A 114,588-nucleotide genomic window follows, 5' to 3' on the forward strand; every position below is an offset into this window, starting at 1 on the left:
CCGCTACGAACGCAAGGGCGAGCACTTCGCAGCCTTCGCCAGCATCGCCGTGGCCGTCATCTGCTACCGCAGACTCTCCAAATGAGATGACTCCTAAGCCCGAGGTAGTAGGCGCCTGCTGCCCCCGCGCCGAAGAGCAACCAGCCCCCGTCCTGGCCTCGCTCACGGCTTCTCTCTCCCACCACCACCGGCTCACGGAGGTTCCCGTGTGCACCCGTAACACGCCCTCGCTCACCCTCTCCAAGCAGGCCCTCCGCGCCGCCCTCACCCGCAACAACTGCGACCCCGAGACCATCTTCAACGCCGAGCTCGCGCTCGCCGAACTGATCGTCAACGCCTGGCGGTACGGGGACACGACCGCCCCCGTCGTCTTCTTCTCCATCCTCGGCTGCACCCTCCATGTCTCGGTCTCCGACGAGTCCGAGGCCCTCCCGCACCAGCGCACGCCCGCCGGCCTCGCCGAGACCGGCCGGGGCCTCCAGCTCGTCGAAGGCCTCACCCACCGTTGGGGCGTCAACCCGCAGAAGCGCGGCAAGAGTGTCTGGTACGAGCTGGACTTCGCGTCGTGAGCTGTGACCCCATCGCCCCGGAAGATCCCCGCATGCGCGAGTACAGCAGAATCCAGATCGCCGCGTTGCTGGGGGAGTTGCACCGGCGGGGCATCCCGCACGGCCTCCTCTGGGGCTCCGCCGCCACCCCCGAGACCACCCTCGACGGCCGCATCCTGGTCGACTTCGGCAACGCCCCCGTCAGTACTCTGCTGAACCTCCTCCACCTGCTCCGCGACCTGGACCGAGACCGGTGAGGTTCTTCGTGGGCGCGCTGCTCCTCGCGCTCCTCGGCCTGGCGATCACCACGGTCGCCCTGGGCGTGGTGGCAACCCTGAAGATGCCCCGCCCAGAAGAGCGGGACGAGCGGCGCTGAACACGCGGAGGCCCTCGCCCCGAGCAGGGCGAGGGCCTCGCGGGGGTCCGACGGCTCCGGGTCAGCCGTCGGACGGGTTCCGGTTCCCGCCACCGGTGAAGCCACCGCCACCACCGCCGAACCCACCGCCGGCAGCGCCCTCGACGAGCTGGCTGGCGTTGTAGCCGCCGTTGGAGTCGGGCGTCCCCACGACCGTCACGCTCTGGCCGGGCTGGAGGTCGGCGGCCTTGCCCTCCTTGTTGAGCTGGACCTTGGTCGAGTCCGTCGTCGTCACCTTGATGGTGTTGCCGTTGGCGTCCGTCAGGTACACCGTGTTGCCGTCCACGGCCTTGACCGTGCCGCGCGTGAACCCGCCCTGGCCACCCTGGCCACCCCGGCGACCGCCGTTCTGCCCGTACCCGCCCACAGAGGGCGCGGCCGCCGCGGCCCGGGGCGAGGAGGACTTCCCGCTGGGCGCGTCCCCCTTCTCGTACCAGACGCCGCCCGCGAAGGCCCCCGTGGCGATCACGCCACCGGCCAGTGCCAGGCTGAGCCAGGGCAGCTTGCGGCGCGGCGGTGCCGCCAGCTCACCGCTGACGTCCCGCGCGTCCGGGGGCGTGGAAAGCAGCGCAACCTGATCGGCCTGGTTCATCGAAGAAGTGCTCCTACTCATGACGGAGGGCGTCGATCGGCCGCAGTGCGGCGGCCCGGTTGGCGGGGTAGCTGCCGAAGAACAGCCCGATGGCGACGGCGATGGCGAACGCGCCGAGCACCGATTCGGGGATCACGACCGGCTTGATGCCGACGATGCTGAAGTGCGAGCCGACGATGCCCGCCGCCACGCCCAGCCCCGCGCCGATCACCGACAGCAGGGTCGACTCGGTCAGGAACTGCCCGAGGATGACGGCCCTCGGCGCGCCCAGCGCCTTGCGGATGCCGATCTCCCGGGTCCGCTCGGTGACCGTCACCAGCATGATGTTGGTGATCCCGATCCCGCCGACCAGCAGCGAGATCGCCGCCACCGCGCCGAGCAGCACGGTGAAGGTCTTGGTCGTGCTCTCCCGGGCGGTGAGCAGCGACGCCTGGTTGGTGATCCGGAAGTCGGCCTTGGCCGGGTCGGCGATGGCGTGCGTGCCGAGCAGCACCCGGGTGATCTCGGCCTGCGCCGCCGTCGTGCTGTCGGCCGACGCCGCCTGCACCAGGATCTGGTTGACCGGGCCGAAGCCGGTGAACGCGTTCTGCACCGTCGGCAGCGGTGCGATCACCACGTCGTCGGGGTCGGTGAAGCCGCTGCCGCCCTTGGCCTGGAGCACGCCCACCACGGTGAACGGCGCCCCACCGAGGACGATCTTCTTCCCGACCGGGTCCTCGGCGTCGAACAGTTGCTTGGCCGTCGTGGCGCCGAGCACCGCGACCTTGCGGGAGCCGAGCACGTCGTCGTCGGTGAAGTACTCGCCGCGCGCGACCTTCTGGTTGGCGGTCTCGAAGTACGCAGGGTACGTCCCGACGATCGAGCCGGGGCTGTAGGAGACGTTCCCGTACAGCGCCGTGCCGCTGGTGGTGACCACGGGCGCGACGGACTTGATCGCCGACGAGTCGGTGTCGCTCGCCAGCGCCTTGGCGTCGGCGACCGTCAGCTTCTTCACCGACGAGGTGGCCCGCGAGCCACCGGCCGCCGAACCGGCGCTCACGGTCAGCGAGTTGGTGCCGAGCGAGGTGATGGAGTCCTTCACTGCCTGCGAGGAGCCGTTGCCGACGGCCAGCAGCAGGATCACCGAGGCGACGCCGATCAGCACCCCCAGCATGGTGAGCGCCGAGCGCACCTTGTTGGCGGCCAGGCCGCCGACCGCGAAGCGGAGCGTCTGCCAGAGGATCACGCCGGCACCCCCACCTGGAGCAGGGCGGGCGGCGGCCCGTCGACCGGTGCCTGCCGGACGTCGCTCACGATCTGCCCGTCGACCAGCCGCAGCACGCGCTTGGCGTGCCGGGCGACCTCGTCCTCGTGGGTGATCAGCACGACGGTGCGGCCGGTGGCGTTGAGCCCGTCGATCAGGGCCAGCACCTCCTCCGTCGAGCGGCTGTCGAGGTTGCCGGTGGGCTCGTCGGCGAGCAGCAGCGCGGGGGCCGTGACCAGGGCGCGCGCCACCGCTACGCGCTGCTGCTGGCCGCCGGAGAGCTCGTTGGGCTTGTGCCCGGCGCGCTCCTCCAGCCCGACCAGCGAGAGCGCGGCCAGCGCCCGGCGGCGCCGCTCGGCGGCGCGCACGCCCGCGTACGCGAGCGGCAGTTCGACCTGGGCGAGGGCGGTGGTGCGGGGCACCAGGTTGAAGGACTGGAAGACGAAGCCGATCTTGCGGTTGCGGACCAGCGAGAGCTGCTGCTCGTCCAGGTGGCCGACGTCGATGCCGTCCAGCAGGTAGCGGCCGGAGGTCGGGACGTCCAGGCAGCCGAGGATGTTCATCAGGGTGGACTTGCCGGATCCGGAACTGCCCATCACCGCGACGTAGTCGCCCTGTTCGATGTCCAGGCTGACGCCCGCCGGGCCGCCGGCCGCCGGGTCGTCCGGGCCGCGCAGGGCGTGCACGGTGGCGTCGCCGTGCCCGTACGACTTGGTGAGCCGGCTGATCCGGATCACCGGGACGGGCTTCGCGGGGACGCGCTTGTCGATGACGTGACGCATGGCTCAGCCCCTGCCACCGCGACCGCCGCCGGCCCCGCCGCCACCGGCCCCGCCCGGGATGCCGGCCCCGGCACCACCGGCACCGGCACCGGCGCCGCCCCGGCCGCCGGACCCGCCGCCGAGGCCGGGGAAGGAGGCGTTCGGGAAGCCGTTGGTGCCGCTGGTGGTGGGGAGTTCGACCTTGTCGCCCTCCTTCAGGCCGGAGACGACCTGCACGGTGCTGTCGCCCTCGACGCCCACCCCGACGGTGACCCGCTCGGTGCTGCCGTCCGTGTGCACCACGGTCGCGGTCCGCGAGGAGCCGGTGCCCGACAGGGCGGAGGTGGGCAGCGAGAGCGCGTTGTCCGCCTCGCCGGTGACCACCTGGACGGTGGCGCTGAGGCCGGTGCGCAGGGTGCTGGTGTCCCCGCTGAGCTGGAGCGTGGCCGAGTACTGGACGGCGGACGAGCCGGCGGCGCCGCCGGAGCTGCTGACCGGCAGCGAACTGACCGACAGGACGGTCGCGTTGAGCTTGGTGTCGGACTGCGCGTTCAGCGTGACGGAGGCCGCCTCGCCCTTCTTCAGCTTGAGCGAGTCCAGTTCGGAGAAGTTGGCGGTGACCTGCATCCCGGTCGGGTTGGTCAGCACGATGAAGCCGCTGGGGGCGGCGGAACCCGCGCTCGCGCCCGTGGACTTGGCGGCGGAGGAGGAGGACGAGGAGCCGGCGGCGGTGGCGCCGACGGTGTCGCCGACCTTCGCCGAGATCGAGGCGACCGTGCCGTCCACCGAGGCGGTCAAGGTGGTGCCGGCCAGCGCCGCCTGGGCGTTGGTGAGGTTGGCCTGCGCGGTGGCGACCTGCTGCTGGGCCTGGGCGACGGCCGCGTCGTCGACCTTGGTGGTGGTGATGGTGGTGGTCTGCGGGGCGGGCGTACTGCTCCCGCCCGCCCCGCGACCGCCGCCGGCGCCGGAGCCCGAAGCCGTACCCGAGCCCGACGGAGCGCTCGAGGACGCGGAGGACGGCGGGAGCGGCTCGGTGGTCGTCGTGGTGACCCCGGCCTGCGCCTTGGTGAGGTTGGCGTTGGCCGTGGTGAGGGCCGCCCGGGCGGCGTCCACCTGCTGCTGGGCCGCCGTGGTGTCGACGGTCGCGAGCACCTGCCCCTTCTTGACCGTGTCCCCGACCGCGACCTTGACGGCCGTGAGCCGCCCGCCGGTGGTGAAGTCCTGGGCCGCGTCGGTCGGCGACACCAGGGTGCCGGTCCCGGACACCGTGGCCAGGACCGTGCCCTTGGCGACGGTCACGGTACGGGCGACGGGCTTGGCCGCGGCCGTACCGCCGCTGCCGTTGACCGTGACGTAGGCCAGGGCCGCACCGCCCAGCAGGGCCACGCCGAGCGCGGAGTTGACGAGGACTGCGCCTCGCCGCCGTGGGAGCACCTTCATGGCGGACAGCTTCGCGGGGCGCTCTTGCGGAGCCCTGGGCACGGGCTGGGAGCAGACTGACCGGCCGGATCCGGGCATTGCGGACCCTTCGCCCGCCCCGCGCGGGCACCTTGGCCCGATCGTGGCCGGCCGTTGGCCGAACTCCCAGCGCCCTCCCAGCGATCCCCAGCCATCCGGGAGGGCATCTTCAGACAACGCTCGGGGAGTGTGCCCCCACGCTCCCCCGGGAAACGCCGCAAGGGCGCACCCCCGTGGAGTGCGCCCCGCGCGAAGCCCCGCGAACCGGCGTGAACCCGCGCGAACCCGCGCGGATCCGGCGGCCCGCCGAAGGACCTCAGCCCTCGATCTCCTTACGGAAGGCCTCCGCCACCGCCAGGAAGATCGAGTTGCCCTCGGTCTCCCCGATCGACACCCGCACGCCCTCCGGGAACGGCCGGACGATCACCCCCGCCTCGGCGCAGGCGACGGCGAAGTCCGCCGAGCGGTCGCCGAGCCAGAGCCACACGAAGTTGGCCTGCGAGTCCGGGATCTCCCAGCCCTGGGCGCGCAGCCCGGCGACCACCCGGTCGCGCTCGCCGACCAGCGCCTCCACCCGCGCCAGCAGCGCCTGCTCCGAACGCAGCGAGGCGACGGCGGCGTCCTGGGCGAGCTGGCTGACGCCGAACGGGACGGCGGTCTTGCGCAGCGCGTTCGCCACCGGCTCGTGCGCGATCGCGAAGCCGACCCGCAGGCCCGCCAGGCCGTACGCCTTGGAGAAGGTGCGCAGCACGCAGACGTTCGGGCGGTCGCGGTAGAGGTCGATGCCGTTGGGCACCTCGGGGTCGCGGATGAACTCGATGTACGCCTCGTCGACGACCACCAGGACGTCGCTCGGCACGGCGTCGATGAAGCGTTCCAGCTCGGCGCGGTGGATCACGTTGCCGGTGGGGTTGTTGGGGTTGCAGACGAAGATCAGCCGAGTGTTCGGCGTGACCGCGGCCAGCATCGCGTCGAGGTCGTGGTCGCCGCCCGCGGTGATCGGCACGGGGACGGGCGTGGCGCCGGCGACCTGGGTGATGATCGGGTAGGCCTCGAAGGAGCGCCAGGCGAAGATCACCTCGTCGCCCGGGCCGGCCGTGGCGAGGACCAGCGACTGGGCGACGCCGACCGAGCCGGTGCCGGTGGCGATGTGCTCGGCGGGCACGTCGAAGCGGGCGGCCAGCTCGGCGGTCAGCTCACTGACGCCCATGTCGGGGTAGCGGTTGAACGAGCCGGCCGCCGCGATCGCCGCCTCCAGCACGCCGGGCAGCGGGTCGTTGGGGTTCTCGTTCGAGGACAGCTTGTAGGCGTCGGCGCCGGCCGGCTTGCCGGGCTTGTAGGTGGGGATGCCGTCCAGGGTCGGCCGCAGGCGCGGGCCCTGCGCTGACGTACCACTGCTCACGGTCGTACTCCTTCGTGTCTCTCCGGTCCGCCCCGCCGTGCCACGGTCGGGATCACCGCCGTGCCCGGGGACATCGGAACGCGCCCGGACCACCCCGGTCGGGTGCCTTGCACGATACCGACCGCCCCTCACCCGTAGGAGTGAGATGCCCGGACGGGTTACAGGCGCGGATCAGCCATTCTGCAGGGTTCCAATGGCACATGTCAGAGGTAAGACGGCTGGTTTCAGGCGGGTATCGAAGGGGCGCACCCTGGCTCGTTCATGGAGAAACGTATCTCCAAAGGCTCCCGATGCGCCGGTCACAGACCCTTGTCAGGAGCCATACGATCGGTCCGCCATGACAGCAGCAGCCAACCAGAGCGGTCGGCGTCCCACCACCTCACGGCGTCTGGAGCGGGCCGGCATCCGGGATGTGGCAGCAGCCGCCGGAGTGTCGATCACCACCGTCTCCGACGCGCTGAACGGAAAGGGCCGCCTGCCCGACGAGACCCGCAGCCGGGTGCGCGAGGTCGCCGAGCGCCTCGGCTACCGCCCCTCGGCGGCGGCCCGCACCCTGCGCACCGGACGGTCCGGCCTGATCGGGCTGACCGTCACGACCTACGGCGAAGAGCCCTTCACCTTCACCGAGTTCGCGTACTTCGCCGAGATGGCCCGGGCCGCCACCAGCGCCGCCCTCGGCCGCGGCTACGCGCTGGTGGTGCTGCCCGCCTCCTCCCGCCACGACGTCTGGGGCAACATCGCCCTGGACGGCACCGTGGTGATCGACCCGCCCGACCAGGACCCCCTGGTCAGCGAGTTGTACCGGTCCGGCGTCCCGGTGGTGAGCGACGGCAAACCCGGCAACTGCCCGGTCACCGCCTGGGTCGACAACGACCACGAGGCCGCCGTGCTCGGCATCCTGGACCACCTCTCCGAGGCCGGCGCCCGCCGGATCGGCCTGCTCACCGGCACCAGCACCGACACCTACACCCGGCTCTCCACCGAGGCCTACCTCGGCTGGTGCGGCAAGGTCGGCCAGGAGCCGGTGTACGAGACCTACCCGGCGCACGACCCGGCGGCCGGCGCGGTGGCCGCCGACCGGCTGCTCGCCCGCCCCGACCGGCCGGACGCCGTCTACGGACTGTTCGACCCCAACGGCACCGACCTGCTCGCCGCCGCCCGCCGGTACGGCCTGCGGGTGCCGGACGACCTGCTGCTGGTCTGCTGCAGCGAGAGCGACGTCTACGCCACCACCGAACCGCCGATCACCACGCTCTCACTCAAGCCGCGCAAGATCGGCACCACCGTGGTCAACCTGCTCATCGACGCGATCGAGGGCGTCGACTCCGGCACCGGCGTGGACATCGCCCGGCTCTTCCCGCCACGCTTCCGCACCGCGGGGAACGGGCCGCCGCCGGGCACCCTGATGCCCACCGAACTGATCGTCCGCGCCTCCTCCCAGCGACGGAGCCCGCGCACCACCGTCAGCCCGCCCCGGCCGCCGGGCGAGGTGTGACGGGGCCTCCCCCCGCCCACCAGCGCCTGCCCGGGCGCCGCTCTGGACCGGCCCCGAACCGGCCCTGGACAGCCCCCCCGGACCGCCCCCGTCAAACAAGGTCCGGACCTTCCACGGACCGGGCCGGCAGCCGTCGAGGCGCTGACGAGACCATACCGAGCCGGGACAAAACGGACCTTGCGTGACCGCCCGGCTGACGCTCCGGAGGATTGGATACCCACCAGGTGACGACGGCGGGAGAGTGGTCTTCCTATGATGGGCGAATGACTCCCGAGGACCGCTTCCCCGGGCCCGAGCACCCCCACCCGGGCCCCCGCCACCAGCCGGACCTCGACGTGCTGCCGTACGGCACCTACTACGAACCCGAGCCCGCGCCGGGCTACCAGGGGGCGCCGTACGACGCGGAGACCTACAGCGGCTACGGCGGGGCGCGCTACCTGGAGCAGCACTGGCCCGCGGACGGTCAGGGGCAGGGCCACACCGTGCACGCCCAGGGGCTCGGCGCCGACCAGACCCCGGCGTTCTCGCCCCAGGGCCAGGGCGGCTACGAGGGCGCCGCCGACGGCTACGAGGAGCAGAGCGGCTACCAGGAGCAGGGCACTTACGAGGAGCGGAACGGGTACGACGGCGCGAACGGCTACCAGGACCGCAACGGCTACGAGGAGCAGGGGAACTACGAGGAACAGGGCGGATACGAGGACCGCGGCGGATACGACGACCGCCCCGGCTACGAGCCCACCCTGCCCGACCAGCCCTCCCCCTCCCTCCAGCTCCCCGGCCGCGACGACCCGCCCACCATCGAGCTCGGCCCGCCGCTGCCCGACCCCTCCGCGCCGACCTACCCGTACCCGGCCCCCGGCCCCGGCGAGCCGCCCGGCCCGGTCTACGTCGTCGGCGACGTGCACGGCTACCTCGAGGAACTGCGCACCGAACTGCGCCACCAGGGCCTGATCGACGAGGACGGCCACTGGTCCGCCGGGCGGGCCCGGATCTGGTTCCTCGGCGACTTCACCGACCGGGGCCCGGACGGCATCGGCGTCATCGACCTGGTCATGCAGCTCGCCGCCGAGGCCGCCGCCGCCGGCGGCTACTGCCGCGCCCTGATGGGCAACCACGAACTGCTCTTCCTCGGCGCCGCCAAGTACGGCGACGAGCCCGTCCAGTCCACCGCGGGCACCGCCTCCTTCCTCGCCGCCTGGCGGCTCAACGGCGGCCAGCAGAACGACCTGGACCGGCTGGAGGCCCACCACATCAGCTGGCTCTCCCGGCTGCCCGCCATCGCGCTGGAGGACGGGCACCTGCTGCTCCACTCCGACACCACCGCGTACCTGGAGTACGGCGAGTCCATCCCCGACGTCAACGACGCCGTGCACGGCGTGCTCGCGGACGGCAGCGTGGACGAGTGGTGGGACTGCTTCCGCCGCTTCACCAAGCGCTTCGCCTTCCGCGGCGACGCCGGACCGACGGCCGTCCACGAGCTGCTCGACACCTACGGCGGGACCCGGATCGTGCACGGGCACAGCCCGATCCCGTACCTCACCGGCGCGGTGCACGCGGACGACGGGCAGCCGCCGCACATCCCGGGGCCGTACGTCTACGCGGACGACCTGGCGGTGGCGATGGACGGCGGGGTCACCATGGAGGGCCGGCTGCTGGTCGCGCGGCTGCCGATCTGAGCACCCCTACCGGTCGGATCATCTGATCCGCGATCAACTGATGTCTCGTTTCGAACGGTTGTTCCCGGCGCGCAAGTAGCCGCGTGCGCGCGGCCCGGGGCGCGAAATTCCGGAAACCGACTGTCAGCACGGCCGCACCCGCCCCTACCATGAGGCACACCACACCCGGCCGCCCGTCCGGCGGCCCGCCTCCGCGCCCGTCTCGGCGTCCTGAGGGGCCCCGCGTCCTCGATGCGCGTCCTTCCTCGATGCCGGCCGGGGTCCGCATGAACGGGGTCCCCATGTCCAACCCCCCGCCGCTGCTCGCCGAGGACCGCCCGGAGTACGAGCGCCTCCTCCGCGAAGCCCTGCGCGACCGCACCGTCCTCACCGCCCTGCGCGCCCCCGGCGCGCTCACCACCGACCAACTGCGCGTCCGCGCACTGCGCGACGCCGACCGCGTCAACGCGGCGGCCGCCACCGAGTACGCCCACTACACCGAGCTGCGCGACAGCCTGCGCACCGCGCCCCCACCGCCGGCCGACGTCGAGCCGTACGCTCCGCGCCTGCTCAGCCAGCTGCGCTCGGGCAACGACGGCGCCGGGCTGTTCCCCGTCCTCACCGTGCTCACGCCGATCCTCGCCTGGTCCGCCGCGCTGGTCCTGCTGCTGATCGGCTACCTGCTGCGCGCCGCCGACTCCAGGCTCGCCCTCGCCCGCTCCCTGGTCACCGCCGGCTGGGTGGCGCTCGCCGCCGGGGTCGTCGCGATGGCCGTCGGCACCATCGGGCTGCTCCTCACCGCCATACGCGGCGGCGCCGCCGTCCCGGCCGGCCTCGACCGGGAGCTGGCCGCCGAACTCGCCGCCGCCCGCGCCGAGTGGCGCGCCGCCCTGCGCGACCACGGCCTGCTGCCCTACCTGCACACCCACCTGCCGGCCGTGCCCGGCCGCCCCGCCCCGGGCTTCACCCCGCCCGACTATGACAGCCCCGACTTCACCGGCCCCGACTTCACCGGCCCCGGGCCGAACGGCGGCTCCACCGACGCCGAGGGCCGCACCGCCCGGCCCGCCGCCTTCACCACCCCCGACTTCACCGGCCCCGGCTACACCTCGCCGGACTTCACCGGCCCGGACGACGTGCGTTGAGCCGTGCCGCGGCCTTGAGTCGGGGCCCGGCCGGTCAGGCGGCCCGCGGCGCCGCCACGACGCCGCTGCGCGCCGGCCGGCCGTCCGACCGGCCGTCCGACCGCTGGGCCGCCAGCCGGACCGACAGCCGGGCCGACAGCGCCCGCTGGCCGTTCGCGATCCACCGCACCGGCCAGCGCAGCAGCACGTACAGGGTCAGCGCCCAGCCGAGCGCGTGCACCGTCCAGACGCCGGCCATGGTGGGGCCACCCCAGGCGTGGTGGTAGTCGGTGTGCAGGTACCAGATCGGGTAGCCGAAGTTCCGCACCGAGTTGAACAGCGCGTAGCCGACGACCACGAGCGCCGCCACGTCCAGCGGAAGACCGAGCACCACCCGGGCCAGCACCCGGCCGCCCGTCCAGCCCCGGCCGCCGGACACCCGCTGCTGCCACCGTGCGGCCCGCCCGGACTGCCCGGTCAGGCCCAGCACGGCCCCCACCGCGCCGGCCGGCAGTGCCAGCCCGGCCCGGACGGCGTCGCGGACGACGGTGCCCATGTCGGCGCCGAACTGACGGTGGATCGCGGACATCCCCGGGCTCCTCACCCTCGCTCTGCTGTTGTCCTCATCCTCCCGCCGCACCACCCCGCCGATCGTCACACCGGAGAGCCGGATCGGCCGTCATACCGGAGTACTACCGGCGTCCCCGGCCTCCGCCACGTCCGCCACGTCCGCCACGTCCGCCACGTCCGCCGCGGCCCGGGCGAACTCCCGGACCCGTGCGGTGCTGTTGCCCCGCCGCCAGATCAGCCCGCGCCGGATCAACGGGGCGTCGTGGATCGGTACGTACACGAGATCAGGGCGCGGGTAGTACCGGCGGCAGTGCTCGCCGACCGGGAGGACGCCCCGGCCCATCGCCACCAGGCTGAGCATCTCGGAGAAGGTCCCGCCCGCCGGCCCCTTCGGGACGGGGCGGCCCGACGGCGTGCGGTCGGGGGTGCGGTCGCGCTTGAAGCCCACCGAGGTCACCGCCGGGTACTGCACCACCGGGTGGTCGGCGAGCACCTCCAGCGACACCGAGGCCTCGGCGGCCAGCGGATGCCCGGCGGGAACGGCCAGGGCACGCCGCTCGGTGAGCACGACGGGCCCGAGCACCATGCCGTCGAAGGGGTAGGAGGCGACCAGCACGTCGATCGAGCCGTCCTCCAGGCTTGCCCGGGAGTTGGCGAGCTGCACCTCGCGGACGTCCACCCGGCAATCGGGGTGGCGCTCCTCGAACAGCGCCACCACCCGGAGCAGCACCGGCGCCGTCCACTCCCCGAGGAAGGCGACCCGCAGCTGCCCGGTCACCCCCCGGCTGGCGTCCACCGCACGGCGCACCGCCTCCTCCATCGCGGCCACCACCGGCGCGAGGTCCTCGGCCAGCTGCCGCCCCACCGCCGTGATCCGGACGGACCGGCTGGTGCGCTCGAACAGCGGGCCGCCGATCCGGCGCTCCAGCGCCCTCACCACCTGGCTGACCCGCCCGGTGCTGAGGCGCAGCCGCTCGGCGGTCCGGCCGAAGTGCAGTTCCTCGGACAGGGCCAGGAAGACCTCGATCTCCAGCCGCTCCAGCATGTCTCCCCCGTCGTTGAACCGGCAATCGTTAAATCCGGCTCAACGATCGTATGTCCATCCGATGTTGATCACCGCTACCGACCGGAGGATCGTTGAACCCGTTCCCACCCCGCCACCCCGAACCGGAGCCGATCACCATGCGCGTCGTCGCCCTCGACCACCTGGTCCTCAACGTCAGCGACATCGAGCGGTCGCTCGCCTTCTACACCGGACTCCTCGGCCTCGAACCCGTCCGGGTCGACGAGTGGCGGGCCGGCAAGGTCTCGTTCCCCTCCGTCCGGGTCACCCCCGAGACGATCATCGACCTGTTCCACCGCCCCCGGCACGAATCCAACGTCGACCACATCTGCCTCACCGTGGAGCCCCTCGACTGGCAGGAGGTGATCGACGCCGGCACGTTCACCGTCGTCGACGGCCCGGTCAGCCGCTACGGCGCCCGTGGCAGCGCCACCTCCGTCTACGTCCAGGACCCGGACGGCAACACCGTCGAACTCCGCTGGTACCCCCAGGACGCCACGAGCTGACCGCCGCGCCCCCACACCGGCTGCTGTCCCGGCCCCACAGGGGTGGGCCGGGACAGCACCCTGTCGGACCGCCGGCCGGCCGGCCCGCAGCGGGTGGACCCGGTTGCCCCGGGCCGGACACTCGTCGGAGGCGGCCCGCACGACACCGGCGAACAGTCACCCCTTCGCCCCATCGCCACGCGTCGACCCGCAGCCCACTGCCGCGGATTCACCGGCGCGCCCGGTGCCCGGCCGGCCGGTCGAGCCCATGGCGCGCGCTCCGGGCGGCGGTGAGCTGGCGCACCAGCTGGTGGAGTGAGATGGCGCCGGTGAGTGGGGGCAGCCCGGCGACGACGACGGCGGACGGCGTCCAGGAGACGTCGGCGATGCACAGCGCGGCCGCGAGGCCGGAGAAGAGCACGACGACGACCCAGGAGTGGAACGGCTGGCGCCCGTGCTGGACGGCGCGCAGAACCGACAGACCACCCGCGAGCCAGGGCCCGTAGACGACCACCGGCCACAACTGCGACAGGCCGCACGGCACGCGCGAGAACGCCATCTCCTGCAAGGGGCCGTAGGAGAACACCCAGCCCAGCGCGCAGGCCGCAGTCACAGTGATCGCCGTCAGCGCGCCGAACACGGAGCTGATGAGGTTGGGCCAGGCCGGGCGGGGAAAGGCGGGGCGTCGGCGGTGCCGAGAGGCCGGCAGGCCGTCCGGTCGGCCGGCTCCGGTCGGGCCGGGCGGGTCGACGGGGGCTCTCGGGGGCGGCACGTACGCCGTCTCGGGCCCCCAACCGCCGGCCGAGGAGACGAGGGAGCTGAACGCCTGCGCATCGCCGTACGCGGTGCCGAGGTCATAGGCGAAACCGTCGTCGTACCAGTCGCCCGTCGGGTGGCCGGCCTCGCGGACACGGCCGCCTGGACCGGCCCACGCCTCGCCGTTCGGCTCACCGTAGCCGCGGTCTCCGTACGGGTCGAGGAGTTCGGTCACACGGTCGTACACGGCACGCCCCCCATGTGGTCGTCCAGTTGCGGCTCGGTCCGGCCGCCCGCCCCGGGCCGCGCCGGGAATCCCGGTGCGGCGGGCGGCGTCATGATGCGTCCGAGAAGATCAGGGAGGCGATCCGCGTGGCGAAGTCGCTCTCCAACTGGCTGATCCTCCGCACGAGTTCGGCCAACGGACGCGAGGTGTGGGACAGGACGACGCGCTCGCCGTTGCGCGAGAGGTAGCCGGTGGACACGTCGCCCACGGCGTTCCGGCGATCGGGGACGAAGAGCCAGGCTCCGAGCGGAGCGACCGGCTCCCGTACGGGGGGTGACGGGGCATGGGGCAGGCATTGTGAGGTCACGCGTTCATCAACGAGAAGTGGCTGGCCTAGTTTTACGACATCCGGGCGTCCTTCTATATTCGATATCGAAGATGCTCCGCAAAATTACCCAATAAATGGGAGCCGGGGTAAAACTTTTTCCGCCGACAACGGTACACCATCGAACAGACGGAGCGGAGTACTTCTATACTCATCACAGGCGCCGCTCGCCAAAATTCCCCAAGTAAAAGAATTGCAATAGAAACGTTTCTTCTCTTTCCGTGGTGCTATGTTTGCGAATTGCCCTTGGCATATTCGTCGACTTTCGACGGCCCGACTTCGATCCCGGGAGGCTTCTTGCTCAGCTGGAAGGAATATCGGGAAGCGGATAAGCTCCATCGCCAAGGATGGTCAATAACCAGAATCTCCCGACACCTCGGGCGCGACCGGAAAACGGTGAGATCCTACCTTCGCGGTGATCGAACCCCGGGCATCCGAATTTCCTCCCAGGACGGTTTCCTCCGGTTCCTGCCGTACTGCCGCCAGCGACTCGCCGATGACCCGCACCTTCCGGCGACCGTCCTCTACGACGAGGCCGTCGACCTCGGCTACGCGGGCGGCTATTCGACCTTCACCCGGGCCCTGCGCAGACACCGCGCACGGCCGGGCTGCGAGCAGTGCCAGCAGGCGGCCATCGCCGCGAGCAGCCGGTCCCTGTCCGAACGGAACGGGCTGGCCGTCGAGTTCGACTGGCTGCGCCTTCCCGAACCGCCGGCGGGTTGGGGCTACGGCAGCCGGGCCCGCCTGCTGCTGGGCTCGCTCACCGGCCCCGGCACGGGCGTGGGCAACGGTGTCGGCCGCTGGTCAGTGGCCTTGGCGGAGGACCAGGAACTGCCCCACCTGGTGGAAGCCGTCGACGTCGTGCTGAGACGTCTCGGCGGCACCCCCGGGCGATGGCGGTTCGGCCGGACTCCGACCGTGTGGTGCCAGAAGACCGACCGGGTGGCACCGGCGTTCGGCCACGTGGCCAGACACTACGGCGTGCGCGTCGAGTGCCGCCTGCCGACCGACCGCCGTTCGTACGCGCGTCGGACCCTGGATGAGGCCCTCCGCTCCTGGTGGCGCGAGATGACGGCCGACACGACCCTCCAGGAGGCCCAGCAGGGCCTGGACCGACTGGCCGCGCGCCTGGGCACCCGGGGCGGAAGCACCGACGGCGCACCCCCCACGGCCGGCGGCCCGGGCTTCGCACTGCGGGAGCTGCCCCCCACGCCCTACCCGGTCCGCGTCCGCGCCGGTCGCAGCGTCACCAGCCAGGGGCTGGTGCCCTTCCGCGGCAACTTCTACGCCGTGCCGGAGCACCTGGTCGGCGCTCCGGTCGAGGTCCGCCACTGGCTCGACCAGCCCCATCTGTCCATCGCCACACCCGCCGGCGCCGTCATCGCCCACTGCCCGCTCGCCCCCGCCGGGGCCGGGCTGACGGTCGTCGAGCACGGCGGCGCCATCACCGCACTGGACCGGCACCCGACACCGGCGCCCACCGACGCCCCGGCCTGCCGACGGAACACCCCGCGCCCGCCGTCCCCGCAGGCCCTGGCCGAAGCCGACGCGCTGCGCACCCTGTTCGAAGTCCCGCCCGGCCGCCGCCACGGTGGGGAGCGGGACGACGCGGCGCCGCGGGTGCCCGCCCAACGGGACCGCCCGGCCGACTACGCCGGATGGTGAGCGGCCGCCGCGTGCCGAACCGGCAGGGGCGCCGCCGTCGACGGTGCAGCCCCCGGCGGCCCTCTGCATTCCGGGCGGCGTCGCCGGGCCGGGCTTGCTCAGCCCGGCGGAGCACCGCAGCGGCAGGAGCCCCGCAGGACGACGGGGTGCTCTTCCGGGACGCCTGGAGTCCCGGAAGAGCACCCCGTTGTACGGCAGTGGTCAGCCGTCCGCCAGCGGGAGGTAGACCCGGTTGCCGTGGGCCTTGAACTCGTCCGACATGGCCTGCATCCCGGCCAGCGCCTCGGCGTCGTAGCCGGACTCGACGGCGGAGGAGCCTCCCCCAGCCTCCGGCCGGGAGGGGCCCCCACCGTGCTCGTCGCGGATCTTCTGGGAGATCTTCATCGAGCAGAACTTCGGGCCGCACATCGAGCAGAAGTGGGCCGTCTTGGCGGGTTCGGCGGGGAGGGTCTCGTCGTGGAAGTCGCGTGCGGTCTCCGGGTCGAGGGCCAGGTTGAACTGGTCCTCCCAGCGGAACTCGAAGCGGGCGTCGGAGAGGGCGTCGTCCCAGGCCTGGGCGCCGGGGTGGCCCTTGGCGAGGTCGGCGGCGTGGGCGGCGATCTTGTAGGTGATCACGCCGGTCTTGACGTCGTCCCGGTTGGGCAGGCCCAGGTGTTCCTTGGGGGTGACGTAGCAGAGCATCGCGGTGCCCCACCAGGCGATCATCGCGGCACCGATGCCCGAGGTGATGTGGTCGTAGCCGGGGGCGACGTCGGTGGTGAGGGGGCCGAGGGTGTAGAACGGCGCCTCGTCGCAGATCTCCTTCTGGAGATCCATGTTCTCCTTGATCTTGTTCATCGGGACGTGGCCCGGGCCCTCGATCATCACCTGGACGTCCCGCTCGCGGGCGATCCGGCCGAGCTCGCCGAGGGTCCGCAGTTCGGCGAACTGCGCCTCGTCGTTGGCGTCCGCGATCGAGCCGGGGCGCAGGCCGTCACCGAGCGAGAAGGTGACGTCGTAGCGCGCCAGGATGTCGCAGAGTTCCTCGAAGTTGGTGTAGAGGAAGTTCTCCTCGTGGTGCGCCAGGCACCACGCGGCCATGATGGAGCCGCCGCGCGAGACGATGCCGGTCTTGCGGCGCGCGGTCAGCGGCACGTACCGCAGCAGCACGCCGGCGTGGACGGTCATGTAGTCGACGCCCTGCTCGCACTGCTCGATGACGGTGTCCCGGTACACCTCCCAGCTCAGCTCCTCGGCCTTGCCGTCCACCTTCTCCAGGGCCTGGTAGAGCGGCACGGTGCCGATCGGCACGGGGGAGTTGCGCAGGATCCACTCGCGGGTGGTGTGGATGTTGCGGCCGGTGGAGAGGTCCATGACGGTGTCGGCGCCCCAGCGGGTGGCCCACGTCATCTTCTCCACCTCCTCCTCGATCGAGGAGGTGACCGCGGAGTTGCCGATGTTGGCGTTGATCTTGACCAGGAAGTCGGTGCCGATGATCGCCGGCTCCACCTCCGGGTGGTTCACGTTGACCGGGATGACGGCCCGGCCGCGAGCCACCTCGGCGCGCACGAACTCGGGCTCCAGGCCTTCGCGCAGCGCCACGAACTCCATCTCCGGCGTCACCACGCCCCGCTTGGCATAGGCGAGTTGGGTGACGGCGGCGCCGCCGCGACCGCGCAGCGGGCGGCGCGGGCGGCCGGGGAAGACGGCGTCCAGGTTGCGCAGGTTGCCGCCGCGCGGCGCGGTGTGCTTGATGCCGTCGTCCTCCGGGCGCGGCTCGCGCCCGTCGTACTCCTCGACGTCACCGCGCTGGCGGATCCAGGCGTCGCGCAGCGCGGGCAGGCCGCGCCGCACGTCGGGCTCGTACGTCGGGTCGGTGTACGGGCCGGAGGTGTCGTACAGCGGGACGGTCCGGCCGTTGGTGAGCCGCACCTCGCGGTAGGGCACCCGGAGGTCCGGGCGGGAGCCGCTCCGGTAGGCCTTGTGCCAGGCCGGGGTCGGGTAGCCGGTGCGCTCGCTGCTGGGGGCGCTCCGGGCAGGCTGCGGCTGTGCTTCGAACGTGGTCATCTGACCTCTACTCCCTACGCCGGCATTATCCGGTCCAGGTTCCTGCGGTCGACGCAGCCGTCGGTCCGTCCGTCGACGTCCCGGTCAGCGCCCTCTCAGCCCGGTGCTCCGAGCTCCCGCGTCCGCAGGCGGTGTTGCCTGCACATGACGCCCAACACCGTAGCGATCCGGTCGCCGCAGGTCCAGACGGCCCCGGGAGGCGGACGGCCGTGAAAGGCCGAGGCCCGGCCCCCGCGGACGGGGTGCCGGGCCTCCGGACGTGCGCGCCGTGCTCAGTTCCTCGCGGCCTTCTTCACCAGGATCACCACGGCGGCCGCGATGCCCACCACGACCAGCAGCTTGATGACGATGCTCAGCAGGGCGCCGACCACGCCGAAGACGAAGGCGATGACGTTCCAGGCCAGCACCAGGACCAGCACCGGGATGACGATGTTGCGCACCCAGGAGGGCAGCGACTTCCAGAGCTCGGCCATGTCGGTTCCTCTTCTCCCCTCGGGTCGGCTGCCGTCCGGTGCCGCATCCCGCTTGCTTTCGATGCTTCGATCGTACGGTGGTCCCAGCACCGGAACGAGGCCCAACGGCCCGGAGAGAACCCCGAGATCACCCCGATCCACGCCCCCGGGGTGACCCCCTAGAGAACGGGGCGGGGGCGCCCCCGGACGGGGGTCAGACCGGCCAGCGCTCCCCGCGCCAGGCGGCGTCCCAGAACATCCACTCGTAGCGCGAGGTCGTCCCGAAGTGCTCGACGACCCGGCGGCGTTCGGCCGCGGACAGCTCCCCGCCGATCCGGTCGGTGAGCGCCAGCACCCGGCGCACCACGGACTGGAAGGCCTCGTCGCCGTAGGTGGCGATCCACTTGGCGTACAGCGGGTCGGGGGAGCCCTGGGCGAGCAGTGCGTCACCGACCCGGGCGTAGATCCAGTAGCAGGGCAGCACCGCGCCGAGCGCCTCGGCGAAGGACCCGCCGTAGACGGTGGCCAGCAGGTAGCTGGTGTAGGCGCGGGTGGTGGGCAGCACCGGCTCGGCGGCGGCCTCCTCGGCGGTGCCGCCGAAGGCGGTGAGGAACTCCGCGTGCATGCCCTGCTCGGCCGCCAGCGCACCGACCGCGTCGTCGGCGAAGGCCCGGACGTCCTCCTCACCGGGCGCCTTGGCGGCGCAGACGGCGAGCGCGCGGGCGTAGTCGCGCAGGTAGTGGGAGTCCTGGACGACGAAGTGGCGGAAGGCCTCGCGCGGCAGGGTGCCGTCGGTGAGGCCGCCGATGAAGGGGTGGGCGAGGATCTCGGCGTAGATCGGCTCGATCGACGCCCAGAGCTCCTCGGTCAGGCTTCGGCTCATACCGACGACCCTAAGCGAACGGCCTCCCGGGCGAACGGCCTCCCAGGGCGAACGCTCCGGGGCGGACGGCCCAGGGCGGACGGCCCAGGGCGGACGGCGCTCAGTCCTCCGGCGGGGAGAACACCACCAGCACCCGCAGCTCCTCGGTGATGTGGTGGAACCGGTGCGGGGTGCCGGCTGGGACGTACACCACGGTGCCGCGCGCGACGGTCGCGGTCTCGGCGCCGACGGTCAACTCGGCGCGACCGCTGATCACCTGGTAGATCTCGTCCTGGTCGTGCGCCGTCTGCGGGTCGGTGTCGCCGGGAGAGAGGGCGTACAGCCCGGCGGACATCCGCGGTTCGCGCAGGAACCGCAGGTACGCACCGTCGTTGGCCGCCCGCTCGGCGTCCAGTTCGTCCAGCCGGAACAGCTTCACCGCCGCGTCCTCCCTCGTCCGCACACCGCGTGGACCAGGTGCATTCAACACCACCGGGTGCGGCGGGAGCTTCCCCCGGGGGCCGGGCCCTGCCACTCTTGGGCGGCATGAAGGGTTTCGTCATCAAGACACTGATCAACGCGGTGGCCATCTGGGTCGCCGCCTGGATCGTCAGCGGTATCCAACTCGCCCAGGGCAGCGCCGACTGGCAGCACAAGGCCTTGACGGTGCTCGCCGTCGCCGTGGTCTTCGGCCTCGTCAACTGGCTGATCAAGCCGGTGGTGAAGCTGTTCTCGTTCCCCCTGTTCATCCTCACGCTGGGTCTGATCACGTTCGTGATCAACGCCCTGATGCTGTTGCTGACCTCCTGGGCGTCCACCAAGCTGTCGCTCGACTTCCACGTGGTCAACTTCGTTTCCGCCCTGGTCGGTTCGTTGATCATCAGTCTGGTCTCCTGGGGCCTGCACCTGGCCCTGGACGACGACTGACCGGTGTCGTGCGCGGGCCCGGAAGGGGCCCGTCCCCGGGAGTTCCGCCCGGGGACGGGCCCCTTCGCCGTTCCGCCCTCAACCCGCGTCCCCGCGCCCGCCGAGGATGCCCGCGAGCTGGGCGTCGAGCTCCCGCTCGGTCAGCTCCCGCCCCGCCGGCACCAGCCGCTCGGTGCACGCCAGGAAGGCGGTCAGGGGCACCGCCGGGGCGCGCAGCACGGCCCGCCCGTCGGGCGAGTGCAGGACGATGCGGAGCGAGCCGGGCTCACCTCCGACCGGACGGATGCGCACGTCCCCCTCACCGGCGGGCCCGCTGAGGCCGTCGCGCAGCAGCTCGCGCGCGAACACCCAGCTGACCGGCGCCCCACCGGGCAGGTGGAAGGTGAACCGGACGGCGTACGGGTCGCCCGGCTCGTACGCGAGCTCCACCGCGACACCGACCGACGCCCCGGACGAGACCACGAGCTCCATCACCAGGTGCCCCTGGACCGTGCCGTGCTGCATGACGCCGGTACCTCCCTCCTGGCCGGCCTGCCCGACCCCGCACTTCCGGCGAAAACGGACGCGGCCGACCGAGTCGGCGTTTCGACCCCCGCCCGACGCGGGAGACTCCCGCACAACGCTCCAGCCCCGGAGGTCGCCATGGGCCCCGACAACCGAACCCCGCCACCGCGCCCGGTCGTCAAGCGCACGGCCCGGGCGATCCTGCTGGAGCTGGACACGGACGATCCTCACGGCCCGGCCTCGATCGTGCTGATCCGGCGGGTCCGGCCCGGGGCGCCGCACCCGTACTGGATCACCCCCGGCGGCGGGGTCGAGCGCGAGGACCGGACGGTGGTCGAGGCGCTGCACCGCGAACTGGACGAGGAGCTCGGCGCCAAGGTCGTGGACGTGGTGCCCGCGTTCGTCGACACCATCAGCCACCCCCTCCCGCAGCCTCCGGCCGGGGGTGCCCTCACCGACGACGGCGCCCCGCCGCACCCGCACGGCGTCAAGGTGCAGCACTTCTTCGTCTGCCGGCTGGCCTCGATGGACCTCAGCCGCCGGCACGGGCCCGAGGTGTCCGACCCGAACGGCGAGTACGAGGTGGTCCGGCTGCCGTTCACGCGCGAGGGCGTCACCTCGGTGAACGTCGTCCCGCCCAGGCTGCGGGCGTACCTGGCGGCCAACATCGAGGGCATCCGGGCGCTCCTCGCTCCCGACCTCGGCTGAACCTCAGCCCGCCGCCAGGTCCCCCACCAGGTCGTGACGGATCCGCCCGGCCGGCACACCCGCGCGCAGCAGCGCCTCGACGCCGCGGCGGACCATCGCGGGCGGTCCGCTGAGCACCGCGTCGCGACCGGCCCAGGACCCGAACCTGCCCACCACCTCGGGCAGTTCACCCGTCAGCCCGCCCTCGACCGGACCGGTGCCGGACAGCACCGGCCGGACGGTCAGCCAGGGGTGGCGCGCGGCCAGTTCGCGCAGGCCGTCCAGCTCGTACAGCTCGGCGGCGCGGCGGGCGCCGTAGAACACCTCGACGCTGCGGCCGGGCGCGCCGTACTCGGCCGCCTCCTCGACCAGCGCGCGGATCGGGGCGATTCCGGTGCCGCCGCCGAGGCAGAGCAGGTCGGCGCCGGCGGTGTGGTCGACGGTCATCGCACCGCCCGCCGGGCCGAGCCGCAGCACGTCACCGGGGGCCGCCCGGTGCACCAGCGCATTGCTCACCCAGCCCGCCTGGACGGCCTTGACGTGGAAGGTCAGCAGTCCGTCCGGGCGGGGCGCGGAGGCGAAGGAGTAGTGCCGCCAGACCCGTGGCCACCAGGGCGTCTCCAGGCTGCAGTACTGGCCGGCCCGGAACGGGTAGGCCTGGTCCGGCCGGACGGTGATCACCGCGACGTCCCGGGTGCGGCGCTCGTGCCGGACGACCTCGCCCTGCCACCAGGGCGGCGAGGTGCGGGCGGCCTCCCCGGCGGCCTCGATCATGATGGTGGAGATCAGCCGGTAGGCCCGGCGCCAGGCGAGTTCGGTGTCGGCGTCCCACCGGCTGCCCGCGTACGCGGCCAGCGCCTGCACCAGGCACTCCCCCACCGGGGCGTAGTGGCCGGTCAGGGTGCCGTAGCGGCGGTGGCCACGGCCGAGCGCGCCCAGCCGGGCGCTCAGCGCCGCCGCGTCCCCCGCGCCGCGGGCGGCGGAGAGCAGGGTGCGGAACAGCCGGTCGCGCTGGACGTCCATCGCGGCGGGGAAGAGCGAGCGGACCTCGGGGTGGCGCAGGAAGAGCAGGGCGTAGAAGTGCGCGGTCGCCCGGTCGGCGACCGGTTCGACGACGGCGAGGCTGGCCAGGATCAGTTCGAGGTCGTGCGGGGTCAGCGGGAGTCCGACGGCGGGGCCGCCCTGCGGAGCGCTGCCCGGCGCGTCGGCGGAGAACCCGACCGGCGGGTGCGGGGCGTGCGCGGGGTGGGGGCCGTGCGCGGGGTGGGCGGCGGCCGGCGGCTGCGCGGCCCAGGCTTCGCTCCACCTGTCCCCCTGCCCCGACCAGTTGAGGCCCGGCGCGTCGGTGAACAAGGGCTGGAAGGCGGGCGCGGTGCCAGTGGTCGCGGGCGGCGCCGGGTAGCTCGGCGCGGGCACGGCCGGCGGCTGGGAGGGCCGCTCCGGGATCACCGGATGGACGGGCACGGGACCCAACCGGGGCACGGGACCCAACCGAGCCACGGCGTCCGCAGCGGGCACGGCGCCGACAGCCCTCGGCAGGACGGCCGTCGGCGCCTCCGCCGGCACCAGCGGCGGGAGGTCAGGCGGGTCCAGCGGCGCCGGCGGCCGGACGGACTCAGCCTCGACCGGGTCTTCCGCCGCCTTCGGCTCGGGCGGCAGCTCCGGCAGTCCCGGGACGGAGGCGGCCCCTGCGGAGCCGTGCCCGGTGCGGATCAGGAGTGTTCTGCGGGACTTCACCGCTACGTTTCGAGTACCCAAGAGAATCGTTTCGCCTCCGGCCGGCCTGCGCCACCACCTGGCTTGGCTCTGCTGATGCCTAGGCAGCGTGGCACGCCCGAAGTACTCATCCGACAAATCGCGCGAAGCCCGGACGCCCGGCCCGGAAACGCGCTACTCTCGCTCGATCGGCGGTCGCCCTGAGTGCCGAGCAGCACACCCAGGGCGATCCCCGCCTGGTCACAGCCCCCTGCTCACAGCTGCCGTAGCAGCATCCCCGGCTGCTCGACGCAGTCCGCCACGAAGCGCAGGAAGCCGCCCGCCGTCCCTCCGTCGCAGACCCGGTGGTCGAAGGTGAACGACAGCTGGGTGACCTCGCGTACCGCCAACTCCCCTGCGTGCACCCAGGGTTTGGCGACGATCCGGCCGACCCCGAGCATCGCCGCCTCAGGGTGGTTGAGGATCGGCGTGGAGCCGTCCACGCCGAACACCCCGTAGTTGTTCAACGTGAAGGTGCCGCCCGTCAGTTCGGCCGGAGTGAGCGACCCCTTGCGGGCCGACTCGGTCAACCGGCCCAGCTCCTCGCCGAGTTGCTCGGTGCTGAGGCGGTGCGCGTCCCGCACCACCGGGACGACCAGGCCGCGTTCACCCTGTGCGGCGAAGCCCAGGTGCACCGCCGAGTGCCGGACGATTCCCGAACCGTCCTCGGTCGCACTGGAGTTGAGCTCCGGGAAACGCGCCAACGCGACCGTGCAGATCCGGGCCAGCAGTGCCAGGACGCTCACCTTCGGACCGGGAGTAGCGTTCAACTGCCGCCTCAGCGCCATCAGTTCGGTGGCGTCCGCGTCGACCCAGCAGGTCGCGGCGGGGATCTCCCGGTGGCTGCGGCTGAGCTTCTCGGCCACCGCCTTGCGCAGTCCGCGCAGCGGGACGACCTCCGCCCCGGCCACCGGAGCCGCGGCGGGCGCGGCGACCGCCGGGGCCGCCACCTTGGCCGCGACCGCCCGTTCGACGTCCGCCCGCATGATCAGTCCGTCCGGACCACTCCCGGTGAGCGCGGCCAGGTCGACCCCCTGCTCCCGGGCCAGCCGCCGCACCAGCGGCGAGATCACCGGCACCACGGCCGGCGCGGCTGGAGCCGCCGGACCAGCGGGATCCGAAGCGGCGGCGACCGGGGCCGGGGCCACAGCCGGCGCCACACCCACACCCGCCCCGCGGACCCGGCGCCGCCGCGTGCCCCTGCTCTCGGCGACGCCGTACCCGACCAGCGGCCGTTCGACCTCCGCGACGGTAGCCGCGTCGGACGCAGCGCCCGGACCCTCCAGCACACCGCCGTCCAGCACACCACCGTCCAGCGCACCGCCGTCGGCCGGCGCCACCGCGACCGTCACCAGCGGCGCGCCGACGGCGATCTCCTCGCCCTCCCCGCCGTACCGCGCGGTGACCACCCCTCCGTACGGGCAGGGCACCTCCACCACGGCCTTGGCCGTCTCCACCTCCACCACCGGCTGGTCGACCGCGATCACGTCGCCGACCTCGACCATCCAGCGGACCACCTCCGCCCCGGTGAGTCCCTCACCGAGGTCGGGCAGCCGGAACTCCCGCACGACGGGCATCATCCTCAGTCCTCCCACTGCAGCCGGGCGACCGCGTCCAGGATCCGGTCCACCCCGGGCAGGTGGTGGTGCTCCAGCATCGGCGGCGGGTACGGGATGTCGAAGCCGGTGACCCGCAGCACCGGCGCGGCCAGGTGGTGGAAGCAGCGCTCGGTGACCCGCGCGGCGATCTCCGCGCCGGTGCCGCCGAAGCCGCTCGCCTCGTGCACCACCACGGCCCGGCCGATCGAGCGCACCACCCGGGTGACGGTCTCGTCGTCGAAGGGCACCAGGGTGCGCAGGTCGAGCACCGCGAGGTCCCAGCCCTCGGCGCGCGCCGCCTCGGCCGCCTCCAGGCAGACCGGCAGCGAGGGCCCGTAGGTGATCAGCACGGCGGAGGTGCCGGTGCGCCGCAGTGCGGCCCGGCCGATCGGCTCGACCGGCGCGTCCGGGTCGAACGCGTCCTTGCCCCAGTAGAGCCGCTTGGGCTCCAGGAAGACCACCGGGTCGTCGGAGGCGATCGAGGCGCGCAGCAGCCCGTACGCGTCGCCCACCGTCCCCGGGGTGACCACGTGCAGGCCCGGGGTGCTGGTGTAATACGCCTCGGAGGCGTCGCTGTGGTGCTCGACGCCGCCGATGCCGCCGCCGTACGGGATGCGCACGGTGATCGGCAGCGGGAGCTTGCCCGCGGTGCGGTTGCGCATCTTGGCGACGTGCGAGAACAGCTGCTCCAGCGCGGGGTAGGCGAAGGCGTCGAACTGCATCTCGACCACCGGGCGCAGCCCGTACATCGCCATGCCGATCGCGGTGCCGAGGATGCCGGCCTCGGCCAGCGGTGTGTCCAGGCAGCGTTCGGGGCCGAACTCGGCGGTCAGCCCGTCGGTGATCCGGAAGACGCCGCCGAGCCGGCCGACGTCCTCGCCCAGCACGTGCACCGTCGGGTCCTCGCGCATGGCGTCCCGCAGTGCGGAGTTGAGCGCCTGCGCCATGGTGGCGGTGCGCGCGGAGACGGCTGTCGGCGGCATCAGTGCTGCACCTCGGACTCGGCGGCCAGCTCGGCGGACAACTGGGCGGCTTGCTCCCGCAGTTGCGGGGTCGGCTCGGCGTAGACGTGGGCGAACAGCGCCATCGGGTCGAGCTCCGGATCGGCGTGGAACTCGGCCCGCATCCGGGCCGCCAGCTGCTCCGCCTCGTCGGCAGCGTCCTGAACCGGCCGGTCGTCCAGCACCCCGAGTCCGCGCAGCGCGCGCTCCATCAGCAGGATCGGGTCGTGCTCCCGCCAGGCGGCCACCTCGGGCTCGGTGCGGTAGCGGGTGGCGTCGTCGGCGTTGGTGTGGGCCTCGATCCGGTAGGTGAGCGCCTCGACCAGGGTCGGGCCCTCGCCGCCGCGGGCCCGCTCGACCGCCTCGGTGAGCACGGAGTGCAGCGCGGGGGCGTCGTTGCCGTCCACCAGCCGGCCCGGCATGCCGTAGCCGACGGCCTTGTGGGCCAGGGTCGGCGCGGCGGACTGCGCGCTGAGCGGGACGGAGATGGCGTAGCCGTTGTTCTGCACCAGGAAGACCACCGGGGCCTGGAGCACGGCCGCGAAGTTCAGCGCCTCGTGGAAGTCGCCCTCGCTGGTGCCGCCGTCGCCGAGCATGGCGAGGGCGACCACCGGTTCGCCGCTCAGCCGGGCGGCGTGCGCCAGTCCGACGGCGTGCGGCGCCTGGGTGCCGAGCGGGGTGCAGAGCGGGGCGGTCCGGCTGGCGCGCGGGTCGTAGCCGGTGTGGGCGTTGCCGCGCAGCAGGGTCAGCGCCTCCAGCGGGTCGACGCCCCGGGAGACCACGGCGAGGGTGTCGCGGTAGCTGGGGAACAGCCAGTCGCGCTCGCCGAGCACCAGCGCGGCGGCGACCTGGCAGGCCTCCTGGCCGGTGGACGCGGGGTAGACGGCGAGGCGGCCCTGCTTGGTGAGGGTGGTGGCCTGCTGGTTGTAGCGGCGGCCGACCACCAGGCGGCGGTAGAGCTCGCGCAGCAGCGCCGGATCGTACTTCTCCAGCTCGGGGGTGCCGAGCACCCGGACGGGGGAGGCGTCCGGGAGGAGGGGGGCGGGGTCGGTGCGGGGGGCGGTGGCTCCGGGTAGCCAGCCGGGTACCACCGTGTGGTGTCTGTGGTCGAGAACGGTCATCTCGGGGCACCTCCAGGGGTGGCGGGGGCTCCCTACCGATTGTTCGGTCGTCTGTTCATCTTGACCAGAACCGTGACAAGGTGGTGGACATTCGGCCCGAGCGGCGGTCGACTGGTGGCAGTGCGTCCAATCGGTGAGGGTGGGGGGTCATGTCGGCTGAACAGATGTCCAGACTCGACCGGGTCGACCGTTCGATCCTGCGGCTGCTGCAGCAGGACGGTCGCGCCTCCATCCGCTCGGTAGCCGAGCGGGTGCACGTGTCCCGGGCCAACGCGTACGCCCGGATCTCCAGGATGGTCGAGGACGGCGTCATTCGCGGCTTCACTGCCAGGGTGGACCACGAACGGGCAGGACAGGGGGCGTCCGCGTACGTCACCCTGAAGATCGTCCAGAATTCCTGGCGCACCGTGCGCGAGCAACTGCTGGCGCTGCCCGGGGTCGCCCACATCGCCCTGGTCGGCGGGGACTTCGACGTGCTACTGCTGGTGCACACCGCCGACAACCACGCGCTGCGGGAGCTGGTGCTCAACCGGATCCAGTCCATCCCGCAGGTGCTCGGCACACGAACCATGCTGGTGTTCGAGGAGACCGACCAGGTCCCCCCGGACTGATGCCCCTGGGTCTCAGCGCGCCCGCAGCCCGTCGAAGGCCAGGTGCACCACGGCGTCCGCGACCCCGTCGGCGGCCTTCAGACCCGGCCGGTACCACTCCACGATCGAGTTGATCATCCCGAACAGCAGCCGGGTGGCCAGCCGCGGCTCCACGTCCGCGCGCAGCGCGCCGTCCGCGACGGCCGCCCGCAGCAGTTCGGCGACCTGGTGGTCGAAGTCCCGCCGGCGCTCCAGCGCCCACTGCTCGGTGGCCGTGTTCCCGCGCACCCGCAGCAGCAGCGTCACGTACGGCAGCTCCGCCAGCAGCACCTCGGCGGTGCGCCGCACCACGTGCTCCAGCCGCTCCACCGCCGGGCCGTCGACCGCGGCCGGCTCGGCCAGGATCGCGAACAGCCCGTCCAGCGCCCGCCCGACGGCCAGCCGCAGCAGTTCCTCCTTGCCGCGGACGTGGTGGTAGATGGAGGACTTGGAGATCCCGGCCGCCCGGGACAGGTCCTCCATCGAGGTGCCGTCGTAGCCGCGCTCGTTGAACACGTCGACGGTCACCGCGAGCAGTGACTCGACGGTGTAGGCGGTGCGCGTGGTGTGATCGGCCATCCTCCGAGTATCCCCGGCCACCCGGACCGGCACGCGATCGGGTCGGCCGGTCCGCGCCGGGCCGTTGCGCCCCCCGCCGGGCCGTTCCACCCGGGGCCGTCACCGGACCGTTCGAGCCCCGCCGGGCCGTTCCACCCCGCCGGGCCGATCGTCCGTATCCGGCCGTCCGCTCCCTGCCGGGCCCGGCGGGGACCACCTAGAATTCGGCGGACGATCGTCCACGTCCAGCAGGCTGGGGTCCACCGCTGATGAACGCAATACCGGCAGTCTCCTCCGACGCGCCCGAGCGGCGCAGCGAGGAGCCGGAGGAGGTGCCGAACGCCTGGCAGGACCGCGCCCGCGCGCTGGTCGTCCGCTTCGGCCCGGCCGTGTGGTGCTACGCGGTGCTCAAGCTGATCGGCTTCACCGTGTTCATGAAGCTGCTGTCCTTCGCCGGGGACTACGCGAAGAAGCCGGCCCGGTTCGGCGGCGGCGCCAACACCTGGGACGTGCTGGCCAGCTGGGACGGCTGGTGGTACCAGCAGGTCGCCCAGTTCGGCTACCACCCGGCGCTGGTGCCGGTCCCCGGCGGGCTGCCCGGCTTCACCATCGAGCAGAACTCGGCCGCCTTCTTCCCGCTCTACCCGGGCCTGATGCGGCTGACCTCGGACGTCACCGGGCTCGGCCTGTACGGCGCCGGGATGCTGGTCTCGGTGGTGGCCTCGCTGTTCGCCGCCGCCGGCATCTACGCCGTGGTGGACCGGATGTCCGGGCCCCGGGCGGGCGTGATCGCGGCCGGGATCTGGGCGATCGCCCCGGGTTCGGGCGCCGAGTGGGCGGTCTACTCGGACTCCCTGTTCGTCGCGCTCGCGGCCTGGGCCTGCTACTTCGTCATGACCAAGCAGTGGGTGGCGGCCGGGGTGGTCACCCTGGTCGCCGGGCTCAACCGGCCGACCGCGGCCGCGCTGATCGGCGCGGTCGGGCTGGCCGCGCTGGTCGAGCTGTACCGGCGGGAGAGCGGCGTGCTGCGCCCGCTGGCGGCGATGGTGCTGGCCCCGGTCGGCCTGCTCGGCTACGTGGCCTGGGTGGGTTGGCGGACCGGGGAGTGGGGCGGCTACTTCCGGCTGCAGCACGACGCCTGGCTGCACTACTTCGACTGGGGCCAGGGCACCTGGCACTCGATCCGCGGGGTGCTGCTGGGTCGCAACGACTACCCCTTCGCCTTCCCGGTGCCCGATCTGCTGGCCACCCTGATCGTGTTCAGCCTGCCGGTGCTGATCGTGCTGCTGGTGCGGCTGCGCCCGCCGCTGGTGCTGACCGCCTACACGCTGGCGACGATCGTCTCGGTGCTCGGCAGCCTGGGCATCTTCGGCAACGTCTCGCGCTACCTGCTGCCGGCGTTCCCGCTGTTCATCGCGCTCGCGGTGGGGATGCGCAAGCTCAGCTGGCCGGTGCTGGCGGCGGTGCTGGGCAGCGGCGCGATCGCCTCGGGCTGGTACGCCGGGTACGTGATCTTCGAGCTGGGCGTGCCGTAACCCCGGTCCGCACCGAGCACCCCGGGGGCGCGTCCGCGAAGGACGCGCCCCCGCCGTCCTCGCCGTGATCCGGTCCCCGCACCCTCTTGAGCCGACCGATCGTTCGGTTACCCTGTGACGTGTCCCGTCCTCCCTCCTGAGGAGCGCACAGATGTCCGCAGCGGTCACCCACCCCCTCGTCAGCGAGCTGGTCGAACGCCACCAGGCCACCCTGGACGCCGCGCTCGCCGCCGCCGCGAAGCGCGACTACTGGTCCCCGTACCCCGAGTTCCCGAAGGCCTACGGGGAGACCGGCCCGGCGGACGGCAAGGCCGCCTTCGACGCCCTGCTCGGCAAGCCCTTCGTCCTCCACGGCCACCCCACCGACGGCGACCAGGTCGGCGGCGAGGCCTCCCCGTACGGCATCGAGCTGGGCATCACCTACCCGCACGCCGGCCCGGACGCGCTGATCGCCGCCATGCTCGCCGCCCGGCCCGGCTGGGCCGCCGCCTCCCCGAAGGAGCGCGCCGCCGTCTGCCTGGAGATCCTGCACCGGATCAACGCCCGCTCGCACGAGTTCGCCCAGGCCGTCATGCACACCACCGGCCAGGCCTACGGCATGGCCTTCCAGGCCGGCGGCCCGCACGCCCAGGACCGCGGCCTGGAGGCCGTCGCCTACGCCTACGCCGAGCAGACCCGGCTGCCCGAGCGGGCCGGCTGGACCAAGCCGCAGGGCAAGCGCGAGCCGCTGGTGATGACCAAGGAGTTCACCGTCGTCCCGCGTGGCCTCGCGCTGCTCATCGGCTGCAACACCTTCCCCACCTGGAACGGCTACCCGGGCCTGTTCGCCTCGCTGGCCACCGGCAACCCGGTGCTGGTCAAGCCGCACCCGCGGGCCGTGCTGCCGCTCGCGCTGACCGTCGCCGTCGCCCGCGAGGTGCTCACCGAGGCCGGCTTCGACCCCAACCTGGTCTGCCTGGCCGCCGAGCACGAGGGCGGCACCGTCGCCCAGACGCTGGCCGTGCGGCCCGAGATCAAGATGATCGACTACACCGGCTCGACCACCTTCGGCGACTGGCTGGAGGAGAACGCCCGGCAGGCGCAGGTCTACACCGAGAAGGCCGGCGTCAACGCGGTGGTCATCGACTCCACCGACGACTACAAGGGCATGCTGGGCAACCTGGCCTTCGCGCTCTCCCTCTACAGCGGCCAGATGTGCACCACCCCGCAGAACCTGCTGATCCCGCGCGGCGGCATCAGCACCGACCAGGGCGACAAGTCCTTCGACGAGGTGGTCGCCGACCTCGGCGCCGCCATCGAGGCCCTGCTCTCCGACGACGCCCGCGCCGCCGCCATCCTCGGCGCCGTGGTCAACCCGGGCGTGCTCCAGCGCTCGGCCGCCGCGGCCGGCGGCGAGTACGGCGAACTCGCCCTCGCCCCGCGCCAGGTGACCTCGCCCGACTTCCCCGGCGCGACGCTGCGCACCCCCGCGCTGATCAAGCTCGACGCCGACAAGCCGGACGACCGCTCGGTGTTCCGCAGCGAGTGCTTCGGCCCGGTCTCCTTCGCCGTCGCCGTGGAGTCCACCCCCGCCGCCGTGGAGCTGCTGCGCACCACCGTCCGGGACAAGGGCGCCATGACCGCCTCCGGCTACACCACCTCGCCCGAGGTGGAGGCCCTGCTGGTCGAGGCCGCGCTGGACTCCGGCGTCTCGCTCTCGCTCAACCTCACCGGCGGGGTCTACCCCAACCAGACCGCCGCCTTCTCCGACCTGCACGGCACCGGCGCCAACCCGGCCGCCAACTCGGCCTACTGCGACGGCGCCTTCGTCGCCAACCGGTTCCGCACGGTGGAGATCCGCCGCCACAGCTGAACCGCCGCCACAGCTGATCCGGCGCACCGGTGACGCCGGCCCCCGGTGGTCCTCGGGCCACCGGGGGACCGGCGGTTCACAGCACTCGCGGGGCCCGGGATGATGGAGGCTGGGAGAACGCCGGAAACGGCGTCCAACCGCCCTCCGAACCCCGGGAGCTGATACATGACCGTGAAGCCGACGACCGATACCGACGTCATCATCGTCGGCGCCGGACCGACCGGACTACTGCTGGCCGGCGACCTCGCCGCCGCCGGGGTCGGCGTCACCGTCCTGGAGAAGCGCACCGCCGAGTCCAACCTCACCCGGGCCTTCGCCGTGCACGCCCGCACCCTGGAACTGCTGGACGCCCGGGGCCTGGCCGACGAACTCATCTCGACCGGCCGCCCGCTCGGCTCGCTGCGGATGTTCAACCGCGTCGCGATCGACCTCGGCACGCTGCCGACCCGCTTCCCGTTCGTCCTGATCACCCCGCAGTACCACGTCGAACGGCTGCTGCAGGGGCGCGCCGAGCAGGCCGGCGCCGTCATCCTGCGCGGCGCCGAGGTCACCGGACTGCGCCAGGACGCCGAGGGCGTCACCCTGGAGACCGGCGACGGGCGGACCCACCGCGCCCGCTACGCCGTCGGCACCGACGGCGTCCGCTCCGCCGTCCGCGAGCTGCTCGGCGTCCCGTACCCCGGCGAGGCGGTGGTCGACTCCGTGCTGCTGGCCGACGTCCGGCTGGAGCGCGAACCCGCCGACGCGATCGCCGTCGGCGCCAACAAGGCCGGCTTCTCCTTCATCGCCCCGTTCGGCGACGGCTGGTACCGGGTCATCGCCTGGGACCGCAACGAGCAGCACCCGGACGGCAGCGCCCCCACGGCCGAGCAGCTCACCGCGATCGTCCGGGCCACCCAGGGCGAGGACTACGGGCTGCACGAGGTGCGCTGGAGCTCCACCTTCCACAGTGACGAGCGCCAGGTCCCCGACTACCGCTCCGGCCGGGTCTTCCTGGCCGGCGACGCCGCCCACTGCCACTCCCCGGCCGGCGGCCAGGGCATGAACACCGGCCTCCAGGACGCCGCCAACCTGTCATGGAAGCTCGCCGCCGCCCTCCGGGGCCGGGCCACCGACGCCCTGCTCGACACCTACCAGGCCGAGCGGCACCCGGTCGGCAGGACGGTGCTGCGCACCTCCGGCGCGCTGATCCGGATCGCGCTCGCCGAATCCGCCCCCACCCGCGCCCTGCGCGGGGCGCTCACCGCGCTCGGCAGCCACCTCGACCTGCTGAGCGAGCGCGGCGCCCGGATGGTCTCCGGCATCGAGATCTCCTACCCGGCCCCCAAGGGCGCCCACCCCCAGGTCGGCAAGCGCGTCCCGGACCTGCGGCTGACCGCGCTGAGCAAGCCCGAGGAAGGCGCCCCGGCCGCCCCCGAGCGGCTCTACGAGGCGCTGCGCACGGGGGAGTTCGTGCTGGTCAGCAATGACGAGCTGGCCGCCGCGGCGCCCTGGGCGGACCGCATGGTCTCGGCCGCCCCCGCCGACCCGCACGGCAAGCTGGCCGACACGGTGCTGCTGATCCGCCCGGACGGCTACGTCGCCTGGGCCGCCGTCGACCCGGGTCAGCGCGAGCTCACCGACGCCCTCACCGCCTGGCTGGGCTCCGTCTGACGAGTGGTCGGCGGGCGCGGCAATGCCACCGCGCCCGCCGACCCTTCGTTCGGTCGTCCGTTAACCCCGGGCCTTCACGTAGTGCCGCGCGGCCTTCGCCCGGTTCCCGCAGACCGCCATCCGGCACCAGCGCCGGCGCCCGTTCTGCGAGGCGTCGAAGAAGTGGAGGATGCACGCCTCGTGCGCGCACTGCTTCACCCGGTGCGCGCCCTGCCCGAGCAGCGTGAGGAAGTCGTCCGCCGCCAGCCAGGGCGCCAGCCACTGCGGCCGGTCGGTCTCCACCCGGTCCTCGGCGCCGCCCGGCCCGGCCGTCCGCCGGATCCGCCCGTGCGCCAGCACCGCGTCCAGCCCCTCCCGCACCGGCAGGCTCAACTCCCCATGCTCGCGCGCCTCCTGGGCCGCGCGGGCGATCGTCTCACGGGCCTGGCGGATCGCTTCCAGCCCGGCCTCGTCGGCCGTGCAGCGCCCGCTCAGCCCGTTGGAGGAGAGCCAGATCCCGTACTCCTCGACGCCGGTGAGCAGGTCGTTGACGGGCGTACCGGCCCAGCGCGTGTTGAGCAGGTCGAGCGCGAGCGGCTCCCCGATCAGCGGTCGCGGGTCCCTCGGGTCCGCCGTCACGTCAGTCATCCCTCTCCCTCGGCTCGGCCCGATTCTACGTCCGCGCCCCGCACCGCGAATTGGTATGGACCGACGCCGGAATTCCGGACATTCACTGTATGGAACCGCGGGCTTTTCGGGCGTCCACACTTGACTGTTTTTTAGCAATGAATTGCTAGATCATGATCCTCCCGGCTTGCCTCTTCTGACATGTTCTAGCCAGCGTTCCGCTCCGGAACGCCTGGCCCCTTGCCGGCCCCCACAGCCGGCCAGAGGAGGATCCGTTGCGCCCCCGCACCCTCGCCCTCGCCGCGGCGATAGCCGTCCTGCCGCTGACCGCCGTCTCGCTCGGCGTCTCCACCGCGCAGGCCGCCCCCACTCCGCACGCCACCCCGCGCGTCGCCCTCCCGAACACCGTGAACCCCGCGGTGGCCCACTCGGAGAAGAAGGGCGACGTCCCCGCCGAGCAGCAGATCTCGGTGGCCGTCAGCCTCAAGCTGCGCAACGCCGACGCGCTCGACCGCTTCCTCGCCGCGGTCACCACCCCCGGCTCCCCGCAGTTCGGCCAGTACCTGACGCCGGAGCAGTTCACCGCCCAGTTCGGGCCGACCCAGCAGGACGTGGACCAGGTCAAGGCCTACCTGACCGCCCAGGGCCTGACCCTCGGCGACGTCAGCGCCAACCGCCAGGTGGTCAACGCCCACGGCACCGCCGCGCAGGTCTCGCAGGCCTTCGGCACCCACGAGAGCTCCTACCTGGACCCGCAGCTGCAGCGCGCGTTCTTCGCCAACGACGCCGCCGCCTCGATCCCCGCCGACCTGGCCTCCGTGGTCCAGGGCGTGAGCGGCCTGGACAACCACGCGGTGCGCAAGAACCGCATCGCCAAGCCGAACTCGGTCACCCCGAACGCCGCCTCCGCCACCCCGAGCGGCATGAGCCCGGCCCAGTACCAGGGTGCGTACAACCTCGACAAGACCGGCGCCGACGGCACCGGCACCACGGTCGCCCTCTGGGAGTTCGACGGCTACACGTCCTCGGACCTGACCACCTACGACTCGCAGTACGGCCTGACCGGCCCGGCCGTCTCCACGGTCTCGGTGGACGGCGCCAACTACGACTCCGCGCCCGGCCAGGGCCAGGGCGAGGTCGAGCTGGACAGCGAGATCGTCCGCGGTGCGGCCCCCAAGGCCACCCAGCTGGTCTACGAGGCGCCCAACAGCGACCAGGGCGAGATCGACATGGCCAACAAGATCGTGGCCGACAACCGGGCCTCGGTCATCTCGATCTCCTGGGGCTCCTGCGAGCCGGACACCACCGCCGCCTCGATGACCGCGGTCGACAACGCCTTCAAGCAGGCCGCCGCCCAGGGCATCTCGATCTTCTCCGCCTCCGGTGACGACGGCTCGCGCGACTGCACCCGCTCCACCAGCGGCTCGACCGTCAAGGCCGTCGACTTCCCGGCGTCCAGCCCGCACCAGACCGGTGTCGGCGGCACCAACCTCAAGGTCACCAGCTCCAACGCCTACTCCTCGGAGAGCGCCTGGAGCACCGCCGGCGGCGGCGTCTCCACCGTGTTCAGCAAGCCGACCTGGCAGACCGGCACCGGCGTCAGCGGCACCATGCGCACCGTCCCTGACGTCGCCTCCAACGCCGACCCGCAGAGCGGCTTCGCGATCTACACCGCCGGCGCCTGGCAGGTCTACGGCGGTACCAGCGCGGCCGCGCCGCTGTGGTCCGGCTACGCCGCCCAGTTCAACCAGAAGGCCAAGGCCGCCGGGCAGCCGGTCCTCGGCGAGGCGAGCCCGCGGCTCTACTCGGTCGCGAACACCGCCGGCTCCGGCGCGTTCCACGACGTGACCACCGGCGCCAACCAGGACTTCTCCGCCAAGTCCGGCTACGACCAGGTCACCGGCTGGGGCTCCCCGGTCGCCGACGCCCTGACCACCGCCCTGCTCGGCGGCAGCAGCGGGACCACCCCGCCGCCCGGCGGCTGCACCGCCACCCAGCTGGTCGGCAACGGCGGCTTCGAGACCGGCACCGCCGCCCCCTGGACCACCTCCTCGGGCGTCGTCGACAACAGCTCCTCCGAGGCGGCCCACGCCGGCAGCTGGAAGGCCTGGCTGGACGGCTACGGCAGCACCCACACCGACACCCTGTCGCAGACCGTTTCGGTCCCGACCGGCTGCACCGCCGCGACCCTCACCTTCTGGCTGCACATCGACACCGCGGAGACCGGCAGCACCTCGTACGACAAGCTGACCCTCCAGGCCAACAGCACCACGCTGAAGACCTGGTCCAACGCGAACGCGGCCGCCGGCTACGTCCAGCAGACCGTGGACCTGACCTCCTTCGCCGGCCAGACCGTGACCCTCAAGTTCACCGGCGCCGAGGACAGCTCCAACCAGACCAGCTTCGTGATCGACGACGTCGCGCTGAACGTCAAGTGATCACCGGCCGGTAGCTCCACCCCGAAGCTCCACCCGGAAGCTCCACCCCGAAGCTCCACCCGGAAGCTCCACCCAGGGGCTCCACCGGGGCAGCACCACCGTGACCCCCGCCGGGGCGGCGCCGACAGGGCCCGCCCCGGCGGTGTCCGTTCCCGCCCGGGTGCGCTCCCCGTCGCCGGGTTCCAGCCGTGTTTCCGGACTGTTTCAAGATCGATAACCATATCGTCCACCTGTCGTGACCACTGTCATACGCACGACTGATGACGTAGCCTCTCGACCGTGCATAGGGTTCCCCAAAGCTCGGTGAAGCCGCTGGCGGCGCGCTCCGGCGCCGACCCGGTGCCACCGAACTCACCTGGTGGGGAGGGTCACCGCATGGCCGCACAGCAGCCTTCGGACGCCGCGCGGCTGCGGCTGGTCGGATCGCGTACGGAACGTCCCGACCCGGGCGACCCCGCGTCCCCGGCCTCAGCCCCGTCCCCGACCTCAGCCCCGACCTCAGCCCCGACCCCGCCCCCGGCTCCGTCTCCCGGACCGTCCGCTGGACGCCCCGCCCCGGCCGGCGGCTTCGCGGACGCCCTGAACCTGGCCATCGAGGCCAGCGGCCTCAGCCTGGACCGCATCCGCGCGGCACTCGCCGGGCGCGGCGTCCGGGTCAGCGTGACCACCCTCAGCTACTGGCGCCGCGGCCGCAGCCAGCCCGAACGGGCCAGCTCGCTGCGCGCCGTCCACCTGCTGGAGGAACTGCTCGGCCTGCCGCACAGCTCGCTCTCCTCGCTGCTCGGCCCGCCGCGTCCGCGCGGCCGCTGGGCCGCCGCCGCCACCACCAGCCACCTGGGGCTGGAGGACGTCTGGCCGGGCGAGCAGGAGATCGCCGCGATCTTCGCCGAGCTGGACGCCCCGCCGGCCGGCGAGCTGGAGCGGCTGAGCATCCACGACTCGTACTACGTGGACGCCGAGCGGCGCGCCAACCTGCTGCGGATGCGCCAGGTGGTGCGCGCCACGGTCAGCGGGGTCGGCCGCTGCCTGGTCGTGCACAAGGCCGACGAGGAGGCCACCGGCTGCCCCGAGATCACCTCGGTCCGGCACGGCCGGCTCGGCCGGGTCCGCCGCCGGCCCGAGGTCGGCCTGACCGTCGCGGAGCTGATGCTGGACCGCCCGCTCGGGCTCGGCGACAGCACGGTCTTCGAGTACGAGGTGGAGATCCCACCGGGCGGCCCGACCATGGAGTACAGCCGCCGCTTCGCCACCCAGGTGCGCGAGTACGTGCTCCAGGTGCACTTCGACCCGGCGGCCGTCCCGGTCCACTGCGAGCGCTACGACCGCGAGCCGGGCGCCGACGTCGACCACCGCCGTGAGCAGCTGTGGATCGGCGCCTCGGCGAGCGCCCACGTCCTGGCCCCGGACCAGCAGCCCGGTCACATCGGCATCCGCTGGGAGTGGGCGTAGCCCTCCCGCCCCGCCGCCCCCGAAGGCTCCAACTCCTGACGCCCCGTCGGTACGGTCCGGCGGGGCTTCGGCGTTCCCACCCCAAAACCTAACCGCTTCAAGCCACCCCACTGGTTGACGCCCCATTACCTAACCCCTAGTCTCGCTTAAGCCGGTTAGGGGAGCGACCCGCCGGACCAACCAGCCCCGGGAGTGACCGAGCATGTCCAGCACCACCCAGCTCCGCACGCTGCAGACCGGCCACGTGGGCCTGAACGTCACCGACCTGGCCCGTTCGATCGACTTCTACCGCGCCGTCCTCGGCCTCGAGGTCGCCCACGAGAGCACCGACCCCGAGCGCCGCTACGCCCTGCTCGGCCGCGACGGCCGCCTGGTCGTCACCCTCTGGCAGCAGAGCACCGGCGCCTTCGCCACCGCGGCGCCCGGCCTGCACCACCTCTCCTTCGAGGTCGAGAGTCTGGACGAGGTGCGTGCCACCGAACAGCTGCTGCGCGAGCTGGGCGCCGAGTTCGCCTACGACGGCGTCGTCCCGCACCGCGAGGGCTCCGCCTCCGGCGGCATCTTCTTCACCGACCCGGACGGCATCCGGCTGGAGGTCTACACCCGCACCGGGCTGGACGCGACGGAGGCCGAGGCCCTTAACACCGACGCCCCGACCTGCGGCTTCTTCTAGGACCCGCCGACCTGAAGCCGGCCACCGGTGTGCCACGGGGGTGCACACCGGGCGAGCCGAGAGACGAGCCGAGGGACGATCCGAGGAGCACCATGACGACCGCCAGCACGCCCTACCACGCCGGCGAGCGGGCCGCCCAGGCCCGGGCCGGTCTGACCGAACGGGCCGACCACGCCGGCCGCTCGATCCGCAGCACCATCCCGGCGGTCGCCGCCCGCTTCCTCGCCGAGCGGCGGACGCTGGTGGTCGGCGCCGCCGATCCCGACGGCCGGATCTGGGCCACCCAGCTGACCGGCCCGGCCGGCTTCCTACAGGCTCCCGACGAGCGGACCCTGACCATCGCCACCCGCCCGGCCGGAGCCGACCCGCTGGCCGAGGCGCTGACCCGCCCGGCCCGGGTCGGCACCATCGCCCTGGACCCGGCCGGCCGCCGCCGGATGCGGCTCAACGGCCGCTCGACGCCGAACGGCCGGGGCGGGCTGACGGTCCACGCCGAGGAGGTGGTGTCCAACTGCCCCAAGTACATCCAGCGCCGCACCCCGCTGGACCGCCCGGGCGCGGGCGCGCCCCGCACGGTGGCGGCCGGCCCGGAGCTGTCCGTGGCGCAGCGGCTGGCCGTGGCCACCGCCGACACCTTCTTCATCGCCACCGCCGGCCCGGACGGCAGCGTGGACGCCTCGCACCGGGGCGGCTTCCCCGGCTTCCTGGAGGCGGTCGGGCCGGATCGGGTGCGCTGGCCCGAATACCGCGGCAACAGCATGTTCATGACGCTCGGAAACCTGGAGCTCGACCCGCGGGCCGGCCTGCTGCTGCCCGACTGGGAGACCGGCCGAGCCCTGCTGATCACCGGCGAGGCGCGCGCCGACTGGTCCGAGGAGGCCCGGGAGGCCGCCCCGGGCGCCGAGCGGATGGTCGAACTGACCGTCACCGACGTGCTGGAGCTGGCCGACGCCACCCCGCTGACCTGGACCGACCCCGAGTACTCCCCGGCCAACCCGCACTGATCGCCCGTCAGCCGACCACGCCGGGTCCGCCCTGGCGCTACCCGCTCCGCCCCACCCGCGGGCCGAACGACCGTCACCCGCCCGGCCCACCCGCCGCGCCGCACCGCGCCCGCTTTGGGACTTTGGACCCGGTACCACGCGGATCCGGCCCGGGAAGGTCCCCGGAAAGAGCAGCGGAAAGGCCACTGGAGGCCACTGCTGTCCCGCCGTCAGGCCGGACCGGGAGAGACCGCAGGAAAGAGGCGGAGCATGACCGTGACCGACCCCCTCTCCTCGCTGCCGGAGTTCGACGAGATCGAACCGGAGGAGGACTGCATATGCGGAGGCTGCAGCGCGCGCCGGCGCGCCCGGCTGCACGCCGCGCCGGTCCACGAGGGCGGCCACGCCGCGGCCCGCAGCCTCCGCCGCCGGGCCGCCGTACTGATGGCCGCCGTCGGCACCGCGATGGGCGGCGGGACGGCCGCCGCCACCGCGCCCGGCCCGGCCCCGGGCGGCAGCAGCACCGCCCAGCCCCCGCGCACCCCCCAGGGCGAGGTCGGCGGACCGTACGGCGAGGACTCCGCCCCCCGCGGGCTCGCCGCCCAGCCCGTCACCCGGGCGCAGATCATCCAGCGGGCCCAGAGCTGGATCGACCAGGGCGTGCCGTACAGCATGAGCCGCTACTGGTCGGACGGCTACCGCCAGGACTGCTCCGGCTTCGTCTCGATGGCCTGGGGCCTCGGCACCAGCCAGACCACCTGGACCCTGCCGGACTTCGCCGAGCGGATCGGCAAGAGCAACCTCCAGCCCGGCGACGTGCTGATCTACGACAACCCGGCCAGCCCGCAGGCCGGATCGCACGTGACGATCTTCGGCGGCTGGACGGACTCCTCCCGCAGCCGCTACGTCGCCTACGAGCAGACCGCGCCCGGCGCCAGGAAGCGCGCCACCCCGTACGCCTACTGGAACAACTCGGCCTCCTACGTCCCGTACCGCTACACCGGCCTGTCCGGCGGCGACGCCGGCGGCACCGCCGCGGACGCCTTCCCCGGCGCGGACAAGTTCGGCCCCGGCGCGGACAACGGGTACGTCACCAGGCTCGGCCGGATGCTGGTGCAGCGCGGCGGCGGCCGCTTCTACTCCGAGGGCCCGGGCCCGCGCTGGGGCGAGGCCGACCGCCGGGCCACCCAGGCCTTCCAGCTGGCCCAGGGCTGGCGCGGCAGCGAGGCCGACGGCCTCCCCGGCAAGGACACCTGGGACTACCTGGTCCACGGCAAGGGCCGCGACATCGCCGCTGCCACCCCGCTGCCACCCCCGCCCCCGGCGCCGCCCGACACCGGGGTGCCCGCCTTCCCCGGTCCCCAGCACTTCGGCCCCGGCCAGGTCAACGACCACGTCCGGCTGCTCGGCGAGCAACTGGTCCGCAAGGGCTTCGGCGGCTCGTACGACACCGGCCCCGGCCCGGCCTGGACGGAGAGCGACCGGCGGGCCGTCCAGGCCTTCCAACTCGCCCAGGGCCGGCGCGACGCCGAGGCCGACGGCTACCCCGGTCCGGACACCTGGCGCGCGCTGTTCTCCTGACGCACCTCAGCGCTTGCCGGACTGCCAGTGGAACAGCCCCATCGCGACGCTGGTCGCCAGGTTGAAGCTGGACACCCCGGGCTGCATCGGCACCGCGACCAGCCGGTCGGCGCGGGCCTTGAGCTCCGCCGAGACCCCATGCCGCTCGGTGCCGAAGGCCAGCAGCGCGTCGTCCGGGAACGGCAGGTCCCGGATGTCCGTGCCCTCCGGGTCCAGCACGAACAGCGGCCCGTCCGGCAGCTCCGGCAGGCTCAGTCGCTCGACGGCGGTGGCGAAGTGCAGGCCCGCGCTGCCGCGCAGCACCGTGGGGTGCCAGGGGTCCAGGTCCCCGGTGGTCACCACCCCGGTGGCGCCGAACCCGGCCGCCAGCCGGATCACCGCCCCCACGTTCCCCAGGTTGCGCGGATTCTCCAGCACCACCACCGGCGCCCGGCGCGGCCGGTGCTCCAACACCGCACGGTTGGCCCCGGCGGACGGCCGGACGGCCAGCGCGATCACCCCGGTCGGGTGCAACCGGGGCGCCAGCACCCGCAGCCGCGCCTCCGGCAGCTCCACGGCGAGCCCGTCCAACGCCGCGACGACGTCCCCGGCCAGCTCGCCGCCGAGCGCCAGCAGCGCGGCCCGATCGGCCGTCAGCACCAGGCGGACGTCCCCACCGAAGCGCAACGCGTGCTTCAACGCGTGGAACCCGTCCAACAACACCGCCCCGGGCTCCCGCTCAACCGCCCGCCACGCCCGCACCAGCTCCTCGTCGTCTCCCATGCCGCCCACTCTGCCACCCCGCCCCGCACCCACCCCCTCACCCCCGAGCCCCCTACCGCTCCTCCGAACTCCCCCGCAACGCCCGCTCCAGATCCCGCAACGCCACCCCCAGCAACCGCGTCCCCTCCCCCACCACGTCCCGCTGCACCCCCGCCGGCGCCTCCGCCAGCCGCTCCTCCAGCCGGTCCTGCGCCTCCCGCACCGCCCCGAACTCCACCGGCCGCCCCGTCAGCAGCGCCCCCGCCGCCAACGCCGTCGCCAGCCGCAGCTCCTCCGCGTACTCCGCCGCCCCGGGCACCGGATCCGCGTCGGCAGCCGGGAGGTGCGCCTCCAGCAGCACCGCCGCCCGCCCGAGGTGCCCGATCGCCGCCCGGGCCCGGTCGATCTGGCGCCTGGTCACCCCGGCCAGCCCGGACTCGTGCCGCCCCGGTTCGGCGTCGGCCCGCTGCATGGCCTGGATCAGCTCGGCCCGCGCCTCCCGCGAGTCCAGCAGCGCCGAGCGCACCGTCCGCTCCCGCGCCCGCGCCGGCTGCTCGTAGCAGGCGACCACCGCCGCCGCGTAGCGCCCGGCCGCGGCCAGCCACTCGGCGAGCCGCTCCCCGAGCCGGGCGGTCTGCCAGGTCGGGAACAGCGCGTAGGTCAGCAGCGCCACCGAGCCGCCGAGCAGTGTCATCCCCACCCGTTCGAAGGCCGTCCCCAGCGGGTTCCCGGCCTGCAGCCCGAGCAGGAACACCACGTACGAGGAGATCCCGACCGTGGTCAGCGCGTACCCCGTCCGGAACGCGAGGTAGGAGCCGCCGATGCACAGCACCGCCAGCGCGGCCAGCACCCATTCCCCGGGGTGGGCGAGCTGCACCACCAGCGTCGAGACGGTGACCCCGACGACCGTCCCGGCCAGTCGGGCGACACCCCGGCTGTACGTCTGGGCGAAGTCCGGCCGCATCACCATCGCGGCCGTCATCGGCGCCCAGTACCCGTGGTGGAACCCGGCCAGCCGGGCCAGCACGTAGGCGACGGTGACCACCCCGGCCAGCCGGACGGCGTGCTGGAAGACCGCCGACCGCGGGTGCAGCTGCCGCCGCACGGTGCGCAGCGCGACCGGCAGCATCCGGCCGATGGACGGCTTGTGCAGCGCCCCGCCGGCCCCGACCACCGGCGTGGTGATGGTGTCCTCGTCGTTGCGGTCCAGCGTGTCCGCGGCCTTGCGCAGCAGCCCGCCGAGCCGCCGGGCGGAGCGCCGGGCCGCGCCGTGCAGCCGCGGCCCCTCCTCCGGCCCGGCCAGGGTGAGGGTGGGCGCCGAGCGGGGGAGCCGGACGGGCTCGCCGCTGCGGATCGCCCGCGCGAGGGCGTCCATCACCTCGGCGGAGGCCGCCAGCACCTCGCGGGCCCGGTCGCGTTCCGGCCCCTCCTCGGGGGCGCCCACCCCGGGGTCGGCGAGGGCGGCGAGGGTGGGCCGGACGCGCTCGGCGATGCCGCGCAGGCCGCGCAGTTCGGCGGGCCGGTGGCGGTCCTGCCAGGGGGTCAGGGCGGCGGCGCTCCGGGCGGTCATGAACGGCGCCGGGTCCACGTGGGCGGTCGGGTCCTGTCGCAACCGGCGGGCGTAGTCGGCGAGTTCGGCGTAGGTGTCGGCGAGGGCGCCCCGGTGGGCGGTCCAACTCCCGATCGGCCACAGGGTGATGACGACGGCCTGGACGACTCCACCGAGCGCCGCGACCAGCCCGTGCTGGAGCGCGGCGAGCACGCTGATCGGCAGCTGGACGACGATCAGCATCACCGACACGGTGTTGGCCGCGACCACCCCGGCGGTCGGCCCGATCGCCCAGGCCAGCCCGGCACCGAAGGCCCACACCGCGAGCAGTACCGGGAACAGCCCGGTGACCCCGACGGCCAGGTACCCCAGGAAGGTGCTGACGCCGAGTCCGGCCCCGGCGGCGACGGCGAGGCTGGCCCTCGGCCGAAAGCTGCGCTGGAAGGTCGCCGCTCCGGCGATGAACGCCCCCATCGCGGCCGAGGTGGCGAGCCCCACCCCGCCGAGCGCCAGCGTCGGGAACAGCACCACCGCCACGGCGACCGCCCCGCGAGCGGCCCGCTTGGGGTCGGTGAGCGCCCGGTCCAGGGTGAGTCCGGTCCGCGCGGTGTCGCGTAGGGCGGCGAACCAGGACATAGCGCCATCCTAGGCGGCGGAACCCCGACCGTTTCGTCCGATGCGCCCGATGCATCGGACGCGCCCCAGCCCGGCCGCCACCCGGAGCAGGACACCGGTCGGCAGGAACACCGCGTCCGCGGCGACCATCGCGAGCGAGAACACCGGCAGCCCGAGCACCACCGCGATCCCCAGGTGCTCGGCCATCATCACCGCCAGCAGCACGTTCTTGACCCGCCGGTTGAGCAGCGTGAACGGGAAGGCGACCTGCAGGACCACGGTGCCGTACGAGACCAGGAACACCGGCAGCAGCGCCGATCCGATCAGCGCCGACAGCCCCGGCCAGGGGGTGAAGTAGTCCAGGTGCAGCGGGTAGTACAGCGCGGTGCCGTCCTGCCAGCGCGAGCCCTGCACCTTGTACCAGCCGGCCGTCGCGTAGATCAGCGCCACTTCGGCCGCGATCACCAGCATCGCGCAGTTGTGCACCATGGTGGCCAGCGCGTCGAGCACCGCCCGCAGCTCGCCCTCCGGCCGCAGCCGGCCGAGCACCCACCAGAGCCCGGCCACCGCCCAGAGCCCCCAGAACAGCGGCGACCAGCCCAGGTGGGGGAAGGCCGGGGCGGTCCAGGTCAGGCTGTCGCCGGCGAAGCCGCCGAACTGGCAGACCGCCAGCACCGCGCCGAGCAGCCCCCAGAGCCCCACCCCGGGCCACTCCCGCCCCGACCACCCGGCTCGCCGGAGCCGCCGGAGCCGCCGCGCGTCCAGCGACCACACCTCGGCGCACCGGGTGAAGACCAGGTACACCGCCATCAGGTGGACGACGTTGTCCCCGCCGTCGCCGAGGAAGACGCTGCGGTTCTGCAGCGACAGCACCGTGACCATGAACAGCACCGTGGCCGCCCTGGTCCGCCAGCCCAGCAGCACCGCCAGGGCGGCCAGCACCGCCAGGTGGTAGACCAACTCGGACCAGAGCCGGCCGCCGAACCAGGGCAGCACGCTGAACGCCCCGTTGTCGGCGAGCAGCCGCTCCGCCAGCTCCATCGACCACGGCGAGCGGTCGCCGTACAGCACCCGCCGGTTCGGCCACTCGCGCAGCAGGTAGGCGAGCTGGACCAGGCCGAAGCCGATCCGGATCACCGCGGCCTGGTGCCGGCCCAGCACCCGCCCGGTGAACGCCTCCATCGCCCGCCCGAACACCGCCACCGGGCCCTTCGGCGGCACCACGGAGGCGGGCGGCGGCCCGGCCTGCCGCGGGATGCCGTCCAGCGGACGCTCCGCGGCCCGCACCTCGTTCACCCGAGCCCCCGGTAGTCCTCGTCCCCGACCGGCCACCACGGCAGCTCCCGCACCTTGGGCGCGGGCGGCGGGGCCTCGCCGCTCCAGGACGGCGGCGGGACGGTGGCCGAGGTCACCCGGAACTCGATCTCCAGCACCCGTTCGCCGTCCACCTCCCTCCCGATCCGTTGCAGCGCCACCCGCTTGAGGTACTGCTCGGCGAGCCGGCCGCGCGCGTCGGTCCGCTTTCCGTCCTGGTCGTGCGAGCCGTCGTAGAAGTCCCAGGCGCGGCGCAGCAGGTTCTGGTCGACGTGACTGGGCGCCGGGTTGCCCCGGATCGCGGCGATGTCCTGGGCGGTCAGCCCGATCCAGTCGCGGGTGCGGGTGGCGCCGCCGTCGGCGACGGTGCGCACCCTGGCGTCCACGCTGATGTTCTGCTGCAGCGGGTTGGGGGCGAACAGCTTCCAGTTCTGCTCGAACTCCGGGTACACCACGCCGTCGACCTCGTCCCGGTACTGCCGGGAGAGCGAGTTGGCGGGCGCGACGTGCAGGAACACGGCGGCCAGGAACAGCCCGGTGCCCCCCGCCAGCACCGCCGCGGCGAGCCCGAGGACGAGCTGCGCGGGCTTGGACCAGACCCTGCCCGGGCCTTCGGCCGGAAGGCCCGGGGGACCGGGGGGACCCGGGAGACCCGGCAAGTCCGGCCGGCCCGGCAAGCCCGGGAGGCCCGGACGCTGCGCCGCGGAGGAGTGCCCGTCCGTGGTCTCCGTCATGGCCTCCCCCGCCCGACCGGCGCGCCGCCGGCCCGTACCGGCGCGTCGCGCCGCCCCATCCTGCCCCAGGACGCCGGTGCGGCCTACAGGACGAAGGCCGCCTGGCCGGTGCTGCTGACCATCGGACGGCCCGCGCTCTCCCAGGCGTACATCCCGCCGTCCACGTTCACCGCGTCCCGGCCCTGCTGGACGAGGTACTGGACGACCTGCGCGGAGCGGCCGCCGACCCGGCAGAGCACGTACAGCCTGGTGTCGGGCAGCTCATCGATCCGGGCGATCACCTCGCCGATCGGGATGTGCAGCGCGCCCTCCACGTGGCCGGCGGCCCACTCGTCCAGCTCGCGCACGTCCAGCAGGGCGGCGTCGGCGGGGACGGAGGCGGCGTCGGTGCTGGGGATCTGCGCGAACATCGTGGGGCTCTCCTGAGGGGGGTGAATCCCGGCCGAAGGCTGGGGGGAGGTCGGGTCCGGGCCATTGTCGCCCACCGGTACCGGTCCGCGGGCGCCGAGCAGCCGCTCCAGCTCGGTCTGCTGGGCGGCCGCCTTGGCGAGCAGTTCCTCGGCGAGCTGTTCCAGCAGCCCGTCCGGGTCCTGCGGGGCGAGCGCGAGGAGCTGGCCCATCGGGGTCCGCTCCAGCCGGACCTGCTCGGCGGCGGTCGCGGCGATCCTGGCGGTCAGCCAGTCCAGTCGGCGGCGCAGCCAGTCCAGGCGGTCGGGGGAGTCGAGGGCGGGGGCGGCCTCCGGCGCGGTGGACCACTCGGCGGCCAGGCCCTCCAGCGCGGCGGCGTCCCCGTACGCGTAAGCCTCGTTGACCCGGACCAGGAAGGCGGCCCGGCGCTGCTGCTCGGCCGGGTCGGTGCTCAGGTCGGGGTGGGCGCGGCGGACCAGCTCGCGGTAGATCCGCTGGGCCTCCTTGCCCGGCTTCACCCGGGCCGGCGCGGCCGGCGGCGGGGCGGCCTCGGCCGACTCCTCGCCGGGCTCGCCCGCGGGGCCCTCGGCGGCAGCCTCCTCCCGGGCCGCCCGGCCCGCCCGGACCGAGTCGAACAGCGCGTCCAGGTCCGGCAGCTCCTCGACCCGCTGCCGCGCCTCGGCGGCCCGTCGGACGTCCTCGGGCCGCCCGGTGCGGGCCGCGACGGCCTCGGCGACCAGCGCGTCCAGCTCGTCCAGCCGGGCGTAGAGCGGGCCGAGCAGTTGGTGGTGGATCAGGGCGAAGTTGTCGATCTCGACCCGCAGCGTCTGCACGTCCACGTCCATGCTGAGCCAGGCGAGTTCGGCCGCGGCGACCTGCTCCTCCAGCTCCTGCTGCTCCGGGTCCGTCCAGCGTACGGGGCTCTGCGCGCTCACTTCTCGCTCTGTCTCCTCCGGCCGGCGGGGTCCTGCGGAACCGCCGCGAGGCGGCCCGGCCTGCCACCCTACCGTCGCGCGGGCAAGCCCCGTCCGGGTGAAGCGGCGGTACGAACCGGCGCGCGGCACCCGACACGCAACCGATCCTGATGAATCTCCCCGTTTCGGTGTCGGGCCCGGCCCGGTCCGTGCTTCGCTGGTACCCGCACAGCGTGCCTTCCTCCGGAGAGACGGCCGCCTCGAGGCGCGGCGGCCAGGCGGGAGCAGACCGAATCCATGGTGGCCGAGTCCAACTCCACACCGCGTTCGGCGGGCGCCGAGACCTCGCCGGGTGATCCCCCGGGCGGGGTGGCCGCCCTGGTCCGGCTCGCCCTCGTCGTGGTCGACCGGGCCGGACGGATCGCCCAGTGGAGCCGGGCCGCCGAGGAGCTGTTCGGACACCGCGCCGACGCCGCCACCGACCGCCCCGCCTCCGGCCTGCTGCCCGCCCTGGAGTCCCGGGTGGTGGGCCGCTGCGCCGTGCGGCGCCGCTGCGACGCCTTCGACACCCTGGCCGAGCTGACCGCCGACGGCCGCCCGTGGGCCGGCCGGCTGACCGTGCACGACCGCGAGGAGCACCAGCGCGACGTGCTCTGGTGGGCCTATCCGGTGCCCGGCCCGTCCGGCGGGCTGCTCGCCCTGGCCGCCGACGCCCGTCCGCTGCGCACCACCGGCCCGCGGCTCGCCCTCGGCGAGCGGCTGCTGCCGTTCTCCGCCGCGCCCGCCGCCCGGGGCGGCTTCCACGGGCTGACCGCGACGCTCACCCCGGCCGTCGGCGGGTTGCCCGAGCCGCTGGCCCGGCTGCTGCCCGCCGCCCACCGCGCGCGGCTGCTGGAGGCGGTGGCCCAGGGCGGGCTGCCCGCCCTGCGGCTGGACCAGGCCACCGTGCTGCCGGTGCTGCCCTCCGACCCGCAGACCGGCACCGCGCACGCGGCCGCCGGCCTCGGCCGCCGCTACCCGACGCCCCAGCAGCGCGCCGCCCGGCTCGGTCCGCCGCCGCAGTCCGAGCAGTCCGCGCCGGGCCGCCGCCCGTCCGGCCCGCTGCCCGTCCAGCGCGAGGCCGCCGCACCCGGACAGCGGGAGCCGTACGAGCGGCCTCAACAGCTTGAACAGCTTGAACCGCCCGAACGGCTCGAGCAGCCCGCACCGGCCCAGCGCCCCGCCGCGGTCGGCGGCCGGACCGCCGGCGCCCCGTCCTTCCCTCCCCCGGCCACCGGCCGACCGGGACCCCCGCCCACCGGAGGAGGCGTCACCATCGAGCAGCAGGCCGCCGTCGAGCCGTCCGCCGACGGCCTCCCGCCCCGCCGCACCGGGCAGGCCCCGCCCGGCGCCGTCCCCGCCCCCGCCGGTGCCGAGTGCTCCGCGGGCGGCCGCCTGGGCCCGTTCCTCACCAACGGGCAGGCCGGCGAACAGCTGGCCCTGCTGAACGAGGTCGGCGGCAAGGTCGGCACCACCCTGGACCTCGGCTTCACCGCCCGCGAGCTGTGCCAGGTGCTGGTCCCCCGGGTCGCCGACTTCGCCTGCGTGGACCTGGTGGACGGGCTGATCTCGGACTCGGAGCTGCCGGTCGCCCGGCCGGACGACGACACCATGCTGCGCCGGGTCGCCCTGGTCTTCAACGAGACCGGCGGCGCCTGGGACCACGTGCTCTCCGAGGGCTCGCTGGTCAGCATGCCCCGCCGGACCCCGCCCGGGATGGCCCTGCAGCTGAACCAGCCGGTGCTGGTCCCGGTGATCAGCGACGACGTCGCGGTGGACTACGCGATCGCGCTCGGCAGCGCCCGGCTGGCCCCGGTGGTCTCCGGCCGGTCGATGCTGGTGGTGCCGCTGTCCGCCCGCGGCACCGTCCTGGGCATCTTGAAGCTGCTCCGGCTGCCGGACCGCGCCCCCTTCGACGAGAGCGACGCCGCCACCCTCAAGGAGCTGGCGGTGCGGGCCGCGCTGTCGCTGGACAACGCCCGGCTGCACCGCGCCGAGGCCCGGGTCGCCACCACCCTCCAGCGCTCGATGATCCCGACCCGCCCGCCGCAGATCCCGGGCGTGCAGATCGCCCACCGCTACCTGCCGGGCGACCCGAAGGCCGAGGTCGGCGGCGACTGGTTCGACGCGATCCAGCTGCCCGGCAGCCGGGTCGCCCTGGTGGTCGGCGACGTGATGGGCCACGGCATCCACTCGGCCGCCGCGATGGGCCGCTTCCGCACCGCGATGCAGACCCTCGCCGCCCTCGACCTCCCGCCCGGCCAGCTGCTGCGCCACCTGGACAACCTGGCCCACAAGCTCGGCGACGACCATCTGGCGACCTGCCTGTACGCGGTCTACGACCCGATCAACCGGACCTGCGAGCTGGCCAGCGCCGGGCACGTCCCGCCCGTCCTGGTGCACCCGGACGGCTCCGGCGAGCTGCTGGAGATCCCGGCCGGCGCGCCGATCGGCGTCGGCGGGGTGCCGTTCGTCGCCAAGACCATCGACGTCTCGGACGGCTCGATGCTGGTGCTGTGCACCGACGGCCTGGTCGAGGTGCGGGGCGGGGACATAGGAGCCGGCCTGGCCGCGCTGTGCGGCAACCTGATCGACCCGCAGCAGAGCCCCGAGCAGGCCTGCGACGAGGTGCTGCGGCGGCTGCACTCGGACGACCGCAAGGACGACGTCGCCCTGCTGGTCGCCCGCTTCGACGGCGTAGCCCCCTCCGAGGTGGCCACCTGGGACCTCACGGTGGACCACCGCGAGGTCCGCCGGGCCCGCTCCCTGGTGCGCGAGCAGCTGTCCGCCTGGCACCTGGAGGCGCTCAGCGACACCACCGAGCTGCTGGTCAGCGAGCTGGTCACGAACGCCGTCCGGGTCGCCCGGGACACCGTCCAGCTCCAGCTGATCCGGGTCGACAAGCTGCTGGTCGAGGTCAGCGACGACAACCACAACCTGCCCTCGCTGGAGCCGGCCGAGCAGCTCGGCGAGACCGGCCGCGGCCTCACCCTGGTCACCAAGCTCGCCGAACGCTGGGGCACCGCCCGCAAGGCCGTGGGCAAGGTCGTCTGGTTCGAGCTCCCGCTACCCCGCTCCTGACGGCCGCCGCCCCCCCGGCGAGCGGTCGGCTCACGGGATGACGGCCCCCGCCGAGCCACGCCGCCCGGCCTCCACCGCGACCTCCCGGGACGCGACCGCGGCCACCGAGGTGGCCGCGCCCACCCCGGCCAGCACCCGGGGCCAGAAGTCGCCGAAGACCTCGACCGAGACGGCGATCAGCAGCGCGGTGATCACCGCGACCACGTGCTCCAGACCGGCCAGGTTCGGCAGCACGACCGCCTCACCGACCATCAGCGCCACCACCAGCGCGGCGGTGAACCAGGCCCGGCAGCGGAACGCGATGCAGATCGCCAGCGCCACCACCGCGGCCGACGGCCCGGTGTCCCGCACGTAGGCCACCCACTTCGGGAAGCCGAACAGGTGGCCCGGCCCGACCGCCACCCCGACCCGGGCGAACAGCGTGCCCGTCAGGGTGCACGCGTAGGCGACCACCAGGGTCATCCGCCGGCCGAGCACCACCTCGGCGATCGCGAAGACCACGAACACCTGGGCCAGCGCCCCCCACACCGGCAGGTCCAGGGCCGGCACGTACAACGACAGCGGTGTCCGCAGCAGCGAGACCTCCAGCGGCAGCGCCGCCCGCACCACCCCGATGTTGTTGACGAAACGCTCACCGCCCGGCAGGTGCTGGACGACGCTGAACAGCAGGATCAGAAACGTCGCCGCGGTGGCCAGCGGAAACGCGGCGAACTTCTTTCGCGCCACCGCGTCCCGGACCATCGCGTACAGCGTTCCCCACTCGGCGACAGCGGCCGCACCGGCTAGTGCCAGCGGCCCCTTCCGCACGCCCCCCGCGTGGGTCCTGTGATTCACAACCGTTTCTCCTGAATCCCCGAGATTCTCGACTACTCCAACATTAGAAGCCGGTTAACAAAGGCACATCGGCATGGATGGGGATCGAGGTCATCCTCAGGGGGGAGAACCATCCCCCCACCGGATCCCCCATCCGACCGAGTGGCCCCCTCCGCCCCCCGACGGAGGGCTACCCCTTCCCGTCCCGCGCCGCCACCGGCGCCCGGGAGGCCGCCACGGCGGTCCCGGAATGCCGGCGGCGGAACAGTGCGGGCAAGCTCGGCGCGACGATGAATCCCTCGGCCCGCGCGCTCGCGATGCCGATCCGGGGAATCTCGCTGCTCTTCTCGAAGAGCAGGTAGCGCGGCTCCCAGATCGGCCGGTACTTGGCGTTCGCGCGGTACAGCGACTCGATCTGCCACCAGCGGGAGAAGAACCCGAGGACGGAACGCCACAGCCGCAGCACCGGGCCCGCGCCCAGCCGCGAACCGCGCTCGAAGACCGAGCGGAACATCGCGAAGTTCAACGAGACCCGCTTCAGCCCCACCTCCTCGGCGCGCTGCAGCAGCTCGATCACCATGAATTCCATCAGGCCGTTCTCGGTGTCCCTGGCCCGGCGCATCAGGTCGAGCGAGAGCCCGTCCGGGCCCCACGGGACGAAGCTCAGCAGCGCCGCGAGCTCGCCGCTGCCGTCGTGGCACTCCAGCATCACGCAGCGGCCGTCGGCCGGGTCGCCGAGCCGGCCCAGCGCCATCGAGAAACCGCGCTCGGTCGCGCCGTCGCGCCACTCGTCTGCCTTGGCCACCAGCTGCGCCATCTCCTCCTCGGAGATGGACTCGTGGCGGCGGATCCGGACCGTGTACCCGGCCCGCTTGACCCGGTTGTACGCCTGCCGCACCACCCGCATCGCGCGGCCGTCCAGTGAGAACTCGTCGAGCTCGACGATCGCCTCGTCGCCCAGCTCCAGCGCGTCCAGCCCGTGCCGGGCGTAGATCACGCCGGCCTCCTCGGAGGCGCCCATCACGGCCGGCGCCCAGGCGTGCTCGCGGGCCTCGGACAGCCACGCGTCGATCGCCCCCGGCCAGGCCTCCGGGTCGCCGATCGGGTCGCCCGAGGCGAGCGAGACGCCGCCGATCACCCGGTAGGTCACGGCCGCCTTGCCGCTGGGGGAGAAGACCACCGCCTTGTCCCGGCGCAGCGCGAAGTAGCCCAGCGAGTCCCGCTCGCCCTGCTTGTCCAGCAGCGCCCGCAGCCTCGCCTCGTCCTCCGGGGTGAGCAGTTCCTTGCCGCGCGGGCTGCGGAAGGCCACGTACAGCACCAGCAGGAAGAGCACCGCGCCCATCGCGTTGATGACGGCGTTCACCCAGGTCGGCGCGGAGATCACCGAGCGCAGGTGCTCGGACGGCGTGATGGTGATCATCCGGCCGACCGAGTAGCGGAAGAGGTCCCAGAACTGCGCGCCGCTCAGCTCGTTGGTCAGCCAGACCAGCAGGGCGCCGAGCACCCCGCCGAACACCAGCCCGCCGACGAAGGTGGCCGCCGCGGTCATCGGGTTGGAGCGGTCGCCCTTGGACGTGAACTCCTTGCGCCCGATCAGCAGCGCCAGCACGAACAGGCAGGTCAGCACGGTGGAGACGTAGTTGAGCGGGTGCCGGTGGAACCGCTCGTCGGGCAGCACCATGGCCGCCAGGTAGAGCAGCGCGAACACGCCGCCGAGCGCCGTGTTGAAGATCCACGCGGCCCGCTTGCGGCGCCGCATCGCGATGGCGAGGAACACCGACAGCACCGCGGCCGCCAGGCCCGAGGTCATCAGGTACGGGGTGAAGTACTCACCCTCGTTGTGCTCCGTGACCTGGTTGCCCCACGGCACCAGCAGCACGGTGGCGAGGTTCAGCACCGCCAGCAGGCGCAGGTACCAGACCGAGGCCACGGCGGCCCTCGGCCGCCAGCGCTCGAGCAGCCCGGCGGGCCGGGGCTCGGCGGTCGCGGCGGACGGCTCCGGCTTCACAGTGGACGACACAGCTCAATTCCAAACGATCAGATGGTGGGGCGCATCCGCAACACGGCCCGGCGCCGGGCGCCCGCACGGGCCCGACGGACTGACCGGCCGCCCCCGCCCACCGGCCGCCCACGGGGAGAGCGGTAGGCCGGAAAAAGGCAGCCAACTCCATGGTTGCCCACCGTTCCTGAGAATTACGTGAACCGGGTAGCGGATTCCCACCCCCGCCGAACGGCGGGGGTCGGGAACCCCCCATGCGTTCGGCACCCCACTGCCCCTACCCCTACTCTCGAAGCTCGAAGGGACCCACGCGGACCGCCCCGACCCGGCCGCCCGAACCGAGGAGGCACCATCACCACCACCCGCGTGCTGATCGTCGACGACGAGATCCTGGTCCGCTCCGGCCTGGGCCTGATCGTCGGCTCCGCGCCAGACCTCGAGGTGGTCGGCGACTGCTCCGGCGGGCAGGCCGAGGAGCACGTCCAGCGCCTGCGTCCGCACGTGGTGCTGCTCGACATCCGGATGCCGGACCTCGACGGCATCTCCGTGCTGCGCCGCCTGCGCGCCCTGCCCGACCCGCCCGCCGTGGCGATGCTCACCACCTTCGACACCGACGAGTACATCGGCACCGCGCTGCGGGCCGGCGCGGCCGGCTTCCTGCTCAAGGACACCGCGCCGGAGCAGCTGGTGCACGCCGTCCGGGTGCTCGCGGCCGGCGGCAACATCCTCTCCCCGACCGTCACCCGCACCGTGATCGGCGGCTACGTGGACGGCGGCGGCCCGGACGCCGAGGCCACCGCGCTGGCCCGCACCCTCACCGGCCGGGAGCTCGACGTGCTCGCCCTGCTCGGCGAGGGCCTGTCCAACGCCGAGATCGCCGACCGGCTCTTCCTCGGCACCGGGACGGTCAAGGACCACATCAGCGCGATCCTCGGCAAGCTCGGCGCCGCCAACCGGGTGCAGGCCGCCGTGCTCGCCCACCGCGCTGGCCTGGTGCGGCCCAAACCCGGCGACGGGGCATGACGGCCGTCGACCAGCCGCCGCCCCGTCGGCTGCCGGCCTGGTGCACCGCGCCCTGGCTGATGCTGCTGCTGCCCGTCCTCTACTCCCTGATGGACACCGCGCTGGTGGCCCGGAACGCCACCTGGTGGCAGCTGTCCCTGTCCGCGCTGGCCGCCGTCGCGCTGTTCTGGCGCCGTCGCTTCCCGGTGGCGGTGTTCCTGCTCACCATGCCCGGCAGCTGGGTCGAGTTCATCTGGCTGGCCCCGATCACCGCCGTCTACACGGTGGCCGTCGAACGCCCGCGCCCCCGGCTGCTGATCCCCTGCGGGATCCTCTTCACCCTGGTCTCCTTCTTCCACTGGCCGCTGCCCGACACCTTGATCGACCTGAGCCGGGCCACCGCCCTGGACGCCATCCAGGCCGTGATGCTGGCCGCCGGTCCGGCCGCCACCGGACTGCTCGCCCGCACCCGCCGGGAGCTGGCCGCCCGCCTGGAGGAGCTGACCCGCGGCCAGGAACGGGAGAGCCGGCTGCTCGCCGAGCGGGTGCTGATGAGCGAGCGCGGCCGGCTGGCCCGCGAGATGCACGACGTGGTCTCGCACCAGGTCAGCCTGATCAGCATCCAGGCCGGCGCGCTCCAGGTGAGCACCGCCGACCCAGCCGCCGCGACGGTCGCCCGCACCATCCGCGAGCTGTCCGTCCGGACCCTGGACGAGCTGCGCCAGATGGTCGGGGTGCTGCGCGGCACCGGCGGCCCGCTGCCGGACGCCCCGCTCGCTCCGCAACCGCGGCTGGCGGACCTGCCCCGGCTGGTCGAGGAGAGCGGCCTGACCGCCGAGGCCGAGCTCGACCCCGGCGACCGCCCCTGGCCGGAGGCGGTGGAGCGGGCCGCCTACCGCACCGTCCAGGAGGCGCTCACCAACATCACCAAGTACGCCCCGGCGGCGGTGGTGCACGTGCGGGTGCGGGCCGAGGGCCACCGGCTGCGGGTCGAGATCCGCAACGAGGCGCCGCCGGTCCGCCCGTCGGAGACCCTGCCGGGCGGCGGCCACGGACTGGTCGGCCTGCGCGAGCGGGCCCAGCTGCTCGGCGGCACCCTCACCGCCGGCCCCACCGAGGACGGCGGTTTCGAGGTCCGCGCGGAGCTCCCCGACACCCGCTCCTGACCCGGCCGCCGCCCGGGACGACGAGAAGGCCCCGACAACGAGAAAGCCCCGCAGATCCGAAGATCTGCGGGGCTTCGCTGTGCGCGAGGGGGGAGTTGAACCCCCACGCCCTTTCGGGCACTGGAACCTGAATCCAGCGCGTCTGCCTATTCCGCCACCCGCGCATGGGTGTTGCCTTCTGTGCCGACCTTCCCTCGGAGGTGCTCGGTACCATGTGACCTTCGCACTTCCTCGGTCCGGCTTCCCTTCCGGGCGGCCCTTCCGACGTGGAAAACAGTAGCACGGCCCCGGCGGGAGCTCCGAATCCGTATCCGGGGGAGACCGACCGCATCCGAACGGGTGCGCGACGAACGGATGGACGAAGGAGGGGAACGGCTCCGACCGGCGCACCTGGCGTCCCCTACCCGGAATGCGTCACCCTGTGTGTCCGAGCCCACCCCCGGGCACGACGCGGTCCGGGAACCGTACGGAAGGGCCCGGCGTGGATACGATCAGTACGGAAGTACCGCAAGTAGGCGCGACCGACCCCCCGGAGGAACGCTCCACGGAGGGACGAGGTCGGCAGGCAGGCGAACGAACCCTGGAAGGGGGTGCCCCATGGGGATGCTGAAGAAGTTCGAACAGCGACTGGAGGGTCTCGTCAACGGCACCTTCGCGAAGGTGTTCAAGTCCGAGGTCCAGCCCGTGGAGATCGCCGGTGCCCTGCAGCGCGAGTGCGACAACAACGCGAGCATCTGGAACCGCGACCGCACCGTCGTGCCGAACGACTTCATCGTCGAGCTCAGCCCGCACGACTTCGAGCGGCTCAGCCCCTACTCGGGCCAGCTCGGCACCGAGCTCGCCGGCATGGTCCGCGAGTACGCCGAGGCCCAGCGGTACAGCTTCATGGGCCCGCTCCAGGTGAACCTGGAGAAGGCCGACGACCTGGACACCGGCCTGTACCGGGTGCGCAGCCGCACCCTGGCGGCCGAGGAGCCCCAGCAGTACGCCCCGCCGCAGCCCGGCTACGACCGCCAACCGGCCGCCCCGGCCCCCGGCGCGCCGTGGCAGCAGGGCGGCGCCGGGCAGTACGACGCGCCCCCGCCGCCGGCCGCGCCCCCCGCGGTGCCCCCGGCCCAGCCGGTCGGCGGCAACGTCCGCGCCTTCCCCGGTGCGGGGCACGGCGCCTCGGTCCGCCGCTGGATCGAGGTGAACGGCGCCCGCCACCAGATTTCCGGCGCGGCCTGCGTACTCGGCCGCTCGACCGAGGCGGACGTGCGGATCGACGACCCCGGGGTCTCCCGCAAGCACGCCGAGATCCGACCCGGCACCCCTTCGATGGTGCTCGACCTGGGGTCCACGAACGGCATCGTGGTGGACGGGCAGCACACCCAGCGCGCTACGCTCCGCGACGGCTCCCGAATCGTCGTGGGCTCCACCACCATCGTCTACCGGCAGGTCGAAGGGTAGTGTCCGAGTTGTTCGCGCGCCTCGCTCACCGACTGGCGGGACGGTCATGTCAGAACTGACCCTCACGGTCATGCGGCTGGGCTTCCTCGCCGTGCTGTGGCTGTTCGTCATCGTCGCGATCCAGGTGATCCGCAGCGACCTGTTCGGCACCAAGGTGAACCCCCGCACCTCCCGCCGCGGTGCCGGCGCCGCACCGGGCGCCGCCGCCGCCCCGGCCGCCGGTCGCCAGGCCCCCGCCGGGGGGTCCGCCGCGGGCCAGACCCAGGGCGGCGGCGGCCGCCGCCGGGGCGCTCCGACCCAGCTCGTCGTGGTGCAGGGCTCGCTGGCCGGGACGACCGTCGCGCTGCAGGGCCAGACCATCACGCTGGGCCGCGCGCACGACTCCACCATCGTGCTCGACGACGACTACGCGTCCTCCCGGCATGCCAGGATCTATCCGGATCAGACTGGGCAGTGGACGGTCGAGGATCTAGGCTCCACCAACGGCACCTATCTGGACCGGCAGCGCCTGACCGCGCCCACCCCGCTCCAGCCGGGCACGCCGATCCGTATCGGCAGGACCGTCATCGAACTGCGGAAGTAGTAGCGCATGAGGGCAAGCATCCCGTCCAAGACCCAGAGGGGGGCACAGGTCGCATGACCCTGGTGCTGCGCTTCGCCGCCGGCTCCCACAAGGGACTGATCCGGGAGGGGAACGAGGACTCCGGCTACGCCGGGCCGCGGCTGCTGGCCGTGGCCGACGGCATGGGCGGCGCCGCGGCCGGCGAGGTCGCGTCCTCCGAGGTGCTCGGCTCGATCGTCCGACTGGACGAGGACGTGCCCGGCGCCGACCTGCTGACCCTCCTCGGTGACGCCGTCCAGGGCGCCAACGACCGGCTCCGGCAGATGGTCGAGGAGGACCCGCAGCTGGAGGGCATGGGCTGCACCCTGACCGCCATGCTCTGGACGGGCCAGCGGATGGGCCTGGTGCACGTCGGCGACTCCCGGGCCTACCTGCTGCGCGACGGCTCCCTGGTGCAGATCACCCAGGACCACACCTGGGTGCAGCGCCTGGTCGACGAGGGCCGGATCACGCCCGAGGAGGCCGAGACCCACCCCCAGCGCTCGCTGCTGATGCGGGCCCTGGACGGCCGCGGCCAGGTCGAGCCCGACCTGTCGATCCGCGAGGTCCGGGCCGGCGACCGCTACCTGATCTGCTCCGACGGCCTCTCCGGCCCGGTCAGCCACCAGACCCTCCAGGACACCCTCGGCAGCTTCTACTCCCCCGAGCAGACCGTGCAGGAGCTGATCCAGCTCGCCCTGCGCGGCGGCGGTCCGGACAACATCACCTGCATCGTGGCGGACGTCATCGACGTCGGCGCCACGGACACCATGAGCGGCCAGTTCAACGACGTCCCGGTGGTGGTCGGCGCGGTCGCCGACGCCCCGCCGTCCTCCGCCGCCGCCGACCGCTCGATCGCCGACACCCCCGCCGGCCGTGCCGCGGGCCTCGGCCGCGGCCCCCAGGGCGCCTTCGGCCCGGCCGAGGGCTACCAGGAGGGCTACGGCGCCGGTCCCGGCGGCTTCGGCCCCGCCGAGGGCTACGAGGGCGGGTACGGCTACGGCTCCGCCGAGCCCTCGGTGTACGGCACCGAGGACTTCGACGAGGACCAGCCCGCCAAGCGCAAGCGCCGGGGCCTGACGGTCCCGCTGGCCGTCCTGGTCACGCTCGGGCTGCTCGGCGGCGTCGGGTACTTCGGCTACCAGTGGACCCAGGACCAGTACTACATCGGCGCGGACGGCGACCACGTCGCGCTCTACCAGGGCATCAACCAGAACCTGGCCGGGCTGAGCCTGTCCTCGGTGGACACCAGGTACGCCGACATCCCGCTGAAGTGGCTGCCGCAGGACCAGCTCGCCCACGTGAACAAGACCATCTCCGTCGCCAGCCGCAAGGACGCGGACACGACGGTGCAGGATCTCAAGGGCTGGGCCCAGCTGTGCCAGAAGGTCGCCGGCCTCGCCACCGCGGGGGCCCCGCAGGGCGCCCAGCCGACGCAGCAGGCCCAGGCGACCCAGGCCGCCCAGGCCTCCTTCGTGGCCGCCACCCCGGCCGTCCCGGGCGAGAAGGAGAAGACCCCGCGCGCCCCGGGCGCCGCCGCCCCGACCACCCCGGCCCCGACCACCACGCCGAGCCCGGCCACCCCGGGCACGGCCGTCCCGGGCACGCCCGCCCCGTCGCAGAACGCCACCGCGCCGGCGGCCGGCTCCCCGAGCGAGCAGGCCCAGCCGCCCCAGCTGAGCGACGAGGACCGCAGCCGGGCCGAATCCTGCCCGAAGCAGTGACGTCCGTGATCCGACATAGGTCCCCCCGCAGCGGGCCGGCCGGCCGTCAGGGAGCGGTCACCACGTGAGCAGCTACAACCTGAGCGGCGACACCGGCCGCGCCGGCGGCCGACGCCGGGCGGCGGCCGGCCGTGTCGTGCCCCGCCGCCGCGGCAACACCACCATCTCCCTCCAGGGCGCGCCGAACCGGCGCAACACCGAGCTGGCGCTGCTGGCCTTCGCCGTCCTGCTGCCGATGCTGGCGTACGCCAACGTGGGCCTGGCGATGGACTCCGAGCTGCCCGCCGGGATGCTCGGCTACGGCCTCGGAATGGGCTCGCTGGCGCTGGTCGCCCACCTGCTGGTGCGCCGCTTCGCGCCGTACGCCGACCCGCTGATGCTGCCGATCGCCACCCTGCTGAACGGGCTGGGCGTGGTGATGATCTGGCGGCTCGACAAGGCGGGGAAGCTGCTCAGCGGCAACTTCCCGGCCGCGAAGAACCAGCTGGTCTGGTCGGCCCTCGGGGTCGCGCTGTTCATCGGCGTGATGGTCCTGCTGAAGGACCACCGGGTGCTCCAGCGCTACACCTACATCTCGATGGTGGTGGCGCTGGTCCTGCTCGCCGCGCCGGCCTTCTTCCCGGCCCGGGCGGAGGACTTCGGCGCCAAGATCTGGATCCGGATGGGCAGCTTCTCCATCCAGCCCGGCGAGTTCGCCAAGATCGTCCTGACCGTGTTCTTCTCCGGCTACCTGATGGTCAAGCGGGACGCCCTGGCGCTGGCCAGCCGCCGCTTCATGGGCCTGTACCTGCCGCGCGGCCGCGACCTCGGACCGATCGTCGTCACCTGGCTGCTCAGCCTGCTGATCCTGGTCTTCGAGAACGACCTCGGCACGTCCTTCCTGTTCTTCGGCCTGTTCGTGGTGATGCTCTACGTCGCCACCGAGCGGACCAGCTGGATCCTGTTCGGCCTGCTGATGTCGGTCGGCGGCGCGGTCGCGGTCGCCATGACCACCAGCCACGTGAAGGTCCGCATCGACGCCTGGCTCGACCCGATGGCCGCCTTCTCCCCGAACCCGCCCAAGGGTTCCACCGAGCAGATCGGCCAGTCCCTGATGGCGCTCGGCTCCGGCGGGGTGACCGGCTCGGGGCTGGGCCAGGGCCGCTCCTGGCTGATCAACTTCGCCGCGAAGAGCGACTTCATCCTGGGCTCCTTCGGCGAGGAGCTCGGACTCACCGGGCTGATGGCGATCTTCCTGCTGTACGCCCTGCTGGTGCAGCGCGGCCTGCGCACCGCCATCGCCGCCCGGGACCCGTTCGGCAAGCTGTTCGCCGTCGGCCTCTCCTCGGCGATGGCGCTGCAGGTCTTCGTCGTGGCCGGCGGGGTCACCGGGCTGATCCCGCTGACCGGTATGACCATGCCGTTCCTCGCCCAGGGCGGTTCGTCCGTGGTCGCCAACTGGGCGCTGGTCGCGATCCTGCTGAAGATCAGCGACAGCGCCCGCCGACCCGGGGTCGAACCGGCCCCGGCCACCGAGGGCCAGGGAGGACCCGTCCGATGAACAAGCCGATCCGCCGGGTCTCGATCTTCTGCCTCGTGCTGATCCTGGCCCTGATGGTGCGCACCAACTGGGTGCAGGGCGTCCAGGCCGACGCCCTGGCGACCAACAAGAACAACAAGCGCCAGCTGTACGACCGCTACGCCCACCCGCGCGGCAACATCATCGTCAGCGGCCAGCCGGTGACGAAGTCGGACTTCGTGAACGGCCTGCGCTACAAGTACAAGCGCTCCTGGGTCGACGGCCCGATGTACGCGCCGGTGACGGGCTACTCCTCGCAGGCCTTCGGCTCCAACGGGCTGGAGAACCTGGAGGACGGCGTCCTCTCCGGCACCGACGACCGGCTGTTCTTCCGCAACACCCTGGACATGCTGACCGGCGAGCAGAAGCGCGGCGGCGACGTCGTCACGACCATCAACGCCAAGGTCCAGAAGGCCGCCTTCGACGCCATGGGCGACAAGAAGGGCGCGGTGGTCGCGCTCGACCCGAAGACCGGCGCGATCCTGGCCCTGGTCTCCACCCCGTCCTACGACCCGGGCACCATCGCCGGCAACGACGACACCGACGCCTGGAAGGCCCTCAACGCCGACCCGAACAAGCCGATGGACAACCGGGCGCTGAAGTACACCTATCCGCCCGGCTCGACGTTCAAGCTGGTCACCGCGACCGCCGCGTTCGAGAACGGCATGTTCCAGAGCATCGACGACACCACGTCGACCCCTGAGCCGTATATCCTGCCCGGCACCCAGACCCCGCTGAAGAACGAGAGCCCGAACGAGCGCTGCGAGAACGCCACCGTCAAGTCCGGGCTGGACCAGTCCTGCAACACGGTGTTCGCCAAGATCGGTGCGGACCTGGGCAAGGAGAAGATGCGGGCGCAGGCCGAGAAGTTCGGCTTCAACAGCACCATCGACACCCCGGTCCGGGCCGAGAAGAGCGTCTTCCCGAACAGCGCCAGCCTGGACGGCACCGCCCAGGACTCGATCGGCCAGCACGACACCCGGGCCACCCCGCTGCAGGTCGCCATGGTCTCCGCCGCGATCGCCAACAACGGCAGCCTGATGCAGCCGTACCTGGTCGACTCGGAGCGTTCGGCCTCGCTGACCACCATCTCCAAGCACACCGAGAAGCAGTTCTCCCAGGCGATGAGCCCGGCCACCGCGCAGAAGATGCAGGACCTGATGGTCTCGGTGGTCCAGGACGGCACCGGCAAGAACGCCCAGATCCCGGGGCTGCAGGTCGGCGGCAAGACCGGCACCGCCCAGCACGGCGAGAACAACTCCGCGCTGCCGTACGCCTGGTTCACCTCCTGGGCGAAGACCCCGGACGGCCAGTCGGTCGCGGTCGCGGTCGTGGTCGAGGACGGCTCCGAGAACCGCGACGGCATCAGCGGCGGCCGCCTCGCGGCCCCGATCGCCAAGGCGGTGATGCAGGCCGCCCTCGGCAAGTAGGCCGGCGCCGCCGAGGGTGAGGCGAATGTCACGATCGGCACCCCCTTCCGGATACCGGTCTGGTATCGGCCGACGGCTGACTCCGGTCCGGTGGGGTGCGACCGGTAGCGTATCCGCCAGCAGCGGGTGTGCCCGTTGCCGCCCGCGAGGCCGCGCACGGCCCGACCGGAGAACCGGCCGGAGCGCGCGCGGCGTCACCCAGAGCGTGCGGGGACACCTACGTCACAACCTCACCGGCGGGTGAGGGAGAGGGTCGGAACTATGGAAGAGCCTCGTCGCCTAGGCGGCAGGTACGAGCTCGGCGGCGTCCTCGGGCGCGGCGGCATGGCCGAGGTGTACCTCGCCCATGACACCCGGCTCGGCCGTTCCGTCGCAGTGAAGACGCTCCGGGCCGACATGGCCCGGGATCCGTCGTTCCAGGCCCGGTTCCGCCGCGAGGCACAGTCGGCGGCGTCCCTGAACCACCCCGCGATCGTCGCCGTGTACGACACCGGCGAGGACTACATCGACGGCATCTCCATCCCGTACATCGTGATGGAGTACGTCGAGGGGTCGACGCTGCGCGAGCTGCTGCACTCCGGCCGCCGGCTGCTGCCCGAGCGGGCTCTGGAGATGACCATCGGCATCCTCCAGGCCCTGGAGTACTCGCACCGGGCCGGGATCGTGCACCGGGACATCAAGCCGGCCAACGTGATGCTGACCCGGCAGGGCAACGTCAAGGTGATGGACTTCGGCATCGCCCGCGCGATGGGCGACGCCGGGATGACCATGACCCAGACGTCGGCCGTCATCGGCACCGCCCAGTACCTCTCCCCCGAGCAGGCCAAGGGCGAGCAGGTCGACGCCCGCTCCGACCTGTACTCCACCGGCTGCCTTCTCTACGAGCTGCTGACCGTGCGCCCGCCGTTCATCGGCGACTCCCCCGTCGCGGTGGCCTACCAGCACGTGCGGGAGGAGGCGCAGCCGCCGTCCGTCTTCGACCCCGAGGTGCGCCCCGAGGTCGACGCGATCGTGCTGAAGGCGCTCGCCAAGGACCGCGACTACCGCTACCAGACCGCCGACGAGATGCGCGACGACATCGAGCGCTTCCTCGACGGCCTCCCGGTCGCCGCCGCCCAGCAGGCCGCCGCCTACGGCATGGGTGCCGGATACGGCTACGACCAGAACGGCTACCCGCAGCAGCACGACCCGTACGGCCAGACCAACGTGCTGCCCCAGCAGCCCGGCGGCGGCCCGACCACCGTCCTGCCGCAGACCTCCGGGCAGCCCGGCTACGGGCAGGGCGGCTACCAGGACGACGGCTACGGCCAGACCTACGCCGGTGCCCCGGCCGGCGGCGGCCACGACGGCTACGGCCAGGGCGGCGGCCGGCGCGGCGAGGACCGGCCGAAGAAGAGCAGCACCTCCTGGATCGTGCTGGCGGTGGCCGCCGTGCTGGTCCTGGTCGGCACCTTCTTCGTGGCCCAGGCGATGTTCAGCGACAAGGGCGGCAAGGACACCCCGAAGGTGACCGTGCCGAACCTGGTGGGCAAGAGCCTGGCCGAGGCCAAGACGGCCGCGGGCACCAAGCTCGTGGTGACCGAGGGCGACAAGATCGCCTGCCCGGACGCCAACGTCAAGAAGGACCAGGTCTGCACCCAGAACCCGGCGGCGGGCGGCCAGGCCGCCGAGAACGCCACCGTCACGGTGCAGCTCTCCTCCGGCCCCGCCAAGGCGCAGGTGCCGAACGTGGTCGGCAAGACCAAGGACCAGGCCACCAAGGCGCTCGCCGACGCCGGCTTCACCAACGTCACCACCGAGTACAAGGACGACGACACCGCTCCCCAGGAGACCGTCACCGCCCAGGACCCGCCGGCGAACGGCAACGCCGACCCGACCGCCCCGATCAAGCTGACGGTGTCGCAGGGCAAGTCCAAGCAGACCGTTCCGAACGTGGTGGGCGCGCAGAAGGAGGACGCGCAGTCCCAGCTGCAGAACGCCGGCTTCCAGGTCGACGCCTCCAAGACCACGCCGACCACCGACCCGACCAAGGTCAACACGGTCGCCTCGCAGTCCGTCGCGCCCAACACCAAGGTCCCGGCCGGCACCAAGATCTCGCTGACCGTCTACAAGGCGCCGGACAAGGCGACCGTCCCGCCGCTGCAGAACGTCAAGCTGTCCGACGCCATCACCCAGCTGCAGAAGGCCGGCCTGAGCTACACCGTGGTCGGCCCCCCGGACCCGAACGCGATCGTCCAGATGACCAACCCGGGCGCCGGCAGCCAGCTGGACCCGAACACCCAGGTCCAGCTGTTCACCCGGGCGGCCGATCCGACCAAAGGGGGGGACCCCTTCTCCACACCCCCCAGCCCCAAAGGGGGGAACGACCACTAAGCCCTGGTTCCCCTGGATCTGAGGGCAGGTCACCCCGAGCAGCAACGACCAGCAGCAACGCCCGAGGGCCCGTCGCGGTGATCGCGACGGGCCCTCGGGCCGTTCCCGGAGCGTCAGGAGTGCCGCAGCTCCGGCGGCGGAGTGCGGTCGGCGTCCATGTCGTCCACCCGCACCAGGCTCCCCCAGACCGCCATCCGGTACCGGGAGGTGTACACCGGGGTGCAGGTGGTCAGGGTGATGTAGCGGCCCGGAGCGGTGTAGCCGGAGCCGGTCGGGACGGGCGCGACGATGCCGGTGTCGTACTTCGAGGTCTCCGGCAGCGTGTTGTCGACCTTGTAGACGTACCACTTGTCCTTGGTCTCCACCACGATCGCGTCGCCCCGGTGGACGGCGTCCAGGTCGTGGAACTTGGCGCCGTGGCCGTCCCGGTGGGCGGCCAGCGCGAAGTTGCCCGCCTGGGCCCAGGGCATCGCGGCCTTGTACGGCTGCTCGTAGACGCCCGCCACGCCCTCGTCCAGGATGTCGGTGGAGGTGCCCATCCGGATCAGCACCTGGAAGTCCCCGCCCATCGCGGGGACGTGCAGGAAGCCCACGTCGTCCCCGATCGCCGGCGCCGCCGCGGGGCCGCCGGGCGCGGGGGTGGCGCCGGGCGCGGCCCGGGGTCCGGGGGTCGGGCCCGCGGCCCAGGAGCCGCGCAGCTTGTCGGCGGCGGCCGAGGAGGAGCGGTCCGCCTCCACATTGGTCCACCACAGCGAGTAGGCCACGAACAGGCCGAGCACCACGCCCGCCGTGATCAGCAGCTCACCGAAGACGCCGAGCGCGGCCAGCGCCCGGCTCCGACCGCGCCGCGCCGCGCCCCCGCCGTCCGGCTGGGCGCCGTGCCCGGTCGGGGGGATGGCTTCCCGGTCCGGCCCGGCCGGCCCGGCCGGCCCTGCGGTCCCGTCGTCCTGCATCTGCGGTGCTCCCCCTCCGAACGGGCCTGCGGGCGGCTATCCGCCCGTGATCGCGGCCGGCTTGCCTTGGCTGCGCGGCCGTTCCTCGGTCATCTTGCCAAAGAGGATGAGCCGGAACTTGGAGGTGAACTCCGGCGTGCAGGTGGTCAGCGTGATGTAGCGGCCGGGGCCGGTGTAACCGGAGCCGTTCGGCACCGGCTTGATCACGCTCACGTTGCTGGGCGAGGTCTCGGGGATGCCGCCGGTGATCTCGTAGGTGTAGTAGGCGGTGGCGGTCTCCACGACGACCTTGTCGCCCTTGGTCAGCTGGTTGATGTACCGGAACGGCTCGCCGTGGGTGTTGCGGTGCGCGGCCAGCGCGAAGTTGCTCGCCTTGTCGCCCGGCATCCCGGTGTTGGTGTAGTGGCCGACCAGGCCCTTGTCGAGCACCGCCGACTTGTCGGTGCCCTCGGCGATCGGGAACTTCAGCCCCAGCTTGGGCAGGTAGATGATGGCGAAGCCCTTGCCGGGCGCGAACGCCTCGGGCTTGTTCGGGTCCGGCGCCGGCTGTCCCGGCTGGGCCGGCCCCTGGGCCGCGTCGAACTGCTGCTCCAACTGGTCGCGGGCGCTGCTGGCGGCCGCGTCGGCCTGCACGTTGGTCCACCAGAGCTGGTACGCGACGAACAGCAGCATCACCACGCCGAGCGTGATGCACAGCTCGCCGACGAACCGGGCGCCCAGCACGACCACGGACTCCCTGGGCCGCGTCCGCCCGCCGGCCCGGCCCTTCGCCCGCCGCCGTCCGCCGCCCGAGCGCACCGAGGTCCGCCCCTGGGCGGCCCGCCGGCGCTCGGCCCGGCCGCCGGTCGGCGCAGCGGGTTCCGCGGCCGGCTCGCCGCCGTCGGCGGGCAGGCGCAGCTGGAGGGTCTGGTCGGGCAGCCACGGGTACTCGGGGCCGCCCTCGGCGGGCTCCCCGGCCTGCTCGTACACGCCCCAGGCGTCCTCGGGCGCGCCCTGGACGGGGTACTGCCGCGGGTACGGCCCGTCGGCCGCGCCCCCGTCGTACGGCGCGCCGCCCTGCTGCCCGCCGCCGTACTGCCCGGTGCTGTACTGCCCGGTGCTGTACTGCCCGGTGCCGCCGTCGGATCCGGCCCCCGGCTGGTAACGCCCCTCCGGGCGCACCGCGGTCACGCCGCTCAGCCCCGGCCGATCACCGGGGCGAGCCCGGCCGACCGGTCCACGGCGTGCGGGTCGCCGCACTCCGCCAGCCAGTTGGCGAGCATCCGGTGCCCGCCCTCGGTCAGCACCGACTCGGGGTGGAACTGCACGCCCTCGACGGGCAGTTCACGGTGCCTCAGGCCCATGATCACGCCGCTCCCGGTGCGGGCGGTGACCACCAGCTCGTCGGGCACGGTGGCCGGCTCGACGGCCAGCGAGTGGTAGCGGGTCGCGGTCAGCGGCGAGGGCAGGCCCTCGAACACCCCGCCGTCCTCGTGCTCGACCAGCGAGGTCTTGCCGTGCAGCAGCTCCGGCGCCCGGTCGACCACCGCGCCGTACGCGACCGCGATCGACTGCAGGCCCAGGCAGACGCCGAACACCGGCAGCCCGATCCCGGCGCAGTGGTGCACCATCCGGATGCAGACCCCGGCCTCCTCGGGCGCCCCCGGCCCGGGGGAGAGCAGCACCCCGTCGAAGCCCTCCTCCCCCGACCGGCGGACGGCGTGCTCGACGGTCACCTCGTCGTTGCGCACCACTTCGCAGGTGGCGCCGAGCTGGTACAGGTACTGGACCAGGTTGAAGACGAAGCTGTCGTAGTTGTCCACGACCAGGATGCGGGGCGGGGTCGGCTGGGTGGTCATTCGCGCGTGGTCTCCGTGGGTGCGGTGCATGGGGGAACTGCCGGGCCCGCCGGGTCAGCCGGCCGCGGCTCCGTCGCCGCCGTCCACTGTGACGTCACCGAAGGGGAGCAGCGGTTCCGCCCACGGGAAGACGTAGGTGAAGAGGAGGTAGACGATCCCCAGGATCAGGAGCAGCGAAATGACGGCCCGGATCAGGGTGTTCCCCGGGAGGTGACGCCAGATCCAGCCGTACATGGTGCTCCCTCGACGTAGCGGACTGGGGACAAGAGTAGACCCGGTATCCACAGCCGCGAGGCCGGTCCGCCACTCGACCCTTACTGGCCTCCCACCGACCGGAGGTCGACGGTGCCGGAGTATCCGGGCAGGGTGAGGTCGCCGCTCTCCTGGACCTTCCAGCCCAGGCCGTACGCCTGGACGTACTGCAGGTAGTTGCGGATGGCCGGGTCCGCCTCGACGGCGGCCCGCAGCGCGTCCGTCCGGCCCACCGCCCTGACCACGTACGGCGGGGAGTAGACCCGGCCCTGGAGCAGCAGGGTGTTGCCCACGCAGCGCACCGCGCTGGTGGAGGTCAACCGCTGGTCCATCACCTGTACCCCCTCGGCGCCGCCCCGCCACAGCGCGTTGACCACGGCCTGGATGTCCTGCTGGTGGATGACCAGGTCGTTGACGCCCGGCTCGGGGACGCCGGGGATGCGCGCCGTGGCGTTGGGCGGGGCGTCGTTGAGGGTGACGGTCAGGCCGCCGCCCTGCAGCGGCTCCAGGGCCGCTCCGCGCCGCAGGCCGTCCAGCTGCGCGGCGTCGGCGGGGCTGTTGGCCTGCTGTTCGGTGAGGTCCTGGGCCCGGGCCTGGAGGTCGGCCAGCTGGGCCTGCGCCTGCTGGTTCTGCGAGCTGCGCTGGCGGATCACGTCGCCGAGGCTGAGCAGCGAGTTGTCGGTCCGCAGGTCGGTGCCCCGGGCGGTCTGGGCGCTGACGTAGAAGAGCAGGCCGGCCAGCGCGAACACCGCGCACGTCAGGGCACGTCCGACAATTCGGATGCCGGAGCGGCGGGTACCGGCCCTCCCGGGAGGAATCGACAAATTAGTCACCGTACCCTTATCTCCTGGAGACCCGCCGAGCCACTACGCTAACGGACGCCGGTGGCAGGTGGGGGAGCGGTCCCTGAGCGCTCCACGACCACCGTCGGCGTCTCGCCCGCTGCACCTCTGCGCGGTCTCACAGCGCATCGACAGGAGAGCTCCTCGTGCCGAAGTCTCGACTCCGCAAGAAGTCCGACTACACCCCGCCGACGACGGCCACGGTGAAGATCAGTTCGGGCCGTGGTTGGGTCGCGCCGCTGATGCTGGCACTGTTCCTGATCGGCCTGGTGTGGATCGTCACCTACTACGTGACCAGCGGCAGCTACCCGGTCGAGAGCTGGCGGAACTGGAACATCCTGGTCGGCTTCGGCTTCATCGCGGCGGGGTTCGGCGTCTCCACCCAGTGGAAGTGACGCTCCGCCCCTCCTGAAGTACGGGTTCGAGCCGTCCTCCGCCGCTTCGGATCGCGGGTCCCGGAGCGGCGGTTCGGCGTGCCCGGATGCGGCCCGGAGCGGCGGCGGTTATCCCCACCATCAGACAGTCGGTCTTATCCACATGGTTATCCACACTGGGGAAAACTCCCCACAGCCTGTGGATAACCTTTCCGACCGCGAGTGGCCGCAGCCCTGCGCGACTCCCGTGGGGCGAGGGATCCGCACAGCAGGACGCGCGTAGAACACCAGTCCATAGGACGGCCGTCGCACAGCCTGTGCACAACCCCCCACCCGCTGTGGACGGCTGTGGACAATCGTCCGGGGCGTCACCCGCCGTAGAGGGCCATCCCGATCCACAGCATCGCCGCCTCCACGGCCACCGCCCCGGCCAGGGCCAGCCCCTGCACCAGGGTGCGGCGTCCGCGCGGGGCGTACATCAGGCCGAAAGCCGTCAGTGCGCCCAGCGCCAGGCCGCCGAGGTGCGCGCGCCAGTCGATGGTCGGGCGGGAGAAGGTGACCACCAGGTTGAAGACCAGGAAGGCCACCGCCGGGCCGAGCGCTCCCCTGTTCCGCAGCTGCATCACGATCGTGGCGCCGATCAGGCCGAAGACGGCGCCCGAGGCGCCCAGCGAGTTCATCCAGTCGCCGGCCACCAGGAAGGCGAAGGTGCTGCCGCCGAGGCCCGCGACGAGGTAGAGGGCCAGGAAGCGCAACCGGCCGAGCGCCGCCTCCAGCGGCGGGCCGAGCCAGAGCAGCACCAGCATGTTCGTCCCGATGTGCCACCACTCCAGGTGCAGGAAGGTGGCGGTCACCAGCCGGTACCACTGGCCGGGCCCGTCGGCGATGCCGTACGGACCGCCCCCGACGTCCCGCCCGGCGCTGGCCAGCGACCAGACCTCCCCCAGCCTCGGCTTGAGCACGTAGGCGGCCAGCACCCAGACCACCACGTTGATCCCGACCAGCACCCGGGTGACCAGCCCGCCGTCCGGGGTCAGCGCGCCGCCGAAGCGGGTGGTCGCCCGGCGCGTTCCGGCGTGCCCGTCCCCGACGCACTCGGGGCACTGGAAGCCGACCGAGGCCGCCACCATGCACTGCGGGCAGATCGGACGCTCGCACCGGGCGCAGGCGATCCCGGTGGCGGTCTGCGGATGCCGGTAGCAACCGGGCGGCCCGCCCTCCGGGGACGGTCCGGCCGACTGCCGCGGCTCGTCCGGGAGCATCAGCGCTCGCCCCTTCCCGTACCCGACCACCGGAGCCGCCAGCCTACTGCGACACCCGCTCCTCCGGGCCTCGCCCGGCCCACACCAGCCACTCCGACCACACCAGCCACCTCCGACCCCCCGGGCCCCCGCCCGGCCCAGCCCGGGGTGCCGACGGACAAATCAGGATGCATGATCAGCATTCAGGTGGATAGGTGGAATAAAGGACGCCACCCAGGAGGAGAGACTCGTGAGCTTTTCGGACTCGGCCCGTGAGACGGCCACCCGGACCCGGGACACCGCCGTGCAGTTCGCGGACGGCGCCAAGCAGCGCCTCGGGCCCACCTTTGACGCGCTCGGGCCGAAGGCCTCTGAGGCCGCCCACCACCTCCGTGGCCACTACGACAAGCACGTCGCCCCGCAGTTCGGCCATGCCTTCGCCAGCCTTCCCCCCGAGGCCCAGCAGAACGCCCTGAAAGCCCTCCACCGGGCTCAGGAGGCCGCGCTGGCGGCCCGCAACTCCGCCGGCCGGGCCGCTGATCAGGCGCGTGCCACGGTCGGCCCGCGGGTCGCCCACGTCGTCGGGGACGCCCGCGCCGCGGTGTCCCCGGTCGCCCAGGAGGCCCAGACCCGCGGCGCCGCGGCGCTGACCGCCCTCCAGGGCAACGTCAGCGCCGCCGAGATCAGCCGGCTCGCCGCCCGGAACGCCAAGAAGGCCCGGTGCCGCGGCGGCCGGTCCACCGGCCTCGCGGTCGCGGGCGTGCTGGCGATCGCCGGCGGCGTCGTCGCCTGGCAGTGGTGGCGCCGGCACAGCAACCCCGAGTGGCTGGTCGAGCCTCCGGCCCCGGAGTCCCGGGAGCCGGCCGGCGCGCACCCCACCACCGCCCCGCTGAACGGCATCACCCCGCAGGACGCGGCCGAATCGGTGGAACCCACCGAGGACGACGGCCCGCAGGCTTAGGGCCCGGCGCAGAAGCGAAACGGCGGCCGACCTGGAGAACAGGTCGGCCGCCGTTCAGGCGCTGTGGAGCATAGGAGACTCGAACTCCTGACATCTGCCTTGCAAAGGCAGCGCTCTACCAACTGAGCTAATGCCCCTCGACGGCACATCCCGTGCCGACGGCCACCAGCGTACCGGGTTCCGGCGCGATTCCCAGCGCCGTCCCCTTGGAGCGGTGACATCCCCAAGGGGCGGCCGGCCCGGTCGTGTGACCGGACCGACCGGTTCGGGAGGCGCCGATCAGGGCCTCCGAAGTTCGGCGATCGTCAGATCGTCCGGGCTCAGCGACCGGCCGGGACCGGGTCGGTGGCCTCGGTCCACAGGTCCTGCTCGGCGCGGTCCGCCTGGACCTGACGGTAGACAAAGAAGCCGCCGAGGGCGACCAGGGCGACCAGGAGGAGCTTCTTCACCGCGGGACCTCGTCCTTCTTGCGTTGGTGGACTCAAGAGCCGGTGCTCCGGCCGGGCTGACCGGGCCGACGAGTCCAGTTGTGTTTCGAGCGCGAACCGGGCGGTCGGGTGCCGGACTGCCCTTGCGGCCGATGATACACACCGGTGTCCCAATCGTGACCAGCCACCGGTGCTTCAACCCGGCGGCCCGGTCGGAGGATTGACGACACACCTCCTGCCGTGCGGTCCGGCCGCCCCGGGAACACGCCGAGGGGCCCGGAGTGATCACTCCGGGCCCCTCGTGGCGGTGGGCCTAACAGGACTTGAACCTGTGGCCTCTTCCTTATCAGGGAAGCGCTCTAACCGTCTGAGCTATAGGCCCGCGCTGCACACAGAGCGTACCGGATGCGGCTCGATCACGAAAACGCCGAAGGGCCCGGAGTGATCACTCCGGGCTCTTCGCGGTGGTGGGCCTAACAGGACTTGAACCTGTGGCCTCTTCCTTATCAGGGAAGCGCTCTAACCGTCTGAGCTATAGGCCCTTGCCGCACTGAAAGATTAGCGGACCGACCGCCGATCCCCCAAATCCGTCACGGCCTGGGTCGCGGCAGGGACCCCGGCGGCCGGGCGCAGCAGCCACTCCTCGCGGGTGGACGGCAGGCCCGCCGCGCCCTCGTCGGTGCTGCGGACGGCGAGGACCTGGTTCACGCCGATCCGGTTCTGCTCGAAGGCGAGCGCGGAGGCGGCCATGTACAGCCGCCAGACCCGGGCGCGGCCGCGGCCGACCAGCCGGACCGCCTCCGTCCAGTGCGCCTCCAGGTTGGCCACCCACTCGCGCAGCGTCAGCGCGTAGTGCTCGCGCAGCGCCTCGACGTCCCGCACCTCGAAGCCGGCCTCCTCCAGCCGGGCCACGGTGGAACCGACCGGGGAGAGCTCACCGTCGGGGAAGACGTAGCGGTCGATGAAGGGGCTGGTGCGGTGCGGTTCACCGGGGTGGTCGGGGCGGCGGGCGATCTGGTGGTTGAGCAGCCGGCCGCCGGGCGCCAGCAGGCCGTACAGACCCTCGGCGTAGACCCGGTACTGCTCGGAGCCGACGTGCTCGGCCATGCCCACGCTGGAGATCGCGTCGAACGGGCCGTCGGTGATCTCCCGGTAGTCCTGCAGCCGGACCTCGATCCGGTCGGCGAGACCGGCCTCCTCGACCCGCGCACGGGCCAGCGCGACCTGCTCCTTGGAGATGGAGACGCCGACCGCGGTGACGCCGTAGTGCTTCGCGGCGTGCAGCAGCAGGGAGCCCCAGCCGCAGCCGACGTCCAGCAGCCGCATCCCGGGCCGCAGGCCGAGCTTGCGGCAGATCAGGTCGAGCTTGGCCTCCTGGGCGGCCTCCAGGCTCTTCACCTCGGGCGCCCAGTAGGCGCACGAGTAGACCATGGACGGGCCTAGCACCAGGGCGTAGAAGTCGTTCCCGACGTCGTAGTGGTGGCTGATGGCCGCGCGGTCCCGGCTGCGGCTGTGCAGCCGCCCGTGGGGCTTGCGGACCTCCTCCGGGGGCGGGGTGGGCTCCTTGCCGATCGCCCCGGCCCGCAGGGCGGCGGCGAGGACCCTGCGGCCCTTGGCGCCGAGCACGTCGCGGGGCCCGATGGCCAGCTTGCGGATCTCCGGCAGCTCGGCGAAGGCGGCGACGGCGGAGAGCGTCTCGTACAGGTCGGTGTCGGGGGCGAGCTCCAGGTCCCCCGCGACGTAGGCCCGGGCCAGGCCCAGCTCGTCCGGCTGCCAGATCAGCCGGCGCAGGGCCCGGCGGTTGCGCAGCACGATCGTGGGCGCTCCGGGCGGCCCGGCCACGCTGCCGTCCCATGCCTGGACCCGCAGCGGCACCGGGATCCCCAACAGCCCGTTCAGGGCCTCCACCAGTTGACCTGCGAGCTTCGCCACCGCGCGCCTCCGTCCAGTCGTCCTGCGGAACCTCACCTGACCCGGTCGACCGACCGGGGGCGGCCTGTGGCACTCCCAGGCGCGGGAACGGGCGGCGTCCAGCTAATCCCACCGCGGCCGACCCGATTCCGGACGGCACGCCGCGGGCGCCGGCTGTCACCCGAAATGCCGACGGGCCCCGCAGACGGCAACGGCCTGCGGGGCCCGGGCATTCCGCATTTCGGCGGAGAACTGACCGGTGGTCAGTATTCGGCCAAGGATCAGTCCTCTTCGGCCAGGGTCAGCTCGACGCCGCCGGTGAAGCCGGCCGCCGCGTTGTAGATGAAGGCGGAGAGGGTGGACAGCGCGGTCAGCAGCACCACGTCGACCACGGCGATCAGCGTGGTGAACATCATCACCTTGCCGAAGCCGATGTAGTCCATCAGGTTCAGCTGGCTGCTGGTGTTGTCGGCGCCGCCGCCGGTGACGTCCTTGAGCGTCTTGGTCAGCGAGTCGAAGACGCCGAGGGAGTCCAGCGTCATCCACAGCACCGCCGCGGCCACGATGATGATGATGCCGACGGCCAGCGACAGCAGGAAGCTGACCTTCATCACCGACCACGGGTCGACCTTGGTCACCCGCAGCCGGGCCTTGCGGGTCCGGCCGAGGGTCCCGCCGCCGGCCGGGGCCCCGCCGGCGGGGCGGCGCGCCGCTCCGGGGACGGGGGTGCCGCCGGCCGGGGTGTTGCCGCCGGTCCGGGTGCCCCGGGCCGGGGTCGGCTGCCCCTTGGCGTAGGTGGTCGGCGGCGAGAAACCGCCCGGGCCGGGGGCCGGGGCGTTCGGCGGGGGCGGCGTCTGGCCCCCGTAGGTCCCCCCGCCCTGGCCCGCTCCGCCGACCGGTGGCATCAGCGAGGTGGACGCGGCCGAGTGCTCGGTCGGCGGCTGCGGCACCCCGTACGCACCCCCGCCCTGCGCGCCCGGACGGCCGCCGGAGGGTCCTCCCGCAGCACCCGTGGCTCCACTCACCTGGTCCTCCCGCACTTCCCACCAGGGCGGCGCCGCCCTGATCCGTCACTCGTCATCCAGCGCCCGGCGGGATTGCCCGGTACTGGTCGGCGTCCGGTGCCGCCGCGCCCACCCTGGGGACACCGCGGCACCGGTCTGCGGTTCGGGTCAGGCCTCGGCGTCGCCGCCGACCGCCGTCTCCGTACCCTCGGCCGTCTCGGTGGACTCGGTGCCCGCGACCTCGTCCTCCGCCGTCTCGTCGTCCTCGGCCTCCGCGTTGCGGGCCATACCCACGACCGCGTCGCGCTTCCCGAGGTTGATCAGTTGGACGCCCATGGTGTCACGTCCGGTTTCACGAACCTCGGAAACCCTCGTGCGGATCACCCCACCGGACAGGGTGATCGCCATGATCTCGTCGGTGTCGTCGACCACCAGTGCGCCGACCAGCGAGCCCCGGCCCTCGACGATCTTCGCCGCCTTGGTGCCGTAGCCGCCGCGTCCCTGGACACGGTACTCGTCCACCCCCGTGCGCTTGGCGTAGCCACCGTCCGTGGCGGTGAAGACGTACGTACCCGGACGGACGACGTTCATCGAGAGCAGCTCGTCGTCCTCGCGGAAGGCCATGCCCTTGACGCCCGAGGTGGCGCGACCGGTGGGCCGCAGCGCGTCGTCCGTCGCGGTGAAGCGGATCGACTGGGCCTTCTTGGAGACCAGCAGCAGGTCGTCCTCGGCGGAGACCAGCTCGGCGCCGATCAGCTCGTCGTCCCGGCCCTCGTCGTCCTGGCGCAGGTTGATCGCGATCAGGCCGCCGGAGCGCGGGGAGTCGTAGTCCTTCAGCGGGGACTTCTTCACCAGGCCGGCCCGGGTGGCGAGGACCAGGTACGGCTTGTCCTCGTAGGTGCGGACGGCCATCACCTGGGCGATGTGCTCCCCCGGCTGGAAGGCCAGCAGGTTGGCCACATGCTGGCCGCGGGCGTCTCGCCCGGCGTCCGGCAGCTCGTAGCCCTTGGCGCGGTAGACCCGGCCCTTGTTGGTGAAGAACAGGATCCAGTTGTGGGTCGTCGTCACGAAGAAGTGGTCGACGATGTCGTCCTGCTTGAGCTGGGCACCGCGCACGCCCTTGCCGCCGCGCTTCTGCGAGCGGTAGAGGTCGGAGCGGGTCCGCTTGACGTAGCCGCCACGGGTGATCGTGACGACGATGTCCTCCTCCGCGATGAGGTCCTCGATGGAGAGGTCCCCGTCGGACGGGATGAGGGTGGAGCGCCGCTCGTCGCCGTACTTCTCGACGATCGCGGTGAGCTCCTCGGAGATGATCCCCCGCTGGCGGACCGGCGAGGCCAGGATCGCGTTGTACTCGTCGATCTTGCGCTGCAGCTCGTCGTGCTCGTCGGTGATCCGCTGGCGCTCGAGGGCGGCCAGCCGGCGCAGCTGCATCTCGAGGATGGCGTTGGCCTGGAGCTCGTCGATGTCGAGCAGGCCCATCAGGCCCGTGCGGGCGGCGTCCGCGCTGGCCGAGGCCCGGATCAGCGCGATGACCTCGTCGATCACGTCGAGGGCCTTGAGCAGCGCGCGCAGGATGTGGGCGCGCTCCTCGGCCTTGCGCAGCCGGAAGGTGGTGCGCCGGACGATGACCTCGACCTGGTGGTTGACCCAGTGCCGGATGAAGGAGTCCAGCGAGAGGGTTCGCGGCACGCCGTCGACCAGGGCCAGCATGTTGGCGCCGAAGTTGGTCTGCAGCTCGGTGTGCTTGTACAGGTTGTTGAGCACGACCTTGGCGACCGCGTCACGCTTGAGCACGACCACCAGGCGCTGGCCGGTGCGGGACGAGGACTCGTCGCGGACGTCCGCGATGCCGGCGATCTTGCCGTCCTTGACCAGGTCGGCGATCTTCAGCGCGAGGTTGTCCGGGTTGACCTGGTACGGCAGCTCGGTGATCACCAGGCACTGGCGGCCCTGGATCTCCTCGACCTCGACCACGGCGCGCATGGTGACCGAGCCGCGGCCGGTGCGGTAGTAGTCGTCGATCCCGCGGCGGCCGACGATCAGCGCGCCGGTGGGGAAGTCGGGGCCCTTGATCCGCTCGATCAGGGCCTCCAGCAGCTCCTCGGCGGAGGCCTCCGGGTTCTCCAGGTACCAGAGCGCGCCGGAGGCGACCTCGCGGAGGTTGTGCGGCGGGATGTTGGTGGCCATGCCGACCGCGATGCCGGTGGCACCGTTGACCAGCAGGTTGGGGATGCGCGCGGGCAGGACGGTCGGCTCCTGCGAGCGGCCGTCGTAGTTGGGCGCGAAGTCGACGGTCTCCTCGTCGATGTCGCGCATCATCTCCATGGCCAGCGGCATCATCTTGCACTCGGTGTAGCGCATGGCCGCGGCCGGGTCGTTGCCCGGGGAGCCGAAGTTGCCGTTGCCGTCCACCAGCGGCATCCGCATCGACCACGGCTGGGCCAGGCGGACCACGGTGTCGTAGATCGAGGTGTCACCGTGCGGGTGGTAGTTGCCCATCACGTCGCCGACGACGCGGGCGCACTTGTAGTAGCCCTTCTCGGGCCGGTACCCGCCGTCGTACATCGCGTAGAGCACGCGGCGGTGCACCGGCTTGAGGCCGTCGCGGACCTCGGGGAGCGCCCGGCTGACGATCACGCTCATCGCGTAGTCGAGGTACGAGCGCTGCATCTCGGTCTCGAGCTCGACCGGCTCGATCCGCATCGTCACCTGGGCGATGCCCTCTTCGGCCTGGGGAGTCTCGGGCTGTTCGCCGTCGGGACGGTTGTCGTCGACCACTGCTGGTCAGTTTCCTTTCACGCGGACTGGTACGTGCGGGGCCTGGGGTGCAGGCGTCACACGTCCAGGAAGCGGACGTCCTTGGCGTTGCGCTGGATGAAGGAGCGGCGGGCCTCGACGTCCTCGCCCATCAGCACGGAGAACAGTTCGTCGGCGCGGGCGGCGTCCTCCAGGGTGACCTGGAGCAGCAGCCGGTGCTCGGCGTCCATGGTGGTGACCCGGAGCTCCTCGGCGTTCATCTCGCCGAGACCCTTGAAGCGCTGGATCGCGTCGTCCTTGGGCAGCCGGCGCCCGGCCTCCGCCCCGGCGGCGATCAGCGCGTCGCGCTCGCGGTCGGAGTAGGCGTACTCGAAGTCGTCCTTGCCCCACTTGATCTTGTACAGCGGCGGCATGGCGAGGTAGACGTACCCGGCCTCGACCAGCGGCCGCATGAAGCGGAACAGCAGGGTCAGCAGCAGGGTGCGGATGTGCTGTCCGTCGACGTCGGCGTCCGCCATCAGGACGATCTTGTGGTAGCGGAGCTTGGACTCGTCGTAGTCCTCCTGGATGCCGCAGCCGAAGGCCGAGATCAGCGCCTGGACCTCGGTGTTCTGCAGCACCTTGTCGATCCGGGCCTTCTCGACGTTCAGGATCTTGCCGCGGATCGGCAGGATGGCCTGGGTGCGCGGGTCGCGGCCCTGCTTGGCCGAGCCGCCCGCGGAGTCACCCTCGACGATGAAGATCTCGCACTCGGACGGGTCCTTGGACTGGCAGTCGGAGAGCTTGCCCGGCAGCGAGGCGGACTCCAGCAGGCCCTTGCGGCGGGTGAGGTCGCGGGCCTTGCGGGCGGCGACGCGCGCGGTGGCGGCCTGGATCGACTTGCGGATGATGTCCGCGGCCTCGTTGGGGTTGCGGTCCAGCCAGTCGTTCAGGTGCTCGTAGACGACCTTCTGGACGAAGGTCTTCGCCTCGGTGTTGCCGAGCTTGTCCTTGGTCTGGCCCTCGAACTGCGGCTCGCCGAGCTTGACCGAGATGATCGCGGTCAGACCCTCGCGGATGTCCTCGCCGGAGAGGTTGTCGTCCTTCTCGCGGAGCAGCTTCTTGTCCCGCGCGTAGCGGTTGACCAGGCCGGTCAGCGCGGCGCGGAAGCCCTCCTCGTGGGTACCGCCGCCGTGGGTGTGGATGGTGTTGGCGAAGCTGTAGACCCCCTCGGTGTAGGAGGAGTTCCACTGCATCGCGATCTCCACCGAGAGCGCCTTGTCCTTGTCCTCGGCCTCGAAGTCGATCACCGAGGGGTGGACGACGTCGCCCTTGCGGGAGTTGAGGTGGGCGACGAAGTCGGCGATGCCGCCGTCGTACTTGTACGTGACGGTGAGCGGCTTGCCCTCCTCGTCCACGTGCTCGGGGCGCTCGTCGGTCAGCGAGATCGACAGGCCCTTGTTGAGGAAGGCCATCTCCTGGAAGCGCCGGGAGAGCGTCTCGAAGGAGTAGACGGTGGTCTCGAAGATGTCGGCGTCGGCCCAGAAGGTCACCGTGGTGCCGGTGCGGTCGGTCTCCGCGCCCTTGGCCAGGGGGGCGGTCGGGGCGCCCGCCTTGTAGTCCTGGGTCCAGATGTGGCCGTCCTTGTGGATCTCCACCGAGAGCCGGGTGGAGAGGGCGTTCACCACGGAGACGCCGACGCCGTGCAGACCGCCGGACACGGCGTAGCCGCCGCCGCCGAACTTGCCGCCCGCGTGCAGGACGGTGAGCACGACCTCGACGGCGGGCTTGTCCTGGCCGGGGACGATGTCCACCGGGATGCCGCGGCCGTTGTCGACGACGCGGATCGCGCCGTCGGCCATGATCGTGACGTCGATGGTGTCGGCGTACCCGGCCATCGCCTCGTCGACGGAGTTGTCCACGACCTCCTGCACCAGGTGGTGCAGACCGCGCTCACCGGTGGAACCGATGTACATGCCGGGGCGCTTGCGGACGGCGTCGAGGCCTTCCAGCACCTGGATGTTGCTACCGGTGTAGGAAGCCTGGTCGGTCTGGTCTGGGGTCTGGCTGGGGTTGCCGGAATCGGCCACGAAGCGCCCTCTCTGGCACAGCACGGGCCGCATGCCCTCCCCGTACGGGCGGGCGTGCGACCACAGCGTTTCGACTCGGTTGCCACTAGCAACAGTGTTTGGCTCCCAGTCTACCGGTACGACTGACAGAGATGGGCGTTTGGCAGCCCTTGAAGGCAGATACGCCGCCCTGAATCCCCTCGGCACGTGTCCCGATACTCGACCGGGGGGCCGGGGGCGCCTGGAAGGGCCGTCAGGGGTTCCGGAAGATCGTGATCCGATACCGGCGGCGCGAGAGCGCGCTAGCCCCAGGTGTCGCCGGGGCCCTTGCTGCCGGGCGCGCGCAGCCGGCCGTAGCCGCGGGCGGGCGCGGCCGGGCCGAGCACCTTGATGGTCCGCACCGTGCCGTGGCCGAGCTCGTGGTTCAGACGGGCCACCAACTGCCTCGCCAGCCAGCGCAGTTGGGTGGCCCACGCGGTGGAGTCGCACTGCACGGTGAGCACCGCTTCGGCCTCGTCGTAGGAGGAGGGGTGGCAGTGGGCGGCGATGTCCGGGCCGACGATCTGCGGCCAGCGGCCCATCACCCCGCCGACCGCGGCGGAGGACTCCCAGCCGCGCTCGGTCAGCAGCCGGTTCAGCGCCGCGCCCAGCGGGACCGGGTCGCGGCCGTCCGAGCGGGCGCCGCTGCGCAGCCCGTGCCGCTTCGCCTCGCGCTTCTGCTGGACCTGCTCGCCGCGCTGGCGGGCCTGGGCGCGGGCCGCCCGCAGGGCGGACCGGGCGAGGTCGGCACCGGTGGGCTCGGCGACGGCGGGGCCGGGGATGGTGGGGCCGGGAATGGTGGGAGAGGTCGAGTGCTCCGCCGGCTCGCTCACGCGATCTCCTTTCCCCAGCCTGTGGACAACCGATGAGCCGTCCAGACTACGGGACCACCGGGACGCGGGACGGCGGGACGTGCCCGTTGCGCGGTCGGTGTGACAAGCGGCTCAGGCGGCGGACAGCGTTCAGATGTAGAGGCGGCGGACCGCAGGACCGCCGGACCGCCGGATCAGGCGTCGATCCGGCGCACACCGCCGTCGGAGACCGCGAACCGGGCGCCGGCCAGCGCCTTCGGCACGTCCTCGGCCACCGCCGCGGTGACCAGCACCTGCTCGCCGTCGGCCACCAGCTCCGCCAGCCGGTCCCGGCGGGCGGCGTCCAACTCGGCGAAGACGTCGTCCAGGATCAGCACCGGCTCGCCGCCGTCGGCGCGCAGCAGTTCGTACGAGGCCAGCCGCAGCGCCAGCGCGAACGACCAGGACTCGCCGTGGCTCGCGTAGCCCTTGGCGGGCAGCGGGCCCAGCTTGAGCGCCAGCTCGTCACGGTGCGGGCCGACCAGGGTGATCCCGCGCTCGACCTCCTGCTTGCGGACCGCCTGCAGCGCCCCCAGCAGCTGCTCCTCGGCCTGCTCGCGGCTGGTCGGCAGCTCGCCCTCGAAGGAGCTGCGGTACTCCAGCGAGGTCTCGCCGCCGCCGGGGGCCAGCTGCCCGTAAGCGGCCGTCACCAGTGGCTGCAGGGCGGCCGTCAGCTGGATCCGGAAGGCCGTCAACTCGGCTCCGGCGCGCGCCAGGTGACCGTCCCAGACCTCCAGGGTGGACAGGTCGGCGCCCTTGCCGCCGCCGGCCCGGCGGGCCATCGCGGCGGTCTTCAGCAGCGCGTTGCGCTGCTTGAGCACCCGCTCGTAGTCCTGCCGGACCCCGGCCAGCCGGGGCGCGCGGGCGGTCAGCAGCTCGTCCAGGAAGCGCCGGCGCTCGCCCGGGTCGCCCTTGACCAGGCTGAGGTCCTCGGGGGCGAACAGCACGGTGCGCAGCAGGCCCAGCACGTCGCGCGGGCGGACGTTGTCGGAGCGGTTGATCCGGGCCCGGTTGGCCTTGCCCGGGGTGAGTTCCAGCTCGACCAGGGTGGAGCGGCCGCGGTCCACCACCGAGGTGCGGATCACCGCCCGCTCGGCGCCGAACCGGATCAGCGGGGCGTCGGTGGCGACCCGGTGACTGCTCAGGGTGGCGACGTAGCCGATGGCCTCGACCAGGTTGGTCTTGCCCTGGCCGTTGGGCCCGACGAAGGCCGTCACGCCCGGGTCGAGGGGCACCTCGACCCGGGCGTACGACCGGAAGTCGGCGAGCGACAGGTGCGCGACGTGCATGGCTGGGGACTGCGCTCGCCTTCTATCAACAGACCTGTGGACGGCCGGGCGCCCGGTGGACGACCCGGGTCCGGGGGACTACTTCGACTCGACCGCGTGGCCGCCGAACTGGTTGCGCAGCGCGGCGATCATCTTCATCTGCGGCGAGTCCTCCTGGCGGGAGGCGAAGCGGGCGAACAGCGAGGCGGTGATCGCCGGCAGCGGCACGGCGTGGTCGATCGCGGCCTCGACGGTCCAGCGGCCCTCGCCGGAGTCGGCGGCCCAACCGCGCAGCTTGGCCAGGTGCTCGTCCTCGTCCAGGGCGCGGACGGCCAGGTCCAGCAGCCAGGAGCGGATGACGGTGCCCTCCTGCCAGCTGCGGAAGACCTCGCGCACGTCGGTGACCTCGGGCGCGGCCTCCAGCAGCTCCCAGCCCTCGGCGAAGGCCTGCATCATCGCGTACTCGATGCCGTTGTGGACCATCTTGGCGAAGTGGCCGGCGCCCACCGCGCCCGCGTGCACCGAGCCGAAGTCGCCCTCGGGCTTGAGCGCGTCGAACACCGGCTGGACGCGCGCGACGTATTCGGCGTCGCCGCCGTACATCAGCGCGTAGCCGTTCTCCAGGCCCCACACACCGCCGGAGACACCGCAGTCGACGAAGCCGATGCCCTTGGCGGCCAACGTCTCGGCGTGCTTGATGTCGTCGGTCCAGCGGGAGTTGCCGCCGTCGACCACCACGTCGCCGGGGGAGAGGAGCTCGGCGAGCTCGTCGACGGTCGCCTGGGTCGCGGCACCGGCCGGGACCATCACCCAGACCACGCGGGGGCCCTGGAGCTTGCTGACGAGCTCCCCGAGGCTCTCGACGTCGGAGATCTCCGGGTTGCGGTCGTAGCCGACGACGGTGTGGCCGGCGCGGCGGATCCGCTCGCGCATGTTGCCGCCCATCTTGCCGAGACCGATGAGGCCGAGCTCCATGACCAAATCCTTACTGTGGGGACGTGCCTGCCGGCGGCGCCGTTGCCGCACTCCCCGAGCCTACGCTTCCGGCGGTGACGGACTCCGCGTGGTCGGGCCGACCGGGCGAGACGTCCACAGGCTGTGCACAGCGGGTGTGCACAGCCTGTGGACGGTCACGCGGAGGGATCAGCCGGAGAGGCGGACCGGCATGATCAGGTACTGGTACGCCTTGTCCTCCTCGGCGTCCACCGAGACCTTGCCGCTGAGCAGGGCGGGCTTGGTCGGGGTGGTGAAGCTCAGCTGGGCGTAGGCGGAGTCGATGGCCTTGAGGCCCTCCTCCAGGTAGCCCGGGTTGAAGGCGATCGAGATGTCGTCGCCCTCGAGGTCGGCCTCGATCCGCTCGGTGGCCTGGGCGTCGTCGCCCGAGCCGGCCTCCAGGGTCAGCACGCCCTGCTCGAAGTTGAGCCGGACCGGGGTGTTGCGCTCGGCGACCAGCGAGACGCGCTTGAGCGCTTCGAGGAAGGGCTGGGTCTGGATCGCGGCGACCGCGCTGAACTCCGTCGGGAAGAGGCTGCGGAACTTGGGGAACTCGCCCTCCAGCAGCCGGGTGGTGGTGCGGCGGCCGGCGCCCTCGAACCCGATCAGGCCCTCGCCCGCACCGCCCGAGGAGAGCGCGATGGAGACGGTGTCACCACTGCCCAGCGACTTGGCGATGTCCTGCAGCGTCTTGGCGGGCACCAGGGCGACTGCCGAGATGTCCGACTGCTCGGGCTTCCACAGCAGCTCGCGGACGGCGAAGCGGTAGCGGTCGGTGGCGGCCAGGGTGATCCGGTCGCCCTCGATCTCGACCCGGACACCGGTCAGCACCGGCAGGGTGTCGTCCCGGCCGGCGGCGACCGCGGCCTGGCTGACCGCGGAGGCGAAGACGTCCCCCGAGACGGTGCCGGTGGCGGTGGGCATCTGGGGCAGGGCCGGGTACTCGTCCACCGGGAGGGTGGGGAGGGTGAACCGGGAGCTGCCGCAGACCACGCTGACCCGCTGGCCGTCGGTGGAGATCTCCACGGGCCGGTTGGGAAGGTTGCGCGAGATGTCGTTGAGCAGTCGGCCGGAGACCAGGACGGTGCCGGCCTCCTCGACGTCCGCCTCCAGCTCGACCCGGGCCGAGACCTCGTAGTCGAAGCCGGACAGTGCCAGGCTGCCCTCCTGCGCGGTCAGCAGCAGGCCGGCCAGCACCGGCACCGGCGGCCGTGCCGGGAGGCTGCGGGCAGCCCAGGCCACCGCCTCCGCGAGGACGTCACGCTCCACCCGGAACTTCACCGGTAACCGCCTCCTGGATCGAGCGCTCCCGCTCGCACTCTGGTTCGTCTGATCTTGATCGTCGGTTCCGCTGTCCGCCGAGCTCTGCCACTCCGCTTCCAGCTGCAAAGGACAGTCTGACGTACTCCGCCGACAGACGGGGCAGACGGGCGGAAGCGAAGCCGAACAGATGTCGGGGAGCGGTTGTCCACAGATTTCGGGCCCACCCACTTTGAAAGCAGGTCCCAGGTCTATCTGTGTAGCGGTAGTAGTAGGGCCTGTGGAAACCGTGGATAACCCTGTCTCCGCAGGTCAACGCCCGGATTTTGTCCACAGCGGGTGTGGACGGCGGCTGTGGACGGACAGGCCGCGCTGTGGACAGCCGAGCGTTACCCACAGGGCACGCTGCGTATCCACAGGTTATCCCCAGGACTGTCCCCAGATCCGGGTGGGGTTATCCACGGGCGCCGGTCAACTTTTCGTGACGCCTTTCACACCAGGGCGTGAACGCCAGTTCACGGTTGTCGAACTGTGGACCCGGCTGTGGACAACCTGGGGATAACCACCCCGGTCCTGGGGACAACCGGTGGATAACCCGAACGGCCCCCTGGTGGCCCGTCAGCTGTCCACAGCCTGTGGATAACGGTTGTGCACAAGTCCACAGGCATCTGACCTGCGCGGAAGAGCGTAGCGGCGGCGGGCCTGTGGACGAATTCTGGATAACTCCGGACTCCCCGGCCTGTGGATCGTGCGGAAGGGGTCGATCCTGTGGACAACGGCCTTGCGCGCCCCGGGTTTTCGAATCACCGGTCAGTTGTTCGGCCACGGCTGTGGACTGGCGGAGCGTCCGTCGACGGCATCTCTGCCCAACCGCCGCCCGTCACACACCTGTGGACGACGAAAAGGGCGTCAGGATCGCTCCTGACGCCCTTCGTGGGCCCGTCGGCTCCGCCGGTGTCCCGGCCCTAGCTCTTGATGCGGTTGGTGAGTTCGGTGACCTGGTTGTAGATCGAGCGCCGCTCCGCCATCAACGAGCGGATCTTGCGGTCGGCGTGCATCACGGTGGTGTGGTCGCGGCCGCCGAACTGGGCACCGATCTTGGGCAGCGAGAGGTCGGTGAGCTCCCGGCACAGGTACATGGCGATCTGGCGGGCCGTCACCAGCACCCGGCTGCGGGAGGACCCGCAGAGGTCGTCCACGCCCAGGCCGAAGTACGCGGCGGTCTGCTGCATGATGACCTGCGCGGTGATCTCCGGGCCGGCGTCCTCGTCGCCGCCGGGAATCAGGTCCTTGAGGACGATCCCGGCCAACTCCAGGTCAACCGGCGCCCGGTTGAGGTTGGCGAAGGCGGTGACCCGGATGAGCGCGCCCTCCAACTCCCGGATGTTGCGGGTGATCCGGGACGCGATGAACTCCAACACGTCGGCGGGGGCGTTGAGTTGTTCCTGGATCGCCTTCTTGCGCAGGATCGCGATCCGGGTCTCCAGCTCCGGCGGGGTGACGTCGGTGATCAGCCCCCACTCGAAGCGGTTGCGCAGCCGGTCCTCCAGCGTGGTCAGCAGCTTGGGCGGCCGGTCCGAGGACAGGACGATCTGCTTGTTCGCGTTGTGCAGGGTGTTGAAGGTGTGGAAGAACTCCTCCTGGGTGGACTCCTTGCTCGCGAGGAACTGGACGTCGTCCACGAGCAGGATGTCCATGTCCCGGTAGCGGCGGCGGAAGGTGTCCGCCTTGCCGTCCCGGATCGAGTTGATGAACTCGTTGGTGAACTCCTCCGAGGACACGTACCGCACCCGGGTGCCCGGGAAGAGGCTGCGCGAGTAGTGCCCGATGGCGTGCAGCAGGTGGGTCTTGCCCAGCCCGGACTCGCCGTAGATGAAGAGCGGGTTGTACGCCTTGGCCGGGGCCTCGGCGACGGCCACCGCCGCCGCGTGGGCGAAGCGGTTGCTGGCGCCGATCACGAAGGTGTCGAAGAGGTACTTGGGGTTCAGCCGGGCGGCCGGCTCGTCCTTGCGCGAGCCGCCGGCCGGGGGAGCACCGGGCGGGGCGGGCACCCCGGGGACGGCCGGGCGGTCGGTGCCGCGCTCCGAGGCGGGCTTCTCGGCCGGGCGGCCGCCGCTGGGCCGGGAGCCCTGCGAACGCCGGCCGGCGCCGGTGCGGGGCTGCTCGCCGGGGCCGGGGCCGTACGCGCCGCCGAACAGGTCGCCCTGGGTGGTCGAGGGCGGGCCGGCCAGGTGGCGCGGCGCCGGGCGGCCCGCGGGCTCCTCGGCCTCCCGGTAGGACTGCTGGGACTCCTGGTAGCCGGACCACGGCTGGCCGGACTGGCCGCCGTACGGCGCGGGTCGCTGCTCGTAGCCGCCGCTGTCGTCGTAGCGGGGACGGTCGTAGTCCTGCTGGTAGGGCTGCTGGTGGTAGTCCTGCCCGCCGTAGCCGCCGGAGTCCTCCTCGCCCGGGCCCGGGTAGGGCTCGGCCGGGGCCTGGGCGGCGGGCGCGGGGGTGGGCACGGCGTTGGCGTCGACCATCACGGCGATCCGCACCGGGCGGCTGAGCTCGCGGCTGAGGGCGTCGGTCAGCTGCGGCAGCAGCCGACCCTCCAGCACCTGCTTCGCCCGCTCGTTCGGGGTGGCCAGCAGGGCGGTGTCGTGCATCATCCACATGGGCTGGGTGCGCTGCACCCACTGTTTGTCCATCTCCCCGACATCGGGGTCGCTGACCAGCCGCTCGACGACTCTCGCCCAGACCGGGACGAGGTCGCTGTTGACATCAGCCACTGGTGCACGCTTTCAGAGAACAAACCAGACAAGTTCTGCAACGGTAGTCAGCGAACAGAGACGGATCAAGTCGTTGTCCACAGGCTGTGGGTAAACCTGCCCCCGGCAGCTGGTTTGACCCTCGCACCCCGTCCCGCGTACCGTAACCAGGTCGAGTTGTCGATGGCCGCTGCCGCATGTCCGCGGGTCCACCCGCTCCATAAGGCGCGCAGCACGGGCGCCGTGGATTGCCCCAGACCCCAGCCGAACTGGGGCGACGGGCCGGATTTCCGAATCAGGGGAGATCACGCGGACGCACGGTGACGGCCAAGCGACCCCCCGTCATCCTACGATTCACCTCAGGAGCCCCCGAGTGAGCAAGCGCACCTTCCAGCCGAACAACCGTCGCCGCGCGAAGACCCACGGCTTCCGGCTGCGTATGCGTACCCGCGCCGGCCGTGCCATTCTGGCCGCCCGCCGTGGCAAGGGCCGCGCCAGCCTGTCCGCCTGATCCACGACAGAGTCTGTTGTGCTGCCCTCCGAGAATCGGCTGCGGCGGCGCCAGGACTTCGCGACCGCGGTGAAACGCGGTCGTCGGGCCGGCCGGCCCCTCCTGGTCGTCCATCTCAGCAGAGAGGCCGACCTCCAGGGGCAGACCGACCGGACCAGCGACTCCCGCCCGCACGTCGCCGAGGGGACTCCTTCGGCGCGTGCGGGTTTCGTCGTGAGCAAGGCCGTTGGCCCGGCGGTCGTCCGCAACCTGGTGAAGCGCCGGTTGCGCCATCTCATCCGTGATCGTCTGTCCAGGCTGCCCGCCGGTAGCCTGATAGTGGTGCGTGCGCTGCCTCAGGCCGCCACCGCCTCGTACCAGGATCTCGAACGCGATCTTGACGCGGCGCTGAAGCGGTTGCTGAGGGCCGAGCCCGCCGCCACGGCGCCGACGGGAGCAGGGCGATGAAGTACCTGCTGATGGGTCTGATCAGGGTCTACCAGTGGACCATCAGCCCGCTGCTCGGTCCGGTCTGCCGTTATTACCCCTCCTGCTCGCACTACGGCTACGAGGCCGTCAAGGTGCACGGAGCGGTCAAGGGCGGCGGACTGACCGTATGGCGCATCCTGCGCTGCAACCCGTGGTCGCCCGGCGGGGTGGACCACGTACCGCCGCGCAAGCACCCGGTGTGGCACCGCCGGCTGCGCGATCTGCTGAGCCCCAAGAGCGGGACCGCCGAGCCGGAGCCGGTGGCGAAGCCCGATGCCCAAGGAGTCTGACCGGTGACCTTCGGTTTTCTGAGTCCCCTCTACACGGCGGTGTCCTGGATCATCGTCCAGTTCCACTCGCTGTACAGCCACGTCTTCGATCCGGACGGTGGCTGGGCCTGGGGTCTGTCCATCGCCTCGATGGTCGTCGTCATCCGGATCTGCCTGATCCCGCTGTTCGTGAAGCAGATCAAGGCGACCCGGGCCATGCAGGCGATCCAGCCGAAGATGAAGGCCATCCAGGAGCGCTACAAGAACGACCGGCAGCGCCAGTCGGAAGAGATGATGAAGCTGTACAAGGAGGCGGGCACCAACCCGTTCTCCAGCTGCCTTCCCATCATCGTGCAGGCGCCGTTCTTCACCGCCCTCTACGGCGTGCTCGCCTCGGTCGCCAAGGGCAAGTCGATCGGCGTCATCCACGGCGCCCTGCTGGTCAGCGCCGGCAAGGCGCACATCCTCGGCGCCCCGCTCTCCGCGACCTTCCTCGGCAGCAGCGAGATCAGCGTCAAGATCGTCACCGCGGTGATGATCATCATGATGTCGCTGTCGCAGTTCGTCACTCAGCGCCAGCTGATGACCAAGAACGTCGACCTCACGGTGAAGACGCCGTTCATGCAGCAGCAGAAGATGCTGATGTACGTCTTCCCGGTCATGTTCGCCGTGATGGGCATCAACTTCCCGGTCGGCGTCCTGGTCTACTGGCTGACCACCAACGTCTGGTCGATGGGCCAGCAGCTGATCGTCATCCACAACAACCCGACCCCGGGCAGCAAGGCCTTCCAGGAGCGCCAGGCGCGGCTGAAGAAGGCCGGCCGACTGCGCCCGGACGGTACGGAGATCAAGGGCGCGCTCTGGGGCATGCTGCCCCCGTCCAAGGAGGCCCTCGCCGAGGCGTCCTCCGCAGCCACGGTGGTCGAGGAGTCGGTGCAGGTGCGCCGCCAGCAGCCCCGTCGGCAGACCAAGGCCCAGCGCCAGCAGGCGATCGCCGCGCAGGCGGCGGAGTCGGACGCCAGCGAGTCGAGTGAGGGCGCCAAGGCCGAGCAGCCGACCGACGCCGTCCCGGCCGAGTCCGGCAGCAAGCCCGCGGCGGCCAAGCAGCCCGCTGCCAAGCAGCCTGCGGCCAAGCAGCCCGCGGCCAAGTCCGGCGGCCCCCGGCAGGGCACCCGCCAGCAGCCCAAGCGCGGCGGCCAGCGGCCGAAGAAGAAGTCCTGACCGGCCCCTGGCCTGTTGTGGCAGCCCCCCAGAGCTTCGTTCCCGGCCCGCCCGACGGGCCCAACTCCGAAGGAGTCCATCAGTGACGGAAGGCACCACCTCCGCCGTCGAGGCCGAGGCCGCCGCCAACGCCGACGAGAGCGCCATCGCCCGCCTGGAGCAGGAGGGCGACATCGCGGCGGACTACCTCGAGGGTCTGCTCGACATCGCGGACCTCGACGGTGACATCGACATGGACGTCGAGGGCGACCGTGCCCTGGTCTCGATCGTGAGCGACGGCAACGACCGCGCGCTGCAGCGCCTGGTCGGCCAGGACGGCGAGGTGCTGGAGGCACTGCAGGAGCTGACCCGGTTGGCTGTCCACCGGGAGACCGGCGAGCGCAGCCGCCTCATGCTGGACATCGCCGGCTTCCGGGCCCGCAAGCGTGAGGAGCTGGCCGTCCTCGGCGCCAAGGCGGCGGAGCAGGTCAGGACCAGTGGGGAGCAGGTCAAGCTGAGGCCGATGACGCCCTTCGAGCGCAAGGTCGTCCACGACGCGGTCGCGGCCGCCGGTCTGCGCAGCGAGTCCGAGGGTGAAGAGCCCCAGCGGTGCGTGGTCGTGCTGCCGGCCTGAGGCCGACGGGCGACCTCCGGCCGCTCCGGCGGCCGGTGAGCTTCACCGGACGCGACCCCGTCCGCCTCGTGCGGGCGGGGTCGTCGTCCCTTCCGCCGGGCTCGGCCCGGCGGGGATGTTTCACGTGAAACGGTGCGTTGAGCGGGTCGGTGGATCCGGGGATCGGAGAGGTCGAGATGGACACGGAGAGCGGGGCCGCCGGACGTCCGGGGGCGGACGTGGATCCGGACGCTGAGGGGCGGGCGGCCGAGGTGCCCGAGCTGGACGTGCGGGCCGAGGCGCCGGCCGCAGCCCGGGAGGTCTTCGGTGACCGCTTCGAGGCAGCAGTCCGCTACACCGAGCTGCTGGCCACCGCGGGCGTCCAGCGCGGACTGATCGGCCCGCGCGAGGTGCCCCGGCTCTGGGACCGGCACGTGCTCAACTGCGCGGTGCTCGCCGAGCTGCTGCCGACCGGTTCCACCCTGTGCGACGTCGGCTCCGGCGCCGGGCTGCCCGGCATCCCGGTGGCGCTGGCCCGGCAGGACGTCTCGGTGACCCTGTTGGAGCCGCTGCTGCGCCGGACCACCTTCCTGGAGGAGGTCGTCCGGGAACTGGCGCTGGAGAACGTCACGGTGCTGCGGGGCCGCGCCGAGGAGATGGTCGGCAAGCTCGCGGTGGACGTGGTGACCGCCCGGGCGGTGGCGCCGCTGGACCGGCTGGCCGGCTGGGGGCTGCCGCTGCTGCGTCCGCACGGCCAGATGCTGGCGCTCAAGGGGGACAGCGCCGAGCAGGAACTGGCCGAATCCCGGGCCGGACTGGCCAAGCTCGGCGCGGTCGAGTGGAGCGTGATCGCGGTCGGCGAGGGCACCCTGGAAACCTCGACCCGAGTGGTCCAGGTCAAGGCGGGGGAGAGCCCCGGTGGTGTGAAGGCCGCGACCCGGCGGGCCAAGATGGCCCGGGCCGACCGCAACGCCCACGGCAAGGGCGGCGAGCGCGGTCGGGGTGCGCGGCGCCGCAGCCGCTGAGGCCGGGCGACCTCGGACACCTGACAGAGCGGGCGGACGGCCCTCCGGAAGGAGGGAACCGTCCGCCCGTCGTCATTCAGGTGACGGCCGGGCCGATGATCGGATACCGGAGTGTCGCAACGTCAGATTTCCGGCATAGCGGGCATGGTGTCTGACGTGAAACGTCGCTCCTTGCTCTCCGGAATCCTCCGTCGTGACCGGGCGGCGACTGTTGCCGCTCCGGTTTCACGTGAAACACTGAGCCCCATGCAGGACTCGGAGACCATCGACCAGATCGATGACACGCCCATCGCACGGGCCGCCCAGGCTGCGGTCCAGGCGATCGGCCGAGCGGGCGAGGGGCTGCCCCGGCCCGCCACCACCCGGGTGATGGTGGTCGCCAACCAGAAGGGCGGGGTGGGCAAGACCACCACCACCGTGAACATGGCCGCCTCGCTGGCGATGCACGGACTGCGCGTCCTGGTGGTCGACCTCGACCCCCAGGGGAACGCCTCCACCGCCCTCGGCATCGACCACCACGCCGACGTGCCGTCCATCTACGACGTCCTGGTCGAGGGCAAGCCCCTGGCCGACGTGGTGCAGCCGGTCGTGGACGTCGAGGGGCTGTTCTGCGTCCCCGCCACCATCGACCTGGCCGGCGCGGAGATCGAGCTGGTCTCGCTGGTGGCCCGGGAGAGCCGGCTGCAGCGCGCCATCGCCGCCTACGAGCAGCCGTTGGACTACATCCTGATCGACTGTCCGCCCTCGCTGGGCCTGCTGACGGTCAACGCCCTGGTGGCGGGCCAGGAGGTGCTGATCCCGATCCAGTGCGAGTACTACGCACTCGAGGGCCTCGGCCAGCTGCTGCGCAACGTCGAGCTGGTGCGCGCCCACCTCAACCCCACGCTGCACGTCTCGACCATCCTGCTCACCATGTACGACGCCCGGACCAGGCTGGCCGCCCAGGTCGCCGACGAGGTCCGGACCCACTTCCACAACGAGGTGCTGAGCACGGCGATCCCGCGCTCGGTGCGCATCTCGGAGGCGCCCAGCTACGGGCAGACGGTGCTCACCTACGACCCGGGCTCGACCGGGGCGCTCTCCTACCTGGAGGCCGCCCGCGAGCTCGCGCTGCGCGCCGTGGGTCCGGGCGGATCGCTGGTGGGTCAGCAGCGGGAGGGCCAGCAGGGGCACGGAGCCCCGGCGGCACAGCACGGTACGACGGAGGGTAATCGGTGAGCGGTCGCAGCAGGGGTCTTGGGAAGGGGCTGGACGCGCTGTTCGGCGGGGCGACGCAGCCCGCGACGGCCGCGCCGGCGCCGCCCTTGGTGACGGCCACCGGACGGACCTCGCCGACGGAGGTGCCGACGCTGCCGGCCGACCGCAGCACGGTGGCGGCCCGGGCCGCCGGCAAGCGGGTCATCGAGCAGCCCAAGCCGGCGCCGGGGCCGGGTGCCTTCTTCGCCGAGCTGTCGGTGGACGCGATTCAGCCCAACCCGCGACAGCCGCGCGAGTACTTCGACGAGGACAAGCTGGCCGAGCTGGTCGTCTCCATCAAGGAGGTAGGCCTGCTCCAGCCGGTGGTGGTGCGTCAGACGGGGCCCGAGACCTTCGAGCTGATCATGGGCGAGCGCCGTTGGCGCGCCTCCCGTGAGGCCGGACTGACGCTGATCCCGGCGATCGTCCGGGCCACCGAGGACGACAAGCTCCTGCTGGACGCCCTCCTGGAGAACCTGCACCGGGCGGAGCTGAACGCGCTGGAGGAGGCCGCCGCCTACGACCAGCTGCTGCAGGACTTCTCCTGCACCCACGACGAGTTGGCGGACCGGATCGGCCGTTCCCGCTCGCACGTGACCAACACCCTGCGGTTGCTGAAGCTGCCTCCGGCCGTCCAGAGCCGGATCGCCGCCGGGGTGCTGTCCGCCGGCCACGCCAAGGCGCTGTGCAGCCTCACCGACCCGGAGAACCAGGAGAAGCTGGCGGCCCGGATCAACCGTGAGGGCCTCTCGGTGCGGACCACCGAGGAGATCGTCAAGACGATGAACACGGAGGCCAAGCCGACGCGCCCGGCGCCCAAGGCCGGCAAGCTGCTGACCCCGGCCTTCAACGATCTGGCGACCCGGCTCTCGGACCGCTTCGACACCCGGGTCAAGGTCGAGGTGTCGCAGCGCGGCGGGAAGCTGGGCAAGGGCAAGGTGGTGTTGGAGTTCGGCTCGGTGGAGGACCTCAACCGGATCCTGGACAGCATGGCTCCCGGCGAGGACGGTCTCCGGCTGTCACAGGGCTGAGCCGGCCGAGGGCGACGACCCGATGGGTGCGTGTTGCACGTGAGCACCGTTTCACGTGAAACATGCACCCATCGGCGTTCACGGGGGAATGCTCGATCGTGAGAGGGAGGAGGAGGTGCGGGCCATGGGACGGCGGATAGCCCCGCTGACGCTGGACAACCTCACGGACCTGCCGACCGGCTGCCGCTCCTGCGTGTTCTGGGAGCTGGACCCGGTCAGCGCGAAGGAGGCGGTCGAGTCCGGGAAACCGGAGCAGGAGAAGGAGGGCTGGATCTCCGCGGTGCTGCTGGAGTGGGGGTCCTGCGGCCGGATCGTCTACGTGGACGACCAGCCCGCCGGTTTCGTGCTCTACGCGCCGCCCGCGTACGTCCCCCGCTCGCAGTCCTTCCCGACCAGCCCGGTCTCCCCGGACGCCGTTCAGCTGATGGTCAGCCGAGTGCTCCCCGGCTACCAGCGGCAGGGACTCGGCCGGGTGCTGGTGCAGACGGTGGCCAAGGACCTGATCGGGCGCGGGGTCCGGGCGATCGAGGCCTTCGGCTCGGCGGGCCGGGTGCCGACCAGCTGCGTGCTGCCGGCCGACCACCTGCTGGCGGTCGGCTTCAAGACCGTACGACCGCATCACCGCTACCCGCGGCTGCGGCTGGAGGCGCGGACCACGCTCTCCTGGCGGGGGGACGTCGAAGTCGCGCTGGAACGGCTGCTCGGTGGCGGGCGCAAGGAGCCGGCCCTGCGGCCGTTCTGAGGGACCGCTCCGCAGACGCGGCGGTCCGTTCAGCGGTGATGGCGAGGGGCCGGGACAGAAGAGCGGCGGTGGGGCGGAAACGACGGCGGCGGGGCACCCCGACTGGGGAGCCCCGCCGCCGTCCGGTCGGTGACCGGCGAGCCTAGATCAGGCCGTCCAGCTCGCGCATCAGCGCGGCCTTCGGACGCGCGCCGGTGATCTGCTTCACCGGCTGGCCGCCCTTGTAGAGGATCAGGGTCGGGATCGAGATGACGTTGTACTCGGCGGCGGTCACCTGGTTGGCGTCCACGTCGAGCTTGGCGACGGTCAGCTTGTCGCCGTGCTCGGCCGCGATCTCCTCCAGGACCGGGGCGACCTGGCGGCACGGGCCGCACCAGGTGGCCCAGAAGTCGACCAGTACGGGCTTGTCGCTCTCCAGGACGTCGGACTTGAACGTCGCGTCGGTGACGGTGGTGGTGGCGCCGGCCACGGGAACTCCTCGGGTTCGGACGGAGGGGGGCTGCCAGGAGAACAACGGGCGGGCCGTTTCTGTTTCTGCCTGGCCGGGGCGGGGGTGTTCCACGTGGAACACCCCCGCAGGGGGTCGGTCGGTGGTGAGGGAGTCAGACCGCCACGACGGCGGCGGCCTTGGTCTCCAGGTCGTCCAGGGCGGCCAGGTAGCGCTCGGCGTCCAGTGCGGCGGAGCAGCCGGTGCCGGCCGCGGTGATGGCCTGGCGGTAGGTGTGGTCCACCACGTCGCCCGCGCCGAAGACGCCCTCGATGTTGGTCCGGGTCGAGGGAGCCTCGACCTTGAGGTAGCCCTCGGCGTCGAGGTCCAGCTGGCCCTTGAACAGGTCGGTGCGCGGGTCGTGGCCGATCGCGATGAACAGCCCGGTGACGGCCAGCTCGCGGGTCTCGCCCGTGGTGGTGTCGCGCAGGGTGACGCCGGTCAGCTTCGGGTCGCCGTGGATGGCCTCCACCGCGCTGTCCCACTCGAAGCGGATCTTCGGGTCGGCGAAGGCGCGCTCCTGCATCGCCTTGGAGGCGCGCAGGGTGTCACGGCGGTGGATGATCGTGACGCTCTTGGCGAAGCGGGAGAGGAAGGTCGCCTCCTCCAGGGCGGTGTCGCCGCCGCCCACCACCGCGATGTCCTGGTCGCGGAAGAAGAAGCCGTCGCAGGTCGCGCACCAGGAGACGCCGCGGCCGGAGAGCTTGTCCTCGTTCGGCAGGCCCAGCTTGCGGTGCTGGGAGCCGGTGGTGACGATCACGGCCCGGGCCTTGTGGACATTGCCCTCGGAGTCGGTGACGGTCTTGACCTCACCCGTGAGGTCGACGGCGACGATGTCGTCCGGGACCAGCTCGGCGCCGAAGCGCTCGGCCTGCGCCCGCATGTTGTCCATCAGCTCCGGGCCCATGATGCCGTCCCGGAAGCCCGGGAAGTTCTCGACCTCGGTGGTGTTCATCAGCGCGCCACCGGCGGTGACGGCCCCCTCGAACACCAGCGGCTTGAGGGAGGCACGGGCCGTGTAGAGCGCAGCCGTGTACCCTGCGGGGCCGGAACCGATGATGATCACGTTACGGACGTCGCTCACTGCTTCTCCTGGTTCGCATCGCGACCCGCGTTTGCTGCGGGGAGGGCGGTCTGCTCCGCCGCCCGGGACAACGACTGACCAGTCTCCCGCATTCCCAGGCTGATCAGTACCAGGCGCCCGGAGTGTGGGAGTGGCGTCGCGTCCTGGTCGTCGATCGCATGGGAACGACCCGGCAGTCGGCTGGGAACGGCTGGTCAGCCCTCGGGGACGGTCCGCTGCAGCAGGATCGGGCCGCAGTCGGGGGAGCGGAGGAAGACGTCCACGAAACCGGGCCGGCCCGGGGACGGGTAGACCAGGACCTCGACCGGGGCTCCCCGGTAGCTGCCTCGGTCGCCGGCCAGCAGGGCGCCCGGGGCGGGGGCCGGGCAGGCGTCCGGAGCGGGCTGGGTGGTGGGGGAGGCGGGGGCGGTCGGGGAGTTGAGTTGGGGCCGCACGCCTTCCGCGGGTGCCGCGGCGTCGGACTTGGCCGGCCCGGTGGCGCCCAGCCCCGGAGCAACGCCGGAGCGGGCCAGCAACTGCTGGACCTGGGCGGCCAGTTGGTCGTCCTGGTAGGCGGTGCCCGGGCCCGCGGTGCGGGGGGTACGAGCGCTCTGGTCGGCGGCGGAGGTGCTCGCCGGGGCTCCTGCGGTGATCGCCGGGCGGTCGGTCGGGGCGGAGGGGTTCAGCAACAGCGCCCCGCCGAGTCCGAGGGCGGCCAGCGCGGCTGCCGCGCCGAGCAGCAGACCGGCTCGCCGCCGACGCGGGCGGGCGCGGCCGGGGCCGGCGGCCGAGCCGGGACGGGACGGAGGCGCTGAGGGGGCCGTGGCGTGCCGTACGGAGGACGCGGGAGCGGGCGTCAGGCGGCGGCCTCCGGCGCCCTCCCCGGGGTTCCCTGCGGGTTCGGCAGCGGGCGCCCCGGCGGCGGGAGCCTCGGTAGCGGAGGCGTCGGTGCGGGCGGCCTCGGCCAGGGCGGCGTCCAGCCGGGCGGCGACGTCGGCGGGCATCGGCTCGGGCGCGACGGCACCGAGCAGCGACTGCACCTCGGCCAGCGCGTCGACGGTCTCCCGGCACTCGGCGCAGCCGTCCAGGTGCCGGTGGAGTGCCTCGGCGGCCTCGGCGGGCTCGACCAGCCCCTCGGCGAGGTCGGCGAGCTCCTCCACGGAGGGGTGGGCGCCGACGGGGCGGTGGGAGGAGAGGGGGTCGCTCATCGCGTGCTCGCATCTCCTTCCAGCATCGTCCGGCCGGTGTTCGGGCCTGTCCCTGTGACGGTGCGGGGGCCCGTCGGGTTCCCCTGGGCGTCGTCCCTTGCGGAGGCCTCCCGGGTGGGAGCCCGGCGGTCCGGCGCTCCGCGCTGCGGTGTTCCACGTGGAACACCGGAGCCGCCGTCCGCCTCGCGCAGGTGCCGGACCAGGGGCAGCAGCCGGGCTCGGCCGCGTGCGCAGCGGCTCTTCACCGTGCCCACCGGGACGCCCAGCAGCTCGGCGGCCTCGGCGACCGGGTAGCCCTGCATGTCGACCAGGACCAGGGCGGCCCGCTGCTCGGGGGGCAGTTCGGCGAGCGCCGCGGTCACCTCGCGGTGCAGCTCGGCGCGGACCACCGGGGAGTCGGCCGGTTCGGCGGCGCCGACCAGGGTGTCCAGCCGCTGGGGGTCGTCGCCCAGCGGGGTGGTGCGGCGGCCGGCGCTGCGCCGGGCGCGGTCCAGGCACGCGTTGACCACGATCCGGTGCAGCCAGGTGGTGACCGCCGAGCGCCCCTGGAAGCCGGCGGCGGCGCGGAAGGCGGAGACCAGGGCGTCCTGGAGGGCGTCGGCGGCCTCCTCGCGGTCGCCGAGGGTGCGCAGCGCGACCGCCCAGAGCCGGTCGCGGTGGCGGTTCACCAGCAGCCCGAAGGCCTCCGGGTCCCCGGCGACGTGCCGGGCGAGCAACGCCGCGTCGTCCTCCGCCACTGCCACCCCTTGCCGCTGTCGTCCGGTGTGCGAGGGGGCGCCGTCAGCCGAAGACCTTGACCTCGGCCACCTGTCCGCGCCACTTGCCTTCCGTATCCTTCGGCAGGCTGGTCAGCCAGATCAAGAGGTAGCGCGTGTTCGTCGGGCTGCTGAGAGTGAAGTCGACCGTGCTGCCCGTCTGTTTGTCCAACACGTTGTACGCCTCGGGCTGGGCGCCCTGCGGGCTGACGGCGGCCTGGGCGTTGGGCACCCGCAGCTCGGCCGTGGTGACCCCGACGAACTGGACGTTCACCGAACTGACCTGCTGGGCCGAGCCGAGGTCGATGAGCAGGCCGGTGCCGTCCTTGAGCGGCGGCTTGGTCCCGAAGGGGTCGAAGTACTGCTTGGTGGACCAGGCCGTGTTCGGGTCCCCGTCGAAGGCCTTCGGCAGCAGGTAGGTGGACTCCGGGGAGTCACCCCGCGGGTTGTAGGAGAAGACGTCCCTGATCTGGATCGGCACCGGGCTGTGGGTGCTGGCCTGCGGGCTCGGCGAGGTGCTGCCGCCCGGGGACTGCGGGGCGGCGTGGGCCGGCCCGGTGTTGCGAAGGTTGTCGACGAACTGCCAGGAGGCGACGCCGATCGCGCCCAACGCGACCGTCCAGGCGGTGGCCTTGACCGCCCGGCGCAGCCGGCGCTTGGTGCGGCGGGAGGCGGTCGGCCGGGACGAGGCCGGCAGCGGGGAGACCTCCGTGTCGGCGACCCGGGTCGGGATGGGTGCCGTCGGCAGGGCGTGGGTGTTGTGCCGGGGCGGGGCCTGGAAGGCGGGCAGCTCCGGTTCGGGCTGGCGGATCTTGGGCATCCGGGCGATCGCCCGGACCAGCTCCTCCGGCGTGGTGATCGGCTCGGCGTGGTGCGGGGGGTGGTCGAACAGGGCCCGCGCGGCGAGCTCGGACAGACCCTTGTGGACGCCTGCGCGGACCTGGTCCGGCGCGGCGTTCTGGAGGCCCTTCGGCAGCCCCTTGAGGTCGTAGCGGTCCTCCGGGTACGGCCAGCGGTGGGTGAGCGCGGCGAACAGCAGTGCGCCGATCGCGCGGGTGTCGGCGCGCTGGGCGTCGTCGGTGGTGTCCTCGTCGGGCAGCCCGCGCAGGGCGGCGTCCACCGCGATGCCGTTGATCCGGTACTGGCCGCTGTCGGTGCGCAGCACGCAGCGCGGGGTGAGCCGCAGGTGGGCCTGGCCGCGCCGGTGGGCGGCCGCTACGGCGTCGGCGACCTGGCGGACCATCTGGTACGCCTCGTGCGGCTCCATCGGGCCGTCGGCGATCAGCTTGGCGAGGTCGGAGGCGTGCGGCAGCCACTCCCGCACGACGTAGACCAGCTCGCCCTCCTGGACGGCGTCCAGCACCTGGACGAAGCGCGGGTCGCCGAGCAGGGCGGCGGACTTGGCGGCGGCCAGCACCTTGCGGGCGCGCTGGTGGCCGGAGGCCATCAGGTGGACGCCGACGGCCCGGCGCAGCTTCTCGTCGACGGCGCGCCAGCTGCTGAAGGTCTCGGTCTGGGAGATGCACTCCTCGAGCCGGTACCGGTGGCCGATCCGGTCGCCGCTGTGCCGCATCGGCGCGGGGAGGGTGCGCGGGAGGGTGGCGGTGTCGCGCGGGTCGACCGTGGGCTGGGGGTCGGTGGGGAGTCGCTTGGCGGCGGCCGGTTCGGGGGCGGGAGTGGGGGCGGCCTTCTTCCGGACGGTGCCGGCGGCCAGTTCGGCGGCGATCTCCTGGACGGAGAGCGGGGCGGTGATCTCCGAGGTCTCCTCGCCGACGGAGGCCTCCTGCCCGGGGGCCGCGGGATCGTCCTCGTCGTCGGTCCCGGGATCGTCCTCGTCGTCGGCCTCGGGGGCGTCCGTGGAGGAGGCGTCGGCGGCGTCCGCCGGGGCGGTCTTCCCGTCCCCGAGCCCGTCGATCGCCGCGGCCAGTGCGGCCTCGTCCGCCGCCGCGTCAGCTGCTGACGTGTCGACGACCGCCTTGGTGCCATCAGCCACCGTGGTCCTGCCTCCCCTTGTGTCGCCCCGGCTGAGAGAGTCGCTGGAGCCCGCGGATTGGCCGCCCTGTGCTCCAGGACAATTGTGCCCACTCTTCCCCACCGGGTACGACCGCTGAAAGGTCCGCTCGGTTGCCCAGGGGTGGAGAGATGTGGTGCAGATCCGACACCGGGCCGCCACCTTGTGGGCCCGGGAAGCCCGGGTGGGGGTGGCGGCACGGCATTCGGCCGGACGGGCGGAGGCGGTGGACCGCCCCGGTTGACGCCCGGTCAGGGCGCCCGTCCGTCCGGCCGGTTGGCGCGGTGGTCAGCGACCCAGTCGGCCGCGGACCATGCCCAGCATGGCGTTCATCTCCTCGATCCGCAGGCGCTTCGCGATGAACACAAACACCACCAGCTGGAGACCGCCGGCCAGGACCACCGACAGCACGCTGCCCGCCCAGCCGCCGATCACCTGCTGGACCGCCAGGCTGACGCCGAGACCGACCGCCGCGGCCGGGACGCAGGCGGCGGCCAGCCGGCTGTAGGTCTTGCCGATCCGCTTGGTGTCCAGCCCGCCGATCTTCTTCTTCAGCTTCGGCACCGCGACCGTCACTCCGACGGCGTAGGCGAGGCCGTAGCCGAAGGCCATCCCGGTCACCGTCCACTGCGAGGGCAGCGCGACCCAGCAGATCAGCGAGAAGCCGGCCTGGCAGGCGGCCACCCAGACGGTGTTGGAGAACGGCGTCCGGGTGTCCTCGTAGGCGTAGAAGCCGCGCAGCATCACGTACTGGGCCGAGTACGGGATCAGCCCGAGCGCGAAGGCCGAGAGCATCAGGCCGACGTTGGTCGCGTTGTCCAGCGCCGTGCCGCCGCCGCCGACCGCGTAGATCGAGCGGCCGATCGCCGGGCCGAGCGCCAGGAACAGGAAGGCCGCCGGGACGACCGCCACGGCCGTGGTGCGCAGCCCGTACGACAGGTCGTCGCGGACGGCGCCGGCGTCCTCGTCGGCCGCCGCCCGGGAGAGCCGGGGGAGCACCGCGCTCATGATCGAGACGGTGATGACGGCCTGCGGGAGCTGCCAGATCAGCAGGGCGTTGGAGAAGGCCGACAGGCCGACACCGCCGTGACCGCCCTGTTCGGCGGCGCTGCCGGCGGCGGTGGCCAGCTGGGTGATGACCAGGTAGCCGGCCTGGTTGGCGAGCACGAAGAAGAAGGTCCACTTGGCCAGCCGGGCCGCCTTGCCCAGGCCGTGGCCGCGCCAGTCGAAGCGCGGCCGGTAGTGGAAGTCCGCGGCCCGCAGGTAGGGGATCATCGCCAGCGACTGGACCACCAGGCCGAGCAGGGTGCCCAGGCCGAGCAGCCGGACGCCCTCCGGGGAGATGTTCTCCGGGGTGACCTGGGTGCCGTTGTAACCGCCGTAGACCCAGATGTACGCGCCGAAGGTGAAGATCACCACGATGTTGTTGAGGACCGGGGTCCACATCATGGCGCCGAACCGCCCACGGGCGTTCAGAACCTGGCCCATCACCACGTGGACGCCCATGAAGAAGATGGTCGGCAGGCAGTACCGGGCCAGCGCCACGGTGGTGTCGGCGCGGGCCGCGTTCGACATCATGGGGTGCGCGATCAGCTGCACCAGCAGGGGCGCCCCGAGCACCGCGAGGAACACCACGCCGCCGAGCCCGACCATCACCAGGGTGAGCAGCCGGCTGGCGTAGGCGGTGCCGCCGTCCTCGTCGTTCTTCATGCTGCGCACCAGCTGCGGCACGAAGACGGCGTTCAGCGCGCCGCCGCCGATCAGGATGTACAGCAGGGTCGGCAGGGTGTTCGCCGCGTTGTACGAGTCACCCATGACCGCGATGCCGATCGCACCGGCGATCACCATCGTCCGCAGGAAGCCGGTGCCCCGGGAGACCAGGGTGCCGGCCGCCATGATCGCGCTGGAGTTCAGCAGGCTGGCGACCTTGCCGCCACCGCCACCGGAGGCCGGGGCCGGTTCGGCGGCCTGTTCCTGCTGCGCGGTGTGCTCCCGGGTGTGGTCCCCGAGCGGCTCGACCGCCGGGGGCACCGCCACGGCGGCCACCTGCATGGTGGCCTCCTCCTCGGAGAGCGGGGGGTCGAACTCGATCGGGGGCACGAACGGGCGCTGCCCGTCCGGGGCGCCGTACAGCGGCTGCCCGGGGTAGCCGCCCGCCGACGGGTACGGTGCGCTGGGCTGGGCCGGGGTGGGCGGGGGCACCGGCGGCTGGGCCGCGGCCTCCGCCTGCTGGTGGCCGCCGAACAGCGCGTCCACCCCGACGTACTCGGTGGTCTCGGAGTCCCAGGTCGAGTGCGCCGGGCCCGGCGCCCACTGCGGCGCAGGCTGCTGGGCGCCGCCGCCCCACTGGTCGCCGGCCGGCGCGGCCTGCTGCTGCTGCGGCCAGGCGGCCTGCGCCGGGGTGTCCCAGCCGGGCTGCACCGGAGGCACCGGGGGCGTGAACGGGGTCGGCGAGGTGAACTCGGCCGGTGCGGGGGGCACCGGCGTCGGGTAGCCGCCGCCCTGCGGCGGCAGCTGCGGCGGCACGTCGTACGCGGTGGCCGGCGGCTGCGGTGCCGCGGGCCGGCCGGCCCGCAGGCCGTACGGGTCCTGGTCGTCCTGCGGGGCCCCGTACGCCTCGGCGGCGTACGGGTCCTGGGCGTAGGTATCGGCCACGTACCAGTCGCCGGACGGCGACTCGGCGCCCGGCCGGCTCTCACCGCGGCCCGGCGGCCGCTCCTCGCTGCGCCCGGTCATGTCACCTCTTCGCTGTCGTGGGGGGAGGCCGGCCCGGCGTTGCGGGGGATCGGCGGTATCAAGGACCAACCTTCTCATCACTGGCGGCCCGATCCCGGCCATCCGGGCTGCTGGCGCGCGGTGTCTGCGCGGGACCGTCCCCGGCGGGGTCCTCCGCCGGGCGTCCCGTCGGCCCCTCCGTAGGCTCCTCCGAGGGGGCCTCGGGACCGGCCTCGGCGGCACCCCCGGCGCCGTCCGGCGCGGGGCCGTCCCCGACCGGCTGGTCGCCGTCCTCGTGCGGCTGCCCGCCGCGGCGCTTGCGCTGGCGGACGAAGCGCAGGGCGGCCAGCAGCAGCAGGACACCGGCGCCCGCGAAGACGTACAGCACCCCGTTGGTCACCGAGGTGACCTCGACCCGGAAGGTCTTGGCCTCGCCGTACTTCTGCGGGTTGGGGCCGGTGGTCCAGAGCTGGGCGGTCATGTTGACCGGCCCGTTGTTGCGGGCCGCGGCCTGGAACCGCAGAGTGACGCTCTGCGAGGCCGGGATGACCAGCTCCTCCTCCTTGCTCACCGACAGCCTGTTCGGCTGGGTGGACGTGAGCACCAGCTTGAGGTTGGTGACCGTCTGGGTGAGGTCGTTCTTCACGCTGACCTGGAGCAGGCCGGTGTTCCCGGCGAGGGTGACCGCCGTCTTCTCCGGGACCTTGACGGCGTCGGTGAGGTCTGTCAGGTACTTGCCGACACCCTCGCGGTAGGAGTCGCCCACGGCTCCCTGGGTGCGCCACTCGGTGGACAACGAGCGGACCATCGCGGCGCTGAACGGGCCGCGCACCCGCTGCGGCAGGGTGAGCACCCTCATCAGGGTGTCCAGGTCGTGCTGGATCTTGTCGGTGCCGCTCAGGTCGTAGGCCGACAGTTCGCTGGCCCGGGCCTGGGTCGGGTAGTCGGTCGGGGAGGGAACGGTGGTGTTGGCCTTCGGGTCCGGCGCGGACTGCGCCAGGGTGTCCAGCTTCACCGGGGTCAGCCACTTGTCGCCCGCCGTCTGCAGCGCGCCGGCCAGCACCTTGGCGGTGGCGGCGGACAGCTCGCGCGGGGGCATGATCAGCAGCCCGCGCTGGTTCTGCGGCTGCTCGTGGGTGATCGTGAAGGTCTCGGCCAGGAAGCGCTGGGTCGCCTCGGTCTGGTCCTTCGGACTGGCCAGGTCCTTCTGGAAGAGCGAGGAGACCGTGTCGTCGGCGACCAGGGCGTTCTGGCCGTTGCCGATCGGGCGCACCGCGGTCGGGGTGTAGTTCACCGAGTCCGGCTCCGGCATGCTCGCGCCGTTGACCAGGACCAGCCCGCTGCCGGCCTGCCGGGCGATGCCGGTGATCTGCTGGTCGACGTAGCCCTGGTACGGCCAGGCCACGTCCGAACGGGTGTCCACCGACAGTCGGCCCTCGACGGTGAGCCGGCCGGCGGTGGCCGCCTTGTTCAGGGCGGTGCCCATCCCGGCCAGGTCGGCGCCGTTGTGCGCGATCGAGGCGAGGTCGGGATCGGCGTAGGGCAGCGAGACCACCTGGCTGCCCGGCTTGGCGACGGCCGCGCGCAGCTTGTCCAGCCAGGCCGCGGCGGCGGCCGAACCGGTCCCGGCGACGGTGTTGTCGTCCCTGGCGGGCTTGCCCGCCGCCGCGCCCGGCTTCTGCACCCGGTACTGCTTGTTGGTCATCGCGAACGCGGCGTCCAACAGGTCCGGGTCGACGACCCAGGTCAGGTCGGGCAGCTTGGCGCCGGTGTCCACCAGCTCGTACAGCCGGCCGCCCGGGGCGAACTCGGCGGCCAGGCTGTCGTCGCGCAGCACCGGGACGGTCTGGTCGTTGTCGGCGACGGTCTGCGCGGCCAGCACCGGCGCATGCACCAGCGGCCAGAGCGTGGTGACCTTCGTCGGCTGGGCGTCGCCGCCCTGGTTGTACGGCAGGAAGGTGCGGGCGAGGCCCAGGACCCGGTCGTGCGGGTTGTCGGCGGTCGCGCCCCAGGCGTCCACCGCGAGCTCGTAGACACCGCTCTCGGACAGCCCGAGGTCGCTCACCGCGACGCTCAGGGTGTACGCCTGGCTCTGGCCCGGGTTCAGCTCCGGCAGGGCGTACTGCGGGCTGTCCAGCTCCACGCCGGGGCCGCTGCGGGTGGCCATCAGCTGCAGCTCGCTGCGCCGCTGCATCGGCTTCGAGGCCGGCTTGCGGATCGCCGCGTGGGCTCCCTTGAGCACCGACTTGCCGCCGTTGGTGACGTGCCCGCTGATGGTCACGGTGCCGTTCGGGGCGGCGACCTGCGGATTCACCGTCTCCATGGTCAGCACGACCGGGGACTCGGCGGTGGCCGTGGCGTCGCCGCCGGCCGGCAGGGCCACCGCAGGGGCCGCCGCGAACAGGGCCAGGGCGGCCCCGAAGGCGGCGGCAAGGCGACGGGCGCGGCGGCCCGGGCTCCGTTCGTCGGCGGTGCTCCTCGCGGGACGTTCGGCGGGGCCCGCGGCCCGTCCAGGCTGTCGGTGCGCCCCCAGACCCGAGTGCCGTGCCGGCTCACTCACTCGTTTCGCCCTGCCGTTCTCGATCGATCGCTCGCTGCTGATGCTGTCCGCCCGGCGTTGGCGCCTGACGTTCCCCGCTCGACGTACTCCGCTTGACGCTGTCCGCCGCACTGCCGCCGCGGACGGTTCCGTCGGCTCCGGCGGCACGCGACACCGCATCCCCGGTTCCGGTGCGCGAGACTCGTCCACCGGCATGGTAACGATCCAGCCTGGCGTGCAGTGTTGCGGGCTGTGGGATGAGACGCCCAAAACGCGCGGGCGGTTGACCTCCCGGGCCACGTACCCTTGTGAGCCGTGTCCACTGCCAATGAGTCCACCGCGCGCACCGACCGTTCCCCCGCCGCCGCCCCGGTCGTCCCAGGCCTGAGCGAGGCCCAGACCCTCGGACTGCAAGAACTGCTGCGGGTGTCGCCGGTCGCCGACGAGATCGCCCGGCGGTTCCAGGGAGCCGGTCACCGGCTGGCGCTGGTCGGGGGTTCGGTGCGGGACGCGCTGCTCGGCCGGCTCGGCAACGACCTCGACTTCACCACCGACGCCCGCCCGCAGCAGGTGCTCAAGCTGGTCAAGGGCTGGGCTGACGCGGTCTGGGACGTCGGCATCGCCTTCGGCACGGTCGGCGCCCGCAAGGACACCCCCGAGGGCTCCTTCCTGATCGAGATCACCACCTACCGCTCCGAGGCGTACGACCGCACCTCCCGCAAGCCCGAGGTCACCTACGGGGACACCATCGAGGAGGACCTGGTCCGCCGGGACTTCACGGTCAACGCGATGGCCGTCGACCTGCCCGGCCGCGGCTTCGTCGACCCGCACCACGGCCTGGAGGACCTGGAGGCCCGGGTGCTGCGCACCCCCGCCACTCCCGAGGAGTCCTTCTCCGACGACCCGCTGCGGATGATGCGGGCCGCCCGCTTCGCCGCCCAGCTGGACTTCGACCCGGCGCCCGAGGTGGTCGCCGCGATGACGGCGATGGCCGAGCGGATCACCATCGTCTCGGCGGAGCGGGTGCAGGCCGAGCTGAACAAGCTGCTGCTGGCCGAGCACCCGGTGAAGGGCCTGCGGCTGCTGGTCGACACCGGCCTGGCCGACCACGTGCTGCCCGAGCTGCCCGCGCTGCGGCTGGAGCGCGACGAGCACCACCGCCACAAGGACGTCTACGAGCACTCGCTGACCGTCCTGGAGCAGGCCATCGAGCTGGAGCAGGACGGCCCGGACCTCACCCTGCGCCTGGCCGCGCTGCTGCACGACATCGGCAAGCCGCGCACCCGGCGCTTCGAGCCGGACGGCCGGGTCTCCTTCCACCACCACGAGGTGGTCGGCGCCAAGATGACCCGCAAGCGGATGCGCGAGCTGAAGTACTCCAAGGAGCTCACCGAGGACGTCTCCCGCCTGGTCGAGCTCCACCTGCGCTTCCACGGCTACGGCGGCGGTGAGTGGACCGACTCCGCGGTGCGCCGCTACGTGACCGACGCGGGGCCGCTGCTGGAGCGCCTGCACAAGCTGACCCGCTCGGACTGCACCACCCGCAACCGCAAGAAGGCCGCCGCGCTGTCGCGCACCTACGACGGCCTGGAGGAGCGGATCGCCGAGCTGAAGGCGAAGGAGGAGCTGGACGCCGTCCGCCCGGCGCTGGACGGCAACCAGATCATGGAGCTGCTCGGCGTCAAGCCCGGCCCGCAGGTCGGCAGGGCGTACAAGCACATGCTCGAACTGCGGCTGGAGCACGGACCGATGGAGCACGACGAGGCGGTGGCGGCGCTGCGGGCCTGGTGGGCCGAGCAGCAGGGCTGAGGTCCGTTCACGACGCGAGGGGTGGTCCCGGCGACTCGGCCGGGGCCACCCCTCGCGGTCGTGCGGGCGCGGGCTACGTCAGCTGCTTGAGGCAGAGCACGTAGTCCAGGGCGGGAAGGTTGGGGTGCTTGCTGGTGTACCAGCTGTCCGCCTTCGGCTGCTTCTCGCAGACCTTCTGGTCGGAGGTGGCGAGGTACTTGTACACCACCTTGTACTGGGCCTTGGAGTCGGTGCAGGGCAGCACGCTGACCTTCGGGTGGGTGTCCGTGGTCTCGCCGGTGCCGTTCTCGTTGCGCAGGCAGTCGCCGACCTTGGCGTCGTCCGGGCCGCCGTCCGACGAGTCGTCGCTCGGGGTGGTGATCGGCGGCACGGTGATGCTCGGCATCGGCGGCAGGCTGAAGGACGGCGAGGGGAAGCTCGGCGGGGTGTAGGTGGGCATCGGCAGCGGCTTCGGCGAGAAGGTGAAGCCCGTCGGTGACGGCCCCGGGCCGGCGTGGGTGTCGTCGTCCTTCGGGCCGAGCACCCCGGTGGCCGCCAGGAGCACCGTGAGCGCAAACGACACCGGGACCAGCAGCATGGCCGTGTGCGGTCGCCGGCCGAGCGGGACGCCCGGGTCGAGCTGCGGGCCGTGGGTGCCCGGCACCGGCGGCGGCAGCCGCTTGATCCGGCCGTTGGCGGCCAGGTTCATCAGCAGGGTGATCGGTGCCAGGATCAGCGACGCCGGGCTCCACCAGCCCTGGACGAAAGTCCGGGCGGACATGTCGCGCACGGTGGCCGTGCCGCAGGTCCGGCAGAACGGGCCGTGCATCCGCAGCATCCGGTAGGCCAGGACGAGGCCCTGGTGGCCGCGGACGGTGGCGCTCACCGCCGGGTAGCCGCCGCAGAAGCGGCAGGTCTGACCGCCCATCGGGGGCGGCGGCGGGTACCCGTAGCCGTAGCCGGGCGGCTGGGCGCCGTACGGCTGCTCCGGCGGCGGGGCGCTCGGGTAGCCGTACCCGGGCTGGCCCGGGGGCGGCGGCGGGGCCGGCGGGCCGTACGGGCCGGCGCCGGCGTAGGGGTTGCCGTCGCCCGGCGGGGGGCCGTACGGCATCTGGGGCGGAGGCGGAACGGACAAGTGGTCCCCCCGGAAAGGGTGATGGTCGACGAGGTCAGGACTTCTTCACCGGCGGGTTGCCGGTGGTGTTGGAGCCGGTGGGGGCCAGCGGCCCGAGGCAGAGCACGTACCGCTTCGTGTTCCAGCGGCGGCCGCTCTTGCCCGAGACGGCACTCGTGGTCTGTGGTGTCTGTCGGCAGCGGGTCACGTCGGTGGTGCCGGTGAACTTCGCCAGCACCTTGTAATTCGCTGTCGAGTCGGTGCACTTGACGATCTCGACGGCACTGCGGCCGCTCACCCGGACGCAGTCGCCGACCTTGGCGCTGCTGACGCTCGGTCCGGCCACGAAGTAGGCGACGGCCAGGGCGGCGCAACCGCCGACGGCACCGACGACCCGCAGCTTGGACCGGCCGCCGCGTCGGGCGGGGGCGGCCGGGGGCGTCGGGGCGGCTTGCGCAGGGCCGTACGGCCCCGGGTACGGCTGTTGCCCGTACGGCTGTTGTTGCGGGTACGGCTGCGGCTGCCCGTACGGCACCTGGGGGTAGGGGGCCTGCCCGTGCGGCGCCTGGGCGTAGGACTGCTGCCCGTAGGGCGCCTGCCCGTAGCCCGGCGGCGGCGGACCGAAACCGGCCGGCGCCGCCGACGCCGCCGGAGCGGGCGGTGGCGCAGGAGGTGGCGGCCCGTACGGGCCGGGTGGCGTGCTCATCAGTTCGTCCCCCGAGACCAAGTGCTGTCGTTCCGACAGGTCTAGGTACCTTAGCGACTCACTCGGACGCAATCGGTCCGCAGGCCGGGGAAGGACTTCGGGACGAGGTGGTGCCGATTCCGGGACACGGCGGTTTCAGTGCAGCCGGTCACCCGGCAGCGGACCGGACCGTCGGGCGGCCCGCAGGTAGAGCGCCGCGGTGAGCGCGTACACCGCGGCCACCCCGACGACCACCGCGGCCGAACGGCCGGACAACGGCAGCACCAGCGCGGTGACCAGGGCGGCGGCCACGAAGGCGACGTTGAACAGCACGTCGTAGATGGCGAAGACCCGGCCGCGGTACTCGTCCTCGACCGACTCCTGGACCACGGTGTCGGCGCAGATCTTGGTGCCCTGGGTGACCACCCCGAGCAGCAGCGCCGCGATCAGGCAGGGCACGGGGGCGAAGAACAGGCCCAGCGCGGGCACGAAGACGACGGGGGCGACCAGGCAGGCTGTCATCCAGCCGGCCAGGCCCAGCCGCCGGGTGCACCAGGGGCTGACCACGGCGGCCACGAAGAACCCGGCGGCCGACAGCCCGACCGCCTGGCCGAGGGTGGCGAGCCCGGCCGCGCTGTCGGCGGGGTCGTTGAAGGTGTACCGGGCGAGCATCACCACGACCACGATCAGCACGCCGTAGCAGAACCTGGCCGCGGTGACGGCGGCCAGCGCGTGCACGGCCGTCCGGCAGTCCCGGCGCAGGTGGCGCACGGCGGCGCCGAGTTCGACGGCGGCTCGGACCAGCGCCTGGCCGAGCGCCGGGTGGTCGCCCTGCTTCTCCGGGCCGAGCAGGTCACGGTCCATCCGGCGGGCGGCCAGCGCGGCCGACAGGTACAGCAGCGAGGCGACGGTGACCAGGGCGGCGTCCGCCCGCGGCCCGGGGGCCATCACCTGGTGCAGCAGGAAGCCGATGCCTCCGCCCGAGGCGGCGGCGACCGTCCCGAGCGTCGGGGAGAGCGCGTTGGCGGTGACCAGCTGGTCCTGTTCCACCACCCGGGGCAGGGCGGCGGACAGTCCGGCCAGGATGAACCGGTTGAGCGCGGTCACCAGCAGCGCGGAGGCGAAGAACAGCCAGGTCGGCGCCTGGACCAGGAGCAGCGCGCCGGTGCCCAGGCCCAGCCCGAAGCGGGCGAGGTTGCCGAAGTAGAGCACCTGGCGGCGGCGCCAGCGGTCCAGCAGCACGCCGGCGAACGGGCCGATCACCGAGAACGGCAGCAGCATCACGGCCAGCACCGAGGCGATGTCGGCGGGGGAGGACTGCTTCTCGGGGGAGAAGACCACGTAGGCGGCGAGCGAGACCTGGAAGACGCCGTCCGAGAGTTGGGAGAGCACCCGGGCGGTCAGCAGCCGCCGGAAGTCCCGGCCCCGGAGCAGACCGAGGAGCGTGGCGCGGTGCGCGGACTGGTGGGTGCTGCCGTTCTCGGTGATCGCCACCCGCCCAGGGTGCCATGGATCCGGGGACCGTTTCACGTGAAACATTCGCTGCGGAAACGTGAAGGGCCCACGATCCCGTGATCGTGGGCCCTTCCCGGGAGCTATGAGCGGTCAGCTCGCCTGCTCAGCGCTCACCTGCTCGGCACGTGCCTGCTCAGCGCTCGACCTCGCCGCGGATGAACTTCTCGACGTTCTCCTTGGCCTCGTCGTCGAAGTACTGGACCGGCGGGGACTTCATGAAGTACGAGGAGGCCGACAGGATCGGGCCGCCGATGCCGCGGTCCTTGGCGATCTTCGCGGCGCGGACGGCGTCGATGATGACGCCGGCGGAGTTCGGGGAGTCCCAGACCTCGAGCTTGTACTCCAGGTTCAGCGGGACGTCGCCGAAGGCGCGACCCTCCAGGCGGACGTAGGCCCACTTGCGGTCGTCCAGCCAGGCCACGTAGTCCGAGGGGCCGATGTGGACGTTCTTGGCGCCCAGCTCGCGGTCGCGGATCTGCGAGGTGACGGCCTGGGTCTTGGAGATCTTCTTGGACTCCAGGCGCTCGCGCTCGAGCATGTTCTTGAAGTCCATGTTGCCGCCGACGTTCAGCTGCATGGTGCGCTCGAGGACGACACCGCGGTCCTCGAACAGCTTGGCCATCACGCGGTGCGTGATGGTGGCGCCGACCTGGGACTTGATGTCGTCACCGACGATCGGCACGCCGGCCTCGGTGAACTTGTCCGCCCACTCCTTGGTGCCCGCGATGAACACCGGCAGGGCGTTCACGAAGGCGACCTTGGCGTCGATGGCGCACTGGGCGTAGAACTTGGCCGCGGCCTCGGAACCGACGGGCAGGTAGCAGACCAGGACGTCGACCTGCTTGTCCTTGAGGACCCGGACGACGTCGACCGGGGCCTCGTCCGACTCCTCGATGGTCTCCCGGTAGTACTTGCCGAGGCCGTCGAGGGTGTGGCCGCGCTGAACGGTCACACCGGTCGGCGGCACGTCGCAGATCTTGATGGTGTTGTTCTCGCTGCTGCCGATGGCGTCGGCCAGGTCGAAGCCGACCTTCTTGGCGTCCACGTCGAACGCGGCGACGAACTCCACGTCACGGACGTGGTAGTCACCGAACTGGACGTGCATCAGCCCGGGGACCTTGCCGGCCGGGTCGGCGTCCTTGTAGTACTCGACACCCTGCACCAGCGAGGCGGCGCAGTTGCCCACGCCGACGATGGCTACGCGAACCGAACCCATTTCCGGTTGCTCCCTGTGATCTCATGAGGACCGCCGGAACCGGCGGTACTCGTCCTGCATGTTCGATGACTGCTTGTTCGGGCGCGAGGCGCCCACTCCTGCCGCGCGGCACAGGGCTGTCGCGGTGTCAGCGCTCCTGGGGGGAGCGCCCCGGGCGGTCGTACGGTGGCCCGGACGGGTCCGGGGACCCGGTCTCCTGGCCACGGCCGTCCGAAGTCTTCTGGGGTCCGGCGACGGCGCCGCCGGTGGCGGGGCCGGTCCGGCCGGTGCGGTTGGCCCGCTCGGTCTCGATCAGCTCGTTGAGCCACCGGACCTCGCGTTCCACCGACTCGAGTCCGTGCCGCTGGAGTTCGACGGTGTAGTCGTCGAAGCGTTCGCGGGCGCGGGCCAGCGAGTTGCGCATCCGCTCCAGGCGCTCCTCCAGCCGGCTCCGGCGACCCTCCAGGACGCGCATCCGGACCGCTCGGTCGGTCTGGCCGAAGAAGGCGAAGTGAACGCCGAAGCGCTCGTCCTCCCATGCGTCGGGGCCGGAGTCGGCGAGCAGCTCCTCGAAGCGCTGCTTGCCCTCGGGGGAGAGCCGGTAGACGATCTTCGACCGCTTGCCGTTGAGCGCGGTGGCCGGGACGTACTCGACGTCCGGGTTGTCCTCGACCAGGAAACCCTGGGCGACCAGGCTCTTCAGGCACGGGTAGAGCGTTCCGTAGGAGAGCGCCCGCAGCGCTCCGAGCAGGATGTTGAGCCGCTTGCGCAACTCGTAGCCGTGCATCGGGGCGTCATGGAGCAGGCCGAGAACGGCGAACTCCAGCACTCCTGAGCGCCTGCCCACTGCCGTCGTCCTCCTCCCGCTCGACCCTCTTCGGGCCGCTGCATCCCGCGGTATGCCGCTTCGATGTATCGGCTCGATATATCGAGAACAGTAAACCCGACCCCCCGAACCGGCAAGAGGGGCACGCGTGAATGTGATCACAAGCCGACGCGCGGGTGGGCTTGGCAACGGGCGTGTAATGATCTGTCGCCGTTTTGCGGTTATTAGCGTCTGATGCCCGATTAGTTGCGATTCCGTGCTGCGTACGCTGTCGCGTGTGCACGAGGACCAACCTCCGGGGTTAGGGCGGTCCGGGCATCGGACGTGAACCCTGCCTTCAGGCTGGAAAGGCCTGGCGAGGAGTGGCTGGAACATGAGCGAGCGACGGCGAAGGACGCCCAACCCGGGCGGTGACGGGCAGCAGCCCCCGGGGGGCGGTGGCCGTCGGGGGGGACCCGGTCCCGATGAGCTGAGCTCGGACGGAATCGGCCGCCGGCGCCCGCCGGGCGTCCGGGAGACCGCTCAGCAGCCCCGGATGACCCGTGCCGAGCTGCGCAAGGCCGCGCAGAAGAAGGGCAAGGGGGGTGGCCGGCGGGGCTCCGCCGCCGCTTCCGCCGCGGCGGCCGCCGACCCGGGCAAGAAGCGCTTCATCGACTACCCCCGGTGGGGCAAGACCGGCGTCCGGCGCTGGCTGCCGTCCTGGAAGCAGTGGCTGAGCGCCTTCCTGCTGTTCTTCGCCACCGGCGTGGGCATCGTGTTCTACCTGTACCAGACCACCCAGGTCCCGGAACTCAAGGACCTGGTGAAGGAACAGAACACGATCTACTACTGGGCCGACAACACGGAGATGACCCGCAAGGGCGACACCAACCGCCAGATCGTCGAGCTCAACGACATCAGCCCCTATCTCCAGAACGCCGTCATCTCGGCCGAGAACGAGACCTTCCGCACCGACAGCGGCATCGACCCCAAGGGCATGCTGCGCGCCGTCTACAACATGGCGAAGGGCGGCGAGACCCAGGGCGCCTCGACCATCACCCAGCAGTACGTCAAGAACGCCTACCTCAGCCAGGAGCAGACCCTCAGCCGCAAGCTGAAGGAGTTCTTCATCACGCTGAAGCTCAATCAGCAGACGAGCAAGGAGGACATCCTCAAGGGCTACCTGAACACCAGCTGGTTCGGCCGCAACGCCAACGGCGCCCAGGCCGCCGCCCAGGCGTACTACGGGGTCAACGCCAAGGATCTGAACCTCTGCCAGAGCGCCATGCTGGCCGGACTGCTGAAGGGCGCCAACTTCTACGACCCCTCCAAGCCGGCCAACCACGACCGCGCCGTGGAGCGCTGGAAGTGGATCCTGGACCGGATGGTGGCGACCAAGAACGTCAGCGCGGAGGAGCGGGCCAAGTGCACCACGTTCCCCGAGCCGATCGCGGTGAAGCCCAGCTCCAACATGAACGGTGAGATCAGCTACCTGGTCGACACCGCCAACCAGTACGTGATGGCCACCGACAAGTCGATCACCCAGCAGATGATCGACAAGGGCGGCCTGAAGGTCTATACCACCTTCGAGAAGGACAAGGTCGACGCCCTCAAGAAGGCCGTCGACGACGTCAAGGCGGAGAACCTCAACCCGCAGAAGCGCCCGGACAACGACACCTTCATCCAGTTCGGCTCGGCCAGCATCCGCCCCGGTGACGGCGCGATCGTCGCCCTCTACGGGGGTGACGGCGTGGAGAACGGCCACTTCGACAACAACGCCAACGCCACCGGCGTCCAGGTCGGTTCGACCTTCAAGCCGTTCGTGCTGGCCACCGCGATGCAGGTGGGCGTGCAGACCGCGAAGGGCGACGACGGCAAGCCGAAGCGGATCAACGCCGACAGCCGCTACCTCTCCGACGACCTCTCCGAGATCCGCAAACCGGACGGGTCGCTGGTGATCGGCGACGACGGCAAGCCCTACCGGCAGAAGAACGAGGACTCCGGCAAGCGCGGCTACGTCTCGCTCCGGCAGGCCATGCAGTACTCGTACAACGTGCCCTTCGTCCAGCTGAACCAGGACGTCGGCGGTCAGAACGTCGCCGACATCGCGGTGCAGTTGGGCATCAAGCGGGAGAGCCTGGCCGACCCGAAGACCCCGACCTTCCCGCTCGGCACCTCCACCATCAGCCCGATCCGGATGGCCACCGCCTACGGCACCTTCGCGGCCAGCGGCAAGGAGGCCGAGCCCTACTCGGTCACCAAGGTCGAGGTGGACGGCAAGGAGCGGCCGGGCTTCGGCAAGAAGGACACCAAGGTCGCGCTGGAACCCGCCGTCGCCGACAACGTCACCGACGTGCTGGTGAACGTGGCCAAGAACGGTACGGGTACCAAGACCAACTCACTGGGCCGCCCGGTGGCCGGCAAGACCGGTACCACCGACCAGAATAAGTCGGCCTGGTGGGTCGGCTACACCCCGCAGCTGGTGACCAGCGTCGCGATGTGGCGGGAGGACCCCACCAAGCATGACCGGCTGTCGCTCAACGGCACCGGCGGCAAGGAGTCCATCCACGGTGGTGACATCCCGACCGACGTCTTCACCCGGTACATGAAGGCCGCGCTGGCCAACGAGAAGAAGGTGGACTTCCCGAGCCCGCAGCCGGTCGGCACCGAGGTGGACTCCTCCGGCGCGCCGTCCACGGCCACGGCCACGGCGACCCAGGCGCCGACCGAGTCGCCGTCGGCCCCGGCGCCGACCCAGACCCAGCCGGCCCAGCCGCAGCCGAACCAGCCCCAGCCGCCGCAGCCCACCCAGGGCGGGGGTTGCGTGTCGGGCGTGGACTGCCAGCCGACCCAGGCGCCGCCTCACCCGGGCAGGCCGACCGCGACGGACACCTGTCTCCTGTTCTGCACGCCGACACCGACCGGCAGCTCGGGCGGCGGCAGCGGCAAACCGACCGGCGGTGGCAAACCGACCGCGACCGGCACCGGTGGGGCCCCAGCGGGCGGGTAGCAGCCCGGCCCTGCCGACGGCACTCCGCCGCAACGGCGTCCAGCCCGGCAGCACGACAGCACGACAGCACGGAAGAACGACAGCTCGACAGCACGGCGGTGGCGGTCCTCCCACGGAGGGCCGCCACCGCCGTTTCGTCACGTTTCGCCGTCCACGCCCCCTCCGCACCACCCGTACCCCCGGGGTCACCGCGGGGTCCTCCTCGTCCCGGCGCACCCGGTGCGGCAGGATGTCCGGCATGACGTCGAGCGATCGTGACGAAACCGCGGGCCCGCACGGGTCCGGCGCCGCCGCAGGGCCCACCCCGGCAGCCGTCGCCACGCCCGCGCCGCCGGCCAACACCGTGGTCGTCCCGGCCGACGAGGACCGGGTGGCGGCGGCCGGCAGTGAGGTGTTCGGCGGCCCGCCGGGCCGCCGGGCGTTGCTCGGCGTCTCCTGGTGGGTGCCCGCGCGCTTCCTGGCGCTCGTGGTGATCGTGGTCTCCGTGCTCGGCATGGTGCACGACCTGCCCTGCTACCAGCAGGCCTGGTTCCAGCCCGGCTCGCCCCAGTACATCCACGCCTGCTACAG

97 protein-coding genes and 4 tRNA genes (1 of these 101 only partly in view) are annotated in these 114,588 nt (G+C 72.5%); 42 read left to right on the forward strand and 59 right to left on the reverse strand.

Annotation, left to right across the window (positions count from 1 at the left end; all coding sequences use genetic code 11):
• Nucleotides 1-206: 206 nt before the first annotated feature.
• From ACZ4WV_RS10865 to ACZ4WV_RS10875, 3 genes are read left to right on the forward strand one after another with little or no spacing between them, the layout of a single operon-like run.
• Nucleotides 207-569: an ATP-binding protein gene (locus ACZ4WV_RS10865; RefSeq protein WP_465745016.1), complete on the forward strand. Its 363-nt coding sequence runs from the start codon at nt 207-209 to the stop codon at nt 567-569.
• Between the two features lie 32 nt (nt 570-601).
• Nucleotides 602-805 carry a hypothetical protein gene (locus tag ACZ4WV_RS10870; protein ID WP_465745018.1) on the forward strand — a complete coding sequence of 68 codons (204 nt, stop codon included), beginning with the start codon at nt 602-604 and terminating at the stop codon, nt 803-805.
• Nucleotides 802-924: a hypothetical protein gene (locus ACZ4WV_RS10875; RefSeq protein ID WP_465745020.1), complete on the forward strand. Its 123-nt coding sequence runs from the start codon at nt 802-804 to the stop codon at nt 922-924. Before ACZ4WV_RS10870 ends, ACZ4WV_RS10875 begins: the two co-directional genes overlap by 4 nt.
• A gap of 61 nt (nt 925-985) precedes the next feature.
• Here ACZ4WV_RS10875 and ACZ4WV_RS10880 read toward each other — a convergent pair whose 3' ends face one another.
• The 5 genes from ACZ4WV_RS10880 to hisC all read right to left on the reverse strand — a co-directional run bounded on the left by ACZ4WV_RS10880 (nt 986) and on the right by hisC (nt 6,419).
• Entirely contained in the window at nt 986-1,555 is a 570-nt protein-coding gene (locus ACZ4WV_RS10880; RefSeq protein ID WP_465745022.1) for a DUF5666 domain-containing protein, read from the reverse strand.
• 13 nt (nt 1,556-1,568) lie between these two features.
• Nucleotides 1,569-2,780 (reverse strand): ABC transporter permease, encoded by a 1,212-nt coding sequence (locus tag ACZ4WV_RS10885; RefSeq protein WP_465745024.1) that lies wholly within the window; start codon nt 2,778-2,780, stop codon nt 1,569-1,571.
• On the reverse strand, nt 2,777-3,580 hold the full coding sequence (locus ACZ4WV_RS10890) for an ABC transporter ATP-binding protein (protein ID WP_465745026.1): 804 nt from the start codon (nt 3,578-3,580) through the stop codon (nt 2,777-2,779). Before ACZ4WV_RS10890 ends, ACZ4WV_RS10885 begins: the two co-directional genes overlap by 4 nt.
• A 3-nt stretch (nt 3,581-3,583) precedes the next feature.
• The gene (locus ACZ4WV_RS10895) at nt 3,584-4,999 is read right to left on the reverse strand and encodes an efflux RND transporter periplasmic adaptor subunit (protein WP_465745028.1); all 1,416 of its coding nucleotides are present in this window, start codon (nt 4,997-4,999) and stop codon (nt 3,584-3,586) included.
• Between the two features lie 334 nt (nt 5,000-5,333).
• On the reverse strand, nt 5,334-6,419 hold the full coding sequence (gene hisC / locus ACZ4WV_RS10900) for a histidinol-phosphate transaminase (protein ID WP_465745030.1): 1,086 nt from the start codon (nt 6,417-6,419) through the stop codon (nt 5,334-5,336).
• Between the two features lie 337 nt (nt 6,420-6,756).
• Here hisC and ACZ4WV_RS10905 point away from each other — a divergent pair, with 337 nt between their 5' ends.
• From ACZ4WV_RS10905 to ACZ4WV_RS10915, 3 genes are all read left to right on the forward strand, one after another.
• Nucleotides 6,757-7,914: a LacI family DNA-binding transcriptional regulator gene (locus ACZ4WV_RS10905; RefSeq protein ID WP_465745032.1), complete on the forward strand. Its 1,158-nt coding sequence runs from the start codon at nt 6,757-6,759 to the stop codon at nt 7,912-7,914.
• Between the two features lie 263 nt (nt 7,915-8,177).
• Nucleotides 8,178-9,590, forward strand: a complete 1,413-nt coding sequence (locus ACZ4WV_RS10910) for a metallophosphoesterase (RefSeq protein ID WP_465745034.1) — start codon at nt 8,178-8,180, stop codon at nt 9,588-9,590.
• 281 nt (nt 9,591-9,871) lie between these two features.
• Complete coding sequence (locus ACZ4WV_RS10915; protein WP_465745036.1) at nt 9,872-10,714, forward strand: hypothetical protein; 843 nt, start codon at nt 9,872-9,874, stop codon at nt 10,712-10,714.
• Between the two features lie 34 nt (nt 10,715-10,748).
• Here ACZ4WV_RS10915 and ACZ4WV_RS10920 read toward each other — a convergent pair whose 3' ends face one another.
• Nucleotides 10,749-11,282 (reverse strand): hypothetical protein, encoded by a 534-nt coding sequence (locus ACZ4WV_RS10920; protein ID WP_465745038.1) that lies wholly within the window; start codon nt 11,280-11,282, stop codon nt 10,749-10,751.
• A gap of 90 nt (nt 11,283-11,372) precedes the next feature.
• Nucleotides 11,373-12,308, reverse strand: a complete 936-nt coding sequence (locus ACZ4WV_RS10925; protein WP_465745040.1) for a LysR family transcriptional regulator — start codon at nt 12,306-12,308, stop codon at nt 11,373-11,375.
• A 137-nt stretch (nt 12,309-12,445) separates the two neighbouring features.
• On the opposite strand from ACZ4WV_RS10925, the gene ACZ4WV_RS10930 reads away from it, so the two are divergent.
• Nucleotides 12,446-12,832, forward strand: a complete 387-nt coding sequence (locus ACZ4WV_RS10930; protein ID WP_465745290.1) for a VOC family protein — start codon at nt 12,446-12,448, stop codon at nt 12,830-12,832.
• A gap of 208 nt (nt 12,833-13,040) precedes the next feature.
• On the opposite strand, the gene ACZ4WV_RS10935 is transcribed toward ACZ4WV_RS10930, so the two are convergent.
• Complete coding sequence (locus tag ACZ4WV_RS10935; protein WP_465745042.1) at nt 13,041-13,814, reverse strand: hypothetical protein; 774 nt, start codon at nt 13,812-13,814, stop codon at nt 13,041-13,043.
• Between the two features lie 88 nt (nt 13,815-13,902).
• The gene (locus ACZ4WV_RS10940) at nt 13,903-14,061 is read right to left on the reverse strand and encodes a hypothetical protein (RefSeq protein ID WP_465745044.1); all 159 of its coding nucleotides are present in this window, start codon (nt 14,059-14,061) and stop codon (nt 13,903-13,905) included.
• Nucleotides 14,062-14,475: 414 nt separating this feature from the next.
• Between ACZ4WV_RS10940 and ACZ4WV_RS10945 the strand changes: the two genes are divergently transcribed.
• Nucleotides 14,476-15,843, forward strand: coding sequence for a Mu transposase domain-containing protein (locus tag ACZ4WV_RS10945; protein ID WP_465745046.1), 1,368 nt, complete (start codon nt 14,476-14,478; stop codon nt 15,841-15,843).
• 201 nt (nt 15,844-16,044) lie between these two features.
• Here ACZ4WV_RS10945 and thiC read toward each other — a convergent pair whose 3' ends face one another.
• From thiC to ACZ4WV_RS10965, 4 genes are all read right to left on the reverse strand, one after another.
• The gene (thiC, locus tag ACZ4WV_RS10950; protein WP_465745048.1) at nt 16,045-17,889 is read right to left on the reverse strand and encodes a phosphomethylpyrimidine synthase ThiC; all 1,845 of its coding nucleotides are present in this window, start codon (nt 17,887-17,889) and stop codon (nt 16,045-16,047) included.
• A 272-nt stretch (nt 17,890-18,161) separates the two neighbouring features.
• Nucleotides 18,162-18,362 carry a DUF5326 family protein gene (locus ACZ4WV_RS10955; RefSeq protein ID WP_380400983.1) on the reverse strand — a complete coding sequence of 67 codons (201 nt, stop codon included), beginning with the start codon at nt 18,360-18,362 and terminating at the stop codon, nt 18,162-18,164.
• 193 nt (nt 18,363-18,555) lie between these two features.
• Nucleotides 18,556-19,224: a thiaminase II gene (gene tenA / locus ACZ4WV_RS10960; protein ID WP_465745050.1), complete on the reverse strand. Its 669-nt coding sequence runs from the start codon at nt 19,222-19,224 to the stop codon at nt 18,556-18,558.
• Between the two features lie 100 nt (nt 19,225-19,324).
• The gene (locus tag ACZ4WV_RS10965; protein ID WP_465745052.1) at nt 19,325-19,642 is read right to left on the reverse strand and encodes a cupin domain-containing protein; all 318 of its coding nucleotides are present in this window, start codon (nt 19,640-19,642) and stop codon (nt 19,325-19,327) included.
• A 107-nt stretch (nt 19,643-19,749) separates the two neighbouring features.
• On the opposite strand from ACZ4WV_RS10965, the gene ACZ4WV_RS10970 reads away from it, so the two are divergent.
• Nucleotides 19,750-20,130 (forward strand): phage holin family protein, encoded by a 381-nt coding sequence (locus ACZ4WV_RS10970; RefSeq protein ID WP_465745054.1) that lies wholly within the window; start codon nt 19,750-19,752, stop codon nt 20,128-20,130.
• 78 nt (nt 20,131-20,208) lie between these two features.
• Here the strand turns inward: ACZ4WV_RS10970 and ACZ4WV_RS10975 are convergent, their stop codons facing one another.
• Nucleotides 20,209-20,634 carry an SsgA family sporulation/cell division regulator gene (locus ACZ4WV_RS10975; protein ID WP_465745056.1) on the reverse strand — a complete coding sequence of 142 codons (426 nt, stop codon included), beginning with the start codon at nt 20,632-20,634 and terminating at the stop codon, nt 20,209-20,211.
• 138 nt (nt 20,635-20,772) lie between these two features.
• Here ACZ4WV_RS10975 and ACZ4WV_RS10980 point away from each other — a divergent pair, with 138 nt between their 5' ends.
• Nucleotides 20,773-21,342 (forward strand): NUDIX domain-containing protein, encoded by a 570-nt coding sequence (locus ACZ4WV_RS10980; protein ID WP_465745058.1) that lies wholly within the window; start codon nt 20,773-20,775, stop codon nt 21,340-21,342.
• Nucleotides 21,343-21,345: 3 nt separating this feature from the next.
• Here ACZ4WV_RS10980 and ACZ4WV_RS10985 read toward each other — a convergent pair whose 3' ends face one another.
• From ACZ4WV_RS10985 to pdhA, 4 genes are all read right to left on the reverse strand, one after another.
• Nucleotides 21,346-22,785 carry a globin domain-containing protein gene (locus ACZ4WV_RS10985; protein ID WP_465745060.1) on the reverse strand — a complete coding sequence of 480 codons (1,440 nt, stop codon included), beginning with the start codon at nt 22,783-22,785 and terminating at the stop codon, nt 21,346-21,348.
• A 506-nt stretch (nt 22,786-23,291) separates the two neighbouring features.
• Nucleotides 23,292-24,653, reverse strand: a complete 1,362-nt coding sequence (locus tag ACZ4WV_RS10990; protein ID WP_465745292.1) for a dihydrolipoamide acetyltransferase family protein — start codon at nt 24,651-24,653, stop codon at nt 23,292-23,294.
• A gap of 5 nt (nt 24,654-24,658) precedes the next feature.
• Nucleotides 24,659-25,657: an alpha-ketoacid dehydrogenase subunit beta gene (locus tag ACZ4WV_RS10995; protein ID WP_465745062.1), complete on the reverse strand. Its 999-nt coding sequence runs from the start codon at nt 25,655-25,657 to the stop codon at nt 24,659-24,661.
• Complete coding sequence (pdhA, locus tag ACZ4WV_RS11000) at nt 25,657-26,796, reverse strand: pyruvate dehydrogenase (acetyl-transferring) E1 component subunit alpha (RefSeq protein ID WP_465745064.1); 1,140 nt, start codon at nt 26,794-26,796, stop codon at nt 25,657-25,659. The genes ACZ4WV_RS10995 and pdhA overlap by 1 nt, the downstream gene beginning before the upstream one ends.
• Before the next feature lie 149 nt (nt 26,797-26,945).
• Between pdhA and ACZ4WV_RS11005 the strand changes: the two genes are divergently transcribed.
• Nucleotides 26,946-27,407 (forward strand): Lrp/AsnC family transcriptional regulator, encoded by a 462-nt coding sequence (locus ACZ4WV_RS11005; protein WP_465745066.1) that lies wholly within the window; start codon nt 26,946-26,948, stop codon nt 27,405-27,407.
• Between the two features lie 12 nt (nt 27,408-27,419).
• Here the strand turns inward: ACZ4WV_RS11005 and ACZ4WV_RS11010 are convergent, their stop codons facing one another.
• On the reverse strand, nt 27,420-28,004 hold the full coding sequence (locus ACZ4WV_RS11010) for a TetR/AcrR family transcriptional regulator (protein WP_465745068.1): 585 nt from the start codon (nt 28,002-28,004) through the stop codon (nt 27,420-27,422).
• A 248-nt stretch (nt 28,005-28,252) separates the two neighbouring features.
• Here ACZ4WV_RS11010 and ACZ4WV_RS11015 point away from each other — a divergent pair, with 248 nt between their 5' ends.
• The 3 genes from ACZ4WV_RS11015 to ACZ4WV_RS11025 all read left to right on the forward strand — a co-directional run bounded on the left by ACZ4WV_RS11015 (nt 28,253) and on the right by ACZ4WV_RS11025 (nt 33,023).
• Complete coding sequence (locus tag ACZ4WV_RS11015) at nt 28,253-29,518, forward strand: hypothetical protein (RefSeq protein ID WP_465745070.1); 1,266 nt, start codon at nt 28,253-28,255, stop codon at nt 29,516-29,518.
• A gap of 151 nt (nt 29,519-29,669) precedes the next feature.
• Nucleotides 29,670-31,370 (forward strand): phenylacetic acid degradation protein PaaN, encoded by a 1,701-nt coding sequence (gene paaN / locus ACZ4WV_RS11020; protein WP_465745072.1) that lies wholly within the window; start codon nt 29,670-29,672, stop codon nt 31,368-31,370.
• Nucleotides 31,371-31,535: 165 nt separating this feature from the next.
• Nucleotides 31,536-33,023: an FAD-dependent monooxygenase gene (locus tag ACZ4WV_RS11025; protein ID WP_465745074.1), complete on the forward strand. Its 1,488-nt coding sequence runs from the start codon at nt 31,536-31,538 to the stop codon at nt 33,021-33,023.
• Nucleotides 33,024-33,083: 60 nt separating this feature from the next.
• On the opposite strand, the gene ACZ4WV_RS11030 is transcribed toward ACZ4WV_RS11025, so the two are convergent.
• A complete protein-coding gene (locus ACZ4WV_RS11030; protein WP_465745076.1) occupies nt 33,084-33,650 on the reverse strand; it encodes a CGNR zinc finger domain-containing protein in 567 nt (188 codons plus the stop codon).
• A gap of 254 nt (nt 33,651-33,904) precedes the next feature.
• Here ACZ4WV_RS11030 and ACZ4WV_RS11035 point away from each other — a divergent pair, with 254 nt between their 5' ends.
• The 5 genes from ACZ4WV_RS11035 to ACZ4WV_RS11055 all read left to right on the forward strand — a co-directional run bounded on the left by ACZ4WV_RS11035 (nt 33,905) and on the right by ACZ4WV_RS11055 (nt 40,753).
• Nucleotides 33,905-36,067, forward strand: coding sequence for a S53 family peptidase (locus ACZ4WV_RS11035; RefSeq protein WP_465745078.1), 2,163 nt, complete (start codon nt 33,905-33,907; stop codon nt 36,065-36,067).
• Nucleotides 36,068-36,442: 375 nt separating this feature from the next.
• The gene (locus ACZ4WV_RS11040) at nt 36,443-37,516 is read left to right on the forward strand and encodes an XRE family transcriptional regulator (protein ID WP_465745080.1); all 1,074 of its coding nucleotides are present in this window, start codon (nt 36,443-36,445) and stop codon (nt 37,514-37,516) included.
• Between the two features lie 202 nt (nt 37,517-37,718).
• Nucleotides 37,719-38,189 carry a VOC family protein gene (locus ACZ4WV_RS11045; protein ID WP_465745082.1) on the forward strand — a complete coding sequence of 157 codons (471 nt, stop codon included), beginning with the start codon at nt 37,719-37,721 and terminating at the stop codon, nt 38,187-38,189.
• 92 nt (nt 38,190-38,281) lie between these two features.
• The gene (locus ACZ4WV_RS11050) at nt 38,282-39,193 is read left to right on the forward strand and encodes a pyridoxamine 5'-phosphate oxidase family protein (RefSeq protein ID WP_465745084.1); all 912 of its coding nucleotides are present in this window, start codon (nt 38,282-38,284) and stop codon (nt 39,191-39,193) included.
• Between the two features lie 249 nt (nt 39,194-39,442).
• Nucleotides 39,443-40,753, forward strand: coding sequence for a peptidoglycan-binding protein (locus ACZ4WV_RS11055; RefSeq protein ID WP_465745086.1), 1,311 nt, complete (start codon nt 39,443-39,445; stop codon nt 40,751-40,753).
• Between the two features lie 6 nt (nt 40,754-40,759).
• On the opposite strand, the gene ACZ4WV_RS11060 is transcribed toward ACZ4WV_RS11055, so the two are convergent.
• The 5 genes from ACZ4WV_RS11060 to ACZ4WV_RS11080 form a co-directional block, all read right to left on the reverse strand.
• Entirely contained in the window at nt 40,760-41,515 is a 756-nt protein-coding gene (locus tag ACZ4WV_RS11060; protein ID WP_465745089.1) for a TrmH family RNA methyltransferase, read from the reverse strand.
• A 52-nt stretch (nt 41,516-41,567) separates the two neighbouring features.
• Nucleotides 41,568-43,679 carry an FUSC family protein gene (locus tag ACZ4WV_RS11065; RefSeq protein ID WP_465745091.1) on the reverse strand — a complete coding sequence of 704 codons (2,112 nt, stop codon included), beginning with the start codon at nt 43,677-43,679 and terminating at the stop codon, nt 41,568-41,570.
• A gap of 9 nt (nt 43,680-43,688) precedes the next feature.
• Nucleotides 43,689-44,954, reverse strand: a complete 1,266-nt coding sequence (locus ACZ4WV_RS11070) for an HTTM domain-containing protein (protein WP_465745093.1) — start codon at nt 44,952-44,954, stop codon at nt 43,689-43,691.
• A complete protein-coding gene (locus ACZ4WV_RS11075) occupies nt 44,951-45,706 on the reverse strand; it encodes a DUF5819 family protein (protein WP_465745095.1) in 756 nt (251 codons plus the stop codon). Before ACZ4WV_RS11075 ends, ACZ4WV_RS11070 begins: the two co-directional genes overlap by 4 nt.
• Nucleotides 45,707-45,789: 83 nt before the next feature.
• On the reverse strand, nt 45,790-47,049 hold the full coding sequence (locus ACZ4WV_RS11080) for a rhodanese-like domain-containing protein (protein ID WP_465745097.1): 1,260 nt from the start codon (nt 47,047-47,049) through the stop codon (nt 45,790-45,792).
• A 276-nt stretch (nt 47,050-47,325) separates the two neighbouring features.
• Between ACZ4WV_RS11080 and ACZ4WV_RS11085 the strand changes: the two genes are divergently transcribed.
• Nucleotides 47,326-50,148, forward strand: coding sequence for an ATP-binding SpoIIE family protein phosphatase (locus ACZ4WV_RS11085; protein WP_465745099.1), 2,823 nt, complete (start codon nt 47,326-47,328; stop codon nt 50,146-50,148).
• 30 nt (nt 50,149-50,178) lie between these two features.
• On the opposite strand, the gene ACZ4WV_RS11090 is transcribed toward ACZ4WV_RS11085, so the two are convergent.
• Together ACZ4WV_RS11090 and ACZ4WV_RS11095 are read right to left on the reverse strand one after the other, a co-directional pair.
• On the reverse strand, nt 50,179-50,982 hold the full coding sequence (locus tag ACZ4WV_RS11090; protein WP_465745101.1) for a hypothetical protein: 804 nt from the start codon (nt 50,980-50,982) through the stop codon (nt 50,179-50,181).
• 169 nt (nt 50,983-51,151) lie between these two features.
• Nucleotides 51,152-52,981: a phosphatidylglycerol lysyltransferase domain-containing protein gene (locus ACZ4WV_RS11095; protein WP_465745103.1), complete on the reverse strand. Its 1,830-nt coding sequence runs from the start codon at nt 52,979-52,981 to the stop codon at nt 51,152-51,154.
• 351 nt (nt 52,982-53,332) lie between these two features.
• Here ACZ4WV_RS11095 and ACZ4WV_RS11100 point away from each other — a divergent pair, with 351 nt between their 5' ends.
• Nucleotides 53,333-53,983: a response regulator transcription factor gene (locus tag ACZ4WV_RS11100; protein ID WP_350739515.1), complete on the forward strand. Its 651-nt coding sequence runs from the start codon at nt 53,333-53,335 to the stop codon at nt 53,981-53,983.
• Nucleotides 53,980-55,128: a sensor histidine kinase gene (locus tag ACZ4WV_RS11105; protein ID WP_465745105.1), complete on the forward strand. Its 1,149-nt coding sequence runs from the start codon at nt 53,980-53,982 to the stop codon at nt 55,126-55,128. The genes ACZ4WV_RS11100 and ACZ4WV_RS11105 overlap by 4 nt, the downstream gene beginning before the upstream one ends.
• A gap of 80 nt (nt 55,129-55,208) precedes the next feature.
• On the opposite strand, the gene ACZ4WV_RS11110 is transcribed toward ACZ4WV_RS11105, so the two are convergent.
• A tRNA-Leu gene (locus tag ACZ4WV_RS11110) sits at nt 55,209-55,292 on the reverse strand.
• 433 nt (nt 55,293-55,725) lie between these two features.
• Between ACZ4WV_RS11110 and ACZ4WV_RS11115 the strand changes: the two genes are divergently transcribed.
• From ACZ4WV_RS11115 to pknB, 6 genes are all read left to right on the forward strand, one after another.
• Complete coding sequence (locus tag ACZ4WV_RS11115) at nt 55,726-56,577, forward strand: FhaA domain-containing protein (protein WP_465745107.1); 852 nt, start codon at nt 55,726-55,728, stop codon at nt 56,575-56,577.
• Between the two features lie 46 nt (nt 56,578-56,623).
• Nucleotides 56,624-57,160 carry an FHA domain-containing protein FhaB/FipA gene (locus tag ACZ4WV_RS11120; protein WP_465745109.1) on the forward strand — a complete coding sequence of 179 codons (537 nt, stop codon included), beginning with the start codon at nt 56,624-56,626 and terminating at the stop codon, nt 57,158-57,160.
• Nucleotides 57,161-57,213: 53 nt separating this feature from the next.
• Complete coding sequence (locus tag ACZ4WV_RS11125) at nt 57,214-58,902, forward strand: PP2C family protein-serine/threonine phosphatase (protein ID WP_465745111.1); 1,689 nt, start codon at nt 57,214-57,216, stop codon at nt 58,900-58,902.
• A gap of 136 nt (nt 58,903-59,038) precedes the next feature.
• Nucleotides 59,039-60,442, forward strand: a complete 1,404-nt coding sequence (locus tag ACZ4WV_RS11130; protein WP_465745294.1) for an FtsW/RodA/SpoVE family cell cycle protein — start codon at nt 59,039-59,041, stop codon at nt 60,440-60,442.
• On the forward strand, nt 60,439-61,890 hold the full coding sequence (locus ACZ4WV_RS11135; RefSeq protein ID WP_465745114.1) for a peptidoglycan D,D-transpeptidase FtsI family protein: 1,452 nt from the start codon (nt 60,439-60,441) through the stop codon (nt 61,888-61,890). Before ACZ4WV_RS11130 ends, ACZ4WV_RS11135 begins: the two co-directional genes overlap by 4 nt.
• 261 nt (nt 61,891-62,151) lie before the next feature.
• The gene (gene pknB / locus ACZ4WV_RS11140) at nt 62,152-64,263 is read left to right on the forward strand and encodes a Stk1 family PASTA domain-containing Ser/Thr kinase (RefSeq protein ID WP_465745116.1); all 2,112 of its coding nucleotides are present in this window, start codon (nt 62,152-62,154) and stop codon (nt 64,261-64,263) included.
• Nucleotides 64,264-64,376: 113 nt separating this feature from the next.
• Here pknB and ACZ4WV_RS11145 read toward each other — a convergent pair whose 3' ends face one another.
• The 5 genes from ACZ4WV_RS11145 to ACZ4WV_RS11165 all read right to left on the reverse strand — a co-directional run bounded on the left by ACZ4WV_RS11145 (nt 64,377) and on the right by ACZ4WV_RS11165 (nt 68,124).
• The gene (locus ACZ4WV_RS11145) at nt 64,377-65,216 is read right to left on the reverse strand and encodes a class E sortase (RefSeq protein WP_465745118.1); all 840 of its coding nucleotides are present in this window, start codon (nt 65,214-65,216) and stop codon (nt 64,377-64,379) included.
• A 36-nt stretch (nt 65,217-65,252) separates the two neighbouring features.
• Complete coding sequence (locus tag ACZ4WV_RS11150) at nt 65,253-66,386, reverse strand: class E sortase (protein ID WP_465745120.1); 1,134 nt, start codon at nt 66,384-66,386, stop codon at nt 65,253-65,255.
• A gap of 5 nt (nt 66,387-66,391) precedes the next feature.
• Nucleotides 66,392-67,054, reverse strand: a complete 663-nt coding sequence (locus ACZ4WV_RS11155; protein ID WP_465745122.1) for an aminodeoxychorismate/anthranilate synthase component II — start codon at nt 67,052-67,054, stop codon at nt 66,392-66,394.
• A 54-nt stretch (nt 67,055-67,108) separates the two neighbouring features.
• On the reverse strand, nt 67,109-67,288 hold the full coding sequence (locus ACZ4WV_RS11160; protein WP_465745124.1) for a hypothetical protein: 180 nt from the start codon (nt 67,286-67,288) through the stop codon (nt 67,109-67,111).
• 80 nt (nt 67,289-67,368) lie between these two features.
• Entirely contained in the window at nt 67,369-68,124 is a 756-nt protein-coding gene (locus ACZ4WV_RS11165; protein ID WP_465745296.1) for a DUF881 domain-containing protein, read from the reverse strand.
• Between the two features lie 170 nt (nt 68,125-68,294).
• On the opposite strand from ACZ4WV_RS11165, the gene crgA reads away from it, so the two are divergent.
• Nucleotides 68,295-68,543, forward strand: coding sequence for a cell division protein CrgA (crgA, locus tag ACZ4WV_RS11170; RefSeq protein WP_465745126.1), 249 nt, complete (start codon nt 68,295-68,297; stop codon nt 68,541-68,543).
• A 347-nt stretch (nt 68,544-68,890) separates the two neighbouring features.
• On the opposite strand, the gene ACZ4WV_RS11175 is transcribed toward crgA, so the two are convergent.
• Complete coding sequence (locus ACZ4WV_RS11175; RefSeq protein WP_465745128.1) at nt 68,891-69,784, reverse strand: rhomboid family intramembrane serine protease; 894 nt, start codon at nt 69,782-69,784, stop codon at nt 68,891-68,893.
• A gap of 229 nt (nt 69,785-70,013) precedes the next feature.
• Here ACZ4WV_RS11175 and ACZ4WV_RS11180 point away from each other — a divergent pair, with 229 nt between their 5' ends.
• Nucleotides 70,014-70,724, forward strand: coding sequence for a DUF5324 family protein (locus ACZ4WV_RS11180; protein ID WP_465745130.1), 711 nt, complete (start codon nt 70,014-70,016; stop codon nt 70,722-70,724).
• A gap of 64 nt (nt 70,725-70,788) precedes the next feature.
• On the opposite strand, the gene ACZ4WV_RS11185 is transcribed toward ACZ4WV_RS11180, so the two are convergent.
• The 13 genes from ACZ4WV_RS11185 to dnaA all read right to left on the reverse strand — a co-directional run bounded on the left by ACZ4WV_RS11185 (nt 70,789) and on the right by dnaA (nt 86,054).
• Nucleotides 70,789-70,861, reverse strand: a tRNA-Ala gene (locus ACZ4WV_RS11185).
• Nucleotides 70,862-71,044: 183 nt separating this feature from the next.
• Entirely contained in the window at nt 71,045-71,173 is a 129-nt protein-coding gene (locus ACZ4WV_RS11190; protein WP_014137031.1) for a DLW-39 family protein, read from the reverse strand.
• 287 nt (nt 71,174-71,460) lie between these two features.
• Nucleotides 71,461-71,534, reverse strand: a tRNA-Ile gene (locus ACZ4WV_RS11195).
• A gap of 83 nt (nt 71,535-71,617) precedes the next feature.
• Nucleotides 71,618-71,694 (reverse strand) — tRNA-Ile (locus ACZ4WV_RS11200).
• 16 nt (nt 71,695-71,710) lie between these two features.
• Entirely contained in the window at nt 71,711-73,084 is a 1,374-nt protein-coding gene (locus tag ACZ4WV_RS11205; RefSeq protein WP_465745132.1) for a class I SAM-dependent methyltransferase, read from the reverse strand.
• Nucleotides 73,085-73,344: 260 nt separating this feature from the next.
• Complete coding sequence (locus ACZ4WV_RS11210; RefSeq protein WP_465745134.1) at nt 73,345-74,088, reverse strand: DUF3566 domain-containing protein; 744 nt, start codon at nt 74,086-74,088, stop codon at nt 73,345-73,347.
• A 147-nt stretch (nt 74,089-74,235) separates the two neighbouring features.
• Nucleotides 74,236-76,773, reverse strand: a complete 2,538-nt coding sequence (gene gyrA / locus ACZ4WV_RS11215; protein ID WP_465745298.1) for a DNA gyrase subunit A — start codon at nt 76,771-76,773, stop codon at nt 74,236-74,238.
• 131 nt (nt 76,774-76,904) lie between these two features.
• Nucleotides 76,905-78,920, reverse strand: a complete 2,016-nt coding sequence (gene gyrB, locus ACZ4WV_RS11220; RefSeq protein WP_465745136.1) for a DNA topoisomerase (ATP-hydrolyzing) subunit B — start codon at nt 78,918-78,920, stop codon at nt 76,905-76,907.
• Between the two features lie 257 nt (nt 78,921-79,177).
• Nucleotides 79,178-79,711 (reverse strand): DciA family protein, encoded by a 534-nt coding sequence (locus tag ACZ4WV_RS11225; protein WP_465745300.1) that lies wholly within the window; start codon nt 79,709-79,711, stop codon nt 79,178-79,180.
• A 209-nt stretch (nt 79,712-79,920) separates the two neighbouring features.
• Nucleotides 79,921-81,054 carry a DNA replication/repair protein RecF gene (gene recF, locus ACZ4WV_RS11230; protein WP_465745138.1) on the reverse strand — a complete coding sequence of 378 codons (1,134 nt, stop codon included), beginning with the start codon at nt 81,052-81,054 and terminating at the stop codon, nt 79,921-79,923.
• A gap of 78 nt (nt 81,055-81,132) precedes the next feature.
• Complete coding sequence (gene gnd, locus ACZ4WV_RS11235) at nt 81,133-82,008, reverse strand: phosphogluconate dehydrogenase (NAD(+)-dependent, decarboxylating) (protein WP_465745140.1); 876 nt, start codon at nt 82,006-82,008, stop codon at nt 81,133-81,135.
• Between the two features lie 168 nt (nt 82,009-82,176).
• Nucleotides 82,177-83,307 carry a DNA polymerase III subunit beta gene (gene dnaN / locus ACZ4WV_RS11240; RefSeq protein ID WP_392895962.1) on the reverse strand — a complete coding sequence of 377 codons (1,131 nt, stop codon included), beginning with the start codon at nt 83,305-83,307 and terminating at the stop codon, nt 82,177-82,179.
• A 944-nt stretch (nt 83,308-84,251) separates the two neighbouring features.
• Nucleotides 84,252-86,054 (reverse strand): chromosomal replication initiator protein DnaA, encoded by a 1,803-nt coding sequence (gene dnaA / locus ACZ4WV_RS11245; protein ID WP_465745143.1) that lies wholly within the window; start codon nt 86,052-86,054, stop codon nt 84,252-84,254.
• Between the two features lie 352 nt (nt 86,055-86,406).
• On the opposite strand from dnaA, the gene rpmH reads away from it, so the two are divergent.
• The 9 genes from rpmH (at nt 86,407) to ACZ4WV_RS11290 (ending at nt 93,128) form a co-directional block, all read left to right on the forward strand.
• On the forward strand, nt 86,407-86,544 hold the full coding sequence (gene rpmH / locus ACZ4WV_RS11250) for a 50S ribosomal protein L34 (RefSeq protein WP_030059672.1): 138 nt from the start codon (nt 86,407-86,409) through the stop codon (nt 86,542-86,544).
• 18 nt (nt 86,545-86,562) lie between these two features.
• Complete coding sequence (rnpA, locus tag ACZ4WV_RS11255) at nt 86,563-86,991, forward strand: ribonuclease P protein component (protein WP_465745145.1); 429 nt, start codon at nt 86,563-86,565, stop codon at nt 86,989-86,991.
• Nucleotides 86,988-87,302: a membrane protein insertion efficiency factor YidD gene (yidD, locus tag ACZ4WV_RS11260; RefSeq protein WP_316522234.1), complete on the forward strand. Its 315-nt coding sequence runs from the start codon at nt 86,988-86,990 to the stop codon at nt 87,300-87,302. Before rnpA ends, yidD begins: the two co-directional genes overlap by 4 nt.
• Nucleotides 87,303-87,305: 3 nt before the next feature.
• Nucleotides 87,306-88,502, forward strand: a complete 1,197-nt coding sequence (gene yidC, locus ACZ4WV_RS11265; RefSeq protein ID WP_465745147.1) for a membrane protein insertase YidC — start codon at nt 87,306-87,308, stop codon at nt 88,500-88,502.
• A gap of 82 nt (nt 88,503-88,584) precedes the next feature.
• Nucleotides 88,585-89,115 carry a Jag family protein gene (locus ACZ4WV_RS11270; protein WP_465745149.1) on the forward strand — a complete coding sequence of 177 codons (531 nt, stop codon included), beginning with the start codon at nt 88,585-88,587 and terminating at the stop codon, nt 89,113-89,115.
• Between the two features lie 176 nt (nt 89,116-89,291).
• The gene (rsmG, locus tag ACZ4WV_RS11275) at nt 89,292-90,119 is read left to right on the forward strand and encodes a 16S rRNA (guanine(527)-N(7))-methyltransferase RsmG (RefSeq protein WP_465745151.1); all 828 of its coding nucleotides are present in this window, start codon (nt 89,292-89,294) and stop codon (nt 90,117-90,119) included.
• 273 nt (nt 90,120-90,392) lie between these two features.
• Complete coding sequence (locus tag ACZ4WV_RS11280) at nt 90,393-91,337, forward strand: ParA family protein (protein ID WP_465745302.1); 945 nt, start codon at nt 90,393-90,395, stop codon at nt 91,335-91,337.
• A complete protein-coding gene (locus tag ACZ4WV_RS11285; RefSeq protein ID WP_465745153.1) occupies nt 91,334-92,386 on the forward strand; it encodes a ParB/RepB/Spo0J family partition protein in 1,053 nt (350 codons plus the stop codon). The genes ACZ4WV_RS11280 and ACZ4WV_RS11285 overlap by 4 nt, the downstream gene beginning before the upstream one ends.
• Nucleotides 92,387-92,510: 124 nt before the next feature.
• Nucleotides 92,511-93,128 carry a GNAT family N-acetyltransferase gene (locus ACZ4WV_RS11290; protein WP_465745155.1) on the forward strand — a complete coding sequence of 206 codons (618 nt, stop codon included), beginning with the start codon at nt 92,511-92,513 and terminating at the stop codon, nt 93,126-93,128.
• Nucleotides 93,129-93,270: 142 nt separating this feature from the next.
• Here ACZ4WV_RS11290 and trxA read toward each other — a convergent pair whose 3' ends face one another.
• The 7 genes from trxA to ACZ4WV_RS11325 form a co-directional block, all read right to left on the reverse strand.
• On the reverse strand, nt 93,271-93,597 hold the full coding sequence (gene trxA, locus ACZ4WV_RS11295; protein WP_465745157.1) for a thioredoxin: 327 nt from the start codon (nt 93,595-93,597) through the stop codon (nt 93,271-93,273).
• A gap of 133 nt (nt 93,598-93,730) precedes the next feature.
• Nucleotides 93,731-94,699 carry a thioredoxin-disulfide reductase gene (gene trxB, locus ACZ4WV_RS11300; RefSeq protein ID WP_465745159.1) on the reverse strand — a complete coding sequence of 323 codons (969 nt, stop codon included), beginning with the start codon at nt 94,697-94,699 and terminating at the stop codon, nt 93,731-93,733.
• Nucleotides 94,700-94,893: 194 nt separating this feature from the next.
• A complete protein-coding gene (locus ACZ4WV_RS11305; RefSeq protein WP_465745161.1) occupies nt 94,894-95,886 on the reverse strand; it encodes an anti-sigma factor family protein in 993 nt (330 codons plus the stop codon).
• A complete protein-coding gene (gene sigM, locus ACZ4WV_RS11310) occupies nt 95,883-96,623 on the reverse strand; it encodes an RNA polymerase sigma factor SigM (protein ID WP_465745163.1) in 741 nt (246 codons plus the stop codon). Before sigM ends, ACZ4WV_RS11305 begins: the two co-directional genes overlap by 4 nt.
• Nucleotides 96,624-96,666: 43 nt before the next feature.
• Nucleotides 96,667-98,634, reverse strand: coding sequence for a protein kinase family protein (locus tag ACZ4WV_RS11315; RefSeq protein ID WP_465745165.1), 1,968 nt, complete (start codon nt 98,632-98,634; stop codon nt 96,667-96,669).
• Nucleotides 98,635-98,940: 306 nt separating this feature from the next.
• A complete protein-coding gene (gene murJ, locus ACZ4WV_RS11320) occupies nt 98,941-101,388 on the reverse strand; it encodes a murein biosynthesis integral membrane protein MurJ (protein WP_465745167.1) in 2,448 nt (815 codons plus the stop codon).
• 58 nt (nt 101,389-101,446) lie between these two features.
• Complete coding sequence (locus ACZ4WV_RS11325; RefSeq protein WP_465745169.1) at nt 101,447-103,927, reverse strand: DUF6049 family protein; 2,481 nt, start codon at nt 103,925-103,927, stop codon at nt 101,447-101,449.
• 363 nt (nt 103,928-104,290) lie between these two features.
• Here ACZ4WV_RS11325 and ACZ4WV_RS11330 point away from each other — a divergent pair, with 363 nt between their 5' ends.
• A complete protein-coding gene (locus tag ACZ4WV_RS11330) occupies nt 104,291-105,715 on the forward strand; it encodes a CCA tRNA nucleotidyltransferase (protein ID WP_465745304.1) in 1,425 nt (474 codons plus the stop codon).
• A gap of 73 nt (nt 105,716-105,788) precedes the next feature.
• On the opposite strand, the gene ACZ4WV_RS11335 is transcribed toward ACZ4WV_RS11330, so the two are convergent.
• From ACZ4WV_RS11335 to ACZ4WV_RS11355, 5 genes are all read right to left on the reverse strand, one after another.
• A complete protein-coding gene (locus tag ACZ4WV_RS11335) occupies nt 105,789-106,805 on the reverse strand; it encodes an LppU/SCO3897 family protein (protein WP_465745171.1) in 1,017 nt (338 codons plus the stop codon).
• A 58-nt stretch (nt 106,806-106,863) separates the two neighbouring features.
• Complete coding sequence (locus ACZ4WV_RS11340; protein WP_465745173.1) at nt 106,864-107,514, reverse strand: LppU/SCO3897 family protein; 651 nt, start codon at nt 107,512-107,514, stop codon at nt 106,864-106,866.
• 135 nt (nt 107,515-107,649) lie between these two features.
• Nucleotides 107,650-108,987, reverse strand: a complete 1,338-nt coding sequence (locus ACZ4WV_RS11345) for an MFS transporter (RefSeq protein WP_465745175.1) — start codon at nt 108,985-108,987, stop codon at nt 107,650-107,652.
• 154 nt (nt 108,988-109,141) lie between these two features.
• Nucleotides 109,142-110,224, reverse strand: a complete 1,083-nt coding sequence (locus ACZ4WV_RS11350; RefSeq protein WP_465745178.1) for an inositol-3-phosphate synthase — start codon at nt 110,222-110,224, stop codon at nt 109,142-109,144.
• A gap of 127 nt (nt 110,225-110,351) precedes the next feature.
• Nucleotides 110,352-111,050, reverse strand: coding sequence for a PadR family transcriptional regulator (locus ACZ4WV_RS11355; protein ID WP_465745180.1), 699 nt, complete (start codon nt 111,048-111,050; stop codon nt 110,352-110,354).
• A 514-nt stretch (nt 111,051-111,564) separates the two neighbouring features.
• Between ACZ4WV_RS11355 and ACZ4WV_RS11360 the strand changes: the two genes are divergently transcribed.
• Together ACZ4WV_RS11360 and ACZ4WV_RS11365 are read left to right on the forward strand one after the other, a co-directional pair.
• Complete coding sequence (locus ACZ4WV_RS11360; RefSeq protein WP_465745182.1) at nt 111,565-114,018, forward strand: transglycosylase domain-containing protein; 2,454 nt, start codon at nt 111,565-111,567, stop codon at nt 114,016-114,018.
• Nucleotides 114,019-114,256: 238 nt separating this feature from the next.
• Nucleotides 114,257-114,588, forward strand: the 5' end (the start) of a protein-coding gene (locus tag ACZ4WV_RS11365) for a glycosyltransferase family 87 protein (protein WP_465745184.1). It continues 1,246 nt past the right edge of the window; the window shows 332 of its 1,578 coding nt (coding positions 1-332); it begins with the start codon at nt 114,257-114,259; its stop codon lies off the right edge, out of view.

Source organism: Kitasatospora sp. NPDC029312 (assembly GCF_055569215.1).

Excerpts from the sequence above, each read along its gene's own strand:
- ACZ4WV_RS10890 (WP_465745026.1), bottom strand. The coding sequence starts at position 3,580 with ATGCGTCACGTCATCGACAAGCGCGTCCCCGCGAAGCCCGTCCCGGTG.
- ACZ4WV_RS11010 (WP_465745068.1), bottom strand. The coding sequence starts at position 28,004 with ATGGCCGATCACACCACGCGCACCGCCTACACCGTCGAGTCACTGCTC.
- ACZ4WV_RS11160 (WP_465745124.1), bottom strand. The coding sequence starts at position 67,288 with ATGTACGGCTGGATCTGGCGTCACCTCCCGGGGAACACCCTGATCCGG.
- ACZ4WV_RS11030 (WP_465745076.1), bottom strand. The coding sequence starts at position 33,650 with ATGACTGACGTGACGGCGGACCCGAGGGACCCGCGACCGCTGATCGGG.
- ACZ4WV_RS10930 (WP_465745290.1), top strand. The coding sequence starts at position 12,446 with ATGCGCGTCGTCGCCCTCGACCACCTGGTCCTCAACGTCAGCGACATC.
- ACZ4WV_RS11175 (WP_465745128.1), bottom strand. The coding sequence starts at position 69,784 with ATGCTCCCGGACGAGCCGCGGCAGTCGGCCGGACCGTCCCCGGAGGGC.
- ACZ4WV_RS11015 (WP_465745070.1), top strand. The coding sequence starts at position 28,253 with ATGAACGCAATACCGGCAGTCTCCTCCGACGCGCCCGAGCGGCGCAGC.
- ACZ4WV_RS11360 (WP_465745182.1), top strand. The coding sequence starts at position 111,565 with ATGACCCGTGCCGAGCTGCGCAAGGCCGCGCAGAAGAAGGGCAAGGGG.
- pknB (WP_465745116.1), top strand. The coding sequence starts at position 62,152 with ATGGAAGAGCCTCGTCGCCTAGGCGGCAGGTACGAGCTCGGCGGCGTC.
- ACZ4WV_RS10970 (WP_465745054.1), top strand. The coding sequence starts at position 19,750 with ATGAAGGGTTTCGTCATCAAGACACTGATCAACGCGGTGGCCATCTGG.
- ACZ4WV_RS11075 (WP_465745095.1), bottom strand. The coding sequence starts at position 45,706 with ATGACGGAGACCACGGACGGGCACTCCTCCGCGGCGCAGCGTCCGGGC.
- ACZ4WV_RS11025 (WP_465745074.1), top strand. The coding sequence starts at position 31,536 with ATGACCGTGAAGCCGACGACCGATACCGACGTCATCATCGTCGGCGCC.
- ACZ4WV_RS10905 (WP_465745032.1), top strand. The coding sequence starts at position 6,757 with ATGACAGCAGCAGCCAACCAGAGCGGTCGGCGTCCCACCACCTCACGG.
- ACZ4WV_RS10910 (WP_465745034.1), top strand. The coding sequence starts at position 8,178 with ATGACTCCCGAGGACCGCTTCCCCGGGCCCGAGCACCCCCACCCGGGC.
- ACZ4WV_RS11135 (WP_465745114.1), top strand. The coding sequence starts at position 60,439 with ATGAACAAGCCGATCCGCCGGGTCTCGATCTTCTGCCTCGTGCTGATC.
- rsmG (WP_465745151.1), top strand. The coding sequence starts at position 89,292 with ATGGACACGGAGAGCGGGGCCGCCGGACGTCCGGGGGCGGACGTGGAT.
- ACZ4WV_RS10995 (WP_465745062.1), bottom strand. The coding sequence starts at position 25,657 with ATGCCGCCGACAGCCGTCTCCGCGCGCACCGCCACCATGGCGCAGGCG.
- ACZ4WV_RS11040 (WP_465745080.1), top strand. The coding sequence starts at position 36,443 with ATGGCCGCACAGCAGCCTTCGGACGCCGCGCGGCTGCGGCTGGTCGGA.
- ACZ4WV_RS11155 (WP_465745122.1), bottom strand. The coding sequence starts at position 67,054 with ATGACCACCCAGCCGACCCCGCCCCGCATCCTGGTCGTGGACAACTAC.
- ACZ4WV_RS11290 (WP_465745155.1), top strand. The coding sequence starts at position 92,511 with ATGGGACGGCGGATAGCCCCGCTGACGCTGGACAACCTCACGGACCTG.
- ACZ4WV_RS11115 (WP_465745107.1), top strand. The coding sequence starts at position 55,726 with ATGGGGATGCTGAAGAAGTTCGAACAGCGACTGGAGGGTCTCGTCAAC.
- recF (WP_465745138.1), bottom strand. The coding sequence starts at position 81,054 with ATGCACGTCGCGCACCTGTCGCTCGCCGACTTCCGGTCGTACGCCCGG.
- ACZ4WV_RS11005 (WP_465745066.1), top strand. The coding sequence starts at position 26,946 with ATGTCGGCTGAACAGATGTCCAGACTCGACCGGGTCGACCGTTCGATC.
- ACZ4WV_RS10870 (WP_465745018.1), top strand. The coding sequence starts at position 602 with ATGCGCGAGTACAGCAGAATCCAGATCGCCGCGTTGCTGGGGGAGTTG.
- ACZ4WV_RS11145 (WP_465745118.1), bottom strand. The coding sequence starts at position 65,216 with ATGCAGGACGACGGGACCGCAGGGCCGGCCGGGCCGGCCGGGCCGGAC.
- ACZ4WV_RS10975 (WP_465745056.1), bottom strand. The coding sequence starts at position 20,634 with ATGCAGCACGGCACGGTCCAGGGGCACCTGGTGATGGAGCTCGTGGTC.
- ACZ4WV_RS10955 (WP_380400983.1), bottom strand. The coding sequence starts at position 18,362 with ATGGCCGAGCTCTGGAAGTCGCTGCCCTCCTGGGTGCGCAACATCGTC.
- yidD (WP_316522234.1), top strand. The coding sequence starts at position 86,988 with ATGAAGTACCTGCTGATGGGTCTGATCAGGGTCTACCAGTGGACCATC.
- ACZ4WV_RS11085 (WP_465745099.1), top strand. The coding sequence starts at position 47,326 with ATGGTGGCCGAGTCCAACTCCACACCGCGTTCGGCGGGCGCCGAGACC.
- ACZ4WV_RS11055 (WP_465745086.1), top strand. The coding sequence starts at position 39,443 with ATGACCGTGACCGACCCCCTCTCCTCGCTGCCGGAGTTCGACGAGATC.
- tenA (WP_465745050.1), bottom strand. The coding sequence starts at position 19,224 with ATGAGCCGAAGCCTGACCGAGGAGCTCTGGGCGTCGATCGAGCCGATC.
- ACZ4WV_RS11105 (WP_465745105.1), top strand. The coding sequence starts at position 53,980 with ATGACGGCCGTCGACCAGCCGCCGCCCCGTCGGCTGCCGGCCTGGTGC.
- ACZ4WV_RS11120 (WP_465745109.1), top strand. The coding sequence starts at position 56,624 with ATGTCAGAACTGACCCTCACGGTCATGCGGCTGGGCTTCCTCGCCGTG.
- paaN (WP_465745072.1), top strand. The coding sequence starts at position 29,670 with ATGTCCGCAGCGGTCACCCACCCCCTCGTCAGCGAGCTGGTCGAACGC.
- ACZ4WV_RS10915 (WP_465745036.1), top strand. The coding sequence starts at position 9,872 with ATGTCCAACCCCCCGCCGCTGCTCGCCGAGGACCGCCCGGAGTACGAG.
- ACZ4WV_RS11340 (WP_465745173.1), bottom strand. The coding sequence starts at position 107,514 with ATGAGCACGCCACCCGGCCCGTACGGGCCGCCACCTCCTGCGCCACCG.
- thiC (WP_465745048.1), bottom strand. The coding sequence starts at position 17,889 with ATGACCACGTTCGAAGCACAGCCGCAGCCTGCCCGGAGCGCCCCCAGC.
- ACZ4WV_RS10990 (WP_465745292.1), bottom strand. The coding sequence starts at position 24,653 with ATGCCCGTCGTGCGGGAGTTCCGGCTGCCCGACCTCGGTGAGGGACTC.
- ACZ4WV_RS10980 (WP_465745058.1), top strand. The coding sequence starts at position 20,773 with ATGGGCCCCGACAACCGAACCCCGCCACCGCGCCCGGTCGTCAAGCGC.
- pdhA (WP_465745064.1), bottom strand. The coding sequence starts at position 26,796 with ATGACCGTTCTCGACCACAGACACCACACGGTGGTACCCGGCTGGCTA.
- ACZ4WV_RS11060 (WP_465745089.1), bottom strand. The coding sequence starts at position 41,515 with ATGGGAGACGACGAGGAGCTGGTGCGGGCGTGGCGGGCGGTTGAGCGG.
- ACZ4WV_RS10895 (WP_465745028.1), bottom strand. The coding sequence starts at position 4,999 with ATGAAGGTGCTCCCACGGCGGCGAGGCGCAGTCCTCGTCAACTCCGCG.
- ACZ4WV_RS10920 (WP_465745038.1), bottom strand. The coding sequence starts at position 11,282 with ATGTCCGCGATCCACCGTCAGTTCGGCGCCGACATGGGCACCGTCGTC.
- ACZ4WV_RS11065 (WP_465745091.1), bottom strand. The coding sequence starts at position 43,679 with ATGTCCTGGTTCGCCGCCCTACGCGACACCGCGCGGACCGGACTCACC.
- ACZ4WV_RS11125 (WP_465745111.1), top strand. The coding sequence starts at position 57,214 with ATGACCCTGGTGCTGCGCTTCGCCGCCGGCTCCCACAAGGGACTGATC.
- ACZ4WV_RS10925 (WP_465745040.1), bottom strand. The coding sequence starts at position 12,308 with ATGCTGGAGCGGCTGGAGATCGAGGTCTTCCTGGCCCTGTCCGAGGAA.
- ACZ4WV_RS11045 (WP_465745082.1), top strand. The coding sequence starts at position 37,719 with ATGTCCAGCACCACCCAGCTCCGCACGCTGCAGACCGGCCACGTGGGC.
- murJ (WP_465745167.1), bottom strand. The coding sequence starts at position 101,388 with ATGACCGGGCGCAGCGAGGAGCGGCCGCCGGGCCGCGGTGAGAGCCGG.
- ACZ4WV_RS11350 (WP_465745178.1), bottom strand. The coding sequence starts at position 110,224 with ATGGGTTCGGTTCGCGTAGCCATCGTCGGCGTGGGCAACTGCGCCGCC.
- ACZ4WV_RS11050 (WP_465745084.1), top strand. The coding sequence starts at position 38,282 with ATGACGACCGCCAGCACGCCCTACCACGCCGGCGAGCGGGCCGCCCAG.
- ACZ4WV_RS11335 (WP_465745171.1), bottom strand. The coding sequence starts at position 106,805 with ATGCCGTACGGCCCCCCGCCGGGCGACGGCAACCCCTACGCCGGCGCC.
- ACZ4WV_RS11305 (WP_465745161.1), bottom strand. The coding sequence starts at position 95,886 with ATGAGCGACCCCCTCTCCTCCCACCGCCCCGTCGGCGCCCACCCCTCC.
- gyrA (WP_465745298.1), bottom strand. The coding sequence starts at position 76,773 with ATGCGGATCGAGCCGGTCGAGCTCGAGACCGAGATGCAGCGCTCGTAC.
- ACZ4WV_RS10880 (WP_465745022.1), bottom strand. The coding sequence starts at position 1,555 with ATGAACCAGGCCGATCAGGTTGCGCTGCTTTCCACGCCCCCGGACGCG.
- gnd (WP_465745140.1), bottom strand. The coding sequence starts at position 82,008 with ATGGAGCTCGGCCTCATCGGTCTCGGCAAGATGGGCGGCAACATGCGC.